At 65.3% G+C, this 115,343-nt stretch carries 104 protein-coding genes, 2 tRNA genes and 4 pseudogenes (1 of these 110 running past the window's edge); 65 read left to right on the top strand and 45 right to left on the bottom strand.

All coding sequences use genetic code 11. The features are described 5' to 3' along the window. The 4 genes from hadA to AU198_RS00515 all read right to left on the bottom strand — a co-directional run. Positions 1-438, bottom strand: partial view of a (3R)-hydroxyacyl-ACP dehydratase subunit HadA gene (gene hadA, locus AU198_RS00530; protein ID WP_064345530.1) — the 5' portion only. It extends 39 nt beyond the left edge of the window; the window shows 438 of its 477 coding nt (coding positions 1-438); its start codon is at positions 436-438; the stop codon falls past the left edge of the window. Positions 439-487: 49 nt separating this feature from the next. Beyond that, positions 488-655 (bottom strand): 50S ribosomal protein L33, encoded by a 168-nt coding sequence (gene rpmG / locus AU198_RS00525; RefSeq protein WP_059101288.1) that lies wholly within the window; start codon positions 653-655, stop codon positions 488-490. Positions 656-692: 37 nt separating this feature from the next. Further along, a tRNA-Met gene (locus AU198_RS00520) sits at positions 693-766 on the bottom strand. A gap of 33 nt (positions 767-799) precedes the next feature. Continuing rightward, positions 800-872 (bottom strand) — tRNA-Thr (locus AU198_RS00515). 133 nt (positions 873-1,005) lie between these two features. Here AU198_RS00515 and AU198_RS00510 point away from each other — a divergent pair. The 8 genes from AU198_RS00510 to AU198_RS00475 all read left to right on the top strand — a co-directional run bounded on the left by AU198_RS00510 (position 1,006) and on the right by AU198_RS00475 (position 8,794). Next, positions 1,006-1,866 carry an NYN domain-containing protein gene (locus tag AU198_RS00510; RefSeq protein WP_064345529.1) on the top strand — a complete coding sequence of 287 codons (861 nt, stop codon included), beginning with the start codon at positions 1,006-1,008 and terminating at the stop codon, positions 1,864-1,866. 34 nt (positions 1,867-1,900) lie between these two features. Then, complete coding sequence (locus AU198_RS00505) at positions 1,901-2,614, top strand: MBL fold metallo-hydrolase (RefSeq protein WP_064345528.1); 714 nt, start codon at positions 1,901-1,903, stop codon at positions 2,612-2,614. Between the two features lie 246 nt (positions 2,615-2,860). Next, on the top strand, positions 2,861-3,910 hold the full coding sequence (locus tag AU198_RS00500) for a phospholipase effector Tle1 domain-containing protein (protein ID WP_064345527.1): 1,050 nt from the start codon (positions 2,861-2,863) through the stop codon (positions 3,908-3,910). Between the two features lie 139 nt (positions 3,911-4,049). Further along, the gene (locus tag AU198_RS00495; RefSeq protein ID WP_064345971.1) at positions 4,050-4,868 is read left to right on the top strand and encodes a DUF8453 domain-containing protein; all 819 of its coding nucleotides are present in this window, start codon (positions 4,050-4,052) and stop codon (positions 4,866-4,868) included. A 171-nt stretch (positions 4,869-5,039) separates the two neighbouring features. Continuing rightward, the gene (locus AU198_RS00490; RefSeq protein WP_064345526.1) at positions 5,040-5,741 is read left to right on the top strand and encodes a crotonase/enoyl-CoA hydratase family protein; all 702 of its coding nucleotides are present in this window, start codon (positions 5,040-5,042) and stop codon (positions 5,739-5,741) included. 9 nt (positions 5,742-5,750) lie between these two features. Continuing rightward, positions 5,751-6,359: a TetR/AcrR family transcriptional regulator gene (locus AU198_RS00485; RefSeq protein WP_064345525.1), complete on the top strand. Its 609-nt coding sequence runs from the start codon at positions 5,751-5,753 to the stop codon at positions 6,357-6,359. A 103-nt stretch (positions 6,360-6,462) separates the two neighbouring features. After that, positions 6,463-7,200: a hypothetical protein gene (locus AU198_RS00480; RefSeq protein ID WP_502689247.1), complete on the top strand. Its 738-nt coding sequence runs from the start codon at positions 6,463-6,465 to the stop codon at positions 7,198-7,200. After that, positions 7,172-8,794, top strand: coding sequence for an HD domain-containing phosphohydrolase (locus AU198_RS00475; protein ID WP_082690798.1), 1,623 nt, complete (start codon positions 7,172-7,174; stop codon positions 8,792-8,794). The genes AU198_RS00480 and AU198_RS00475 overlap by 29 nt, the downstream gene beginning before the upstream one ends. Before the next feature lie 5 nt (positions 8,795-8,799). On the opposite strand, the gene AU198_RS00470 is transcribed toward AU198_RS00475, so the two are convergent. After that, positions 8,800-9,933, bottom strand: a complete 1,134-nt coding sequence (locus AU198_RS00470; protein ID WP_064345523.1) for an NAD(P)/FAD-dependent oxidoreductase — start codon at positions 9,931-9,933, stop codon at positions 8,800-8,802. Positions 9,934-9,993: 60 nt separating this feature from the next. Continuing rightward, positions 9,994-10,362, bottom strand: a complete 369-nt coding sequence (locus tag AU198_RS00465) for a VOC family protein (protein WP_064345969.1) — start codon at positions 10,360-10,362, stop codon at positions 9,994-9,996. A 57-nt stretch (positions 10,363-10,419) separates the two neighbouring features. Here AU198_RS00465 and AU198_RS00460 point away from each other — a divergent pair, with 57 nt between their 5' ends. Next, positions 10,420-11,148, top strand: a complete 729-nt coding sequence (locus AU198_RS00460; protein ID WP_064345522.1) for a DUF3060 domain-containing protein — start codon at positions 10,420-10,422, stop codon at positions 11,146-11,148. Here the strand turns inward: AU198_RS00460 and AU198_RS00455 are convergent. Then, a complete protein-coding gene (locus AU198_RS00455; RefSeq protein WP_064345521.1) occupies positions 11,145-12,041 on the bottom strand; it encodes a haloalkane dehalogenase in 897 nt (298 codons plus the stop codon). The genes AU198_RS00460 and AU198_RS00455 overlap by 4 nt on opposite strands. Before the next feature lie 171 nt (positions 12,042-12,212). Between AU198_RS00455 and AU198_RS00450 the strand changes: the two genes are divergently transcribed. Beyond that, positions 12,213-12,452: a hypothetical protein gene (locus AU198_RS00450; RefSeq protein ID WP_064345520.1), complete on the top strand. Its 240-nt coding sequence runs from the start codon at positions 12,213-12,215 to the stop codon at positions 12,450-12,452. A gap of 55 nt (positions 12,453-12,507) precedes the next feature. Here AU198_RS00450 and AU198_RS00445 read toward each other — a convergent pair whose 3' ends face one another. Genes AU198_RS00445 through AU198_RS00435 form a run of 3 tightly spaced genes read right to left on the bottom strand, consistent with a single transcriptional unit; the run spans position 12,508 to position 14,450 of the window. Then, on the bottom strand, positions 12,508-13,356 hold the full coding sequence (locus tag AU198_RS00445; RefSeq protein WP_064345519.1) for a sulfurtransferase: 849 nt from the start codon (positions 13,354-13,356) through the stop codon (positions 12,508-12,510). Between the two features lie 3 nt (positions 13,357-13,359). Then, complete coding sequence (locus AU198_RS00440; RefSeq protein ID WP_064345518.1) at positions 13,360-13,968, bottom strand: HD domain-containing protein; 609 nt, start codon at positions 13,966-13,968, stop codon at positions 13,360-13,362. 14 nt (positions 13,969-13,982) lie between these two features. Beyond that, on the bottom strand, positions 13,983-14,450 hold the full coding sequence (locus AU198_RS00435; RefSeq protein ID WP_064345517.1) for an LppP/LprE family lipoprotein: 468 nt from the start codon (positions 14,448-14,450) through the stop codon (positions 13,983-13,985). A gap of 107 nt (positions 14,451-14,557) precedes the next feature. Here AU198_RS00435 and recC point away from each other — a divergent pair, with 107 nt between their 5' ends. From recC to AU198_RS00395, 8 genes are all read left to right on the top strand, one after another. Further along, on the top strand, positions 14,558-17,800 hold the full coding sequence (gene recC / locus AU198_RS00430) for an exodeoxyribonuclease V subunit gamma (protein WP_064345516.1): 3,243 nt from the start codon (positions 14,558-14,560) through the stop codon (positions 17,798-17,800). Beyond that, positions 17,800-21,087, top strand: a complete 3,288-nt coding sequence (gene recB, locus AU198_RS00425) for an exodeoxyribonuclease V subunit beta (RefSeq protein ID WP_064345515.1) — start codon at positions 17,800-17,802, stop codon at positions 21,085-21,087. Before recC ends, recB begins: the two co-directional genes overlap by 1 nt. A 5-nt stretch (positions 21,088-21,092) precedes the next feature. Next, positions 21,093-22,772: an exodeoxyribonuclease V subunit alpha gene (gene recD / locus AU198_RS00420; protein ID WP_156431458.1), complete on the top strand. Its 1,680-nt coding sequence runs from the start codon at positions 21,093-21,095 to the stop codon at positions 22,770-22,772. A 170-nt stretch (positions 22,773-22,942) separates the two neighbouring features. Then, positions 22,943-24,550 carry an SLC13 family permease gene (locus AU198_RS00415; protein ID WP_064345514.1) on the top strand — a complete coding sequence of 536 codons (1,608 nt, stop codon included), beginning with the start codon at positions 22,943-22,945 and terminating at the stop codon, positions 24,548-24,550. Next, positions 24,547-25,626 (top strand): tartrate dehydrogenase, encoded by a 1,080-nt coding sequence (locus tag AU198_RS00410; protein WP_064345513.1) that lies wholly within the window; start codon positions 24,547-24,549, stop codon positions 25,624-25,626. Before AU198_RS00415 ends, AU198_RS00410 begins: the two co-directional genes overlap by 4 nt. Positions 25,627-25,769: 143 nt before the next feature. Continuing rightward, a complete protein-coding gene (locus AU198_RS00405; protein ID WP_064345512.1) occupies positions 25,770-26,093 on the top strand; it encodes a WXG100 family type VII secretion target in 324 nt (107 codons plus the stop codon). A gap of 297 nt (positions 26,094-26,390) precedes the next feature. Continuing rightward, complete coding sequence (locus AU198_RS00400) at positions 26,391-26,837, top strand: SRPBCC family protein (RefSeq protein ID WP_064345967.1); 447 nt, start codon at positions 26,391-26,393, stop codon at positions 26,835-26,837. Continuing rightward, on the top strand, positions 26,834-28,588 hold the full coding sequence (locus AU198_RS00395) for a sulfatase family protein (protein ID WP_064345511.1): 1,755 nt from the start codon (positions 26,834-26,836) through the stop codon (positions 28,586-28,588). Before AU198_RS00400 ends, AU198_RS00395 begins: the two co-directional genes overlap by 4 nt. A 15-nt stretch (positions 28,589-28,603) precedes the next feature. Here AU198_RS00395 and AU198_RS00390 read toward each other — a convergent pair whose 3' ends face one another. Together AU198_RS00390 and AU198_RS00385 are read right to left on the bottom strand one after the other, a co-directional pair. Then, the gene (locus AU198_RS00390; RefSeq protein ID WP_064345966.1) at positions 28,604-29,731 is read right to left on the bottom strand and encodes a fatty acid desaturase family protein; all 1,128 of its coding nucleotides are present in this window, start codon (positions 29,729-29,731) and stop codon (positions 28,604-28,606) included. A 262-nt stretch (positions 29,732-29,993) separates the two neighbouring features. Next, positions 29,994-30,197 carry a cold-shock protein gene (locus AU198_RS00385; RefSeq protein WP_064345510.1) on the bottom strand — a complete coding sequence of 68 codons (204 nt, stop codon included), beginning with the start codon at positions 30,195-30,197 and terminating at the stop codon, positions 29,994-29,996. Positions 30,198-30,582: 385 nt separating this feature from the next. Between AU198_RS00385 and AU198_RS00380 the strand changes: the two genes are divergently transcribed. Together AU198_RS00380 and AU198_RS00375 are read left to right on the top strand one after the other, a co-directional pair. Continuing rightward, positions 30,583-31,752, top strand: coding sequence for an LLM class flavin-dependent oxidoreductase (locus AU198_RS00380; protein WP_064345509.1), 1,170 nt, complete (start codon positions 30,583-30,585; stop codon positions 31,750-31,752). Next, positions 31,749-32,948: an SfnB family sulfur acquisition oxidoreductase gene (locus tag AU198_RS00375; protein WP_064345508.1), complete on the top strand. Its 1,200-nt coding sequence runs from the start codon at positions 31,749-31,751 to the stop codon at positions 32,946-32,948. The genes AU198_RS00380 and AU198_RS00375 overlap by 4 nt, the downstream gene beginning before the upstream one ends. A 93-nt stretch (positions 32,949-33,041) precedes the next feature. Here AU198_RS00375 and AU198_RS00370 read toward each other — a convergent pair whose 3' ends face one another. Together AU198_RS00370 and AU198_RS00365 are read right to left on the bottom strand one after the other, a co-directional pair. Then, complete coding sequence (locus AU198_RS00370) at positions 33,042-33,461, bottom strand: pyridoxamine 5'-phosphate oxidase family protein (RefSeq protein WP_197415979.1); 420 nt, start codon at positions 33,459-33,461, stop codon at positions 33,042-33,044. Positions 33,462-33,531: 70 nt separating this feature from the next. Then, on the bottom strand, positions 33,532-33,954 hold the full coding sequence (locus AU198_RS00365; protein ID WP_064345507.1) for a nitroreductase family deazaflavin-dependent oxidoreductase: 423 nt from the start codon (positions 33,952-33,954) through the stop codon (positions 33,532-33,534). A 67-nt stretch (positions 33,955-34,021) separates the two neighbouring features. Here AU198_RS00365 and AU198_RS00360 point away from each other — a divergent pair, with 67 nt between their 5' ends. The 3 genes from AU198_RS00360 (at position 34,022) to AU198_RS00350 (ending at position 36,843) form a co-directional block, all read left to right on the top strand. After that, a complete protein-coding gene (locus AU198_RS00360; protein WP_064345506.1) occupies positions 34,022-34,888 on the top strand; it encodes a formylglycine-generating enzyme family protein in 867 nt (288 codons plus the stop codon). 39 nt (positions 34,889-34,927) lie between these two features. Then, positions 34,928-35,290: a hypothetical protein gene (locus AU198_RS00355; RefSeq protein ID WP_156431433.1), complete on the top strand. Its 363-nt coding sequence runs from the start codon at positions 34,928-34,930 to the stop codon at positions 35,288-35,290. 188 nt (positions 35,291-35,478) lie between these two features. Beyond that, on the top strand, positions 35,479-36,843 hold the full coding sequence (locus AU198_RS00350; RefSeq protein WP_064345504.1) for a flavin monoamine oxidase family protein: 1,365 nt from the start codon (positions 35,479-35,481) through the stop codon (positions 36,841-36,843). Here AU198_RS00350 and AU198_RS00345 read toward each other — a convergent pair. Both AU198_RS00345 and AU198_RS26035 read right to left on the bottom strand, forming a co-directional pair. Next, positions 36,833-37,831 (bottom strand): ERCC4 domain-containing protein, encoded by a 999-nt coding sequence (locus tag AU198_RS00345; protein ID WP_064345503.1) that lies wholly within the window; start codon positions 37,829-37,831, stop codon positions 36,833-36,835. The two genes, AU198_RS00350 and AU198_RS00345, sit on opposite strands and share 11 nt — an antisense overlap. Positions 37,832-37,893: 62 nt before the next feature. Further along, positions 37,894-37,974: pseudogene (locus AU198_RS26035) on the bottom strand (type II toxin-antitoxin system ribonuclease VapC29); the annotation flags it as partial. 16 nt (positions 37,975-37,990) lie between these two features. Between AU198_RS26035 and AU198_RS00340 the strand changes: the two are divergent. Next, positions 37,991-40,327: an AAA family ATPase gene (locus AU198_RS00340; protein ID WP_082690797.1), complete on the top strand. Its 2,337-nt coding sequence runs from the start codon at positions 37,991-37,993 to the stop codon at positions 40,325-40,327. Between the two features lie 7 nt (positions 40,328-40,334). Here AU198_RS00340 and AU198_RS00335 read toward each other — a convergent pair whose 3' ends face one another. Both AU198_RS00335 and AU198_RS00330 read right to left on the bottom strand, forming a co-directional pair. Next, complete coding sequence (locus AU198_RS00335) at positions 40,335-40,709, bottom strand: type II toxin-antitoxin system death-on-curing family toxin (protein ID WP_064345502.1); 375 nt, start codon at positions 40,707-40,709, stop codon at positions 40,335-40,337. Then, on the bottom strand, positions 40,706-40,912 hold the full coding sequence (locus AU198_RS00330; RefSeq protein ID WP_064345963.1) for a hypothetical protein: 207 nt from the start codon (positions 40,910-40,912) through the stop codon (positions 40,706-40,708). Before AU198_RS00330 ends, AU198_RS00335 begins: the two co-directional genes overlap by 4 nt. 144 nt (positions 40,913-41,056) lie before the next feature. Here AU198_RS00330 and AU198_RS00325 point away from each other — a divergent pair, with 144 nt between their 5' ends. Further along, on the top strand, positions 41,057-42,019 hold the full coding sequence (locus tag AU198_RS00325) for a DUF2293 domain-containing protein (RefSeq protein ID WP_353612077.1): 963 nt from the start codon (positions 41,057-41,059) through the stop codon (positions 42,017-42,019). Here AU198_RS00325 and AU198_RS26775 read toward each other — a convergent pair whose 3' ends face one another. Genes AU198_RS26775 through AU198_RS00305 form a run of 5 tightly spaced genes read right to left on the bottom strand, consistent with a single transcriptional unit; the run spans position 42,020 to position 46,356 of the window. Further along, positions 42,020-42,145, bottom strand: coding sequence for a hypothetical protein (locus tag AU198_RS26775; RefSeq protein ID WP_286141418.1), 126 nt, complete (start codon positions 42,143-42,145; stop codon positions 42,020-42,022). 24 nt (positions 42,146-42,169) lie between these two features. Further along, entirely contained in the window at positions 42,170-42,502 is a 333-nt protein-coding gene (locus tag AU198_RS00320; RefSeq protein ID WP_064345501.1) for a hypothetical protein, read from the bottom strand. After that, a complete protein-coding gene (locus AU198_RS00315) occupies positions 42,495-43,310 on the bottom strand; it encodes an SPFH domain-containing protein (protein WP_231744548.1) in 816 nt (271 codons plus the stop codon). The genes AU198_RS00320 and AU198_RS00315 overlap by 8 nt, the downstream gene beginning before the upstream one ends. An 11-nt stretch (positions 43,311-43,321) precedes the next feature. Continuing rightward, the gene (locus AU198_RS00310) at positions 43,322-43,966 is read right to left on the bottom strand and encodes a hypothetical protein (RefSeq protein WP_064345499.1); all 645 of its coding nucleotides are present in this window, start codon (positions 43,964-43,966) and stop codon (positions 43,322-43,324) included. Beyond that, the gene (locus tag AU198_RS00305; protein WP_231744527.1) at positions 43,963-46,356 is read right to left on the bottom strand and encodes a nitric-oxide reductase large subunit; all 2,394 of its coding nucleotides are present in this window, start codon (positions 46,354-46,356) and stop codon (positions 43,963-43,965) included. The genes AU198_RS00310 and AU198_RS00305 overlap by 4 nt, the downstream gene beginning before the upstream one ends. A gap of 170 nt (positions 46,357-46,526) precedes the next feature. On the opposite strand from AU198_RS00305, the gene AU198_RS00300 reads away from it, so the two are divergent. Further along, positions 46,527-47,543: a TIGR03617 family F420-dependent LLM class oxidoreductase gene (locus AU198_RS00300; protein WP_064345497.1), complete on the top strand. Its 1,017-nt coding sequence runs from the start codon at positions 46,527-46,529 to the stop codon at positions 47,541-47,543. Positions 47,544-47,575: 32 nt separating this feature from the next. Here AU198_RS00300 and AU198_RS00295 read toward each other — a convergent pair whose 3' ends face one another. After that, positions 47,576-48,451 carry a hypothetical protein gene (locus AU198_RS00295; protein WP_064345496.1) on the bottom strand — a complete coding sequence of 292 codons (876 nt, stop codon included), beginning with the start codon at positions 48,449-48,451 and terminating at the stop codon, positions 47,576-47,578. A 63-nt stretch (positions 48,452-48,514) separates the two neighbouring features. After that, the gene (locus AU198_RS00290; RefSeq protein ID WP_064345495.1) at positions 48,515-48,868 is read right to left on the bottom strand and encodes a hypothetical protein; all 354 of its coding nucleotides are present in this window, start codon (positions 48,866-48,868) and stop codon (positions 48,515-48,517) included. 106 nt (positions 48,869-48,974) lie between these two features. Here AU198_RS00290 and AU198_RS00285 point away from each other — a divergent pair, with 106 nt between their 5' ends. From AU198_RS00285 to AU198_RS26965, 3 genes are read left to right on the top strand one after another with little or no spacing between them, the layout of a single operon-like run. Beyond that, a complete protein-coding gene (locus AU198_RS00285; protein WP_064345494.1) occupies positions 48,975-49,289 on the top strand; it encodes a type VII secretion target in 315 nt (104 codons plus the stop codon). A gap of 9 nt (positions 49,290-49,298) precedes the next feature. Then, positions 49,299-50,972, top strand: a complete 1,674-nt coding sequence (locus AU198_RS00280) for a TNT domain-containing protein (protein ID WP_064345493.1) — start codon at positions 49,299-49,301, stop codon at positions 50,970-50,972. After that, positions 50,972-51,457 carry an Imm61 family immunity protein gene (locus AU198_RS26965; RefSeq protein ID WP_064345492.1) on the top strand — a complete coding sequence of 162 codons (486 nt, stop codon included), beginning with the start codon at positions 50,972-50,974 and terminating at the stop codon, positions 51,455-51,457. Before AU198_RS00280 ends, AU198_RS26965 begins: the two co-directional genes overlap by 1 nt. A gap of 155 nt (positions 51,458-51,612) precedes the next feature. On the opposite strand, the gene AU198_RS00270 is transcribed toward AU198_RS26965, so the two are convergent. Further along, positions 51,613-52,266, bottom strand: a complete 654-nt coding sequence (locus AU198_RS00270) for an NUDIX hydrolase (protein WP_064345491.1) — start codon at positions 52,264-52,266, stop codon at positions 51,613-51,615. 70 nt (positions 52,267-52,336) lie between these two features. On the opposite strand from AU198_RS00270, the gene AU198_RS00265 reads away from it, so the two are divergent. Both AU198_RS00265 and AU198_RS00260 read left to right on the top strand, forming a co-directional pair. Beyond that, on the top strand, positions 52,337-53,797 hold the full coding sequence (locus tag AU198_RS00265) for an ADP-ribosylglycohydrolase family protein (protein WP_064345490.1): 1,461 nt from the start codon (positions 52,337-52,339) through the stop codon (positions 53,795-53,797). A 127-nt stretch (positions 53,798-53,924) separates the two neighbouring features. Then, on the top strand, positions 53,925-54,254 hold the full coding sequence (locus AU198_RS00260; protein ID WP_064345962.1) for a hypothetical protein: 330 nt from the start codon (positions 53,925-53,927) through the stop codon (positions 54,252-54,254). Positions 54,255-54,342: 88 nt separating this feature from the next. Here the strand turns inward: AU198_RS00260 and AU198_RS00255 are convergent, their stop codons facing one another. Beyond that, positions 54,343-56,010: an NERD domain-containing protein gene (locus AU198_RS00255; protein ID WP_064345489.1), complete on the bottom strand. Its 1,668-nt coding sequence runs from the start codon at positions 56,008-56,010 to the stop codon at positions 54,343-54,345. Positions 56,011-56,180: 170 nt separating this feature from the next. On the opposite strand from AU198_RS00255, the gene AU198_RS00250 reads away from it, so the two are divergent. Then, complete coding sequence (locus tag AU198_RS00250; protein ID WP_064345488.1) at positions 56,181-56,522, top strand: DUF732 domain-containing protein; 342 nt, start codon at positions 56,181-56,183, stop codon at positions 56,520-56,522. Positions 56,523-56,560: 38 nt separating this feature from the next. After that, complete coding sequence (locus tag AU198_RS00245; protein ID WP_064345487.1) at positions 56,561-57,526, top strand: hypothetical protein; 966 nt, start codon at positions 56,561-56,563, stop codon at positions 57,524-57,526. Here AU198_RS00245 and AU198_RS00240 read toward each other — a convergent pair. Further along, entirely contained in the window at positions 57,523-59,250 is a 1,728-nt protein-coding gene (locus AU198_RS00240; RefSeq protein ID WP_064345486.1) for a DUF4407 domain-containing protein, read from the bottom strand. The genes AU198_RS00245 and AU198_RS00240 overlap by 4 nt on opposite strands. A gap of 212 nt (positions 59,251-59,462) precedes the next feature. Between AU198_RS00240 and AU198_RS00235 the strand changes: the two genes are divergently transcribed. The 3 genes from AU198_RS00235 (at position 59,463) to AU198_RS00225 (ending at position 62,854) form a co-directional block, all read left to right on the top strand. Then, a complete protein-coding gene (locus AU198_RS00235) occupies positions 59,463-60,755 on the top strand; it encodes an alpha/beta hydrolase (RefSeq protein ID WP_064345485.1) in 1,293 nt (430 codons plus the stop codon). Positions 60,756-60,835: 80 nt separating this feature from the next. Then, on the top strand, positions 60,836-61,147 hold the full coding sequence (locus AU198_RS00230) for a hypothetical protein (protein WP_064345961.1): 312 nt from the start codon (positions 60,836-60,838) through the stop codon (positions 61,145-61,147). A gap of 87 nt (positions 61,148-61,234) precedes the next feature. Next, positions 61,235-62,854: a peptide chain release factor 3 gene (locus AU198_RS00225; RefSeq protein WP_064345484.1), complete on the top strand. Its 1,620-nt coding sequence runs from the start codon at positions 61,235-61,237 to the stop codon at positions 62,852-62,854. 24 nt (positions 62,855-62,878) lie between these two features. Here AU198_RS00225 and AU198_RS00220 read toward each other — a convergent pair whose 3' ends face one another. Continuing rightward, the gene (locus AU198_RS00220; RefSeq protein WP_064345960.1) at positions 62,879-63,577 is read right to left on the bottom strand and encodes a mycothiol-dependent nitroreductase Rv2466c family protein; all 699 of its coding nucleotides are present in this window, start codon (positions 63,575-63,577) and stop codon (positions 62,879-62,881) included. 121 nt (positions 63,578-63,698) lie between these two features. Beyond that, positions 63,699-64,244 (bottom strand): TetR/AcrR family transcriptional regulator, encoded by a 546-nt coding sequence (locus AU198_RS00215; protein ID WP_064345483.1) that lies wholly within the window; start codon positions 64,242-64,244, stop codon positions 63,699-63,701. A gap of 105 nt (positions 64,245-64,349) precedes the next feature. Between AU198_RS00215 and AU198_RS00210 the strand changes: the two genes are divergently transcribed. The 5 genes from AU198_RS00210 (at position 64,350) to AU198_RS00190 (ending at position 70,014) form a co-directional block, all read left to right on the top strand. Then, positions 64,350-64,730, top strand: a complete 381-nt coding sequence (locus tag AU198_RS00210; RefSeq protein ID WP_064345482.1) for a hypothetical protein — start codon at positions 64,350-64,352, stop codon at positions 64,728-64,730. Positions 64,731-64,908: 178 nt separating this feature from the next. After that, complete coding sequence (locus tag AU198_RS00205) at positions 64,909-65,193, top strand: type VII secretion target (RefSeq protein ID WP_064345481.1); 285 nt, start codon at positions 64,909-64,911, stop codon at positions 65,191-65,193. 4 nt (positions 65,194-65,197) lie between these two features. Further along, the gene (locus AU198_RS00200; RefSeq protein WP_064345480.1) at positions 65,198-66,568 is read left to right on the top strand and encodes a hypothetical protein; all 1,371 of its coding nucleotides are present in this window, start codon (positions 65,198-65,200) and stop codon (positions 66,566-66,568) included. Further along, the gene (locus tag AU198_RS00195; protein ID WP_064345479.1) at positions 66,556-67,338 is read left to right on the top strand and encodes a hypothetical protein; all 783 of its coding nucleotides are present in this window, start codon (positions 66,556-66,558) and stop codon (positions 67,336-67,338) included. Before AU198_RS00200 ends, AU198_RS00195 begins: the two co-directional genes overlap by 13 nt. 156 nt (positions 67,339-67,494) lie before the next feature. Continuing rightward, positions 67,495-70,014: an SEC-C metal-binding domain-containing protein gene (locus AU198_RS00190; protein ID WP_082690828.1), complete on the top strand. Its 2,520-nt coding sequence runs from the start codon at positions 67,495-67,497 to the stop codon at positions 70,012-70,014. 214 nt (positions 70,015-70,228) lie between these two features. On the opposite strand, the gene AU198_RS00185 is transcribed toward AU198_RS00190, so the two are convergent. The 4 genes from AU198_RS00185 to AU198_RS00170 form a co-directional block, all read right to left on the bottom strand. After that, positions 70,229-70,639 (bottom strand): type II toxin-antitoxin system VapC family toxin, encoded by a 411-nt coding sequence (locus AU198_RS00185; protein ID WP_156431431.1) that lies wholly within the window; start codon positions 70,637-70,639, stop codon positions 70,229-70,231. Then, positions 70,636-70,893, bottom strand: a complete 258-nt coding sequence (locus tag AU198_RS00180) for a type II toxin-antitoxin system Phd/YefM family antitoxin (RefSeq protein WP_064345478.1) — start codon at positions 70,891-70,893, stop codon at positions 70,636-70,638. Before AU198_RS00180 ends, AU198_RS00185 begins: the two co-directional genes overlap by 4 nt. A gap of 72 nt (positions 70,894-70,965) precedes the next feature. Further along, positions 70,966-71,691 (bottom strand): hypothetical protein, encoded by a 726-nt coding sequence (locus AU198_RS00175; RefSeq protein ID WP_156431430.1) that lies wholly within the window; start codon positions 71,689-71,691, stop codon positions 70,966-70,968. A gap of 227 nt (positions 71,692-71,918) precedes the next feature. Next, a complete protein-coding gene (locus AU198_RS00170; protein ID WP_064345957.1) occupies positions 71,919-73,070 on the bottom strand; it encodes a serine hydrolase domain-containing protein in 1,152 nt (383 codons plus the stop codon). Between the two features lie 646 nt (positions 73,071-73,716). On the opposite strand from AU198_RS00170, the gene AU198_RS00160 reads away from it, so the two are divergent. The 8 genes from AU198_RS00160 (at position 73,717) to AU198_RS00135 (ending at position 83,252) form a co-directional block, all read left to right on the top strand. Continuing rightward, entirely contained in the window at positions 73,717-76,374 is a 2,658-nt protein-coding gene (locus AU198_RS00160) for a Z1 domain-containing protein (RefSeq protein WP_064345475.1), read from the top strand. Then, on the top strand, positions 76,371-76,748 hold the full coding sequence (locus tag AU198_RS26025) for a hypothetical protein (RefSeq protein WP_156431429.1): 378 nt from the start codon (positions 76,371-76,373) through the stop codon (positions 76,746-76,748). The genes AU198_RS00160 and AU198_RS26025 overlap by 4 nt, the downstream gene beginning before the upstream one ends. Then, positions 76,712-77,365: a PD-(D/E)XK motif protein gene (locus AU198_RS00155; RefSeq protein WP_064345474.1), complete on the top strand. Its 654-nt coding sequence runs from the start codon at positions 76,712-76,714 to the stop codon at positions 77,363-77,365. The genes AU198_RS26025 and AU198_RS00155 overlap by 37 nt, the downstream gene beginning before the upstream one ends. 59 nt (positions 77,366-77,424) lie before the next feature. Then, positions 77,425-79,344 carry a hypothetical protein gene (locus tag AU198_RS26020; protein ID WP_156431428.1) on the top strand — a complete coding sequence of 640 codons (1,920 nt, stop codon included), beginning with the start codon at positions 77,425-77,427 and terminating at the stop codon, positions 79,342-79,344. Further along, positions 79,341-80,234, top strand: a complete 894-nt coding sequence (locus AU198_RS26515; protein ID WP_231744526.1) for a hypothetical protein — start codon at positions 79,341-79,343, stop codon at positions 80,232-80,234. The genes AU198_RS26020 and AU198_RS26515 overlap by 4 nt, the downstream gene beginning before the upstream one ends. Beyond that, positions 80,234-81,343, top strand: coding sequence for a DUF6339 family protein (locus AU198_RS00140; protein ID WP_064345471.1), 1,110 nt, complete (start codon positions 80,234-80,236; stop codon positions 81,341-81,343). The genes AU198_RS26515 and AU198_RS00140 overlap by 1 nt, the downstream gene beginning before the upstream one ends. A 121-nt stretch (positions 81,344-81,464) precedes the next feature. Continuing rightward, positions 81,465-81,941, top strand: a complete 477-nt coding sequence (locus AU198_RS25620; protein ID WP_286141417.1) for a very short patch repair endonuclease — start codon at positions 81,465-81,467, stop codon at positions 81,939-81,941. A 72-nt stretch (positions 81,942-82,013) separates the two neighbouring features. Further along, positions 82,014-83,252, top strand: a complete 1,239-nt coding sequence (locus AU198_RS00135; protein ID WP_231744524.1) for an ATP-binding protein — start codon at positions 82,014-82,016, stop codon at positions 83,250-83,252. A gap of 12 nt (positions 83,253-83,264) precedes the next feature. Here AU198_RS00135 and AU198_RS00130 read toward each other — a convergent pair whose 3' ends face one another. Further along, positions 83,265-85,253: a DNA (cytosine-5-)-methyltransferase gene (locus AU198_RS00130; RefSeq protein WP_064345469.1), complete on the bottom strand. Its 1,989-nt coding sequence runs from the start codon at positions 85,251-85,253 to the stop codon at positions 83,265-83,267. A gap of 463 nt (positions 85,254-85,716) precedes the next feature. Here AU198_RS00130 and AU198_RS26855 point away from each other — a divergent pair. Next, a pseudogene (locus AU198_RS26855) lies at positions 85,717-86,018 on the top strand (hypothetical protein); the annotation flags it as partial. Between the two features lie 218 nt (positions 86,019-86,236). Here the strand turns inward: AU198_RS26855 and AU198_RS00125 are convergent. Further along, positions 86,237-87,115 (bottom strand): hypothetical protein, encoded by an 879-nt coding sequence (locus AU198_RS00125; protein WP_156431427.1) that lies wholly within the window; start codon positions 87,113-87,115, stop codon positions 86,237-86,239. A 171-nt stretch (positions 87,116-87,286) separates the two neighbouring features. Between AU198_RS00125 and AU198_RS00120 the strand changes: the two genes are divergently transcribed. Beyond that, positions 87,287-88,243 (top strand): serine hydrolase, encoded by a 957-nt coding sequence (locus tag AU198_RS00120; RefSeq protein ID WP_231744523.1) that lies wholly within the window; start codon positions 87,287-87,289, stop codon positions 88,241-88,243. 442 nt (positions 88,244-88,685) lie between these two features. Here AU198_RS00120 and istB read toward each other — a convergent pair. The 3 genes and pseudogenes from istB to AU198_RS00100 form a co-directional block, all read right to left on the bottom strand. Next, positions 88,686-89,465: pseudogene (gene istB, locus AU198_RS00115) on the bottom strand (IS21-like element helper ATPase IstB); the annotation flags it as partial. After that, positions 89,465-90,707, bottom strand: a pseudogene (istA, locus tag AU198_RS00110) (IS21 family transposase). The pseudogenes istA and istB, both read right to left, overlap by 1 nt. Positions 90,708-90,810: 103 nt before the next feature. Beyond that, positions 90,811-92,922 (bottom strand): hypothetical protein, encoded by a 2,112-nt coding sequence (locus tag AU198_RS00100; RefSeq protein ID WP_156431426.1) that lies wholly within the window; start codon positions 92,920-92,922, stop codon positions 90,811-90,813. Between the two features lie 631 nt (positions 92,923-93,553). Here AU198_RS00100 and AU198_RS25615 point away from each other — a divergent pair. After that, positions 93,554-96,322: a TIR domain-containing protein gene (locus AU198_RS25615; protein ID WP_197415978.1), complete on the top strand. Its 2,769-nt coding sequence runs from the start codon at positions 93,554-93,556 to the stop codon at positions 96,320-96,322. A 144-nt stretch (positions 96,323-96,466) separates the two neighbouring features. On the opposite strand, the gene AU198_RS00095 is transcribed toward AU198_RS25615, so the two are convergent. Together AU198_RS00095 and AU198_RS00085 are read right to left on the bottom strand one after the other, a co-directional pair. After that, the gene (locus AU198_RS00095) at positions 96,467-97,726 is read right to left on the bottom strand and encodes a macro domain-containing protein (protein ID WP_231744547.1); all 1,260 of its coding nucleotides are present in this window, start codon (positions 97,724-97,726) and stop codon (positions 96,467-96,469) included. 1,137 nt (positions 97,727-98,863) lie between these two features. Further along, positions 98,864-99,460, bottom strand: coding sequence for a TetR/AcrR family transcriptional regulator (locus AU198_RS00085; protein WP_064345462.1), 597 nt, complete (start codon positions 99,458-99,460; stop codon positions 98,864-98,866). Between the two features lie 73 nt (positions 99,461-99,533). Here AU198_RS00085 and AU198_RS00080 point away from each other — a divergent pair, with 73 nt between their 5' ends. Then, positions 99,534-101,096, top strand: a complete 1,563-nt coding sequence (locus tag AU198_RS00080) for a phytoene desaturase family protein (protein WP_064345461.1) — start codon at positions 99,534-99,536, stop codon at positions 101,094-101,096. A 122-nt stretch (positions 101,097-101,218) separates the two neighbouring features. Continuing rightward, positions 101,219-101,809 (top strand): DUF7255 family protein, encoded by a 591-nt coding sequence (locus AU198_RS00075; RefSeq protein ID WP_502689256.1) that lies wholly within the window; start codon positions 101,219-101,221, stop codon positions 101,807-101,809. Positions 101,810-101,876: 67 nt separating this feature from the next. Here AU198_RS00075 and AU198_RS00070 read toward each other — a convergent pair whose 3' ends face one another. After that, positions 101,877-102,431, bottom strand: coding sequence for a class I SAM-dependent methyltransferase (locus tag AU198_RS00070; RefSeq protein WP_064345459.1), 555 nt, complete (start codon positions 102,429-102,431; stop codon positions 101,877-101,879). A 266-nt stretch (positions 102,432-102,697) separates the two neighbouring features. Beyond that, a complete protein-coding gene (locus tag AU198_RS26360) occupies positions 102,698-103,099 on the bottom strand; it encodes a VldE C-terminal domain-containing protein (RefSeq protein ID WP_353612072.1) in 402 nt (133 codons plus the stop codon). Between the two features lie 509 nt (positions 103,100-103,608). Here AU198_RS26360 and AU198_RS00060 point away from each other — a divergent pair. From AU198_RS00060 to AU198_RS00045, 4 genes are all read left to right on the top strand, one after another. Further along, positions 103,609-104,070 carry a DUF3592 domain-containing protein gene (locus AU198_RS00060; RefSeq protein WP_064345458.1) on the top strand — a complete coding sequence of 154 codons (462 nt, stop codon included), beginning with the start codon at positions 103,609-103,611 and terminating at the stop codon, positions 104,068-104,070. 1 nt (position 104,071) lies between these two features. Continuing rightward, positions 104,072-104,773: a peptidoglycan recognition protein family protein gene (locus AU198_RS00055; RefSeq protein ID WP_197415977.1), complete on the top strand. Its 702-nt coding sequence runs from the start codon at positions 104,072-104,074 to the stop codon at positions 104,771-104,773. Between the two features lie 483 nt (positions 104,774-105,256). Beyond that, positions 105,257-105,520 carry a hypothetical protein gene (locus AU198_RS26355; RefSeq protein ID WP_197415976.1) on the top strand — a complete coding sequence of 88 codons (264 nt, stop codon included), beginning with the start codon at positions 105,257-105,259 and terminating at the stop codon, positions 105,518-105,520. After that, entirely contained in the window at positions 105,456-106,556 is a 1,101-nt protein-coding gene (locus tag AU198_RS00045; protein WP_064345456.1) for a hypothetical protein, read from the top strand. Before AU198_RS26355 ends, AU198_RS00045 begins: the two co-directional genes overlap by 65 nt. A gap of 10 nt (positions 106,557-106,566) precedes the next feature. Here AU198_RS00045 and AU198_RS26510 read toward each other — a convergent pair whose 3' ends face one another. Then, a complete protein-coding gene (locus AU198_RS26510; protein ID WP_231744521.1) occupies positions 106,567-106,905 on the bottom strand; it encodes an adenylate/guanylate cyclase domain-containing protein in 339 nt (112 codons plus the stop codon). Continuing rightward, on the bottom strand, positions 106,902-107,903 hold the full coding sequence (locus AU198_RS00040; RefSeq protein ID WP_231744520.1) for an alpha/beta fold hydrolase: 1,002 nt from the start codon (positions 107,901-107,903) through the stop codon (positions 106,902-106,904). Before AU198_RS00040 ends, AU198_RS26510 begins: the two co-directional genes overlap by 4 nt. Before the next feature lie 176 nt (positions 107,904-108,079). On the opposite strand from AU198_RS00040, the gene AU198_RS00035 reads away from it, so the two are divergent. The 7 genes from AU198_RS00035 to AU198_RS00005 all read left to right on the top strand — a co-directional run. After that, complete coding sequence (locus AU198_RS00035; protein WP_082690793.1) at positions 108,080-110,353, top strand: MMPL family transporter; 2,274 nt, start codon at positions 108,080-108,082, stop codon at positions 110,351-110,353. A gap of 5 nt (positions 110,354-110,358) precedes the next feature. Next, positions 110,359-111,420 carry a type III polyketide synthase gene (locus AU198_RS00030; protein ID WP_064345953.1) on the top strand — a complete coding sequence of 354 codons (1,062 nt, stop codon included), beginning with the start codon at positions 110,359-110,361 and terminating at the stop codon, positions 111,418-111,420. Between the two features lie 2 nt (positions 111,421-111,422). Then, positions 111,423-111,926, top strand: coding sequence for an isoprenylcysteine carboxyl methyltransferase family protein (locus tag AU198_RS00025; protein WP_064345454.1), 504 nt, complete (start codon positions 111,423-111,425; stop codon positions 111,924-111,926). Next, positions 111,923-112,939 carry an NAD(P)/FAD-dependent oxidoreductase gene (locus AU198_RS00020; protein ID WP_064345453.1) on the top strand — a complete coding sequence of 339 codons (1,017 nt, stop codon included), beginning with the start codon at positions 111,923-111,925 and terminating at the stop codon, positions 112,937-112,939. The genes AU198_RS00025 and AU198_RS00020 overlap by 4 nt, the downstream gene beginning before the upstream one ends. A 177-nt stretch (positions 112,940-113,116) precedes the next feature. Next, a complete protein-coding gene (locus AU198_RS00015) occupies positions 113,117-114,055 on the top strand; it encodes a metal-dependent hydrolase (RefSeq protein ID WP_064345452.1) in 939 nt (312 codons plus the stop codon). Beyond that, a complete protein-coding gene (locus AU198_RS00010) occupies positions 114,052-114,240 on the top strand; it encodes a ferredoxin (RefSeq protein WP_064345451.1) in 189 nt (62 codons plus the stop codon). The genes AU198_RS00015 and AU198_RS00010 overlap by 4 nt, the downstream gene beginning before the upstream one ends. 2 nt (positions 114,241-114,242) lie before the next feature. Further along, on the top strand, positions 114,243-115,343 hold a 1,101-nt coding region (locus AU198_RS00005; RefSeq protein ID WP_064345450.1), incomplete at its 3' end, for an NAD(P)/FAD-dependent oxidoreductase.

Below are 115,343 nucleotides of genomic sequence, written 5' to 3'. Positions count from 1 at the left end.
CGTCCGACCCGCCAGGGTCGTGAACGTCTCCTGCACCACGTCACCGGCTTGGTTGGTGACGATGTTCTTCAACACGACGATGTCGGTGCCGTGCGCCTGCCGCACGGCGTCCACCTGCACCTCGCAGTAAAGCTTGTCACCCGCGAAGATCGGCTTGTGGTACTTGACGACCTGGTCGACCTGCACGATCTTGGCGTCTTTGATCCCGACGCCTGCGTGCTCGAAAAACGATACCTGCGCCATGTACCCGAGGACGCTCATGAACGTCAGCGGTGCGGGCAGCGCCTTGTGGCCGAGTCCGGTCGCGACGTCCTCATCGAAGAACACGGGATGGTCGTTCTTCACCGCGACCGCGTACTCGCGAACCTTCTCGCGGCCGACGACGTAGTGGTCGGGGTACCGGTATTGCATCCCGACGATCCGCTCGGACAACGACACAGTTGGTGACCTACCTAGCACCCGGGCGACGCCTGCGGGCCGACTCGTCTCAGCGCGATTCCTTATGCGGCTGATGCTTGCCGCAGTTCGGGCAGAACTTCTTGATCTCGAGCCGGTCCGGGTCGTTGCGGCGGTTCTTCTTGGTGATGTAGTTGCGGTGCTTGCACACCTCGCAAGCCAAAGTGATCTTCGGCCGTACGTCGGTACTGGAGGCCACGTTCTTCGTCCTTCGTTTACGCGTTCGATGTTGCCTGTAGCGGTGGGGGGGCTCGATCCCCCGACCTCACGATTATGAGTCGTGCGCTCTAACCAGCTGAGCTACACCGCCCCGGGATCCGGGCGGAGGTCCGCCCGCTCACCGAGCCCCCTAACGGAATCGAACCGTTGACCTTTTCCTTACCATGGAAACGCTCTGCCGACTGAGCTAAGGGGGCCTGCCTGCTTCGGGGTTCGCGCACCGCGGCGCGAGCCTTAAAGAGGGTACAGTCTCGCCGATTGCCGCGCCAAACCGCTGATCACCGCAACCGTTACTGTTCGACTCTAGTCGCCGAATGATAGGACAGAACAGTGACCGAACCCGGCGCAACCCGTGTGGCGGTGTACCTCGACTTCGACAACATTGTGATCTCTCGGTATGACCAGATCCACGGGCGCAACTCGTTCCAGCGCGACAAGGCCGCGGGTTTTCACAAGAACCCGGGCCGGCTGACGCAAGCGACCGTGGACGTCGGCGCGATCATCGACTACGCGTCGTCGTTCGGCACGCTGGTACTGACCAAGGCGTACGCCGACTGGTCGACCGACGTCAACGCCGACTACCGCGATCAGCTCGTCGGACGCGCGGTCGACCTGGTCCAGCTGTTCCCGGCCGCCGCATACAGCAAGAACGGGGCCGACATCCGACTCGCGGTCGACACCGTCGAGGACATGTTCCGGCTGCCCGACCTGACCCACGTCGTCATCGTCGCCGGCGACTCCGACTACATCCCGCTCGCACAGCGGTGCAAACGCCTCGGGCGCTATGTCGTCGGCATCGGCATCACCGGATCGATCAGCCGCTCGCTCACCGCCGCCTGCGACGAATACGTCTCCTACGACGCGCTGCCCGGCGTTCCGGCGGTGAAGTCGGAAGCGCCGAAGCGGCGCCGCACCAAGGCCGACGCCGAACAGGAACCGGAACAGCCCGACCCGCAGGCCGCCGCGACCGCGCTGTTGGAACGGGCGCTGCGCATCGCGCACGGCAAGGACGACTCCGACTGGCTGCACAACTCGGCGGTCAAAGCTCAGATGCGGCGCATGGACCCGTCGTTCTCGGAGAAGTCCCTCGGGTTCAAGTCGTTCAGCGACTTCTTGCGCTCGCACACCGACCTGGTCGAACTCGACGAGAGCAGCACCATCCGCATGGTGCGGCTGCGCGGCCAGGACTGAGCCCCCACATTCGGACCCAGATACGCTGACGGTCATGGCTTCGGATCGGCTCTACTTCCGCCAGTTGTTGTCCGGTCGCGACTTCGCGGCCGGCGACATGATCGCCCAGCAGATGCGCAACTTCGCCTACCTGATCGGCGACCGCGAGACCGGCGACACGGTGATCGTCGACCCCGCCTACGCCGCAGGCGATCTCGTCGACACGCTGGAGGCCGACGGCATGCGGCTGTCCGGGGTGCTGGTCACCCACCACCACCCCGACCATGTCGGCGGCTCGATGATGGGGTTCGAACTCAAGGGGCTTGCCCAACTGCTCGAGCGCACGAGCGTGCCCGTGCACGTCAATGCGCTTGAGGCGGACTGGGTTTCGAAGGTCACCGGCATCGCGCGCAGCGAGCTCACCGAGCACCGGCACGGTGACGTCGTCAAGGTCGGCGACCTCGACATCGAACTGCTGCATACGCCCGGCCACACCCCCGGCAGCCAGTGCTTCCTGCTCGACGGGCGGCTCGTCGCCGGCGACACCCTCTTTCTGGAGGGCTGCGGGCGCACCGACTTCCCCGGCGGCAACGTCGACGACATGTTCCGCAGCCTGCAGGCGCTGGCCAAGCTCTCCGGTGACCCGACGGTGTTTCCCGGCCATTGGTACTCGGCCGAGCCCAGCGCCTCCCTGTCGGAGGTGCGCCAGACCAACTACGTCTACCGAGCGAGCAACCTCGATCAGTGGCGCATGTTGATGGGCGGCTGACCTTCGCCGAACCACGCTCCAACGACAATCGCGAACTGCTCACCGGCTACCTCGCCGCCCGTGGTGCCCGTCGGGCGCGCCACCGTCGGGCAACTGCGGCATATTCTTTGCCGATGATTTGGCTTCTGACTTTTTCGCAGGTGTCTACGGCATCACCGGTCAAATCACACGAATTTCTGGACACGAAAGTGCCACGGGGGCAAACTTGTAGACCCTAGCGTCAAATAATCGGGCCGGGGGGCCACCATGAAGAAGCTAGTGCTGTGCTTCGACCGGACTCGTGGCTATCCCGAACCCCAGACGACGACAAATGCGCATCGACTCTTTCGTCTTCTCGACGACGTCCCCGAGCAGCTCACCTGGTATCACCCGGGAGCCACGGCGAGCCTCGGCAGGACGCTGCGGCCCTTCAGGACCGCCGCAGACGATGCTCGCGGTGCCATCGCCGAGGCTTATCGGTTCCTGGTCGACAGCTGGGAACCCGGTGACCCGATTTATCTGTTCGGCGTCGGTCGCGGCGGTTACTGCGCTCAGACCCTGACCCGGTTGCTGTCCACCGTCGGCGTGCTGCCGGAGCTGACGGATTTCGTGCTCGGCGCGTACGCCCTGCCGCGGACCGGCCGCGACCAACAAGACTGGACGCGCGTCACGCAGATCGCCGCTCGACTGGAGCAGCAGCGCGAATTCCCGGTCCCTGTGCGATTTTTGGGCATCTGGGATGCGGTGAGCATCCCGGGCTTGACGCGCCGAACGATGCCGGCGCCGATGCCCAACGTCGAATCCGGCAGACACGCGGTCGCGATCGACGGTCGCCCCGGCGAACGGTTGACGACTTCGGCGTCGGAGCACATCGAGGAAATCTGGTTCCGCGGCGCCCACTGCGACGTCGCCGGAGGGCCGGGGGCGTGCATCCCGTTGGCCGTGATCAGCTTCGACTGGATGCTCGACGGCGCGCTGAGCGCCGGGCTGTCGATTTCCGACGAGCACATGGACACGCTGCCCACACCCGGTCAGTACGACGCGCTCGCCGAAACCGCCCACACCATCTCGCTGCGCAGGCTCCCCGAAAATGCTGCCGTCCACTCCAGTGTCGAGTTGTACCTGCGCGAGCATCCGCAGTATTGGAAGCGTCTACCGAGCCGCGTGACATGGTCGGACCTCGACTGGGCGGCGCGCGGTGAGCGATTGATCCACCCGAGGACGGCCGATCGAGCGATGGCCGACATGGGGCTCGCCGCGTCGTTCGGCGAGCTGATCAGCAATACCGCGGAGTTGAGCCCGGCAACCCGGTCGTGACGAATTGCGCCGGTCCAGATCGTCGGTGACGGGCCTTCCAATCGACGCGCACGCCAAATAGCAAAGGGTGTCAGATCCGCGGCTGCGTGATATACAGCCGTGCGTGGATGCGGATGGGGTTCTGGGCCTCTCGGCCGGCATGTGGACGGCGCTGGCCGCCTGGCTCGCCGTCGTGGTGGGGATCGCCGCCCTGGTTTACGCCTGGCGGCAGTACCAGCGGGCGCGGCGGCAGAGCGAAGAGCTGATGCAGCCCAACGTGGCGATGTTCATGGAGCCGGCGGCCAACGACTGGCACCTGATCGAGCTCGTGGTCAAGAACTTCGGCCGGACGCCGGCCTACAACATTCGATTCGACTTCGCGCATCCGCCGACGGTGGCCAAGTACGAGAACGTCTACGACGACCGCTATGTCGACATCGCACCGCTGAACCTGCCCGCCGAAATCCCGTATCTGGCTCCCGGACAGGAATGGCGCATCGTCTGGGATTCGGCATTGGACCGTCGCGAGCTCGGCGAGGCCATCGCATCCCGGTTCGACGGCGCGGTCACCTATTACGACCGGCAGGGGTACGCCAAGAAGAAGGGCTCACGCCACCGGTACCGCTCGACGGCGGTGCTGGACTGGTCGACGCTGCATCCGGTCGAGCGGCTAGAGCTGTTGACCACGCACGACCTTGCCCGTCAGGAGAAGCAGAAGCTGGAGCTGCTGCGTCATCTGTTGACCTACTACCACTACGCGGCCAACGAGAGCCGCGAAGACGTCCTGCGCCAGGAGATCAATAGGGTGCGGTCCTCGGTCGACGAGATCCGCGAGCGGTATCGCACGGAAACCCAAGGGTCGCAGCGGAAACCACGCAGCGGAGCGATTCCGGGTCGGCCGATCGACATCGACGCCGAGTTCGAGGAAGCGCACACCCAGATCCTCAAGACCAACACGGCGCGGCACCGTATCGCGTGAGCCCGGGCGGGTGCGATGGAGCCCGGCAACCCCTCGCTACCGGGCTTCTCGAACGGTACGAGGGCCGCGGTCGGGCGTCGCGCGTAGCCGACTACCCCAAAAACCCTTGGCATTCGTATCGACGTTTCGTAACATCGGTACGATTAACCTTCCGCGTTCGAAGGAGAAGCGATGAGCAGCCCCGTTGGCTATGAACACAACGAATCGGTCGCCACGATCACGCTCGACGACGGCAAGGTCAATGTCCTCGGACCGGCCATGCAGACCGCGATCAACGAGGCGCTCGACCGCGCCGAGGAGGATGGCGCCAAGGCGGTCGTGCTTGCGGGAAACGGACGCGTCTTCAGCGGCGGTTTCGACCTGACGGTGTTTCAGTCCGGCGACGCGCAGGGCGCGCTGGGGATGCTCGCGGGCGGGTTCGAGCTGGCGGTGCGGTGCCTGACCTTCCCGGTGCCGGTCGTCATGGCCGCGACGGGTCCGGCCATCGCGATGGGATCGTTTCTGCTGCTGTCCGGCGACCACCGGGTCGGCCAGCCGAAGACCCGCTGCCAGGCGATCGAGGTGGCGATCGGCATGACAATCCCGGTCGCCGCACTGGAGATCATGCGGTTCCGGCTGACCCCGGCGGTCTACCAGCGGGGCGCGGCGCTGGCGTCGACGTTCGCTGGCGACGAAGCCGTCTACGGCGGGTGGCTCGACGAAATCGTCGAGGCCGATCGCGTGTTGGCGCGTGCGCAGGAGGTGGCCGCGGAACTGGCGAACACCGTGCACACCAGCGCGCACGTCGCGACCAAGATGAAGGCCCGCGAGTCGGCGCTACAAGCCATTAGGGCCGGAATCGACGGGCTGGCAACCGAATTCAGTCTCGGCTAGGCCGGCACGGTGCCGAGGGCGAAGCAGCGCACGCCCGAGCTGAAGGACCACCTGCTCGAGGTGGCGATCGCGGCGCTGTCCGAGGAAGGGATCTCGGGGTTCACCACGCGCCGTGTCGCCGAGCGAGCGGGCACGTCGGTGCCTGCGGTGTACGAGCTGTTCTCCGACAAGGCGGGACTGCTACGGGCGATGGTCTTCGAGGGCTTCCGGCTGCTGGGCGCCGAACTGGAGACCGTTTCGCTTACCGAGGATCCACTCGCCGATCTCGAACGGCTGGTTCCGGTCTTCCGGTCGTTCTGCCGGTCGTATCCCCGGCTTGCCCAGCTGATGTTCGCGCGGCCGTTCGCCGAGTTGGAGCCCGGGCCCGACGAAGAGGCCGCCGGCGCCTCGGTGCGCGCAGCGTTCACTGGCCGGATCCAGCGTTGCGTCGACGCGGGACTGCTGACCGGTGACGTCGCCGACATCGCTCACGTGCTGCTGGCGCTCGCCCAGGGGCTGGCGGTCCAGGAACTCGGGCGGTGGCTGGGGTCGTCCGCACCGTCGATCGAACAGCGGTGGCGCCTGGGCGTGCGCTCCCTACTGAGAGGCCTGCGCCCCACCCTCCCAGGCGATTTGTGAGTGATCCCGTTCGTTCACCGATCGAAATCACTCACAAATCGCGACACAGTTTGGGGTGTTTGCCCCATGTGGGCGGTCGGCCCGCTACCCCACGATGACGACCATGACCAAGACACCTCAGGCCTTCGCGGCCGCCACCAAGACCATGCCCCTGCCCGACGGAGACGAGGAGCGTGTCGTCGGCTTCGGCGTCATGGGACTGCCCTTCGCCAACGGCCACTACCTCGCCTACCGCGACTTCCCCGAGACGTCGTTCTCCCCCTCCTACAAGTCGGTGTGGCACCGCACGCCGGACGGGCTGTGGACGTTCTACGCCACCACGCCGGGCCCGCAGAGCTGCTCGCGGTACTTCAGCTCGGCGACACCGGTCGACCCGGTTGTCTGCGCCATCGACGCCGACTGGCTCACGCCATGGTCACTGTCCATTTCCATTGCTGCAGTGCTGGATTGGCGCGTCGACATCGCAACAACCCCAGCCACCCGTCTGATGAGCGCCGTCGGATCACGCATACCCGCCGCCGCGGCACGCAACCGCCGAACGCTGATGGCGATGAGCCGCATCGTCGGACCGGTGCTGGGCATCGGCAAGGTTCGGCTGACCGGCAACCTGCCCAACGGTCAGGAATTCCGCATCGCACCCCGGCGGGTGTGGGCGGTCACCGACTCGTCGGCCGTCGTGCAGGGGGTCGACCTCGGTCCCGTCGGTCCGCATCCGGTACAAGGCAACCTGGCCGACTTCCAGCTCCCGCAGCGCGGTATCTGCGTCGTCGCCCAGGGGCGGTTCGAGGTGTTCGACGTGGCCCGTCACCGCGATGCGGACCGTCTTGACCTATCGCACTGATCCGGCGGCGCAGACGGTGCAGAATCGGGCTGTGACCGGCGCTCGCACCCCGTCGCAGGAACTTCCGACCCGGGCGGAAGTTCTCGCGGCGCTGTCGGTCGCGGTCGACCTCGGACTGGGGCAGCCCGCCGAGCACATGTTGCGATCCGCGCTGATCGCGATACGGCTGGCTGACCGGCTGAACTTGACTGCGCAGCAGCGCGATTGCATCTATTACACGACGCTGATCATGTGGATCGGCTGTCACGCCGATTCACATGAGTACGCCCGGTGGTTCGGCGACGACATCGCGGTACGACGAAGCTCGTACCTCGTCGACTGGTCCGGCCTGCCGTATCAACGCTTCCTGCTGACCAACGTCGGCCGCGGTGAGTCGCTGCTGACCCGGTTGAGGACGGTGGCGACGCTGTATGCCAATGCGCGCGGCCACATCTCGCAGCTCATCCACTCGCATTGCACGTCGGCGGGCCTGCTGGCCGAGCGTATCGGGCTGGACACCGACGTGCAGCGTGCGCTGCGGTACACCTTCGAACGCTACGACGGCGGCGGGCTGCCGACCGGCGCGTCCGGCGACGGGATACCGGTCGAGATGCGGGTGGCTCAGGTCGCCGACATGGTCGAGGTGCACCAGCGCGAATACGGCGTCGACGGTGCTCTCGCGATGGCCCGCAGCAGGCGCGGTGGCCAGTTCGACCCCGCGGTCGTCGACGCGTTTGTCGCCGATCCGGTCGACGTGCTGTCGGTCCCGTCGACCGGAGACGTGTGGGCGACGGCACTGCGGCACGCGCCGGACCGCGGGACGCGCCTCGACTCCGGCTCGCTCGACACGTTACTGATGGCCCTCGGCGAATTCGTCGACCTCAAATGCCCGTTCACACTGGGGCATTCACGCTCGGTGGCCGATCTCGCCGCATCCGCAGCCCAAACGCTCGGCCTTGACGACGAAGCGGTCGCGACGACACGGCGCGCCGGGTATGTGCACGATCTCGGCCGCATCGGCGTATCGAATCAGGTCTGGTCGAAACCCACGGCTCTGACCATGGCGGAATTCGAGCGCATGAGGCTGCACCCATACCTCACCGAGCGGATCCTCTCGCAGGTACCGGCCCTCAGAGGCATTGCGTCGGTGGCGGCCAACCACCACGAATGTCTCGACGGCTCAGGGTATCCGCGGGGGCTGGCCGCGCGACAGCTGACGATGCCTGATCGGCTGCTGGCGTGCGCGGTCAGCTATCAGAGTGCGCTGGAACCGCGGCCGTACCGCGAGGCTCTCGGACCCGCGGGAGCGGCGAGGCGCCTGCGGCAACGGGTGTCGGAGGGGCAATTGGACTCGGCGGCCGCCGATGCGGTCCTGCACGCGTCTGGGCATGCGTCGGGTAGGCGTCAAGCGGGGCCGGACGGCCTCACGGTCCGAGAGGTCGAGGTGCTGCGACTGGTCGCACAGGGCGCGAGCAACAAGGACATCGCCGCCAAACTGGTGCTCAGCGAAAAGACGGTGCGCAACCACGTCGAGCACGTGTACGCCAAGATCGGGGTATCCAACCGGATCGGGGCGAGCATGTACGCACTCGAGCACGGGCTCGCGTCGGGCTGACCGGGTCAGCGCGCGCCGAGCAGCTCGCCGGCGCGGCGCTGGTCGTCGTCGGCGTCGAGGGTCAGCACACCGACGACGTCGCCACCCGCCTCATACCAGACCGTGAACCCGGTGTGGTGGTCGACGAATCGGGCCTGCTCGAAGTCGACACCCCAACCGCGGTACTTGAGCACGGAACTGCCGATGGTGCAAGAGAACCCGGGCACGGTGTCCCAAGCCGCGGGGAAACCGGCCGCGGTCAGGCCGGCGACGTGGCCCTGATGCGCGGCGTCGCGCCAGTGTTCGGCCGGGATGGGCCTGCCGGCGGTGACGTTGTGCGCCAGCGCCACATCGCCCGCGGCATACACGTTGCGCGCCGAGGTGTGCATGTGCGAGTCGACGACGATGCGCCCGTCGCGGGTCTGCAGTCCGGCGGCTTTAGCGAGGCGGATGTCGGGGCGCACACCCGTCGCACACACGACGAGGTCGGCGTCGACGGCCTCACCGCTGTCGAGCACCACGCGGGTGTCCTCGACCGCGGCGACGGTCGTCTCACCGGCGAACCGGACGCCGTTGTCCGACAGCAGTTTCGCGACGCGTTCACCGGCCTCGATTCCGAACCGGCGCTGCAACGGGACGTGTTCGGCGGCGACGACCATCGTCGCGACCCCGCGCTCGGCCAGACACGATGCGGCCTCGCACCCGATCAGGCCGCCGCCGATGACCACGGCGCAGTCGGAGTAACGGGCGGCCATCTTGAGCGCCACCGCGTCGGCGAACGACCGCAGCGTCAACGCCGACTCGATCCCGGGAATGGGCGGTCGCACCGCCACGGAGCCGGAGGCGATGACGAGATGCCAGTAGGGATAGCGCTGACCACCCGCCGTCACGACCTGCTGGCGGTTCACGTCGATGCGCTCGACCCTGATGCCGCGGACGAGGTCGACGGCGTTGCGTTCGAACCAGTGCTCACTGTGCAGGGCGAGCTTGGTGTCGCGGCCGCACAGGAAATCCTTGCTCAGCGGTGGTTTCGCATACGGCAGCGCCGGGTCGGTGGTCAGGATGCGCACGGGGATGTCGGGGTGCTTGCTGCGGAACGTCTCCGCGGCGCTCACCCCGGCAGGACCGCTGCCCACGGCGATGAACCCTGGTGCCACCACGGGTTGGGAGTACCAACTTCGGCGTCGCGATAACCGTGCGTCAGCAAATCGACTTCGCCGTTAGTCGGCGATGCCCCAGACCAGGCAGAAGGTGTGCCCCGCCGGGTCGCGGAACACCCGGAACTTCGAGTCCTCCTCGGCGTCGGACACTCGGGTGGCACCGAGGTCGAGGACCTCGTGTTCGGCGGTATCGGGGTCATCCACCCGGATGTCGAGGTGGAACTGCTGCGAACCGCGCGGATCCGGAAAGCGCGGCGGCTCATGTTCCGGCGAGAACTGAAACGCCAGCCGTCGGCCCTGCGGATCGGTGAGCACCACCCAGGTGTCGTCCTGCTTCTCGATCTGTCCGCCGAGGACGCCCGCGTAGAAGGTGGCCAGCCCCACTGGGTCCCGGCAGTCGACGACGGTCGATCGCAACGTGCCAATCATGATCGTCGGGTTGCCGGTATTCAGGCGGTGCAAACGACGGTGTGGCACCATCTGCGCATGAAACCCGAGGACGACCCGGAAGCGCGCATCCGGCAGCTGGAGCAACCGCTGGCCGACTACGGCGCCGTCGAATTGGGCACGTCGCAGCCGCCCGGCAACGACTACCAGACATCGGCCCTGCCCCCGCCGGTCTACGGTCCCCCGCACCAGCCGCCCTACCCCGCTCAGTCGCCCTACAGCGCGCCGCCATTCGGAGTCTCCTTTCCGCCGGGGCCGACGAAGAGCGGCGCGCCGTTCGGGTTGATCTTCGGTCTGATCGGGGTCGTCGTGGTGGTCATCGTCGCGGGCATCGGCGCGCTCGTGTGGACGCTGTCGTCGGCGACGGAGGAGAGCGCGGGCCGCCCGGGGATCTCGATAGCGACCGGGGACGACCCCCGCGGCGGCAGCGTGACGATCGGGCCGTCGCGCGGGGCGCCGACGCAGCTTCCGGGTGACGGGCCGCCGAAGGTAGCCGTCGCGCCCGCCGGCGGGCACTACAGCGTGTCCGGGGTCGACGAGAACGAGACGATCGAGTGCAACGGCAGCAACATCTCCGTCAGCGGGGTCGACAACACCGTGACGCTGCTCGGTCACTGCCTGAGCGTGACGGTTTCGGGCGTCGAAAATCAGGTCACCATCGACAGCGTCGACCAGATCGGCGCATCCGGCTTCGACAACCAGGTGGTCTATCACTCCGGTGATCCCGAGGTGAACGCCACCTCGAGAAATACCGTCAGCCGAGGTTAGTTGCGCCACTGCAGGATTCGCTCGGCCAACTCGGGGCCGCAGTCCTCCTGCACGAAGTGGCTGCCGTTGATGCGGGCATGGGGTTGACCGGCTGCACCGGGAATGTGTTCGATCAACGGGCGATCGGCACGGCCGAGGATCGGGTCCTTGGCGCCGAAGACGCACAAGAACGGTTTCTCCCAGCGGCCCAACGCTTCCCACGCCGCGCGGTTGGCCGGTAACGCCGGGTCGTCCGGCTCTGTCGGCACCAGCGCGGGGAACGCCCGGGCACCGGCCTGAAATCGCTTGGCGGGGAACGGCGCGTCGTATCCGGCCCGGATGCGCGCGGGCACGTCGGTGACCGTGCCGAATGCGACGATGCGTCCGGCAGGCAGCACTGGCGAATGACGCGCGAACGCCCGCCAAACTCTGAACGGTAGGTTGGCGGAGGTTTGTCCTGCCGGCAGGAAGCCGTTGGCCACGACGATGCGCGCAATGCGCTCGTCCTGCTCGGCGGCGATGCGCAGTCCGATCAGCGAACCCCAGTCCTGGACGAAGATCGTGGTGTCGCGCAGGTCGAGCGCCGAGAACCACGACGTCACCCATTCGACGTGACGCAGATACGTGTAATCCTCGATGCGACTGGGCTTGTCGGAGCGCCCGAAGCCGATCAGGTCGGGTGCCAGCACCCGGCAGCCGCCGGCGGCCAGCGGGGGAATCATGGTGCGGTACAAGTAACTCCACGTCGGTTCGCCGTGCAGCAGGACGACGGGTGGACCGTCGCGTGGGCCTTCGTCGACGTAGTGCATGCGCAGCGGCTCAGTGTCGGACGCGGTGACGTCGACGTAGCGCGGCGCGAAGGGATAGCCCGCGAGGTTATCGAAGCGGTCGTCGGGCGTGCGCAGAACGTCCATGGATGCTCCTATCCGCCTCCTGCAGCTTACGACCTGTCCCCCGATCGGTGGACACATGATTCGTCCGGTTCACCCGCCGGTCGGTCGACATACATCGGTTCCGCGGTGCTGCACTGTTGAGTCATAGCCGGAACACCGGCGCAGAACCGGACTCGACGAGGAGATTCCGACATGAACGACACCACCCGCCGCATCGCCCAGTTTTTCGCCCTGCCGATCGTCGCAGCCGGAATCCTGGCCGGGGCCCTCGGCTTCGCCGGCGCCGCCAACGCCGGGACCTACTCCCAGAACCCCGCGCCGCGACCGAGCATCGTCGCGACGCCGACCGTTACCGCGCACCCGGCTCCCGGCGTCCCCCACACTCACGGCATTCCCCATCTGCAGCAGGTCCAGCCCGGCTACCATCCCTGACTCCACAGCCAGTCATCACAGAGGCCCTCCAGTGCCCATCCCTGGCGGGCCTCTGTCATGGCCGGGAGCCGCGAGCCACGGGGCGCGACGGGTCCGAACTCCATTGCGACCACGAGCCGGGAAACAGGGCGGCATCCACTCCCGCCGCGGCGAGGCCCGCGATCGTCACCGCCGCGGTCACGCCCGACCCGCAGTAGACCGCCACCTCGCCGTCGCCCACCTCCCCGAACGCCCGGGCCAATTCGTTCTCGGGCAGCAGTGTTCCATCGACGGTCAGCAGGCGGGTGCTCGGCACGTTGAGCGCACCGGGAATGTGGCCGGCGACCGGATCGACCGGTTCGACGTCGCCGCGGAACCGTTCGGGCGCCCGCGCGTCGAGTATCGACCGACCCGGTTCCAATAGTGCGTCGGCGGTGACGGTCCGACGTGCCCCGGCATACAGATCGTCGTGGGCGACGCTCACATCCCCGGGTGCGGGTTCGACGACGCCGGATTCCAGCTGACCGCCGGCCGCCGTCCACGCCGCGAGGCCGCCGTCGAGGATGCGGACGTCGTCGATACCTGCCGCGGTCAACAGCCACCAGGCGCGTGCGGACCCGGCGCGGTTCCAATCGTCGTAGACGACGACCGGCACCCCGGCCCGCACGCCCCACCGGCGGGTGGCGGCTTCGAGCGCGGATCCGGTCGGCAACGGGTGCCGCCCGCGGCCTTCGACGGTGTGATCGCTCAGCTCGTCCTCGAGCGACACGTACACCGCCCCGGGCAGGTGTCCTTGTTCGTAGGCGGCTCGGCCATCGGGCTTCCCGAGCTGCCACCGCACGTCGAGCAGCGTCAGCGGTTCACCCGCGTCCAGTCGCCGCGCCACCTCCGCGGCCGAGATCCACACCGTGTCGCGTGCGCTCATACCTCAGACGGTAGCGGCGACCGGCGGGCCGATCTCCTCGGCCAACGTCTCGACGACGCGGGAGAGTTCGTCGACCAGCCAGCTGTCGCTGCGACGCCGGTACACCTCGAGCAGCGAGCGGTAGTACCACAGATGCTCGTGCGGGTCATCGGTGTTGAAGCGCTGCCACACCTTCGGGCCGAAGCGGCGCAGGTCGCGCAGGATCGCCCTGGCGTTGTCCAGCTTGTCGGCCGTCGACACGCGAATTGTGCTGTCGGAGGCGGTGTTCAGGTGCTCGATGTACGCCTGCTTGCGCTCACGCCACGGCGGTTTCGGCGTCAGGACCGTGTCGCTGCACTCCTCGACGATGGCGGCGACCTCGGGCCCGAAACGCTCCTCGATCTGTGTGAGCGTCACGTCTCCGCCCTGATCCTCGGCGGCGTCGTGCAGCAGCGCGGCGATCGCTTCGGTTTCGGTGCCGTCGGCTTCGATCACCAGGCCCGCGACCGACAGCAGGTGTCCGACGTAGGGCACCTGGCTGGCCTTGCGGGTCTGGGTGCGGTGCAGTTCGGCGGCGAATCCCAGCGCCTCTTGGAATTTCGGGCCGAGGCGCGGTGACGTCGTCTCGCTCACTTCGCGCTCCTTCCTCAGGCCGTCGGTGGCGGCGGATCGAGCATCACGGCGCGGTCACCGTTCCAGCGGTACCGCGCGCTGTGGATGGCCGCGGGCTCGCAGGCGTTGCACTCACCCGGCACCCTGTAATTGAGCACGACCATGTCGTCACTGCTGGCCGCGCTGTCCAGTGAGGTGAAGCCGTACGCCTTGGAGGTGCCCGTTCCCAGATACTCGCCGCGATGGAACAGCAGCGCCTGCACGGGCGAGCTTCCGGTGCCGCCCTCGGTGGTCACCAGGATGGTCGACAGTTCGGCACACGGGTCGTAGTTGCTGTCGACGGGTGTGCTGTCCCACTTGGCGCCGGTGAGCGGCTCGAACGGCAGCTGCGCGAACGCCAGGCGCAGCGCGCCGGCCTGGTCCGGACCGCACGATGGCTGGGCGTTGGCGACCGGCATCGCGACCAACAGGATACAGGCGGCCATGGTCATCATCGCGGCCATCGAACGAATCATCGAAATGTTGGCTTCCCTGGCTTCCTCGCTTGCAAACGTCCACCGCCACCGTAAACCCCGCGCCGCGTCGGACCGACCTCCTATCGTTGGATGCGATGGCGCTTCACATCCATCGGGCAGAACGCACCGATCTTCTCGCCGACGGGCTCGGGGCCCTGCTTTCCGACCCCCTACCTGACCCGTTCGCCGAGGAACTGGTCATCGTCCCGGCCAAGGGTGTCGAGCGCTGGTTGAGCCAGCGGCTGAGTCACGCGCTCGGGCGTGGCGCGCGCGCCGACGGTGTCTGCGCCGGCATCGCGTTTCGCAATCCCCGCTCGTTGATCGCCGAGCTGACCGACACCGAGCGGGACGACCCGTGGTCGCCCGACGCGATGGTGTGGCCGCTGATGGAGGTCATCGACGCCGCCTGCGCCGAGGACTGGTGCACGCCGCTGGCCACTCACCTCGGTCACTTCGAAACCGGTGAGGAGAGGGAACTACGGCAGGGCCGGCGCTACGCCGTCGCCCGCAGGCTGGCCGGGCTGTTCGCCTCCTACGCCCGCCAACGCCCGCACCTGCTGGTCGACTGGGAGAACGGCGCCGACGGCGACATTCCGACCGATCTCGCCTGGCAGCCGCCGCTGTGGCGCGCTCTCATCGAGCGCATCGGCACCGATACGCCGCACATTCGCCACGCCAAAACCGTTGTGCGGCTGCGAGAATCAGCGACCGAACTGCCCGAGCGGCTGTCGCTGTTCGGGCACACCCGCCTGCCCAGCACCGAGATCGAATTGCTCGACGCGCTGTCGACCCACCACGAGCTGCACCTGTGGCTGCCGCATCCCAGCGACGATCTCTGGCAGCAACTCAAAGGAACGCACGGGCAGATCCCCCGTCGCGAAGACACCAGCCACCGCCGAGTCGGCCATCCCCTGCTCGCCACCCTCGGCCGCGATCTTCGCGAACTGCAGCGCGCGTTGCCCGACGATGCGCACACCGACGAATATCTCGGCGGCCGCGAGCACTCGGACACACTTCTCGGGTGGCTGCAGTCCGACATCGCCGGCAACACGATCCGGCGAGAAGGCCGCGTGCACTCGGCCACCGACCGTTCGGTGCAGGTGCACAGCTGCCACGGGCCGGCCCGCCAGATCGATGTGCTGCGCGAAGTGCTGCTCGGACTGCTCGCCGACGACCACACACTCGAACCCCGCGACATCCTCGTCATGTGCCCGGACATCGAAACCTACGCGCCGCTGATCGTGGCCGGATTCGGACTCGGCGACGTGATCAAGGGGGTGCATCCCGCACACCAGCTCCGCGTCCGGCTCGCCGACCGGTCCCTCGTCCAGACCAATCCGTTGCTCGGGGTCGCCTCCCAACTGCTGGCGTTGGCTGGCGGGCGGGCCACCTCGAGTGAGGTGCTCAACCTCGCGCAGGCCGCCCCCGTGCGGGCGCGCTTCGGCTTCACCGACGACAACCTCGAGGACATCACCCGCTGGGTGCGACAGGCCAACATCCGCTGGGGCTTCGACACCGAGCACCGCAAACCGTACGGCGTCGACTTCGTCCAGAACACATGGCGTTTCGGCATCGACCGGGTGCTAGCCGGGGTGGCCATGTCCGACGACTCCCACGCCTGGCTCGACGCCACGCTCCCGCTGGATGACGTGAGCAGCAACCGGGTCGACCTGGCCGGCCGGCTCGCCGAGTACATCGACCGCCTGCGATGCGCCGTTCAATCCCTCACCGGCACAAAGCCGCTCGCGGACTGGCTACAGGCATTGACCGACAGCATCTGCTTGTTGACCCGGGTGAATGACGACGATGCCTGGCAGACAGCGCAACTCGAGCGCGAGTTCGCCGATGTGCTCGCCACCGCGGGCGCTCGGGCCCACACGATGATGCGGCTGAGCGATATCCGCGCGCTGCTCGGCCGCCACCTCGCGGGCAGGCCGACCCGCGCCAATTTCCGCACCGGCACCCTGACGGTGTGCACAATGGTGCCGATGCGGTCGGTGCCCCACCGGGTCGTGTGCCTGGTCGGGCTCGACGACGGAGTGTTCCCCCGGCTGGGTGTGGTCGACGGCGACGACGCGCTCGGCCGCGAGCCGATGACAGGGGAACGCGACATCCGTTCCGAGGACCGGCAATTGCTGCTCGACGCCATCGGTGCGGCCGCCGAGACATTGGTGATCACCTACACCGGCGCCAACGAGTACTCCGGTCAGGAACGCCCGCCCGCCGTTCCGCTCGCCGAACTGCTCGACACGCTCGACCGCACCACCGGACACCCGGTCCGCGACAGGATCGTGGTGCGACATCCACTGCAGCCGTTCGACACCCGCAACGTCATTCCGGGCGAGCTGATACCGGATGTGCCGTTCACGTTCGACTCCACGGTCAAACGCGCGGCACTGACCCGCGCGGCCGAACGCGCGCAACGGCCAGGATTCGTTTCGGGACCCCTGCCCGCACCCGCGGCCGACGACATCGTGCTGGCCGACCTGGTCGCGTTCTTCCGCGATCCCGTGAAGGGGTTCTTCCGCGCGCTGGACTACACGTTGCCGTGGGAGGTCGACGGGGTCGAGGACGCGATGCCCGTCGACATCGATGCACTCGAGGAGTGGACGGTCGGCGATCGCGTGCTGCGAGACATGTTGAGCGGCATGGATCCCGACCAGGCCCGCCAAGCCGAGTGGCGCCGCGGCACGCTACCTCCCGGCCATCTCGGATGGCGTCGCGCGAACGAAATCTGTAACCAGGCCTCGCTCATCTCCGACGCCGCACGGCCGTACCGGGGTGCCGATCCGTCCGCGGTCGACATCGACGTCGAGATCGGCGGGGGCCGCCGCGTCATTGGTACTGTGACACCCGACTACGGCGAGCGGCTGGTCTCGGTCACGTACTCCAAGCTCGACGGCCGGCACCTGCTGCAACCCTGGATCCTGTTGCTGGCGTTGCTGGCTCACGAACCCCGACGCGAGTGGAAGGCGATCAGCATCGGGCGGGCCCGCCGCGGCACCAATCCGCGAGTCGAATTCATCGGGCGACCCCCTGAGTCGGCGCGGGAGTTGCTGGCCGACCTGGTGGCGATGTACGACGAGGGTCGCCGCGAACCGCTACCGCTGCCGGTCAAGACGTCCTACGCGTGGGCCGAAGCCGTGCACGGCCACGGGGACCCCGAGCAGCGGGCCGGCTACAAGTGGCGGTCCGGCAACTATCCCGGCGAAGAGGAGGAGCCCGCATATCAACTGGCGTTCGGCAAGCCGACCTGGTTGCAGCACCTCGTCGAACGCGGTCTCGACACGTACTCCGGTCGGTTGTGGCTGCCGATGCTGCGGGCGCTGGAGACGTGATGGAACCCTTCGATCTCCTCGGTGATCTGCCCGCCGAACGCTCGACCACCCTGCTGGAAGCCAGCGCAGGCACCGGTAAGACGTTCGCGTTGGCCGGGCTGGTCACGCGCTATCTCGCCGAGGGTGTCGCGACGCTCGACCAGATGCTGTTGATCACCTTCAGCCGAGCGGCCAGCCAGGAACTCCGCGACCGGGTGAGGCGCCAGATCGCGGACGGCGTACAGGCTTTCGCCGATCCGGCGAGCGTCGACGCCAACGAGATCATCGAGTACCTGCTCGACGGGAGCCCAGACCAACTGGCCGAACGCGAGACCCATCTGCGCGACGCGCTGGCCGCGTTCGACGCCGCGACGATCGCCACCACACACCAGTTCTGTCAGCTGGTGCTCAAATCGCTGGGCGTGGCGGGTGACAGCGACTCCGGAGTAACGCTGGTCGAGAGCCTCGAGGAGCTGGTCACCGAGATCGTCGACGACCTGTACCTGCATCACTTCGGCCGCGAGCGCGACAATCCGCTGCTGACCTATCGCGATGCGCTGCGGCTGGCCAAGGAGGTCGTCGAGCACCCCGCGACCGAACTGCGGCCCGAGAACCCAGAACCGGACTCGCGCGCCGAGGTCTGCGTCCGCTTCGCCACAAACGTTCTCGCTGAGCTGGAGGTTCGCAAGCGCCGCAAGGGAATCCTCGGTTACGACGACCTGCTCAGCCGGCTGGCCGATGCGCTGGAGGCCGACGGCTCGGCCGCGCAGCTGCGCATGCACCAGCGCTGGCCGATCGTGATGGTCGACGAGTTCCAGGACACCGACCCCGTGCAGTGGCGGGTGATCGACCGCGCGTTCACCAACCGGTCGACGCTGATCCTGATCGGCGACCCCAAGCAGGCGATCTACGCCTTCCGTGGCGGCGACATCGTCACTTACCTGAGCGCGGCCTCGAAGGCCGACATCCAGAAAACGTTGGCCATCAACTGGCGCAGCGACGAGGCGCTGGTGACCCGATTGCAGGCGGTGCTGCGCGGCGCACAACTGGGCCACGAGAAGATCGTCGTGCACGACGTCGCCGCCAAGCACACAGGTTCGCGGCTGGCCGGCGCACCGTGCGACGAGCCGTTCCGGCTGCGAGTCGTGTGTCGGAACACGTTGGGCCGCAGCGGAACCAGCGTCCTGCCGATCGATCAGCTCCGCGCCCACATCCCCAAGGACCTGGCGGCCGACATCGGTGCGCTGATCGACGCGGGTGCGACGTTCGACGGTCGCCCTCTCGACGCCGGCGACATCGCGGTCATCGTGGAGAACCACCGCGATGCCCGGGTCTGCTACCGCGCCCTGTGCGACGCCGGCATCCCCGCGGTGTACACCGGCGACTCCGACATCTTCGCGTCCGACGCCGCCGAGGACTGGTTGGCATTGCTCGAGGCGTTCGACCAGCCGCACCGGCCCGGCGTCGTGCGCGCGGCGGCCGCGACCATGTTCTTCGGGGAGACCGCCGAGTCGCTCGTCGCGGGCGGTGACCAGCTGACCGACCGCATCGCGGAGACGTTGCGGGAGTGGGCCGGTCACGCCCGCGAGCGCGGGGTTGCGGCGATCTTCGAGGCCGCGCAACTCGCCGGCATGGGCGACCGGGTGCTGTCGTGGCGCAACGGTGAGCGCCAGATGACCGACCTGGCCCACATGACCCAACTGCTGCAGGAGGCCGCCCACCGCGAGCACTTCACGCTGCCTGCGCTGCGGGACTGGTTGCGGGCCCAGCGCGACGAGCGGAGCGGCGCCGCGGAGCGGTTCCGTCGCCTCGACAACGACGCCGCGGCCGTTCAGGTGATGACGGTGTTCGTCGCCAAAGGCCTGCAGTTCCCGGTGGTCTACCTGCCGTTCGCGTTCAACCGTCACGTGTTCGAACCCGACCTGGTGCTCTACCACGAAGGCGATACGCGGTGCCTGCACATTGGCGGCAACGACAGCCCCGACTTTCACGCGGTGTCGAAGGTGGGCCGGGAGGAGGACGCCAGCGACGACAGCCGGCTGATGTACGTCGCGATGACGCGGGCGCAGTCGCAGCTGGTCGCCTGGTGGGCGCCCTCCCGCGACGAGCCGAACGGCGGACTGTCACGGCTGCTGCGCGGCCGGCGCCCCGGCGAATCAATGGTCCCCGATGTCGTTGTCCCCGGCAAGGTTTCCGACGACGACGCGCTGGCGCGCCTCAAAGAGTGGGAGGCCGTCGGTGGTCCGGTGATCGAGGAGTCGGTGCCGCGTCCGAGGCTGGTACGTGCGGAGCCGCCAACCCCCGTCGAGGTGGAGGCCCGACACTTCCACCGCCCCATCGACACGGCGTGGCGCCGGACGTCCTATAGCGGGTTGATCCGCGCGGTCGAGGCGACGCCGGTCAGCAGTGAACCCGAAGTCGTCGAGCTCGACGACGAGGTCGCCGAGATCCCGTTGACGGCCGAGGCGGTCGGTGCCGACGTGCCCTCACCGATGGCCGAGCTGCCGACCGGTGCGAAGTTCGGCTCGCTGGTGCATGCGGTGCTCGAAACCGCGGATCCGTTGGCCGCCGACCTCGCCGCGGAACTTCAGGCTCGGGTCCGTGAGCACTCCGCGTGGTGGCCGGTCGACGTCGACGCCGGTGAGCTGGCGGCGGCGATGGTGCCGATGCACGACACACCGCTCGGACCGCTGGCCGAAGGCGCGACGCTTCGGCAGATCGGATTGGGCGACCGGATGCGGGAGATGGACTTCGAATTCCCGTTGGCCGGTGGCGATCTGCGCGCCACCGCGCCCGACATCCGGCTCGCCCACGTCGGTGAACTACTGCGCGCGCACCTGCCGGCCGACGATCCGCTGGCGTCGTACGCGGAGCGGCTGACCGGGGCGGCCCTGGGACCGCAGCCGCTCAAGGGTTACCTGTCGGGTTCGGTGGACGCGGTGCTGCGTATCGGCGGCCGCTACCTCGTCGTCGACTACAAGACGAATTGGCTCGGCGACCCCAATCGCCCCCTCACCGCGGCGGATTACTCCCGGCCGCGGCTGGCCGAGGCGATGCTGCACTCCGACTATCCGCTGCAGGCGCTGCTGTACAGCGTTGTGCTGCACCGGTTCTTACGGTGGCGGCTGGCCGGTTACACGCCCGAGGAACGTCTCGGCGGCGTGCTGTATCTGTTCCTGCGCGGGATGTGCGGGCCGGACACGCCGACCCAAGACGGCCATCCCGCCGGCGTGTTCAGCTGGCAACCGTCGGCGGCGTTGATCACCGCGCTGTCGGATCTGCTCGACGCGGGCAGGGCCGCAGCGTGACCGGCGTGGAGTGGCGGCGGGCGATCAGCGCCACGGGACTGCTGCGCACCTTCACCGACGCGGAAGTTCTCGAAGCATCGGATGTACATGTGGCACAACGGCTCTGCGATCTCGTCCAGGCGCCCGACGAGCGGGTCTCGCTCGCGATCGCTCTCGTGGTGCGCGCCCTGCGCAACGGGTCAGTATGCCTGAACCTGCGGACCGTCGAACAGCAGGTCGGCCTCGACGGGCTGCCGTGGCCCGCCGTCGACGATTGGTTCGGCGCCATCGCCGCGCATCCGCTGACCGGGCGACCACCGGCGCTGCACGTCGACGGTGATCTGCTGTACCTCGACCGGTACTGGCTCGAAGAGCAACAGGTGCGCGACGACATCCTGTCGATGACCGCCGCCAGGCCGGCCCAGCCGTTGCCGGACCTGGACAGGCTCTTCCCGCCGGGCTTCGAGGAGCAGCGTGCCGCCGCGGAACTGGCGCTGTCGCAGGGTCTGACGGTGCTCACCGGAGGGCCGGGAACGGGGAAGACGACAACGGTGGCGCGCCTGCTCGCGCTCCTCACGAGCGGGACGCGGTTGAGGATCGCGTTGGCGGCGCCGACGGGGAAGGCGGCGGCGCGGCTGCAGGAGGCCGTGCAACTGGAGGTGGACAAACTCGACGCGGCCCACCGCGATGCGCTGTCGGGACTGCACGCCACGACGTTGCACCGCCTGCTCGGTAGCCGCCCGGACACGTCGGCGCGGTTCCGGCACCACCGGGCGAACCGCTTGCCGCACGACGTGATCGTCGTCGACGAGACGTCGATGGTGTCGCTGACGATGATGGCGCGACTGCTGGAGGCGGTGCGGCCGGAGGCCCGGCTCATCCTGGTCGGCGACCCGGACCAGTTGGCGTCGGTCGAGGCGGGCGCGGTCCTCGCCGACCTGGTCGACGGTCTCGGCGCGGACCGCATCGCGGAGTTGAAGACGTCGCACCGGTTCGGCGAGTCGATCGGGCGGCTGGCCGGCGCCATTCGCGCCGGTGACGAGGACACCGTCATCGACGTGTTGCGTTCCGACGGAGAGCACATCGAATGGGTGGACACCGAGGAGCCGTCCGAGCATCTTCGTAAAGTGCTGGTGCCAAACGCCATTGCGTTGCGAACGGCGGCGGTTCTCGGTGACGCCGATGCGGCGCTGGGCATCTTGGCCGACCATCGGTTGCTGTGCGCGCATCGCCGCGGCCCGTTCGGGGTGCGGTACTGGAACCACCAGGTGGAGCGGTGGCTGTCGGAGTTGACCGGCGAGCCGATCTGGTCGACGTGGTACGCGGGGCGGCCGGTGTTGGTGACCGCGAACGACTACGGGCTCAACCTCTACAACGGCGACACGGGTGTCACGGTGCTGCGCGACGGGGTGCTCCGCACGGTCGTCGCGGGCACGAAGCAACTGGAGTTCGCGACCAGCCGGCTCGCCGAGGTCGACACGATGCACGCGATGACGATTCACAAATCCCAGGGCAGCCAGGCCGACGAGGTGACGGTGCTGCTGCCGCCGGAGGATTCCCGGCTGCTGTCCCGCGAGTTGTTCTACACCGCGGTCACCAGAGCCAAGAAGAAGATCCGGGTCGTCGGCCCGCAGGCCTCGGTGCGGGCCGCCGTACAGCGCCGGGCCGTGCGCGCATCGGGCCTGGCGCGCCGCCTCCGCAACTGACGCCCCTTTCCCTCCGGCGCGAACGTGGGTTACCCGCACGCTTTCCGCGCCGAATATGTGCGGGTAATCCACGTTCGGCGAGGGGTCTGATGTTTAGCGTCACCGGAGTACAGGGCACTCCTTCCCGGCGATTGTGGCGTTGACACACCACCGGGTGGACGGAGCCGGCAATGAGCAGCACGGAAAACCAGGTCACACCGACCGACGTCGACAAGGCACTGCTCGGCAGCGCGACTTACCGAAGCCTGGGCGAACAGAAGCTCTCGCCGCGAGAGGAACGGTTCGAGAAAGGCCGCCGCACGGCCGGCCTGTTCCTCGCACCGCTGCTGACCGTCGTCTTCCTCGTCCTGCCGCTCGACATCCCGCGCGAACAACAGGTGCTCGGCGCGGTCCTGCTCGGCGTGATCGCGCTGTGGATCACCGAGGCGGTGCCGATCCCGATCGGCGGCCTGCTCGGCGTCGCGGTCGCGGTGTTCCTCGGAGTCGCACCGGTCGACGATGTGCTCGGCCCATTCGGATCCTCGACCATCTTCACGTTCATCGGAGCGTTCATCCTGGCCCAGGCGATGCTCAAACACGGTGTGGCGCGGCGCTTCGCGTTCCGCATCCTGGCGCTGCCGCGGGCCGGCCGTTCGACCACCGGCGTCATCATCGCGTTCGGCGCCATCACCTGCCTGCTGTCGGCGTTCGTCTCGAACACCGCGACGGTGGCGATGTTGCTGCCGACCGCGATCGGCATCCTGTCGGTCATCGCCAAACTGCTGCAGCAGCGCGGCGACGTCGAACCCGACTTCGACCCACAACGGTTGCGGGTGGGTGCGGCCCTCATGCTGATGCTCGCCTACGGCGCCAGTGTCGGTGGCCTGCTCACCCCCGTCGGCAGCCCGCCGAACCTGATCGGGCGCGGGCTGATCGAAGAGGCCACCGAAGAGCGAATCAGCTTCGGGCAGTGGATGGCGATGGCCATCCCCATCTGCTTCGTGATGTTCCTGTTGCTGGCGCTTATCCTGCTGCGGCTCAACAAACCCGAGATCAAACGCATCGACGGCGTGGCCGAATACGTTGCCAGCGAGCGCGAGAAGCTCGGCTCGCTGTCGCGGGCGGAGAAGAACACGCTGATCGCATTCGGCATCACGGTGACGCTGTGGATCCTGCCCGGTGTGGTCGCGCTGATCACCGGAACCGAGTCCACCACCTACGAGTTTGTCAGCGACCGCCTCGACGAGGGCGTCGTCGCGGTGTTCGGCGCATCGCTGCTGTTCCTGCTGCCCACCGACTGGCAGAGCAGGGAATTCACTCTGCGCTGGAAGGATGCAGCCGAAATCGACTGGGGCACAATCATCTTGTTCGGTACCGGCATCATCTTCGGCTCACTGATCTCCTCGACCGGACTGGCCGAGACCATCGGCACCTCCGTCAACGACGCGCTCGGCCTGACGAGCACCATCGCAATCACCGTCTTCGCGGTCATCCTGGCGATCATCGTCTCCGAAACCACCAGCAATACCGCATCTGCCGCGGTGGTGGTGCCGATCGTGATACCGGTGGCGGTGGCCGCGGGCGTCAACCCCTTCGTGCCCGCGCTGGCGGCGACGTTCGCGGCGTCGTTCGGTTTCATGCTGCCGGTGTCCACACCGCAGAACGCCATCGTCTACGGCTCGGGTGTCGTCCCGATCACGAAGATGATCCGCTCCGGAGTCGCGTTCGACATCGCGGGCGCTATCCTGATCATCATTTTGCTACCGCTGATGATCAGCCTCTTGGGATTGGGTACATGACCGAGTCTGATGCTCTTCGCGCAAGCGGCTCATCGTCCATCGCCGTCATTCCCGGTGACGGGATCGGCACCGAGGTGATCGCATCGGCGCGCGCGGTGCTCGACGCGGTCGCGAAGAAGCACGCAATCGCGTTGTCCTACACCGAATTCGATTGGTCGTGTCAACGCTACGCGGACGAGGGCGCGATGATGCCCGTCGACGGGATCGAAACCCTCAGGGAGTTCGATGCCATCCTCCTCGGTGCGGTCGGCTGGCCCGGTGTCCCCGACCACGTCTCGTTGTGGGGGCTGCTCATCCCGATCCGTCGCGCGTTCCGCCAGTACGTGAACATGCGACCGATCCGGGTGTTCGACGGTGTCGAAAGCCCGCTGCGGACGGCGCACGACGTCGACTTCGTTGTGGTGCGCGAGAATGTCGAAGGCGAGTACAGCGAGATCGGCGGACGGCTCAACAGGGGCTTTCCCGACGAAATGGCCGTCCAGGAGTCGGTTTTCACGCGAAACGGTGTCGGCCGCATCGCGGACTCCGCGTTCGAGCTCGCCCGCACCCGTCGCCGTTACGTGACGTCGGCGACCAAGTCCAACGGCATCGTGCACACGTTGCCGTTCTGGGACGAGGTGGTCGCCGAGCGGGCCTCGCACTACCCGGACGTGCGGCTCGACAGCGAGCACATCGACGCGCTGGCCGCCAAGTTCGTGCTGCAGCCGCAGCGATTCGACGTCGTCGTCGGCTCAAACCTGTTCGGCGACATCCTCAGCGACCTCGCGGCAGCGGTGGCGGGCTCGATCGGAATAGCCCCGTCGGCCAACCTCGACCCCACCAAGCAGTACCCGTCGATGTTCGAACCCGTACACGGTTCGGCCCCCGACATCGCCGGACAGGGCATCGCCAACCCGATCGGCGCGGTGTGGTCGGCGGCGCTGATGCTCGAGCACCTCGGACACGCGGCGGCCGCCGACGAGGTGATGGCCGCCGTCGAGTCGACGCTGGCCGCACCGGAGACCCGTACCGGGGACCTGGGCGGGCGAGCGTCGACCGCGGAAGTCACCGACGCGCTCGTCGCACGGCTGAAGTAACCGGCCCAGCAAACTTCAAATATCACCGGTACACCGCTGGGCGCCCCCCAAAATTCGTGCACCAGGGGGTGTCCGGGCGATGGTAATCTTGCCCAGCAAACATCCGTGTCCGGTGGACTTTCGGCGAACGTTTGGGAAGGCGAATGAGCGACAATCTGCGGGTAGACCCGCTGGAGGTCCGGATGGCCGCCGACCACGTCAACGCTGCCGCCGACAGCCTGCGGTCCGCACACGGCACCGCGCACGAGCGAATGGGCGCCGCCCAGCCCGGCTGGATCGGCTCGAGCGCCTCGGGGCTCTCAGCAACCACCGCGAAGTGGGAAGAGGAGTCCGCCGCCCATTACACCGCACTTCTCGAGTACGCCGAGCATCTGCGCTCGGCAGCGGCGAAGTATGTTCGCACCGACGACACTGCCGCTACCGAAATCGACTCTGCGGGATTGCGTTTGGGCACCATGGGGCTTTGACCCGTGGGGATGACGTTGGCCGACGTTGCGCGTTGGGAACCCGAGCAGACTCGACGAGGTGTCCAAGGCCCGCAGCGCACCGGTCCCGCACCAGCGGGGAGACGGCCGAGGGGTTGCGCAATCTCTCGGTGTTCGAAACGTGGAAAGGCCGGTCCCCGCCGCGCATGACCCTCCGCCGCCGCCGAGAGTACGGTTGTTGCACTGAAATCCGTGACTTACGTGCAACAACCGTACTTTCGGCACACCACCAACCAAGGTTCGCCTGACGGCATCGTCAGTTTCACGTACGGTGGGACCGTGGCCGAATTCGACCGCAGCCGCGTCGTCGCGGCGAGCCCGACGCAGATCTGGGATGTACTCGCCGATTTCGGCGCCATCGCGACATGGCTCGACGTCGACCACTCCTGCATCCTGACGCGGGGGCCCGACGGCGGCTTGGTCGGAACCGCGCGGCGCGTGCAGATCGGGCGCAACACCCTGGTCGAAACCGTCACAGAATGCGATCCGCAGTACGTCCTGGCCTACGAGATCGAGGGCCTGCCCAAATTCTTGGGCACGGTCAGCAACCGCTGGAAGCTCGAACCGACCAGCGGTGGCGAGACCGTCGTGACGATCACCAGCACCGTGCGCAAGGGCCGCGGCAGAACGCAGCAACTCGTCGAACGGTTGGCCACCCGGGCGCTGGCCCGCGGATCCGACACCATGCTCGCCGCGCTGGCGAAGCGATTGGAGAACACCACATGACAGATCGGCCCGACATCATCATCGTGATGACCGACGAGGAGCGCGCCGTGCCGCCCTACGAGGCGCCGAGCGTCCTGGCTTGGCGCCGCGACACGCTCGCCGGCCGCGCCTGGTTCGACCAGCACGGCGTGAGCTTTCAACGGCACTACACGGGGTCGCTTGCCTGCGTGCCCAGCCGCCCGACGATCTTCACCGGCCAGTACCCCGACCTGCACGGCGTCACCCAGACCGACGGCATCGGCAAGGTCTATGACGACTCCCGGATGCGCTGGCTGCGCCCGAACGAGGTGCCGACGCTGGGCAACTGGTTCCGCGCGGCCGGCTACGACACGCACTACGACGGCAAGTGGCACATCTCGCACGCCGACCTGACCGACCCCGCCACGGGTGAGCCGCTGGCCACCAACGACGCCGACGGCGTCGTCGACCCGAGGGCGGTGCAGCGCTACCTCGACGCCGATCCGCTTGAGCCGTACGGGTTTTCGGGCTGGGTCGGCCCGGAGCCGCACGGCGCCCCTTTGGCCAACGCGGGAATCCGGCGCGATCCGCTGATCGCCGACCGCGTGGTGGCGTGGCTCAGAGACCGCTACGACCGGCGTCGTGCCGGAGACGTCGACGCGATGCGGCCGTTCCTACTGGTGGCCAGCTTCGTCAACCCGCACGACATCGTGCTGTTCCCGGCGTGGCAGCGGCGCAGCCCGGTGCGCCCGTCGCCGCTGGATCCGCCGCCGGTTCCGCCTGCGCCGACGGCCGACGAGGATTTGTCGACCAAGCCCGCCGCACAGATCGCCTACCGGGAGGCCTACTACTCCGGCTATGGACCGGCGCCGGCCATCGACCGCACCTACACCCGCCAGGCTCAGCGATACCGGGACTTGTACTACCGGCTGCACGCCGAGGTCGACGCCCCGATCGATCGTGTGCGACGCGCGGTCACCGAGGACGGCTCGCAGAACGCGGTGCTGGTCCGCACCTCGGACCACGGCGATCTGCTCGGCGCCCACGGCGGCCTGCACCAGAAGTGGTTCAACCTCTACGACGAGGCGACGCGGGTGCCGTTCGTGGTGGCGCGAATCGGTGAGCAGGCGACGCAACCGCGGACGGTGACGGCGCCGACGTCGCATGTGGACATCGTCCCGACGTTGTTGGGCGCCGCCGGTGTCGACGTCGAGGCGGCGGCGGCACAACTGGCCGAGACCTTCTCCGAGGTGCACGACCTGCCCGGCCGCGATCTGATGCCGGTGGTCGACGGCGGCCCGGCAGACGAATCGCGAGCGGTGTACCTGATGACCCGCGACAACGTGCTCGAGGGCGACACCGGCGCGTCAGGCATGGCCCGCAAACTGAAGATGTCGACGAAACCCCCTGCGCCCCTGCGGATCAGGGTGCCCGCGCACGTCGCGTCGAACTTCGAGGGGCTAGTCTTGCACGTCGACCAGGCCGGCGGTCAGGGGCATCTGTGGAAGCTGGTGCGGACATTCGACGATCCGGCGACGTGGACGGAGCCGGGGGTGCGTCACCTCGCGGCCAACGGTCTCGGCGGCGAGGCGTACCGGACGTCCCCGCTCGACGACCAGTGGGAGCTGTACGACCTGACCGACGACCCGGCCGAGGCCCGTAACCGGTGGGCGGATCCGGATCTGCACGATCTGCGTCAGCACCTGCGCATGCAGCTCAAGCAGGCCCGCGCGGAGTCCGTACCCGAGCGCAACCACCCGTGGCCGTACTCGCCGCGCCGCTCCCGAAAGTAAATCCGCGTTCGACCGTCAGGCGAACTTGCGCTCCGACGCCGTCTCGGGGGCGTCGTCGCTGGTGGCCGTCAGGAACTCGTCCGGCAGCGCCAGCTTGTGGATCGTTCGAAGTGTCAGAAGGTATTGGTGCACAAGCGATCCGGATGTGTAGGGCAGGTCGTACTTCTCACACACCGCGCGGACCCGCACGGAGACCTCCGCCAGCCGATTGCTCGGCAGATCGGGAAACAGATGGTGCTCGATCTGGTAACACAGGTTGCCGCTCGAGAACGCCAGCAGCGGGCCCGCCTTGAAGTTCGCGGCGCCGAGCATCTGGCGCAGATACCAGTCCGCGCGACTTTCCTCCGCGATGGCGTCGGCGGTGAACTTCTCGGCTCCGTCGGGGAAATGTCCGCAGAAGATCACCACATACGTCCACAGGTTCCGCACCAGGTTGGCCACCGCGTTCGCGGCCAGCGCGCCACGCCAACGCCGTCCGCTCAGCGCCGGGAACAGCACGTAGTCTTTGACGCCCTGGCGGGCGATCTTGCGGAGCAGCTTCTTTCTCTCGCGGGTCACCCGCGCGGCGTCCCCCGCAGCGCGGTCGCGTTCGGAATGAACGCCGTGCAGCGCGATACCCCACTCGAAGATGGCCGCCAACAACAGGTTTCGTAAAGGCTGCAGCAGATGGACCGGTTGCCAAGGCTCATCGCGGGTGATCCGCATGATGCCGAAGCCGAGGTCGTCATCCACACCCACCACGTTGCTGAACATGTGGTGGCGGTAGTTGTGCGAGTACCTCCATTGCGCCGAGACGGCGACCATGTCCCATTCCCATGTGGTGGAATGGATTTCAGGATCGTTCATCCAGTCCCACTGGCCGTGGCTGACGTTGTGGCCGATCTCCATGTTCTCGACGCACTTGGCGAACGCCAACGCGGCCGTCCCGACCCACCAGGTGGTACGGGACCGACTGGTGCCTATGACCACTCGGGCGAAAACCTCGAGCGCCCGCTGGAACTTGATGGTCCGGCGGATATAGGCCGCGTCGCGTTCCCCGAGCGACTCTTCGACGTCGCTGCGAATGGCGTCCAACTCGGCACCGAGGGCTTCGATGTCCGCCTCGGTCAAATGGGTGTACGCACCGACGTCGGTGATTGCCAAGAGGTGTCCTGGTCGTTCGGGTGGTCGGACGGGCTCGTACATGAACCCGGCGTGATTGCGGACCACCGGCCGAAATCGACGGAGACGACGCAGTGCGTCGGCGTGCCGCCAGTCTAGAGAACTCGCCGCGGGGTGTCGACGCCGCTGGTCAGCGGTTCAACCGATCGACACCAATGGTCGTGACCTCGGGCCTGATTTCCTTCCCCCGTAAACGAAGAGTGGGCCGGTGGGAATTCCCACCAGCCCACAGTCGTCGTGCAAGCTAGACGGCGGTCACGCCGATTGCCTGAGGTCCTTTGGCGCCCTGTTCGACCTCGAACTGAACGCGTTGGTTCTCCTCCAACGACCGGTATCCATTTCCCTGGATCTCCGAGAAATGAACGAAAACGTCCTTCTCGCCGCTGTCGGGAGCGATGAAGCCGAAGCCCTTATCGCCGTTGAACCACTTCACAGTTCCCTGTGCCATACTTTTCAACTTCTCTCATTCTGAACGGATGTAGGAAAACATCCGCGTCGAGGCTATCACGCCGCAGGTCATCGAAATCTCCGCAAGCCTGCCCCCTGTTGCGCGAGCGCGCTCCCCCCTTTTGGCGAGCGTCCGTGTTTGCGCGCGACACGCCACATAATTTCGTCCTTCTGCGGACGCTCGCCGCGCGCGAGCGTGCGCAGAAGGCGGTTCTGATCGCGCTGAACCTAACCGATGACGTCTCCGTCGCGCGTAGGCAGCATTTCGGGGTGACTTGTGTGATCCACTTCAACATCCGTTGTCGACCATCATCGACCGTTCGTCCACCCACCCGTCGTCCTCGGCATTGGTGGCGTCCCGGCCGGCTGGTTGAGGAGTCATCCTCGTGACAATCCAATTGCACTGGTTCCTGCCCACGTACGGCGACAGCCGGCTGATCGTCGGTGGTGGCCACGGCATGCCAGCCGGAGCCGCCCACGGCGATCGCGACGCGTCGATCGACTACCTGGGCTCGATCGTGCGGGCCGCCGAGTCGTTCGGTTTCACCGGCGCACTCATCCCGACGGGCGCGTGGTGCGAGGACGCGTTCATCACCGCGTCGCTGCTTGCCCGCGAGACGACGTCGCTGGCGTTCCTCGTCGCGTTCCGGCCCGGGCTGGTCAGCCCGACGTTGTCGGCGCAGATGGCCGCGACGTTCGCTCGGCATGCACCCGGCCGCATCCTGCTCAACGTGGTGGTCGGCGGTGAGGCGCACGAACAGCGTTCGTTCGGCGACTATCTCGACAAGGACGGCCGCTACCAGCGCTGCGACGAGTTCCTCGAAGTGGTCCGCCGTCTGTGGGCCGGCGAGACCGTCTCACTGCAGGGCGAGCACATCCGTGTCGAGGAGGCGGCGCTGCCGACACTGCCGAATCCCGTGCCGCCGTTGTACTTCGGCGGGAGCTCGGCGGCCGCGGGGCCGGTCGCGGCGCGGCACGCCGACGTGTATCTGACGTGGGGCGAACCGCCGTCGGCGGTGCGCGAGAAAATCTCCTGGATCCGCGGGCTGGCCGCCAAGGAGGACCGGGAGGTGCGGTTCGGTATCCGGTTGCACACGATTTCGCGGGACAGCTCCGACGAGGCGTGGGCGCAGGCCGACCGGCTGGTCGCGGCGCTCGACGAGGAGACGGTGCGCAACGCGCAGAAAGGGTTGCACCGCAGCGATTCCGAGGGGCAGAAGCGGATGCTGGCCCTGCACGAGGAGCACCGGCGCAACGGCAGTTGGAGCGACGCGCGCTCGCTGGAGATCGCGCCTAACCTGTGGGCGGGCGTCGGCCTGGTTCGCGGCGGCGCGGGCACCGCGCTGGTCGGCAGCCACGTCGACGTCGCCGACCGCATCGCCGAATACGCCGACATCGGCATCGACGAGTTCATCTTCTCGGGCTACCCGCATCTGGAGGAGTTGTACTGGTTCGGTGAGGGTGTGGTGCCGATCCTGCGTGAGCGCGGGCTGTACAAAGGCACGGCGACGACGGCCGCGCCGGCGTCGATCCCGTTCGTGAGCGGTTCGCGATGACCCCGATCGCGTCGCCGGACGAAGCGCTCGAGGTCGCGGCGAAACTGGCCGCCGAATTCGACGCCCAGGCCTCCGCGCGCGACGCCGACCGGCGGTTGCCACACGATCAGGTGCAGGCGCTCAAGGAGTCCGGGCTGCTGGCGTTGACGGTGCCGACCGACTACGGCGGCATCGCGGCGCCCGCGACGGTGCTGGCCGAGGTGTTTCGCCGGATCGCCCACGCCGACCCCTCGCTGGCCCAGATTCCCCACTCGCACTTCGTGTTTCTCGAGGCGCTGCGGTTACAGGGCAGCTATACGCAGAAGTCGTACTTCTACGACCGGGTGCGCAACGGGGCCCTGCTGGCAAATGCGCAGTCCGAGCGCGGCCCGCACACCGTCGACGTCGACACGACCACGCTGGTGCGCCAGCCATCGGGCGACTATGTGTTGTCGGGGCGCAAGTTCTACTCAACGGGCGCTCTGTTCGCCGACTGGGTGCTGGTGCGGGCGTCGCTGGCCGACGGTTCTGAGGTGCCGACCGCGCAGACGCCGAAGGCAGTGGCGTTCGTCGCGCGCGACGCCGAGGGGTTGTCGGTGGTCGACGACTGGGACGGCATGGGGCAACGCACGACGGCGTCGGGCACGGTGACGCTCGACCACGTCGCGGTGCCCGTCGAACACGTGGTGCCGTTCTCGCCGATCTTCAGCGGACCGTCCGTATACGGTGCGCGAGCACAGTTGCTGCACAGCGCGATCGACGTCGGCATCGCGACCGGGGCACTCGCGGCCGGTGTGCGCCAGGCCGAACGGGCGCGGCCGCATTTCGAGGCCGGCGTGGCCGCCGCGGTGGACGACCCGACGCTGATCACGGTCGCGGGAGAGCTGGCCGTCACGGTGCGCGGCGCGCACGCGCTCCTGGTCGAGGCGGCGCGGGCGGTCGACCACGCCGAGGCCCATCTGTCCGACGAGACGGCGGTCGAGGCGTCGATCGCCGTCGCGGCGGCGAAGGTGGCCGCGGTGCGGGCATCGCTGGACGCGTCGAACGTGCTGTTCGAATTGGGCGGAACCAGAAGCGCTTCGGCGTCGGGCAACCTGTCGCGGTTCTGGCGCGACGCTCGCACCCACACGCTGCACGACCCGACGCGGTGGAAGATCCAACACATCGGCCGCTACACCCTGTCGGGCAAGCCCCCGCCGCGCCACGGTCAGATCTAATTCTGCCGCGAGCGACCGTGTTTGCGCCCGACACGCCGCGCATAGCCGGCATTTCGGGGACGCTCGCGGGCCACGACGGTGCGCAAGAAGCGGTTACTCCGTCGAGTAGTCGAAGCTCAGCCAGCGCTGCGGACGCATCCGGATGATCACCGACGTCGGCGTCAGGTTCTGATCGGTGAACGCGTTGCCTTCCTCTTCGCCCAGATAGCGAATGGCGATCTCCCGCACGATCGCATCCTCAGCCGGTCCGATACCGGTCACCTCGCCCTCCGCCGTGACGTATCGATACGGCGGCGCCTCGTCCTGCGCGGTGATCGAAAACCGGCCGGCCTCTTTGATGAGCCGGTGCTTGAGGGACTCTGACTCTGTCCACAGGAGTACCTCGCCGCCCGGCGTGTAGCCGTACCAGATCGGCACGCTCAACGGCGCCCGGTCGGGGCGCTCAACGGCGATGACGCCCACGTGGACGTCGGACAGGAACTTTTCGCGCTCACCAGTCGTCATCTTGGCCATGTCTGGCCCAACCGCTGCGACGCCGAGCACATTCCCCGCCGCTGAAGCGGGCCTACCGCATTCGCGGCGGCTAGATGAGCTCGAACACCGGGATGACGCGGTCGGTGCGCTGCTGGTACCCGCCGAAACCGGGCGCGCGCTCGACGACGATGCGGTAGATGCGGTTGCGTTCGTCGCGCGGAAGCTCGCGGGCGGTCACCTGCCGGGGCGGATCGGCGCCGATCTCCACCGAGGCGGTCGGGTTGGCGCGCAGGTTGAACACCCACCCCGGGCTCGCCGGGCGGCCCGCGGAAGAGCCGACGACGTAGATGCGGTCGTCGATGTCGAAGTACGCGACAGGGTTGACACGCTGCTGCCCGCTCTTGGCGCCGGTCGAGGTGAGCAGCAGCAGCGGAAATCCCTCGAACTGGCCGCCGACCTTGCCGCCGTTGCGGCGGAACTCCTCGATGTTGCGCTCGTTGAAGTCGCGCTCGGCGGCCTTGTCATCGGTCATCGGTTCATCGTGGCACTTGCGGTGGCCTTCCGGTCGCGAGATCGACCGCAGCGCTTAGCCTGAAGTGATGCTGACCGAACTGATCGAGTTGCCCGCGGGCACCTTCCGGATGGGATCAGAAGACTTCTATCCGGAGGAGGCGCCCGTCCACGAGGTGACGGTCGAATCGTTCTCGATCGAACGCCACCCGGTCACCAACGCGCAGTTCGCCGAGTTCGTCGCCGACACCGGTTACGTCACTCTCGCCGAGCAGGAACTCGATCCGGCCGCCTACCCGGGGGCCTCGCCCGAGGACCTGGTTCCCGGCGCGCTCGTGTTCCGGCCGACCCCCGGCCCGGTCAACCTGCGGGACTGGCGGCAGTGGTGGACCTGGGTGCCCGGTTCCAGCTGGCGCCACCCGTTCGGGCCCGAATCGTCGATCGACGACCGCCCCGACCACCCCGTGGTGCAGGTCGCGTATCCGGACGCGGCGGCCTACGCGGCGTGGGCGGGGCGCCGACTGCCCACCGAAGCGGAGTGGGAGTACGCCGCGCGGGCCGGATCCCAAGCCCGCTACGCCTGGGGCGACGACGTGCAGCCCGACGGACGCCTGATGGCCAACACCTGGCAGGGCCGCTTCCCCTACCGCAACGACGGCGCGCTCGGCTGGGTCGGCACCTCGCCGGTGGGCACGTTCCCGCCCAACGCATTCGATGTCGTCGACATGATCGGGAACGTCTGGGAATGGACGACGACGACGTACTCGCCGCGCCACAGCCCCCAGAAGTCAGGCTGCTGTGCGCCGCCAACCGGTGACCCGTCTAAATTCCAAACGCTCAAGGGTGGCTCACACCTGTGCGCCCCCGAGTACTGCCATCGCTACCGCCCGGCCGCGCGGTCGTCCCAGTCGCAGGACAGCGCCACCACGCACATCGGGTTCCGCTGCATCGCCTGACAGGTCGACCTGTCGTACCCCGCACATACAGTGCCAGCCATGACTACTACGGTCGCCGTCGCTTTGGCCCGTCCACGCGGATCCGCTATCCGCTACTCGGCCTGCTCGGGCAAACAACGCTGGACCGGAAGCGTGCGGGCGGATTCGGTCGAGACGGCGATCCTCGACGTCGTGCGACGCGTCCGCGAGGAGTCCGAGACTGAACCGCTGCGGTTCCTGGTACAGGCACCGCCGCGAAGCGTGTTGTGGGCGCTGCGCGACGAGATTGCCCTGTTGATACCCGGTGCGCACCTCGACCGTCCGCGCTTCACCGACGAACAGTTGGTGCGCGCGGCGTATGAAGGACTGCGCGTCGTACCGTTGACAACGGCAGCAGGATCCGCTGAGCGACAACAATTTTGACGCGTAGGGCGCCAAACCGCACATCGGCGCCCCGCTGCCCACCCTCACGAAAACCTTCCCGACGCAACGGTTTATTGACAGAAGCGGCAATCAGGCGTTGAGTCTAGGTGCCTTCGCACCCGTATGAGGGCGCGCCGAGGCTTGCACCCGGCCGCCCGGCCCCGCGCAAATCGACCGAAGGGGCTGTCATGGCAGACGTGGATTATTGCGTCGTGGGTGCCGGGTTCGCCGGACTGACCGCGGCGCTGCGCTTGAAGCAAGCGGGTCATTCGTTGGCGCTGCTCGAAGCCCGCGACCGTGTCGGTGGTCGCACCTTCACGGAGGTACGCGACGACGGGGCGTGGATCGACCGCGGCGGCGCGTGGATCGGTCCGGGGCAGGACGCGATCTACGCGCTCATGAAGGAATTCGGGGTGCCGAGCTACAAGCAGTACACCGACGGCGACGCGATGATGTTCGTCGACGGCAAGAAGTACCGGTACACCGGAACCATTCCGCTGTCGATGAGTCCGTGGGCGGTCGCCAACATCGGCACGGTCTTTCTCGAGCTCACTCAGATGTGCAAAACCATTCCGGTGGAGGCGCCGTGGACCGCACGCAAGGCGCAGAAGTGGGACCAGACCAGCTGGGCGGCGTGGCTGGACAGGAATACGCTGTCCAAACCCGCCCGCGAATTACTGGAAAGCGCTGTTGCGGGGCTGTATACGTCTGCGGCATCGGAGATCTCATTGTTGTTCGTGTTGTACCAGATGGCCTCGGCCGGCGGACCGAGCTTCGTGTTGGGCGTCAAGGACGCGGCCGAGGACGCGCGTCCGGTCGGCGGCATGGGCGCCATCCATCGTGCGGTCGCGGCAGAACTCGGTGACGTCATCCACCTGTCGCAGCCGGTGCGCAGCATCGAGCAGAATGCCGACGGGGTGGTCGTGCGCTCCGAGGACATGGTGGTCAACGCGCGACGGGCCATCGTCGCGGTGCCGATCTCGATAGCCAGCCAGATCTCCTATGAGCCAATGCTTCCCGTCGACCGGTCGTTCCTGCACCAACGCATGCCCAGCGGTGCGGTCTACAAGATCGCGCTGGTGTTCGACGAGCCGTTCTGGCGGGCCGACGGCCTTTCGGGGCAGTCGTTCGGGCCCGGATCGCCGGCGAGCCTGACGATCGACTCGTGCACCGACACCGGCACTCCCGGGATGCTCACGGTGATCACTGAGGGGCCCGAAGCGCGCCGGTTGACCAACCTCGGCGAGGACGAGCGCAGAAGCGCGGTGCTGGGCGCTGTCGCGGAACGTCTTGGTGACAAAGCACTTTCACCGGTAGACTATGTCGAACAGAACTGGACCATCGAGCGGTACTCCGGCGGAGGGATGATCGCGCACGCCCCGCCGGGGGTGCTCACTGAGTTCGGACCCGCGCTGCGCGAGCCGTGCGGACGGATCCACTGGGCCGGCACCGAGACCTCAGCGGTGATGTACGGGTTCATCGACGGGGCCGTGCGTTCCGGCGAGCGCGCCGCGGCCGAGGTCATGGCCCGCGAAGCGATGGCTATGGCTTGACCGAGGGGTCGTGCGCATCGCGCCACGCCTGCCAGATTTCGGGGCGCAGCCGACCGCGGTCGGGTACCGGCAGGCCTGCGTCGCGCGCCCACGCGCGGACTTCGGCGGTGCTCGGTTCGGACTCCGCACCCGCCGGCCCAGGTATTGGATTGTCGATTCGCTCCCCCGAGATGCGTTGTTGCGCAGCTTCTTCAGTGAGTGCCCAAGTGTGCGCGGCAGCGAGGAAGCGGTAAGTCCATTCCTCGGCGAGCTGGCGAGTCTCGCAGAACACGACCGGCACACTGGGCCACCGAATCTGCAGCTCGGCGAGGGCGTCGGCGACCACGGCGGGGCGGACGAAGTTGTGCCGGAACAGTTGCGAGTAGCGGTCTTCGACCACGACCGCTGCGCGCGGGAGTGCCGAGAGATGGGCGACCTGAAAGCGAAGCTTGCCGCTGGTCAGACCGGACACGAGATCGGGTAGTGATTTGCGTTCCACGCTGGCCACCAGCGATCCGTCCACGGTGATCCCGTAGTCACCGCATGGCAGTGCCCGCTTCACGATGCTGACCTGTTGCGAGCTGAAGGTGTAGGCGTACCGCTCATGCGCATCCACCAGCACCTGCAACTCTTCGATGCCTTGAGCGCGCGCGGTCGGCGTTCGCACGTTGGGGCGCGCTTGTTTACGGGTGCGCGGCGACTGCCAGAACACCATCTCGCGGCCCCGGGCAGTGGTGAACACGATCTGGGAGCGGTTCTCGCGCCCCCGCTGCAGAATGACATCGATGGCCGCGCCCCGGCGCTGACACGACTGCAACGGAAGCCGTTCGATGACCTCGGCGTCGGCGGGCCAATCGTCAAGACTCATCGGGTGGCAGTACAGCGCTTTGACCCGCGGCCACGTGCCCGAGGTCCGAAACACCAGATCCCCGCCCGGTTGTGGAAGTCGCAACAGATACCGCAGCCGGGAGTCGGGCTGCGGGTTCGCCGCGATCAGCAATTCCGCCACGCCCTCCAGTGTGCCGCGTGCGGGCGGGAGTCGGCAGAACCGACGCCCATCCGCCGCGTAGATCAGGCGATGAGGACTGCCACGTCGCTGTGCAGATGCGCCAGGCCAGAGTCGAGCGTCGCCAACTGCGCGCTGAAGCCACGAGGTACTGTCCGACCCGTGAGCGGGGATCTGATCCTCACCGACGAGTTCCGGGAGGCCTTGGCGCTCCTGGCCGGCGGCAAGCATCTGTTTCTCACGGGCAAGGCGGGCACCGGCAAGTCGACGCTGATCCGTCGCTTCATGGCGGAGACGGACCGCAACGTCGTGGTGGTCGCGCCGACGGGGATCGCGGCGCTCAACGTCGACGGCTACACCATCCACCGGCTGTTCGGCTTCCGTGCGACGACGACGCTGGGCGACGTCACCGGCGGTCAGTACCGGCCGGGCCGTTTCGCCAGGACGCTGGCGTCGCTGCAGACATTGATCATCGACGAGGCGTCCATGGTCCGCGCCGATGTCTTCGACATGGTCGCCACGGCGCTGGAGCGCCACGGACCGGAGCCGGGCGTGCCGTTCGGCGGCGTGCAGATCGTGCTCGTCGGCGACCTCTACCAGCTTCCGCCGGTGGTCGGCGACGGCGAAGAGGCCTACTTCTCGACGGTCCACGAGACGCCCTACTTCTTCTCCGCCCGCAATTTCGCCCGCGAGGACTTCCCCACCATTTCGTTGACGACGGTCTTCCGCCAGCTCGGCGACGACCGGATGACCGCGATTCTCAACGAGATTCGCGAAGGCGTCCTGCTCGGCCACGCCGAGGAGCAGCTCAACGCCCGCGCCGACAAGGACTTCATCCCGCCCGACGGCGAGTTCTGGCTGACGCTCGCGCCGACCAATCGGCTCGTGACCGCACGCAACCGCCAGCATCTCGAGCGGCTCGACGGCGACGAGATGATGCACCGCGCCCGCGAGTCCGGCGACCTGTCGCTGTTCGACAAACCTATCGAGGACGAACTGCGCTTCAAGGTCGGCGCGCAGGTGATGATGCTCAACAACGACCAGGGCGACCGGTGGGTCAACGGCTCGATCGGGCGAGTCGTCGGCGTCGGCTACGACCGCTACGGCGTCGTCGTCGAGGTCGAGTTCGCCAACGGATCATGCGCGGAGGTCACGCCGTTCACGTGGGAGGCGACGCGCCCGGTGGTCGACGGCGGCACGCTGCGTCGTGAGGTGATCGGCACGTTCACGCAGCTGCCTTTCAAGCTGGCGTGGGCGATCACGATCCACAAGAGCCAGGGGCAGACGCTGGAGCGGGTCGTCGTCGATCTCACCGGCGGCATGTTCTCCACGGGTCAGCTGTACGTGGCGTTGAGCCGGTGCACTTCGCTGGCGGGGCTGGTGCTGAAACGTCCTGTGCTGCCGAAGGATTTGAAGACTGACCGGCGCATCGCCCGCTTCCTGCGCAGCTCGATCGGCGGTGCCGCGGCGCGCAAGTACTGCGCGATCGGCATGCTCACCGTCGGCGACGAAGGACGGATGTCGCGGCCGCGGCCGGTGGAGCTGGCGGTGGCCTTCGACGACGGTACCGCCGTCTCCACGCTGGTCAACCCCCAGCGTGATCTGGCCGATGCGCGAAACGCTTACGGCATCAGCGTGTCCGACGTGCTGCTGGCGCCGACGCTGCGCGAAGCCTGGGCGGTGATCGCCCCGATGCTGGCCGGCTGCACGCCCGTCGCGCCGGGAGTGGACGAGACGCTCGGACTGATCGACTTCGAGCTCAAACGCCTCGGCCACGTCACGCCGATGCCGCTGGGCGTCGAACTGCGCGGAGCGCGCGTGACAGGGCGGACGGCGTTGGAACGTGCGCGGTCGGCGCTGGGGGCGTTGGCTGCCGCGGACGTCGAGGAGGGTTCGTCGCCGTTCGAGGAACCCGAACCGGCGGAGTCGGTTTCGGGCCTACTGGTCAGCCGCGACCCGGACGTGCCGACGCCGACGGCCGAGCATCTACCCGGGTTGTCGGCGCTGTTGAGGATCAGCCGCGACGTGGGCGCGGTGCTGTTGGGCGCATCGGTGCACCGGGACCTCGACTCGTCGTGGGATGCGGCGGCGCGGTCGACGGTCGCGGATCAGTTGCGTGCGGCGGCCTCCCGGACGTTGCTGCCCGACGACGTGGTGGCGCGCCTGCACGCGGTGTCGGAGCTGCTGGGCGTCGACGTGGTCGGCGACGCGGAGTTGGTCGCCCGCCACGACATCGGCGAAGCACTGGCGCCCGGCGCGCGGATCTGTTTCACGGGAACGGCTTTGGACCCGAACGGCCACGTGGTGGAACGCGACGAGATCGAGCGGATGGCTGCGAAGGCAGGCCTGAAACCGGTGCGGTCGGTGACCAAGACGCGGTGCGAGGTGCTGGTGACGGCCGAGGCGGGCACGCAGTCGGGTAAGGCGCGCAAGGCGCAGGAGTACGGCAAGCCGGTGTTCACCGCCGAGGAGTTCTTCGCGTGGCTGGCCGATCGCTAACCGGGTTTCAGGCGCACCATGTCCTCAACGGTGTCGCGATCTCGGGTACGTCGTCGATCGCACCCGAAGCGATAGCGATCATGAAGTCGAAACGAGCGTCCTCGCCTGCCATCACCCACTCACCGTTGAGGCCGAGAAACACCTGACAAGCCGTCCACGCCAGCCGCTTGTTGCCGTCGACGAGTGCATGATTGCGGCAGAGGGAATGCAGCACGGCAGCCGCCTTGGTGTGGATGTCGGGATAGGCGTCGGCCCCGGCGACGGTGGTCCTGGGCCGCGCCACCGCCGCTTCCAGCAAGCCGTAGTCCCTGACTACCACCTCACTGGAGATCGCCCGCGCCGCGATCAGCAACAAGTCATCGAGGTCCAGGTAGACGGTCATGTGTCTGCGAGTCGCCGCAGCACACCTTGTTCACGTTCGACTACCTTGTCTAACACTGTCTTTACGTCGTTTTGATGCGCGCGGCGCTCGATATACTCGTCGATGGCTGACAGCGCCACCGCTTGCATGGAACGCCCCTCGGCCTCGGCCTGTCGGCGAAGCGCTTCCGCCTGCTTCTCGCTGGTCCGCAATGTCATGCCCATGCGCGTGACGATACCACTTTGATACCACGCGTCCCGTTCGGCGATGTCACCCACGAGAAGTAACGTCGGCTCATGGCGAACGTGAAGACGCGCGTCGCCCGCGCGGCAGATGCGGTGCTGGCCGAATGAGGAGCGGTCCGAACCATCGACGTTCTCGTGGAACTGGGCTGGCTTGCGCAACCGAACGTCGAGCGGTGGGAGCGGGGCCGAGTTCCGCGGCTGGAGATGTGCGTACAGGTCGGCGGGGACAAGGTCGTGGAAGCCGCGGAGGCATTGCGGCGCTGGGCCGAAGAGCGCGGGCTCGAACAGCGTGAGGCCACCTATGGCGATCTGGTCTTTACCGCCGAAGGCGACCCCGACGTCGAACAGGCCTACCGCACGTATTGGGCGACGGCGGGCCACGTCGAGCCGGTGCGCGGACAACCGCGTCCCCGCGACATCGTCGTGATCTCGCCGCACAACCCCTGGGACTGTTCGTCGTGCGGCGACGCTCATGACCCCGGCGATCTGCTGGTCCAGGGCACGGCCGGCACCCTGTGCCTCGACTGCGCCGACCTCGGCCATCTCGAATTCCTGCCGTCCGGTGACGCCGCGCTCACCCGTCGCGCCAAGAAGGCCAGCCGGTTGTCCGCGGTCGTGGTGCGCTGGGCCAGGCGACGTCATCGCTACGAACGACAAGGCGTCCTGGTGGAGTCGGCAGCCATCGAACAGGCCGCGCGAGAATGCCTGTCGGACGCGGACTTACGGGCAAGGCGCCGCGATCGCGACAGGATTCGTCGCGCCGATGAAGACGTGCGCTTCCAGGGCGAGTTCGCCGCCGCGATCCGTGAGCAGTTCCCCGGGTGTCCCCCGGACCGTGCGGAGGCGATCGCGATGCACACCGCGGCCCGCGGCAGCGGCAGGGTGGGCCGCAGCGCTGCGGCACGGAGTTTGGAACCCGAAGCGGTCCGACTTGCCGTCGCCGCGTCGATCCGCCACATCGACACCGAATACGACGACCTGCTGATGTCGGGTGTCGACCGCGATGCCGCCAGGGCGCGGGTGTACGACCGCGTCGAGGATGTCCTCACCGCCTGGCGCGAGGGCGTCACGCTGCTCGACACCTGACTACCGCCGTTCGCCGCGGCGGGCGAGCAGCTCCCGCAGCGTCGGCAAAACGCGGTGATCCTTCGGCCGGTTGGCGGCCTGCTTCGAACGGATCACGTCGGCGAGCGATGCGATTTCGACTGTCACACCGTAGATTTCGGTCGAGATCTGTTATATACCCTCGGTCTCCTGGAGCGCGTCCTGCCGGTGAAAGTGCCGCCACAACCGCGCGCCACCCGAGAGCGCCACGAGCACCCCGACGCCGCCGATCACGATGCCGGCGAACAGCGACAGGAACATCGGATCGACGGAGTCGCCGGTGGTTCCGGCTCCGAAGATGCCGCCGACCAGAAACCCGAACAGCGGCGCCAGCACGGCGACCGCCGTTCCCAGCAGTGCCCGCCACAGCCCGGGTGGCGTCGGCTCGAGCACGACGGGACGGCCGTCGTCCAAGGCGTCGTCCGTCTCGCCGACCGTCGCGGGGTCAGGTGTGGTGTTACTCATCGGATTTCACCCTCCTGATGTGGGGAACCGCCTCACTGGGGCCGCCGGCGTCGACGGCCTTGTCCGACCGTGAAGCTTCGAGGAACGGGCGCACGATGTCCATGGGGATCGGGAAGACGACGGTGGAGTTCTGGTCGGCGCCGAGTTCGAGCAGCGTCTGCAGATATCTCAGTTGCAGCGACGCCGGGCTCTCGCTGAGCGTGATCGCCGCATCGCGCAGTTCCGTCGACGCCTGCAGTTCGCCGCGCGCGCTGATCACCTTGGCGCGCCGTTCCCGTTCGGCCTCGGCCTCGCGGGCCATCGCGCGCTGCATCATCTCGGGGATCTCGACGTCCTTGATCTCGACGACCTCGACGACGATCCCCCATGGTTCGGTCTGTTTGGCGATCGACGCCGCGAGGTCCTCGTTGAGATCGGCGCGGTGCGCGAGCAGCGTGTCGAGGTCGGCGCGGCCCACGACCGAACGCAGCGTGGTTTGCGCGATCTGCGACGTCGCGATCGCGAAGTTCTCCACGGCCATCACCGATTTCATGGGATCGGTCACCCGGAACAACACCACGGCATTGACGCGCGCGGTGACGTTGTCGCGGGTGATGACCTCCTGCGGCGGGATCGTCAGCGTCACCGTTCGCAGGTCGACGCGCACGAGCTTGTCGACGCCCGGAAGCACGACGACGATGCCCGGCCCCAGGGGTCCGCGCAGCCGGCCGAGACGAAACGCCACACCACGCTCGTACTCCTTGACCACGCGTATCGATGCGACCGCCGCCGCCAGCAGCACGATCGCGAAGAACACCACAACCACCATCCAGGGGTCCATCAGAGCACCTCCCGCGGCTCATTCCGCCGGTCGGACGCATACGAACTACGACGCCGGATCTCCGCTTCGGCCAGCCGCTTTCGTTCCTCGAGGTTCTCGTCGAGCGACTGGAACACCACCCCGTCAGGAACGGCCGGGGTGCGTCGCAGGTGCGACCACAGCGGCAGACTCATCACACCGACCACGACCGCGGAGCCCAACAGCAGCAGCGCCTCCGGTGCGGTGTCGGCAGCCAGGGCCGTCGCCAACGGCAGGATCACCGCGATGGCGCTGACGGCGCAGGCGATTCCGCGGTGGAAGCGCGCGGCCTCCGACGCCGGCCAACTGTCGATCGCGCGGCTCACCTCGCGACCGTCGTGCGACGAGGTACAGGTGTGCTTGACCGGGCAGGCGTTGCAGATCGACGGGGTCCCCCGGTAACGCATGACCCGGTTGTCGGGGTCAAAGGACGTGGGCCACAACCACTGGTCCTCCGGACACTGCCAGGCATCGTGGTCTTCGTGGTAGACGAACGCGCCCGTGCGGTGCCCCTCGACCTTGGCCGCGGCACGGCGGGCGAACGTGTCGATGCCGTAAGCGATGGCGACGAGAACGACCGCGTAGCCGATCGTCAGCCACGCGGCGATCCCGATGCCGGCGATCACGGGCCCTCACCGCTTTCGTCGGGCGTCACCCGTCGGTCCGAGGCATAGCGGCTGCGTCCCGGTACCGCCATACCGGTGCGGTCCTCCTCGGCGTGGGCGTGTTCCTCGACGAACAACGTCTCGGCGGGCAGCGTGTGCGTGGTCGCCTTGATGCCGTAACGCACACCGAGCCAAGCGATCCAGAGGAACGGCAGGACACCACCGAGGATGAACAAGAAGTCACCGGGCATGCGCAGCCACTCGAGCACGACGTTGCCCGACTGGGTGATGTAGTTCAACGTGCGGGCCTCGTAGTAGCCGTCGTTGACCGAGTGCCACAGCTGCAGCACACCGAGCGGCAGCAGCGTGGCGAACACCATCCACGCCAACCCGATGTTGAGCGACCAGAACGACAGCTTCGCCAGCTTCTCCGGCCAGCGTTGCGGCGGGATGATGTAGCGCAGCGCGAACAGCGCCAACCCGACGGCGAGCATGCCGTAGACGCCCATCATCGCGCCGTGCGCGTGGTTGGCTGTGAGCGCGGTGCCGATCTGGTAGTACGACACGATCGGCAGGTTGATCAGGAAGCCGAAGATGCCTGCGCCCACGAAGTTCCAGAAGCCGACGGCGACCAGGAACATCACCGCCCACCGGTGCGGGAACGGCGCGCTGCTGCGCGACTGCTGCCGCGAACCCAGCTGCAGGAATGTCCACGCCTCGACGGTCAGGAACGTCAGCGGGATGACCTCCAGCGCGGAGAAGAACGCGCCAAGGGCCATGTGCTCCACCGGGGTTCCCGAGAAGTACAGGTGGTGCATCGTGCCGATCACGCCGCCCATCGAGTACAGGATGACGTCGAGGAAGATCAGCTGGATCGCGATCTTGCGTCGCACTACGCCCAGCATCACGAAGATGTAGGCGACCATGACCGTGGTGAACAGCTCGAGGAAGTCCTCGACCCACAGGTGCACCACCCAGAACCGCCAGAATTCGGCGACGGTCAGATGAGTTTCGGTGCCGGCGAGCATGCCGACGGCGTAGAACGCCGGGATTGCCAGCCCGGCGTAGAAGAACAGCCACGGCATGTTCAGCTTGCTCTCGGTCTTCAGCCGCGAGCGGATCGCGCGGAAGATGATCGCCATCCACAGGAACAGCCCGATCACGAGCAGCGCCTGCCAGAAGCGCGGCAGGTCAAGGTATTCCCACTGCTGGTCGAAGAAGATCGAGCCCTTGGCCCAGTCGACACCGAAGGTGCTCAGCGCGGTGCCCACCAGTGTGCCGGCGACGACGACGAACAACGCGCCCAGCAGCCCGTAGGTCAGCCAGGACTGGCGGCGGGGTTCGCGGCCGGAGATGATCGGTGCCAGGAAGATTCCCGCGGCGAGGAAGGACGCCGCTGTCCACAGCAACGACAGCTGGACGTGCCAGGTCCGCGCCAGGTTGAACGGCAGAATCTGGGCCAGGTCCAGACCGAAGAAGTTGCTCAGCTCGGCGCGGTAGTGCTCGATCGCGCCGCCCAGTATCGCCTGGCCGAGGAAGAGCACCGCGACGACGAGGAAGAACCACGCGGTCGCCTTCTGCGACGGGGTGATCGCGACCTCACCGGGTTGGCGGAACCTCAGGGACGGGGTTTCGGTTGCGTGCCAACCGATCTTGCGGCTCCACCGGCCGTAGAGGGCGAACAGCGCGCCGAGCCCGGCGAGCAGCGCGATGAGCGACATCGCCGACCAGACCAGGATGTCGGCCGTGGGCGTGTTGTTGACGCGGTGTTCGGGCGGCCAGTTGTTGGTGTAGGAGTAGGAGTGGCCGTCACGCTGGGCGGCACTGGCCCAGGCGGTCCAGCTGAAAAATGCTGTCAGCTCCTTGATTTCCTGCGGGTCGGTGATGACCTGCGGGATGAGGCCGTACTCGGTGGAGTCGGTGCCGAAGAAGTCGGCGTAGTACTCGCGGATCTTCTCGAATGCGCTCACCTGCTCGGCGGTGAACTGCAGCGTTCCGGTGGCCTCGTCGTAGCGGTTGGTCCGCATCATCTCGACGACGGCGGCGGTCGGATCCTGCACTCCGGCGTCGCGCAGCTCCTGGCCGACGTGGTCGGCCGACAAGCGAAGGTATTCGGCGGTGTAGTCGGGTCCGAGGTAGCCGCCGTGGCCCATCACCGACCCGTACTGCTGCAACCCGCGGCGCAGGAAGATCTGCTGTCCGGCGGTGATGTCCTGCTCGGTGTAGAGCGTTTGGCCGTCGGGTCCGACGACGCGCTGTGGCTGCGGCATCGAGTCGGAGTAGGTGCGGGCGGCCAGCATACCCATGATCAGGAAGCCGAACACCATGACCAGGGCGACGCCCTGGACCCAGCCTTTGGAGATGGCGAGTTCCGCCTTGCTCGGCGCGGGCTCCAAGAACTGGTTTGTCACGGCTATCCCTTCCGACGGCATCGGATGCACGATCGCAGCGTGTAGCCAAAGTAACGAAAGCATCGCGAAAGTGGTGGAGGTTCCCAGAGTTCGCGTCGGCCTTGGCGGTTGTTAAGCAAAGGCTAGCCAAAGTTGGCGTGGCAGACGGGTGGTCGGGCTAGGGTGCGACTGTGCACGTCGACGCGATGACAACCCCGCAACCGCTTCAGGACATCGGCGAGCTGGCCCGACGGACGCAGACGGCCGGGTTCTCCGGATTGCTGTTCACCGAGACGGGCCGCACGCCGTACATGAATGCGGCGGTGGCGGCGCAGGCCGCGCCGGGGTTGGAGCTGTCGACGGGCGTCGCGGTGGCGTTTCCGCGCAGCCCGTTCGTTTCGGCGGCGACGGCGTGGGAGTTGCAGGAGGCAACCGGCGGTCGTTTTCGCCTGGGGTTGGGTACGCAGGTCCGCACGCACGTGGTGCGGCGCTACGGAATGGAGTTCGAGCGTCCGGGTCCACGGCTGCGTGACTACGTGCTGGCGGTGAAGGCGTGCTTCCATGCGTTCCGGACGGGCAAGCTCGAGCATCGCGGTGACTTCTACAGCTTGGACTTCATCACGCCGCAGTGGAGCGCGGGACCGATAGACGCGCCGGATCCCAAAGTGGATGTCGCGGCGGTGAACCCGTGGATGCTGCGGATGGCCGGCGAGGTCGCCGACGGAATCCACGTGCATCCGCTGGGCGAGCCGGGCTACATCGGCCGGCATGTGCTGCCGAATCTGGCGCAGGGCGCCGCGAAGTCGGGGCGCTCGGTCGATGACATCGCGGTGATCGTGCCGGTGATGACGATCGTCGGCGACACCGACGCGGAACGCGATCGTGAGCGGGAGCTGGTGCGCACGAGCATGAGCTTCTACGGCAGCACACCGAACTACGCCTTCATCTGGGACGAGGCCGGGTTCGAGGGCACGACGGCGCGGATCCGCGAGAAGCAGAAGGCCGGCGACTACCAGGGCATGGCGGCTTGTATCACCGACGAGCACATCGCGACGTTCGCCACGGAGTCGACGTGGGACGGTCTGGCGGACGCGTTGATCTCACGGTACGGCGGGGTGGCATCACGCGTGGTGCTCTACAACGCGCTGGCCGATCCGGCACGGTTCGAGCGTTACGGCGAGGTGGCGCAGAGCATTCGGGCGCGATGACTGAGGCGGCCAGCGGACTCGCCTTGACCGGGTCACCATTGGCTGCCACATACGGTGCAGGTCCAGTTGTCGTTACGACGGACGCAGCCGCGGTAGTCGTCCCACGGCGGGAAGTCCAGATGAAAGACCTCTCCGAACTGTGCGCTCTGCGTGCGTTGGGCGCCGCAATAGGGACACCGCGGATGCTGGGAGAACAGGTAGTCGATCAAGCTTGTGAAGCCGCCGTCGCGCATGGCGGCGTCGCAGCGGAGACACAGCACACCGGGCCAATCGGCGGGAAGTTCTGGCAGCCAACACTTGTCGGGTATCGGCCCATAGAAGTAGCTGGGCACGTTGGTGGCCTCCATGATCACCGGCTGGGGTTGCGGCCGCTCGGGAAAGTCGACCGTGCGGATGCGGAAGGCGTCGCGGGCTTGCTCGCCGAGTAGGTCGAGGACGGCTCCGCATCCGGTGCACAGGCCGCGGGAGTGAAGAAGGGTGGCGGCCGCGGCCATCGTCGAATGGCCGAACCGCGTCGAACGCTTGCCGTCGGCGTCGCAGTCGGTCAGCGCGAGAAGCATGCGAGTGGCCGCGTCGCCGCGAAGCTGCCACACCTTGCGGGGGTCGTCGTCGCCGGCGAGCCTGACCAGCCGCGCCAGGGTGCCGAGGTCCACCAGGCCGGGGCTGGGCAGGCCCCAGGTGATCTCGGCGCGGTCGAAGCGCCCGTCGGGACCGATGCGGCCGAGTCGCGTCATGACCGACGGCGGATCGGTGTTCAAAACGATGGCCACCGGGTCGCCGATGTGGGCTTCGCCGAAGCCGTAGCGCCACGGCCGGTACGACGAGCGATCCTCCAGAAGAGTGATCACCGCGTCCTTCCAGTCGGCTCCCTCGACGATGTGAAGACGTTCGATTGCAGTTTGCGTCACTGCACCATTATTCCAGGTGCATACGACAATTCACTGATTCATGCGTTTGCTGAGCGGGGTAGGTCACCAGAGGACGGCGATGGCTGCGGCGGCGAACGACAGGACGCCGATCGCCCAGAACATCAGGCGCGGTATCGGGTTGCCGGTGCGCTTCTGGCGAGCGCTGCCCATGCCCAGGAAGCCGCCGAGGATCACGAGGATGACCAGTTTGATCCCGATCTTCGGGTAGTTGAGTTCGATGCCGGCGGGCCACGGCGCGGCGAGAGCGAGGCCGGTGAGCAGCGAGAGCAACAGGCCGTAGTCCATGGCGCGGGGGGTGCGGAAGCGTCGGGCCAGGGCCTCGGCGGCCCAGCCGCCGAACGTGATCGCGAAGCCGACGATGTGCAGCAGTACAACTACGTTGCGTAGTAGTTCCATGGGGTGAGTTTAACGCTTCGCCCGGAGGTTTCCGGGGACGAAATTGCTGCGTTGGCGGCCCGTCGGGCGGTGTTAGTGTGCGGCTGATGCTGGAAAAGGGGGCGTGATGTCTGACTCGAACGAGCCGCTGAAGGTCGATCCGACCGAGCTGCGCATGGCCGCAGACCGGCTCGACGGCCAGGCCAGCGGGTTTCGGTCAGCGCACCAGGCGGCGCATTCACATGCGGGTAACACCGCTCTCGGATCGGGGTCGGCAGCCGCCGCGTTGCCGAAGATGCTGGCGGCGTGGGAGGCCGACGGCGCACGGTTCGCCGGTGATTTCGTCAGACACGCGCAGGGACACCGCGAGGCGGCAGACAGTTACGTGCGCACCGATGTTGGCGGCGCCGAGGCGGTAGAGGACGCCGGCTCTGCGATGTGAGGTGCGGGAATGGCGCTGAGCCTTGGTGAGCTCAAACAGTGGCCTCCCGAGATCGCCGATCTCGCCCAGGCAGCACGCGAGGCCGCGGACAATCACACCGGCTCGGCTGAGTTCTATCGTTCGCTGATCACGGTATCGACCTGGGAAGGCCAGGGCGCGGAGGCCGCGAAGTCGGCGATGACGGCCACGGCGGCAGACCACGAAGCGGTGGCCGACAATCTCGGCGCGGCGGCTCAAAGGATGGAGAACGTTCACCGCGACGCGGAGGCCCTCGCCGAAACCATCAAGGGCATCCTCGACGATGCCGCCGCCCAACCGGCAGTGGGCATCGATGAGTCCACCAATCAGGTGATCCCGCCCGATACCAGCCACATGACAGACGAGTACGCCGCCCAGGTGGCGGCCAAGGTCACCGACCTCAGGGAGCGCATCGCGGATGCGCTCGCGGACGGTGAGCGCATCGACACCGAGTTGGCGGGTGCGATCACCGCGGCGAGCGGTGAACGGGTGGTGAAGACGGCGGGGTCGCTGGAGGACATGCTGCTGCCTGCAACTGGCGGGCGGCGTGACGAACCGAAGCCGGACGAGCAGTCGTCGACACCGAAGAATCTCGATGAAGCATTGAATCGGATCGCCGAACCCGGCCAACCAGCGCAGCCGGTGCGGTTGGACCCGGCGAAGGTAGAGCAGTTCAAGAGCCTTGCGCGCGAGACGCTGTTGCGCAGCGGAGTTCCGCCCGAGCAGATCGAACAGCGGCTCGACGCGATGGTCGCCGCAGCGCACAAACCGCTTGCCCCAGTCAAGACGCCCGAACGCGATGCAATGCCGAAACCCGGCTTCGAGGACGGCTTCGCCGACGGCTGGTTCGGCACCGAAGAGAGCATCAAGAACCTCATCGGAGCGAACGGGTTGGAGGACTTGAAAGAGTCGTGGACGGACTTGGCCAAGGGCACCTGGGAACGGGTGACGAACCCGATCGACTCGATGAAAGAGGACATCGAGCACCTGACGAACTACCCCGGGCATTACTTGGGTGAGGTAGCCGGCAGTACGGCCCTGACCGCGCCGAGCGCGATGTTCGGTGGCGAAGCAGCTCTCGCGGCACGTGCCATACCCGACGATGTCATCGACATGCCAAGTCACACAGGCACAGTCGAGCACTCGACTCCGCTTGGCCCCGCGACGAGCGACCACCCGGGAACCCTGTCGCCGGATATTCCCGCGGCTAGACCACTACCGCCAGACTCTCCGCTGTTCGACGGCTATGAGCCGATACCCCCGGGGCCGCAATTCACCAACGCGGACGGCAGCCTCATATATCCCGATGAGGATCTAGAAAGCAAGCCTTACGCAGTCCCGGGCACGGTGATCCCGGAGGCACAGCTCCCGGCAGGCACCGAGCTCGGGCGCTTCGGTTCCCCGTTCGGCGCTTACCTGGCCCCAGAAGGAACGCCTTTCGCCGAACTATCGCTGCCTATGGAGAGCGCCGCGAAGCCGTACTACCGTTACGTCGTCGACGACCCCACCGCGCTTCCGCCTGGCTGGAGCATCGAACAATCACAGGTGGCACCATGGTTTCACCAACCGGGCGGGGGTACGCAGTTTCGGATCATCGCTCCGCCAGGTGAGCGAGCCACGACACAAGGCTTGGTTGATTCTGGGTTTCTCAAGGAGATTGGATAATGCAGCCAGACTTTTCGAGGCTAGCTACGAGCTGGGATGAGTGGGCTAACCGAGCGCAATTGACTCATGTCGGCGCTTCCGACAGTCGTGACGACGGTGACATGGCCTTCACCTCCGACGACGCGTCCTTCTATCTGAGACTCGAGGATGGCTGGTGGGTGCTTGACGAAGTCGATGACCGCGGGAAACGGTACCCGGGTACAGCCAGGTTCTCCACGTTCGAATTAGTCGAGCGCTATTTGATATGGACGTGGGCGTCGGTAGCCCGCTCCCTGTTGGGCGCGGAACAGCTTGGCCGACAACTTCACTCACTCGGAGTAAAAGCAGGCGTCGAAGTACTCCCAACGGACCGCGAGTACGTAATGGAACTGCGTCTGCGTGACGGAGTCGCAATCCTGCCAGCCTCGAAGGTTCCAGTGTTCAGCCACGTACTGGATATGCCTCTCCATGAACTGGATCAGATGATTCGGCAAGGCATCGGATAGCGACCCGCATTGTCGAATTTGATCCGCGCAACGGTGAATCGCCGATCGAAGTGTTACGCGACTCGTCCGAGCGTGGCTGTCGACCCGGCGACGGGAGGCGATTCGGAACCGGGGATTGACGCGGACTGTCCTAACACGGTTAACCGCGTCCGCGATCAACTGCGACGACGGAATAATTCCGCGGGCCGGCCCCGGCCGCTGGTACTGCTCAGGCCTGTGGCAATGAGGTGCGGCTCCATCGCACGCCGGAAGGTGTCGCGCTGCAGCGACTGTCCGGCGATCGCTTCGTGGACCATGCGCAACTCCCGCAGGGTGAAGGTCTCACCGAGAAGGCGATCTGGATCCGGCTTGTCTAGGTAGTGCTTTCGGACGTCCTCGACTGCCAACTTGATGATGTCGGCGTGGTCGTATGGCAGCCGTCCGGGTGCGTCGATTGGGACGAGCCTCGTCTTCTCCGAGAATCGATCAGCCAGTTGGTCCAGACGCACCACTTGCACGTGGGCAACCGACATCACCCACCCGCGATCGTCGCGCGTCGGGTCGTCGAAGACGCGAAGTTGACGTGGATGCAACCCACGCACGTTGGCTTTCATCCGCAGCGAGCGGTCAACGGCCTGCGCGAGTGTTTCGCGCTCATGGACGAACGTGCCAGGGAGCGACCAGCCCGTTCCCTTCGGACGGCGGACCTCGAGCACGACCAGTCCCGCGTGCGGATCGAGCGTGAGTAACGCCGTGTCGACGGCGACCGAGGGTCGCGGGTAGTCGGTCAGCTTCCGCCCGCTGGTGTCTCGGTACGCCTTCTCACTCATGTCGGAGCCTCAGCGTACAGTGTTTGACATTTAGCGCATAATTGCGCAAACTATACCTGGAGGGGGCCAAATGACTGCATACAATGACCGCGTTGAAGGTGTACTGCTGGGCACTGCCGCGGGGGATGCGCTGGGTGCGCCATATGAGTTCCAACCGCCACGCGCACCAGAACTCGACGTGGCGATGGTCGGCGGCGGACCGTGGCAGCGCGGCGAATGGACTGATGACACCGCGATGGCGGTTGCGATCGCCAAGGTAGCGGCTACTGGTGCAGATCTGCGAGATACCGCATCGCAAGATGCGATCGTGAGTCGATGGCTCGAATGGTCGCGCACAGCCAAAGATGTTGGCAATCAGACGGGTTCCGTCCTGCGCTCGGCGTCTCGTGATAGCCGCATCACCGCGGCAGACGCGCGGCGCGCATCCGAGGCCCTTCACCGCCAGACCGGCCGCACGGCGGGAAACGGCTCCCTGATGCGCACGGCTCCCATCGCGCTCGCTTACCTCGACGACGAGGACGCGATGGTCGAGGCGGCGCGCGCGATCAGCGAGCTGACCCACCACGACGAGGACGCCCGTGAGGCCTGCGTGTTGTGGTGCTGTGCCATACGGCACGCGGTGCTCACCGGCGAGCTCGATGCGCGTGTCGGATTACGTCACATCGCCGGCGAGCGTCGCGACCTCTGGGCCACCCGCCTGGACGCCGCCGAGTCCGCAGCACCCGCGTCCTTTCCCAACAACGGCTGGGTGGTCACAGCGATGCAGGCGGCGTGGTCGGCGATTGCGACGACCCCCGTGCCGAAGGACGACCCGGAGGCGGGCATCTTCCGCGCAGACCATCTTCGGCTGGCATTGGACGCCGCGGTGCGCGCGGGATACGACACCGACACGGTGGCGGCCATCGCGGGCGGTCTGCTCGGTGCGGCGTATGGGGCTTCGGCGATTCCGAGTGCATGGCGGCGGGTGCTGCACGGGTGGCCTGGCATGGGCGCGCATGACCTGGTCGCGCTGGCGTCGGCCATCGAACGTGGTGGTGAACCAGACCCTTTCGATTACGCGTACTCCGATTCGTCGATCAGTACCTGCGCACGTCACCCCTATGACGAGGGCGTCTTGCTCGGCGGGATCGGCGTCCTGAGGAAACTTCCTACGGAAGTCGACGCCGTGTTCTCGTTGTGTCGATTGGCCGACGATGATGTGCGCCACGACCTCCCGCACATCGAGGTACGGCTGATCGACCGCACGAGCCATGACGAAAACCCGCACCTGGACTTCGTTTTGACGGACACGGTGCGATTGCTCGAGGAACTACGGAGTGAGGGACACACAGTGCTGGTGCACTGCGTGGCCGCGTACAGCCGCACGCCGACCATCGGCGCCTTGTACGGGGCGCGGCTGAAGGGCGTCGGAGTCGAAGAAGCACTGCGAGATGTCGTCGCGGTGTTGCCAGGTGCATATCCGAACCCGGCGTTTCGCGGGGCGTTGCGACGTCTTGGACCGATGACAGATGGTCGAAAGGTGGCCTCGTGAGCAGACATGGATACCTCCGACGGCACGGCGACCTCGCTTTGGTGGGAACCGGCGACCCGAACTGTTTCTACGGCGTCGTCTTTCACTCGCCGTTTGGCGTGTACAGCAAGGAGGTACGGTGAGACTGTTGAAGAAGACGAACCAGAAGCAGCCCGATACAGCTGCGACCGCCGAGGGCAAGGTCTTCTACTCCACTCCGTTCGGTAACACCAACGACGGCGAGCAGAGGCTGTTCTTACTGGAGCGCGAGGGTGTCCGGTACATGCCGGTCTTCCGCAGCGTGGATTCGATGAAAGAGTTCTACGGTCGGATGAACCGCGCCGCATACATGATCCTCGAGGGCGACGTACAGACCGTGATGGACACCAATCACTCGATCGAGCCCATGAAGGACGTCGGTGTTGTGATCGAACCATTGACTGCCAGTCCAGTGATTCTCACGCCTAGAAGCGATTAGCATCACGGCGACTACTTTCCGCCGCGCTCATGTCATGAGTCGCCGGTGGTCGACTTCAACCTCGCGTCCATGACCGAGCCGACGGGGCCTATTGGGATCTCGCCTCTTCGATGTTCAGCCGACGCGCCAAATCCGGGCCACCCACCTCGCGGATGAACTCGGGATCGCCGCACACCACGAGTCGGTCGCGGGCCCGAGACAATCCGACGTAAAGCCGTTCGCGCGAGCGCTCGAACTGGCCCGAATCGTTGACCACCAAGACGACCGCGCGCCGCTCGAGACCTTTGAAGCCGAGCACATGACCGTAGAACACTTGGTCGTTGTCCCAGAAGCTGTCCCAGTACGCCTTGTGGCCGGCCTTCTGACGCTCCGCCTGCTCGGGATGCCGGCTGCCCGTCGTCAGTAGCGCGAGATCCTCAGGCCGCCAACCCTCTTCGAGGAGTGCCTCGATCTGATCGTCACCGACGTCGAGTGCATCCTCACGGCTGCAGGCAACGAACTCGACCGCGGGCCCCTCCCCGCCGAGGAACCGCATCGGGTGATCGACGAGCGGTTGGAACGCGTTCGCGATCTGGCGGGTGTTGCGCAGATTGTGGTCCAGAATCAGCGGCACCAACGGCACCGGCGGGGATCCGTAGCGATTGAAGACGCGCTGCCCCTCATCGGTGAACACGTACAGGCCGCCCTCATCCGGATCCTTCAGTGCGATCAGCAGCGGCTCCCACCAGGAGTCGGCGAAGTCCTGCGCCTCATCGACGACGATGGAATCGAAGCGATGCCCGGTGTCCAATTGCGTTGCCAGCTCCGCCATTTGCTCCGGCAGATCGTGCTCCCAGAACTTGACCGTCTCCTCAGTACGCAGCGACTCGTCGGGCCCCTCCGGTGCGCCCCACTGCACGCCGAGGGCATGGAATTCGCCGACGTAGCCGGGTTGTTGGCGCCGCGGCCAGGTAGCGGTGATGCGCTCGAGGTACGACGCGAGGCCATGGGAGTAGCAGACCAGGGCGACACGTTGACCCCGCTGCGCCAGTCGGCGAGCCTGCTCCATCGCGAGGAACGTCTTGCCGCTGCCCGCACCGCCGCGGACCTCGATGCGGTTGAGCAAGCGGGTGGCGTCAAGGATGACGGCCTGATGCTCGGTGAGCGCGTCGGCCGCATCCTCGTTGTCCAGTGCCCGAGCGACGACGTCGCGTTGCGGCAGTCCCCGCCCACTCAGCGCGGTGATGATCTGGTCGATGCCGTCCCGGTTGAGCAGCGGACGGTTGAGTTCCTGGCTGACGAGGATGTGGCGCAGTTTGCCGTCGATGTCCTTGAGATCGTTGCGGTCGATGACCTTCCAGCGGGGGCAGTCCGACAAGGCGAAGTCAGCGGGCAGTTCGGTGTTCGGCAACACGACGACGTGGTCCCAGCGTAGACGGCCCTGCGTCCAGCGGGGGTCCTTCTCGATGTAGTCGCGCAGGGCGTAGCAGGCCTCGCGGGCCTGGCGGACGGGTTCGATGGTGCACTCGCGCCCGCCGCGCTTCTGACGCCAGTTCGCGCCGTCGTGCCAGACCTCGCCGCCCTTGACCTCCAGGCACGCAATGCCCGCGCCTTCGATGGCGACGACGAAGTCGACCTCGTGATCCTTGAGATGGTCGGTGACGCGCTGGCCGGCGATGACGAGGTCGTTGGGCTGGAGTTGCTCGACGAGAGCCTGGTAGACGCGTCGCTCGGCGCGGTTGGCCAGCCGCGGTGTGTCGGTGGGGGTGATCGTCATCGGCCCCTCCGTGCCGTGCGTCGATGCCACCACCGCATGTCGAACCCCTCCCCCATGAGCTTGGTCTCGATGTTAGCCACGGGGTCCGTCACTCCGGGTGAGGCCGGTGCCGCGGATTTGTCGGTGGTCCGGTTTACCGTCTTCCTCAAGCGCTAAATCAAGGGGGGATCATGCGCGGACGTGGGGTAATCGCGGGTGCGCTCGCGGTCTGCGGATTGGTGCTGTCGTCGACTCCGGCGCACGCCGATCAGTACGACTTCATCGCGCAGCTCGACAACATGGGCGTCTACTACAGCTCGATGGTCGACATGATCGAGATCGGCAAGGAGCTCTGTCACGAGCTTCGCTTCGGGGTGCCACCGCCGGCGGTGCTGGGCAAGCTGCAACGAACGGGGTTCGCGCCGGCGGAGTCGGCGATCGTGCTGCTGTCGGCAGTCAACACGATGTGCCTGGACGCCAAGCCGGCGGTCGTCGAATGGGCACGCGGGATCGGCTACACGCAGCCGCTGTAGGTGCTCGAGATGTTCGCCAAGGTGTACGGGCGGTCGTGATGGCAAGCCGCGGTGCGGATTCCGGTGGAGTGGCCGGTGTCTTCGGCCTGCTGCTCCTGATCTGGGTGGTCGTCACCTACTACTGGATCATCATCGGGGTCGGCGTCGCCATCGGGTTGTTCTTCGCGATCCGGGCGCTTGTCCGTCGCGAGCAGGAGCGTCGGCTGGCGGCCGCCCGCGAGGCCGAAATCCTGGCTCACCGTGCCGACCGTCAGCATCGTTGGGCGCGTCGCGGCGACGCCAGGGGGATCTACGGCGTCGAGGGCGCGAAGTTAATGGGCTCGCTCTCGCCACAGCCCTCAGTACCGTCGGCCGATGCGCCCGACGAGAACCATGACTTCGCCGAGATCGTCCATACCTCAGCCGAACTCGACAGGCTGTTGGCTGAGAAGCGGACGGAGTGGCGGTGGGCGGCGTTCGTGTCCGTTCTCGTCCAACGTCTCGCGGATGTGCGGCCGCGGCTACGCGATCTCGACCTGGGCTACACAACGGCGCGGGGTCCCTACGCACGCAACGGCCCGCAGGTGGCTGCTTTCGTCGAAGACTGCCTTGACGACCTCTACGAACTCGCCCATCAGGTCGAATCGTTCATCCGCGCACCGGCGCTCATGGACGTGTTCGGTGATAACGAGAGCACCGCCGACGCCGAGGGCATCGTGCACGCGGCCAACCGGCTGATGGACTCTTACGAGCGGTTCCTCGAGCTGGCCGAGCGGTGCCGTGATGTCCGCGTGCCCTCGGCGTACACCGGACTGCTCGCCGACTGCAAGCTGCTGATGGATGTTCCGCTCGACGGCTTCCACGCGTTCATCGACGAACTCGTCGAGCTGGTCGAGGAGATGCCCACGGTAGCGCGTTACGCGCCAGGCGATGTCGATTACGGCACGGTCGTGCTAGAGGTTGTCGTCGATGATGACCTCATCGACCGAATCGACAGACAGGTGCGCGCCGCCGCCAAGGATTAAGCGCCGGGAGGCAGTTCCCGGGGGCCGCTGCGTGCGTTCAGTTCACAAGGGCCGCCCCCGGTGAGTTCGGCGCGGTGGTCGCCTTTCGCCACTGCCGGCGACGAGTGCTCCGCACCGCCGCCAAGCCGGCCGTAGCCCTGTCGGTCAACGTCCCCCCATACCGTCGAGGTCGTCCGTGCGCGAGCCGTCGCATCAGAACCGCGTTCTCGCGCAACGTCTTCGCCCTCTTCGAGGTGAGTGGTCACCTTTCGGGTGCGCTTGAGCGAGAAGTGGATCTCTTCGGTTTCCTCGAGGACCTGCCGTGCGCTCCGCAGCGGTTTGGTGGTGGTGTCGATCGCGTTGACGATGATCGGCGGCACCAGCGGGCGAATCCAGCGCGCGGCGGCACGCGTGACATCCGGGATGCCCGGGATCAGCGGACGTCCGGCCTCCTTGGCGGGCTCCACCGCGCGGTCTTCCTCGACGGGTGCGGGCAGGTTCTCTGGCTCCTCCACTTCCGGTACCCCTGCAATCAAGCTCGCCGCTTCGGCCTCCGCAGCAATCGGCAAGTACACGTCTTCGGTTTCGGAAATGCGTTCCGCACGTGCAGGAATCGCGGTGTCGACCGCTTCCATCACTCGGCGGCGCTGCTGCTCGCGATCGATCTCCAGTTGCGCCTCGACAGCCATGCGGGCGCTCGCGAGCTGCTGCTCAGCCCACATCGTGTCGATGGCCGCACGCACCTCGGCCCGCTTCACCGCGACCGCCGTGTCGGCGTCCAGCTCGGCGCGGTCCCGCGCGACGTCGGCGGCGATCCCGCGATCCTGCGACGTCTCACCGCGCCACCGCCGAAGAATCAGCGGCAGGAGGCTCAGCAGGACGAAGAAGCCGTCGACAAGAATCCGCAACACCAGCGCCCCCGGGTTCGCCAGCGTGTGGTCATTCATCGCGACCCACCGTGCGCCGAGTCCCCGATCCGCATCGGCCGTCGCGGCCTGCCGGGCTTGCGCCAGCGTCTGCTCGGCGTCGGCGACCTGGGCATCGAGCGCGGGCGCACGAAGATCGCGCTCGGCCAGCGCGGCGTCGAGGCTCTCCTGGGCGTCGGCGAGGAAGTCGTTCGCCGTCCGGTTCTCGGGTCCGGCGCCGGGCACGCCGGTGATGACGGTCTGCGGGCACTCGGGTCGGGGATTGAACTCGCAGCGCGCCACCACCAGCGCGTCCTGCCGGCGCTGCACGGCCCGCTCGACAGCGGCGTCGAGCTCGCCGCGCGCGGCCCGGCTGCGGTCCACGTCGGCCGCGGCCTTCGCGACGGCCGGGCTGGAGTCGGCCGTGCGCGCCGCCCGCTCGTCGAGAAGACGATCGACCGATCCGGAGAACACGACGACGGCGGCAAGCTCACCGACCACAAGCCCGACCACGACCGCGACCGCGGTGCGTCCCGCGACGCCAGACCCACGTACGGCCCCCGCGGCGATCGCGCGGCTCAAAGCACCGATCAACACCCCGAACACCGACGTCACCGCAATGACGGTCGCCAACGACCAGGATGTCGACTCGGCCAGGGCAGAGGCGGCCACAAGCCACGCCAGCAGCGCCGTGACCAGCACCACCACACCGGCGCTGACCAGGGTGGACCGCTCGTGGCGGGCAGCCACGTCGCGCGGCTCGCCGCCAGAGAGCCAGATGAGGCCTGACGCGATCGGCGAGGCGGCAGTGCCGACCTCAGAACTCCTGTGGACGCCCATTAAAACTCCAAACGTGCAGGTCAAGGCATGAAAGAGTGCTACCGACGGCCCTGTCGGTGTAGTGCCAGGCGGAACCCCCCGCGGATCGCACCATCACGCCATGCGAATGCCGCCGATTCTCCCACAGCGGGGTGTCGGCCGTTCTTCGCGGACGTCGGGTTGCGCACGTATGGCCGTGTCACCGCACCGGCGCCGGCTCGTATGGTGACCGCATGAAGAAGGCGCGAATCGGCCGCATCGCCCAGCAGGTCGCGGCAATAGTTGTCACGGCAGTCACCGCGGCCTCGACGCTCAACGGCTACCGACCGCTGGTGCGTAAGGGCTACCCGTCGATCTTCTCGTTCGGGTTCGGTTTGGTGGTGAGCGAGTTCCCACTGCAGACGCTGGTGAGCCAGATCGGCGGTCTGGCGTTGACCACTCGGCGCCTGAGCCGTCCGGTGCGCGTGGTCGCGTGGGTGGTGGCCGCCATCTCGGCGATCGGGCTGCTGAACTTCAACCGCGCGGGCCACAAAGCGGCTGCCCCGCTGACTGAGGCGCTGGACCGCGGCCTGGGCGCCGATCGCCGCACCGACTCGTCGGGCCTGTGGCGCCAGCCGGCCGGCGGCGGTACCGCCAAGACGCCGGGCGCGCTGCGGATGATGCGCATCTACCGCGACTACGCCCACGACGGCGACATCAGCTACGGCGAATACAGCCGGGCGAACCAGCTCGACATCTGGCGTCGTCCCGACCTCGACCGAAACGGCAAGGCACCGGTCCTGTTCCAGATCCCTGGCGGCGCCTGGGTGACGGGAAACAAACGCGGACAGGCACATCCCTTGATGAGTCATCTCGCCGAGCTCGGCTGGATCTGCGTGGCGATCAATTACCGCCACAGCCCACGCAACACGTGGCCCGACCACATCGTCGACGTCAAACGCGCGCTGGCGTGGGTCAAGACGCACATCGCCGAGTACGGCGGTGACCCGGACTTCATCGCGATCACCGGCGGCTCGGCCGGCGGGCATCTGTCGTCGCTGGCGGCGCTGACGCCCAACGACCCGCGGTATCAGCCGGGCTTCGAAGACGTCGACACCCGGGTGCAGGCCGCGGTGCCGTTCTACGGCGTCTACGACTTCACCCGCTTCGAGGACGCGATGCATCCGTCGATGCCCGAACTGCTCGAGCAGATGGTCATCAAGCAACCGCAGAAGTCGGCCTTCGAGACCTACTTCGAGGCGTCACCGGTGAACCACATCACCGCCGACGCGCCGCCGTTCTTCGTCTTGCACGGGACCAACGACTCGCTGGTTCCCGTCGAGCAGGCGCGCGCGTTCGTCACCAAGCTGCGGGACGTCAGCGCCCAGCCGGTCGCATACGCCGAATTGCCCTTTGCACAGCACGCTTTCGACATGTTCGGTTCGGCACGCGCCGCCCACGCGGCCGTCGCTGTCGAGCACTTCTTAGCCGATATCTACGCGAACCGGCAGCAGGCGACGCAATCGAAAAACCTCCGCTCGTCGTGAGGGGCCGCCGCTATTGCCGTGACGAAACGGCCACGATTTTATGTGTCAAACAGGGCTGGGCCGGCGGTAGGCTCTCGAGCGTGGAGCCTGACAATCTTGAAGCCCGCGTGTCAGCGCTGGAAACCCAGGTGCGTGGGCTTGCGCAGCGGGTACAGGCGAGTGAGCAGGACGCCGCAGCGGCCCGTGTCCTCGCCGGCGCGGCCGACCGCGACGTCACCGAATTCCACACAGAGCTTCGCGACTTTCGTCGGGCCACTGTCTCCGGCTTCAACGCCTTGCGCGATGACATGACTGATTTGCGCAGCGAAATGCGCGGAAAACTCGAGGTAGCGGCCGCAGGCCAACAGCACATCGTTGACCTCTTGGAAAGGCTCATCGGCGATCAGGGCTGACGCTCGGCGAGCCGGCCAAACACGCCGTCTGCCATGCAACGTCCGATTACTGGTTTGCGCCACGGAGCCAATACCATGGCTACCGCTATGACCGACACTGCTCTGACGGCTGCGCCGAGCGCCGACGCCGCGCCACCTGGCCGTATCTCCGCTGAGGCCGGCCGCCGCAGGACGTTCGCCGTCATCAGCCACCCCGACGCCGGCAAATCGACGTTGACCGAGGCTCTGGCTCTGCACGCGCGGGCGATCACCGAGGCCGGCGCGGTGCACGGCAAAGCGGGTCGGCGCGCAACGGTGTCGGACTGGATGGAGATGGAGAAGGCCAGGGGCATCTCGATCACCTCGACGGCATTGCAGTTCCCGTACCGCGACTGCGTCATCAACCTGCTCGACACCCCCGGCCACGCCGATTTCTCGGAAGACACCTACCGGGTGCTGACGGCCGTCGACTCGGCGGTGATGCTCATCGACGCGGCCAAAGGTCTTGAGCCCCAGACCTTGAAGCTGTTTCAGGTGTGTAAGCACCGTGGGATTCCGATCATCACAGTGATCAACAAGTGGGACCGTCCCGGGCATCACGCCCTGGAATTGATGGGCGAGATCCAGGAGCGAATCGGGTTGCGCCCCACGCCTTTGACGTGGCCGGTCGGCATCGCCGGCGACTTCAAGGGTGTGCTCGACCGGCGGAGCGGCAACTTCATCCGGTTCACCCGCACCGCGGGCGGTGCCACCGCGGCCCCCGAGGAGCACATCGCGGCAGCCGATGCCCACGCTGCTGCCGGCGACGACTGGGACACCGCCGTCGAGGAGAGTGAACTGCTGTCCGCCGACGGCGCCGATTACGACCGCGAGCAGTTCCTCAGCGACGAGGCCTCACCGGTGCTGTTCACGTCGGCGGCGTTGAACTTCGGCGTGAACCAGCTTCTCGACGTGCTGGTCGGACTCGCGCCGGCGCCCAGCGGAGCCGTCGACGTCGAGGGAGCGCGTCGCCCGGTCGAATCACCGTTCAGCGCTTTCGTTTTCAAGGTGCAAGCGGGCATGGATTCGGCACACCGCGACCGCATCGCGTACGCGCGGGTGGTGTCGGGCACCTTCGAGCGTGGAGATGTCCTGACTCATGCGGCGACGGGCAAGCCGTTCGTGACGAAGTATGCGCAGTCGGTGTTCGGCCAGCAGCGCGCCACACTGGACACGGCGTGGCCGGGTGATGTGATCGGGCTCGCCAACGCCGCCGCGCTGCGCCCGGGTGACACGCTGTATCGCGATGTGGCCGTTCAATATCCGCCGATCCCGAGCTTCTCCCCCGAGCATTTCGCCGTTGCGCGCGGCACGGATCCGAGTAAGCACAAGCAGTTTCGTCGCGGGATCGAGCAGCTCGAGCAGGAAGGCGTCGTGCAGGTGCTGCGCTCAGACCGGCGCGGCGATCAGGCACCGGTGCTGGCCGCGGTCGGACCGATGCAGTTCGAGGTTGCCGTGCACCGGATGGCGACCGAGTTCAGCACCCCGATTGCGCTGGAGTCGTTGCCGTATCAAGTGGCGCGGGTCGTCGACCCCGCCGACGCCGAGTTCATGGACAAGCAGGTGTCGGCCGAAGTGCTCACCCGCAGCGACGGCGTCATGCTCGTGCTGTTCTCGACGCCGTGGCGGCTCGACGGCTTCCAGCGCGACAACCCCGACATCAAGCTGGGGTCGTTGGTGGCGGCGTAGACCTCGCAGTCCTCGGGCGCCGTATCAACCCGGCGGATCGAACGAGACGACCTTGCCCCGGTTGATCGACACCCAGTCCCTGGCCTCCAGATACGGACGGAAGGTCTCGGTGATGGCCTGCTGGTCGGCGGGCGTCTTGGGCCGCTGCAGCTCGTAGAGGTGCGGGAACTCGGTCCACGCGACGACGGCGTCCCACAGCCGTAGCGCCGCCTCCCCTGCCGGCGGGTCGATGAGCACCGGCCCGAACAGGCACTGCCCGTCGGGAAAGAACAGCGTCGGCACGCCGTAGCCGCCGGCGTCGACGACGCGCTGGTGGTCGGCCATCACCTCGTCGTTGGTGGTCGGGTCGGCGATGGCCTGGTCGACGAGCCCGGGATCGAAGCCGAGTTCCTCCAAAAGTGCTCGGGCGACAGCTTTTTCGTGTGGCTTGTGCCCTTCGACGTGCAGCGATCGTGCCGCGCGTTCGTACCATGCGTCGAGGTCGGCCATCGACTGCCGGCGCAACAGCGCGCCGATGCGCATCATCGACCAGCCGTACGACCACTCCCGCTCCCACGGGTGCTTCTTGCCCTCTTGGCGGTTGATCTCCTCGAGGCTGAAGAAGCGCCAGTTCACCTCCAGGCGGCTGTGCTCGCGCACCTTGCGGATCCACCGCGATGTCTGATACGCGAACGGGCACATGACGTCGAAGTGAAAATCAACGGCGACAGGACGATTAGTCACATCTGAACCTCGGATCTGCGCGGCCACTGGTCGTCATCCTGCCAGTTGGACATGCCGGAGTCGACGGTCGTACCGTCCCGCGTCAGGCGGGCGGCAGCGTGCGTCGTGAGTAACGGTGGCTTCAGGCCCGCAACGTCGGCCAGAGGAGGTCGAACAGTCGCTCCTCCCAGCCGTTCGCAATGCGGCCCGTGCGAGCGCGCTCGGCGATGACAGCGCCGACCACGGCGTCGATGAGGGTGGCGCCGTCAAGGTCGGCGCGAAACGATCCGTCGGCCTTGGCCGCGTCGATCACCGATGCCAGCTCGGCCCGCTCCTTGGCCAGGATGCGCCGGAAGAGCTTGGTGAAGTCGGGGTCGTCGTCGGTGAGCATGGCAGCGAGACCGCCGAAGCCGATGCCGACCTCGATGGCCTTGACCGCCTCTGCGATGAGCCAGCGGAACCGATCCGGTGCCGCGGTTGATGCGGCGAGGGGTTCAGGAGAGGTCACCCGCGTCAGCGCGGCGGCAAGCATGTCGCGGCGGTCGCGATGTCGCCGGTAGATGGTGGTCTTGGCGATGCCGGAGCGCGCCGCCACCGCCTCGACGGTCACGGAGCTGGGCCCTTTGGTGCGCAGGAGCGCCAGGGTGGCCTCGGTAATACCGTCGTCGACGTCGCGTCGCTGTGCCATCGCACCTCCTCTGGCCGGGAATATCTCCGGCTGGAAAAACGCTACACTAAACGTAGCGCTACGATATGCGTAGCGTTTCGCTGAAGCTTACGAGAGGTGATATCGATGTTGAGGGCGCTAGGACGGATTCCGCCGACTGCGGTTGGTTATGTGTGCCTGCTGCTGAGTTTCGCGGCGCTCGGGACCTTCGTTTACGCGCTGGCCGCTCAAAGTGCGGTGGCGGGAATCATCGGGGCCGGCATGGTCGTGTTGATGGTGATGGCAGTGGCGGGCTTCCGCGTTGGTGCCCGCAAGCGCGCAGAGTCCAACGACAGCGGTATCGAGATCCCCAGCGAGAACATCTGGGCGCGACCGCTGCGCCGCGAGCAGATCGACCACTATCTGTCGACGTACCGAGGTGCGCGGGATAACCACGAACAGTTGTTGGATGCCGCCACGTCCATGCCCGCCGAGTCGACGAGGGAGCTGGAACGGCAAGCCGCCTGACGCTTGACACGCTGCGCCCGGGTGACACGCTGATCGCGATGCACCCGGGCAGTTCTCTAGATACCGAGCCTCGGTGCGAGACCTCCGGGGCGGTCCCAGAAGCGAAATTGGTGCGTCCCGGTGCGCCGGGGGCGTGTTAAGAATCTAGAACACCATCATTTCGAGGCGGGGTATGTCTGTGCTGGTCGATCCGGAGGTCCTGCGGGCCTTCGCCGCGCACGTCGATGTCATCACCGGTCGCATCACCGGTGCCGCGGTGGGCCCCACGACCACTGCGGCGGCCGACGGGTTGCCCGGGTCGACAACGCAGTGGGCGGCCCGTTCGGTCGGTGAGCATTTCACCGAGGTGGCCGAGAACCTGGCGCAGGATGTAGCTCGGATGGGCAAGGCCGTGCGCGGTGCCGGGGACACTTTCGAGGTGACGGACGAAGCCTTGGCCGGCGAATTCGACGGGCTGTTCTGATCCGATGCTGCCCTCTCGCCCGACTCTCCAGAGTTGGAATCCAGAGTCGTTGGCGACGTCGGCCGCGGCGATTGCCACGGCGGCGCAGACAGTCGTCGATGGCGTGTCGGGCATCGATGACGCATGCACGCGGATGCCGGAAACGCGGGCGTGGTCAGGCGTGTCGCACGCCGCGGCGAGCGCAATGTTCGGTCGGGCGAAGCGCCAAGCGTCGACGTTCTCGGATTACGCCAAGGCGGTCTCGGCGGCATTGAGTAGTGGTGCCGAGTCGATCGGGAGTGCGCGTAAAGCGTTGTTGGCCAAGGCCGACGAGCTCGACGCGGGTCCGTTGAGCGTCAGTGACCAATGGGTCGTGCTCGTCGACCCGGTCTACATGTCCGAGGAGGACATGGCCAAGCTGCAGGCGTTGGCTCTGCAGGAGCAGGCCACCGTCAACGCGATGCTGATCGCTGTCGGTGACGCCGACGACGCGACAGCGAACGCGGTGACGGCCGCAGGTAGCCAGTTCGGGTTCGTTGAGGCGGGACTGCCTGCCGATCTGGGCGGCATCCTGCTACCCACGGCGCAGCGACCACCCGATGAGGTGGCCGATCCCCGAACACCCTTCGGCGCGGTGGCGCAGGAAGCGATTCGTTCCGCCGATCAGCAGCAGAATGTGCGGGAAGTCGTCGAGTCCACCAACGCGTACGGCGAGGAGGTGACGACGGTGATCAAACAGGACGACAGCAAGGCCGTCACCACCCGCATGGATCCGTTCGAGTGGCCCAGCAAGCAGAACTTCTACGAGCTCGAGGAGTTCGACAAGAACGGTGACTTTGTAGCGCGTACCAGTTCGTGGCATGACCTGTCCAACGATTGTGACTACACGTCAATCACTTTCGCCGATGGCTCGAACTGGACGATGTCGATGGACCCCACCGGCCACCGACAGGCCGGCTTCACTACCTCAGACGGTCGACACAGTGCGGTGCCCGTCGAGCTGATCGACAACATATCGACGGGTACCACAGCTGCGACGTCGGGATTGGAGAAGCACATCGCCCGTGGCGGATCCTTGCCGATGGTCACCGCGGAAACGGCCGAAAATATCGGAAAGACAATGAAGTTCGGCGGACCGGCAGTGACAGTCGCGACAACGGTCTTTGACATGGTGATGGCCGAGTCGGACAAAGATCGGTGCATTGCACTGGTGGCCGGGGTGGCCGGTAGTGGTGGAGGCTGGGGCCTCGCTGAGTTCGGTGCGGCAGCTGGCGCAGCGACTGGTCCCCTGGCGGTAGGAGCCGTGCCGCTTCTTACCATTATCGGGGCCGTCGCCGGAACTGTAGGCGGCGTGGAAATGGGTAAGTTCATTGGTGAGGTCGTGTGTCCGTACTGAATCTTCCCGAACCCGCGAACTGGGCCAAGGTCAACCGACGCCTGTATTGGCTAGTCATCGGCGTATCGGCGGGCCTGCTCTACTTTGTCGTTCGCGGTATCTTGGCCGGCCTCCGAGGCAACTACCTGACGACCGTACTACTGATCGGCTTCGTCACGTTTCCAGTGTTGATGATGGCGGGCCTACTGCTGGCCGCCACAGGCAGGACGCAGACCCGAACATCCAACGATCCAACGGGATTCACCGTCTGGCCGGACAAGCGGGTGGGCGTGCTGTACGTCGTGGGGCTGATTGTCATGGCCCCATCGGGTGCCCTTCTGGCGCTCTATCTGCCGCGAGGAGCAATCGACATTCCGATGTCCCGTGGGTTGCAGATCTTCTCACCACCGCTCTTTGCCCTAACAGCTTTGTTCTCCGTCATCGCTCTCGTCGCGTGGGTGCGGCGTGGCGGCATCGGCTACCTCAAGTTCACCCCGGCGATGGTCGAGATCGCCGACGTTCTGAAGACGAGAGTTTTGGAGTGGGACGACGTTGTCGATGTCAAGGACCACTCAGACACCAAGGACGGAAGGAAGGCCGGTAGGGCGGTGGTGCTGTGCTTGCGCGACGGCACCGAGGAAGTCATAGGCGGACTGAACTTGTACGTGCCGACTGGAGTGCCGCTCTACTGGATGGTGCGCCACTACTGGAAACATCCCGAGGATCGGATGGAGTTGGTGGGTCACCGTGCGGCCGAGCGGTTTCGTGAGGGGCGATTCGCGCTCGATTAACGACCGAAGCGCTCGGCGGCGACAGGGGCACGGTGCGCCGTTAGCCCTTCATCGCATTCGTTTTATGGCCCAGGCCGGTAGGGACCCCGCGCACCGCCCGTCTCTGAGGACGTGACAGCTTCCCGGCCTGCCCCAGCCCGGCATAGGGTGGTCGCCGTGGCAGACACGCTCGACCCGATGCAAATCGTGGTCCGGATCCTGACCGAGAACGGCCCGCTCGGCAAGGACGTCATCGTGGCGCGCCTGAAAGACAGCGGTGTGGCTGACGCTGAGGACGCCGTCGGTGGGCTGCTCGACGAAATGGCGAGCCCAGTAAGGCAATTGATCGACGAGCGCTGGATGTGGCTGCCAGCGGTGGTGGATGCACGGATGTTCACGCACCGTGTAGACGCCGACGAGCTGGCCCATGACTTCCTCCGGGTGTACCCGGACCTGGACCCCATTACCGATCTTTGCGAGTACGCGGAATTTCAGCGGTTCGCTGACGGCACAGCGGCGCACGTGGCGATGCCCGACTACGACGATGATCTGCTCGAGGAGCGGCGCATTCCGCTGGACGTAATCGACGAGCCCGGAGTGCTGCTGCTCGCGCCGGGCACGCTGGGAAGGCTGGGCATGCGCGAGGGCGAGCTGGTCGGGTTGCGACTGGAGTCGCAGGGGCTGGTGGTCGAGCGCATCGCCGCGACCGCGCAGGCGTCGACTGTCGGTGCGCGGCTCAAGGCGATCGTCGACGACACCGAAGAGCCCGTGTCCCTCCAAGACGCGGTGTGGACGGAGTGCGTCGAAGATCCGAGCGCATTCGCCAAGCCGCTACCGCCGCTGGGTGAAATCATCGAGGACAGCGGCCTCATCCACCAGGCCGGATTGCTGGCACCGGCCGAATTCGATTTCGATGCTTGGCGTTTCGAGCTGAACTGCAAGATGCTCGCCCGAGAGCATGACCTCGATCAGGACGACGCCGTCGCCCTCTACACGCTGATCAGAATCTTCGACCGGATGTCGATGGCGCTGGAGTCAGGCGAGGAATCCGTTCCTGAGTCGCTCTTCGCGCTGACGGCCAAGGTCGGGGGTGTCCTTGCCGATCCGCAGTTGGCAGCAGTTTTCACGGACAGAACGCTCCGCGCAGGGCGCCGCGGTGCGGCCACGTTGAGTCTGTTCGCCGAGACGCTGGAGCCGAAGGTGCCTCGCGCCGCACGCGTCGCCTACCGGTGGCTGCGGGCCCTGGCCCTGGAGCAGCTCGGCGAAGTCGAGGCTGCCGAAAGCGAACTTCTGGCCGCCGAATCGATGGATCCCGACTGGCCGATGACGTTGTTGGAACTGGCGCGTTTCGCGTCCGATCGCGGCGACGCCGAACGCGGATTGTCGTTACTTGACCGTGCCGGTATCCCGCCCGATTACCACTTGGTCCAGTTACTGGAGCAGCACCGGGCCGAGGCGCGCGCTGACATCGGCCGAAACGAGCCGTGCTGGTGCGGTTCTGGGCGCAAGTACAAGAAATGTCACCTCGGCCGCGAGGCGCTGCCGCTGCAGGACCGTGTCCGCTGGTTATTCGCGAAGGCCGCCCAGCACGTGTCGATGACCGACTGGGAGGAAGTGCTTTTCGAGGTCGCCCTCGAACGCAGCCAATACTTCGAAGGTGATTCGCGCGAGGCCTTGGACGCGGCGATATCCGACTTGCTGGTAATGGACGCGGTGTTGTTCGAGGGCGGGGCGTTGGCCGACTTCCTCGAGGTGCGTGGATTCTTGCTGCCCGAGGACGAGCGACTGCTCGCCGAGCAGTGGCTGCTGTCGGACCGATCGGTCTTCGACGTCGAGCAGGTCCGCCCGGGCCGGGGTCTCACTGTGCGCGACGTGCGCACCGGCGACACCTACGACGTTCGTGAGCGCCAGGCCAGCCGCGGCCTGAAGCCCGGACAGCTGATCTGCGCGCGGGTGATTCCCGCCGGGGACACCATGCAGTTCTCCGGATCGGTCGAACCCGTCGCACTGCACGAGAGAGATGCGTTGATCGAGCTACTCGACAACGAGCCGGACCCGGCCACGTTGGTGGAACAGTTGAGCCGCCGGTTCGCGCCGCCGAGGCTGACCAACACCGAAGGCGAACCGACCGTCCTCTGCGAGGCGACGGTGCGAGTCGGACCGGGGATCGAGGCAGCGCTCGACGAGAATTACGACCGACCGGATGAGTCGCCGCTGTGGTTAGAACACGTTGTGACCCATGGCATGCGGCGGGTACGGGCCACGCTTGAGCTCGACGGCGACGCGTTGCGGGTCAGAACCAACAGCGAGCAGCGGATGGACCGAGTGCTGGCTGCTCTGGCGGCTCTTGACCCGGAAGTGGAGGTGCTCGACGACGCCCGCGTCTCCGTGCCCACCGTCCGCGAGGCCACCGCACTTGCCGAGCGGATGCCGCAGACCGGCGAGGGCACGCTGGACGCGGCCGATCCGGAGGTGGGCGAGGCGCTCACCGAGTTCATCCGGGAGTACGAGACCAAGTGGCTCGACGAGCCGATCCCCGCTCTGGACGGTTACACGCCTCGACAGGCCGCCGATGATCCGACGCGACGAGACGACTTGATCAGGTTGCTCGGTACCCTCCCCGCCGGCGAAGCCGCGCGCGGGGGCATGGACAGTGACCGGTTACGGGCCGCGCTCGGGCTGATCCATCCGGGCTGACGTCTCCTGCTCCGGAGGCCGCGCTGACCTAATCCGCGGCCGCGATAACTACCGCGGGTGAGATGGTTGCGAGATGGTGCGGTATCACTTGCGGCTCCCCTACCGCGACGAACTCATCAATGGGCCGGCCCCTTAAGCGTCTCAACGTCAGCCGCCTCAGCGGCGCGCCTCGCAGTGCGGGCCGACCAGCTCGGGCCGTCACCCAGAGTCGTTGTCAGACATGGACTATCGTCAGACCCGCAATACCCTCTAGGACATCGAAGTCCTCGTCTTGCGTGACTACCGGCAGCTGCCTGGCGGCCGCGATTGCAGCGATCCATAGGTCATTGATCCGGACCCGTCGGCCCGCCTCGGCCACGTGGACGCGTAGCAGCGCCCAAAGTCGAGCCGCCTCTTCGTCGACCGGAAACGCGGTCATATCTGCGACCGCATCCAACGTGCGAAGGCGACGCGCCCGGATCTCCGAGGTCCGCGCCGCGAGGACACCTGCATTCAGTTCGGCGAGAGTCACCACCGTCGTGGCCAGCTGCTCCGGAATCAGTGACGTCTCCAGTTGCCGCCCGTTCTCGTCGGCGATGAAGACCGAGGTGTCGAGGATGCCGGCCACGGGCCGATCGGTCGTCACAACTCGTCGAGGTCGTCGGTGGTTTCACCGGCGAGCATCGCGAGGTCATCACGCAAGCCGGGGTCCGCCTGGCTGGTTTGGAGCCGCTTGACCAATTCTGCCTTCGAGACCCACCGCCGACGTTTCGGCTCGACCGCGGCGATCACCGCGACGGCTCGTCCATTCACCGTGATCGTCACCTCTTCGCCTGCTTGAACGCGACGAAGCACGCCGGCCGTGTCGTTTCGCAGTTCGCGGGAGGCCACCGTGGACATGCTACGAGCGTAGCACTTATGTAGCACATAGATGGCCGACCGAGTAAGACGCCGATAGGTACTCCACGGTGGTCATGCGGTCGCTTCCCAGCCGTAACGGCTGTCGAGCAACGCCGTCACGCTTCTTGACTGCCAAGCGCGCCCGTCAGGAGCGCGTTGACCCGACGAATTCAGCACCCGCGCGGCCGCTGCGCGAGTCACTCCGCACCCCTCTACCAGCCAACACACATAGCCGAGGAGAGCCTGGCGGCGCTCGGGCCATGGCAACCCGGCCTGGGGAAGTGTTGGTGGCCAATCATTTTCGTGCGGGCCCACTGGCATGGCAGTCGCAGCCTGCGCGACGACCCTCTCGAGGCTGTCCACCCCTGCCGCGGCCAGCGCCGCCCGATCGAGAGCATCGACGGCCTGCACCTCGCACCGCAACGCGTGGTCGATTTCGTTTATGCCACCCGCGTCTGGGACGGGCCAGAAATCGTGGCCCACCAGCAGGTCGAGTCCGTGCCGTTGCAGCACTAGGCTCAACCGACGGTAATGCTGCTCGCGTCCGAGGTCCGCCAGCGGATCAGGCATCCATATCGGCAGCCGGGTCGCGATCGCCCGGGCTACCGCTGCGACGACGGCTTCGACCTCGGTCAAGTGGTCGTGCGAGGCGGGCGCGCCTGAGGCGAAAGCAAACATCGCCGCGATCGTGGCTGAGCCCGGCTCGGCGCGGGCCGTCAATTGTTCACAGCGGCGGACGGTTTCGTCGTCGCCGAGCACGATGACCGGTGGTGCGGTCGCGTTGTTGGGTCGAATCAAGGCCAGCTCCCCTCGGCAGGCGAGACACCGGGCCGGGCTGAGGCGGGGCGTCTTCGAAGTTGATTCGACGGTATCGGGACCTGCCGACAATTCCGTGCGCCCGCGACGAAGTTGCGAAGTCCCGCCCCGAGGAATGGGAAGACGCCGCGGGAAAGATATGAGAACACGCGCGTCGCCGACACCCGCCTGTACAACGCCTGCGAGTGCGGGACAGGTCTATGACGGCGTCAGGACACCGCCGCACCGAGCTCCGCGTAGACGGCGGCTTCGAACTTGAGGATGGTCTCGACCATCTTGGCGTCGAAGAACGGCAGCAACTGCGTGGCGATGACGGCGCCGATCCCCGCCTTGCGGTCGATCCAGAAGAAGCTGTTGAACAGTCCTGACCAGTCGGCCGAGCCCGCGCTGCGCATCCCGGGTAGATCCGTCAGGTAAAGGTGAAAGCCGAGGCCCCATCCCTGCGGCACGTCGAGCAGCTCGACCGGGTTGGCCAGCTCGGGGACGGTCGGTTCCATCTTCTTCGGTAGTGGTGCGCCGTCGAGATGGTCGCGCAGGGCGAGTTCCACGGTCTCCTGTTTGAGGATGCGCGTTCCGTCGAGTTCGCCGCCGTTGAGCCAGGCGCGTACGAATCGTCCGTAGTCGGCGATCGTGCCGTAGGAGCCGTGGCCGGCGGCGTCCCACTCGGGGTTGGCGGGCAGGTCGAGGTCGGTCGGTACGAGGCTGCCGTCCGGCGCCCGAAAGCGGATGGGCAGCAAGCGAGCACGCTGCTCGTCGCTCGGGGCGAATGTCGAGTCGGTCATCCCGAGTGGTTCGTAGACGTGCTCGGCGAGGTAGTCGGCGAGCGTCTGTCCGCTCACGGCCTCGACGACCACGCCGAGCCAGTCGGTGCTGACGCCGTACTCCCAGACCGTGCCGGGATCATTGACCAGCGGCGCGTGGATGCCCTGCTTGAGTCCGTCGAGCGGAGTGGGAAAGCCTCGCTCGGTGCAGAAGGTGAAGAGCTTCTGGTTCATGAAGTGGTAGCCGCAGCCGGCCGTGTGGTTCATCACCTGGCGGACGGTCGCCTGCGCCTTGGGTGCACGCAGGACCGGCTCGCCGCCCTCGAAGCCATCGAGCACTTGGAGGTCACCGAATTCCGGCACGATCGAGGCGACGGGCGCGTCGAGGTCGATGCGTCCCTGTTCGACGAGCTGCAGCGCGGCGGTCGTGGCGACGGCCTTGGTCATGGATGCGTTGCGGAACATGCTGTCGCCCTTGGCATCACCGGCCACGCCTTCGTAGAGGACGCCGTCGCGGCCGACCACGGTGGCGGCGACCCCGTGGAGTGAGCCGTCGGCCGTCACCCCGTTCACTAGGTCATCGATTCGCTCGAACCCCATCTGAAGCTCCTTCATGTAGGACTCGATTCGCTCGCATTGTTGCGAGATCAGCACGGCGTGACTGCGCTCTGTCGACTTAGTCAAACATGCGGCGGGCGTCCTTGATCACAGATCCCGGCAGCGAGCACCATCCGTCTCTACCTGACTGAGCAAGCCGCTTATCACCAAGCAAACTGACATTGAGGGAACGCGACGTACAGGCACGGACACGGCTCGTTTACCCGAGTTTGCCACGCACGCTCTCGAGCACCGTTAACATCGAGCAAACAACTCCCACATCTATGGAAAGTGCTGCATAGGGACCGATGGCGCTGATCACTAGCTTCCGTTACAGGAACGACCGGATGGTTCATTTCAGGACGCGGGTGGAGTGCGGTTGGACGTACGACCGATCCAACGATCAGACGAGAATCCTCCAGCTGGAAACGTATGCATCCGACGGCACAACCAGCCAAGTCATCCAGCTGGATATGGAGCGCGCGAAAGATCTCCTCACAATCATCAAAGAGGTCTTTCCTGCTCTCGATTGAATTGTTAATCGCGTTGCGAGTCGGACCATGCGATGACCTGCGGACATACAGGCGAACCTCAGCCCGCTTCGAGAGCGGTTGTCCTTCCGCGCAGCTGACTATAGGAGTGCGATCTTGTGACCGACCTTGACCAGCTGACGGCCGAAGACCCAGTAGTACGCCAGCTCGCCCGGATCATGCGAGACGGACAACCATCAACGCTGGATGAAGCAGTCACCGAACTCTCTCAGCTCGTAGATCCCGCAAGAGTTCAGGTGGCAGCCGGTAGGATCCGCGAGTTAAACGAGCAGATACAACAAGCTCAGACGCCAACAAGCGTCGTAGCCGGCAACATCGAGTCGTGGTACCCGGGTCCACGGGAAGAGGACCGAAACTGGTCCGCGCTGGTGGAAATTCTCCGCAGTGAGGGGTGGAGCGACGATATGATCCATGATCTCAACCAGTCCTCTACGAAGGTTGTAGCAAACCTTCCCAATCCTGCGGGTGAGGGTGAGTACCAGTGCCGGGGGTTGGTCCTCGGCTACGTTCAGAGCGGCAAGACGACGAACTTCACTGCGGTCATCGCGAAAGCCGCGGATGCTGGTTACAGGATGTTCATCGTGCTCTCGGGTATTCACGACGCGCTTCGCCAGCAGACCCAGGACCGCCTGAACGAACAACTTTGGGAGCCCCTGCCAGAAAAGTGGCACCGACTGACCAACGAACAAGACTTCCGGCCGACCGACAACGTCGATGCCCTGCTGTCGACGCGTGATCAACGCGTCTTGGCCGTCGTAAAAAAGAATGGACCACGCCTTCGAGCTCTGAAGAATTGGCTTTTCGCTGCAAGATCGGAGGTGCTCGCAGGATGCCCCGTCCTGATAATCGATGACGAGGCAGATCAGGCCACCGTCAATACTGCGAAGGCGGATCGTCAGCCGACGCGCATCAACGGCCTAATTCGCGCGATCGTGAACGGTGTGCCGAAATCGGCCTACGTCGGATACACCGCAACTCCATTTGCCAATGTGTTAATTGATCCGAAGGAGTATGCCGATCTATATCCACGGGACTTCATCGTCGACCTTCCGCGGCCAACGGTTTACATAGGACCAGAGGCTATCTTCGGGAGGGAGCCTCTAAACTTCGACGACACCGATGTCGGCGACGACGGCCACAATTTCGTGCGATCGGTACCTGACGATGAGATCGACGACCTCCGGCCGAAAGGCGCTGCCAAACGCCACCTCTTCGAGCCCCAGATCACGGAGAGCTTGAACTCAGCCCTCAGGTACTTTCTGATGAGCACCGCCGCTAGGCGTATACGCCGCAAGGGTAACCTACACGCAACTGCCCTCGTGCATTCCTCACAGCATATCGATGTACACGAACGCACTGCCGAACAGATTAAGGCTCACCTTAAGTCGTTATCGACACGACTAGCGCGTCACGACTCAGAACTATTGGCCACTTTGGAGGAACAGTGGCTGGACGAGTGTGCACAAGTCCGCGCGGATGCATTCGGGGTTGAGCCCGTCGAGTGGATCGATATTCGAGACGAGTTACCAGCTGTCGCCGAAGCCACAGAAGTCATCACCGATAACTCCCGCAGTCTCGAACGTTTGAACTTCGACGACGCGAATCCACGAATCATCGTGGCTGTCGGGGGCAACACACTTTCCCGTGGATTGACCCTCGAAGGATTGGCCGTTTCCTTCTTCGTTAGAACCGCATCCGCCTATGACACATTGCTGCAGATGGGTAGATGGTTTGGCTACCGAAACGGCTACGCAGACTTGACTCGCATATGGATGACCGACGAGATGCGCGAGTGGTTCCACCATCTCGCGACCGTGGAGCAGGAGATCAGATACGACATTGAGCGCCTCGAAGTCGAACACCTGACGCCGGAGCAGTTTGGGGTCCGGATCCGTACGCATCCCAAACTGGCGATTACAGCCGCGGCAAAAATGCAGCACGCGCAACGAGCCCAAGTTTCGTACGCCGGCCGGCGACTACAAACCATCTTGTTCAATCATAAAGACAAGGAATGGCTTTCGAGCAATATAGACGCCGCGCGGGCGCTCCTGCGATCAGTCGACGGAGCCGAGCGTCATGCCAAAGGTGGATTATCCATTATCCGTGGCGTCGACAGCCAGCACATCATCAGCTTCTTATCGGCGTACAACTTCCACGAAAACAGCCGGGATCTTGATGGTGAGCTCATCAGCAGGTACATACTCAGCCGCCGAGACGAGGGCGAGTTGCTGAAGTTCAACATCGCTGTAATGGGACGCAGTAGCGAGTCGGACTACCTCGGTGAGTTAGATCTTGGGCTGTCCGCCAAGGTCGGCTGCATCAATCGTGCCCGACTTGACGTGGTAGGCGGGCAGACGTACGCAGACATCAAGGCACTCATGAGCCGAAATGATCGAGTTATCGATCTTGAATTGCCCGAAGGTGAGTTGACGGAGAAGACGTCTAATGCCCGCTTAGTGCAGTTGCGCAACGCCCCCGGTGGACCGACCGGCGGCTATGGTGACGGCTCCGGACTTCTGCTGCTGTACCCCGTTTCGAAAGACAGCAAGCCAGTCCGAGGATCAGCTAGCACGCGCGCCGCGTTGGGCGCCGTTGAGCATGCACTCGGCGTCGGAATAGTCTTTCCGGAAAGCGGTTCATCAAGAGCAGATGTGGAATATGTAACCGCAGACGTTGCTGCGATGTCCGGGGTCGAGGTTGAAGCTCCGGACGAGAACGACGTTCCGGAAGAGCCCGAGATCCGGGAGGCCGAGTGATCGACGATGTCAGGCTCGCGTTCACAGCGCTTCGTTCCCAAAAGCGTCCGTCAGGAACAGATTTGTCTGTATTGCAAATCCCCTCGGCCGAGGGGGTATTCGTCGGGCTCGATGAGCAATCACGTCAGCATGTGCTCTTAGCGCGAAAAAACGACACGGTACCGACAACCGACATCGCTACTCTTGCGGTATCACCGCGAGAGCTGCTCATCAATGGCGTTCATAGAGACTTGATCGATGTTGTCTGCCTCTTACCCTCGCTTGCCGAAGTGTTCGACTACTTCATCGTCGGGGTCATTGAAAAATTCGAACGCGACGGCGGGGCCCCCGCCATGCGGTGGATGCGGTACTGCTGGAGTGGCGGCAGTTCTTGACTGCATCGCCGAGACTTCCGAGCCACGAGAAGATAGCAACGCTTATTGGTGAGTTGCTTGTGCTAATGGATGCGATCGATGCCGGCGGCGCAACGGCACTTAATTCGTGGGTAGGACCTTTCGGCGCTCGGCACGACTTCAGGCACGGCCCAACCGCCATGGAGGTCAAGACGACCAAAACTCATACCAGCTACCGGATCACCGTTCACGGTGAGGACCAGCTCCTGCCGCCGGATGGCGGACGCCTACTTCTGCATATCGTGCGACTCGAACGTGTCCCAGGTAGTGGACATTCGGTCGCGTCATTGGTGAATCACATACTCGGTAAGGGTGTTTCAGCGGATAAGCTATTCAAGGCTCTCGCTGACTCCAAGTTCCTCGCCGCCGATCTGGCGTCCACTGCGGAGGCCACCTATGAAGTTCGCGAGCGAGTCACATTGCCGGTTGACGATCGTATGCCGCGCATCATTCCCAAGTCATTCGTTGGAGGCAGGCGGCCGACTGGAGTTCTTGACCTGAGTTACGTCGTCGACCTGGAGAACCTGCTCGACCGCGCTCTAACAGCGGCGGAATACAGCGAGCTTCTTCAAGCGATGGGATCTGGTCCAACGGAATGATTCGATTAGAACGATATTCCGAACCGTACAACGCGACGGGTGGATTGGCTGCAGTTGGAGTGCTCAACCAACTGGGTCGGCCCGACACAGAACCGTTGGAAGTTCTAGTCCGAGAAGCAATCCAGAACTGCTGGGATGCAAAGCGGCCCGATGTCAATGGGATTCGGATTGAGGTCGGACGTCGAGTTCTCGATCCGACGCAGATCAGCACGTTGCGCGAACGAATCCTGGTTGACCCGCCGCTGGGCCTTCGCCTCGGCGAGCAGCTCGTAGACGGCATGCAAACTTTGTACATTGCCGACTTCGGAACCCATGGCCTCGGAGGACCCACCCGGGCAGACGGTCACGGGGAACCGCGCGACTTCGTCGATTTTCTCCGAAACATCGGACAACCACCTGATAAGGAGTTCGGTGGAGGCTCATTCGGGTATGGAAAAGCCGCGTTCTACATAGCTAGCCGGGCACAGACCATCATCGTTGACACCCTCTGCGACACGGGACACGGTGAGCTTGAACGACGCCTACTCGCGTGTGGTCTCGGGGATACCTTCGAGATCGAAGGTCGCCCGTACACTGGGCGTCACTGGTGGGGACGAATCAGCCAAGGTGTTCCCGAGCCGCTTCTCGGCGAGGATGCGGCACAGATCGCTCGCGAACTCGGACTTCCCGACCGGGAAGACTCCGAATCGATGGGAACCACCGTCGTTGTCGTCGCACCAGCCGTCACTGTGCAGAGTTCGGACGGGATCGACGCCACCATGGACTTCATCGCAGAAGCGTTGGCGTGGAATTTCTGGCCTCGCATGATCGATACGCCCGGGGGCGCTCGACGCTCGATGGAATTCGCAGTCGTCGATAACGACGCATCTGTTCGTATTCCGAATCCACGGCACCACCCGCGACTGCGGGGGTTCGTCGAAGCAATGGACGTAATGCGTCGCGAACCTGGCGATGAGGACGAACTGGTAATCGACAAACCTATCAAGGCACTTCGGCCCGCAAAGACGCTCGGACGGTTGACTATACAAAAGGGTCCGATAGCACCGGTCGATTTGCCGGATCGTCCAGTTCCTCAAGGCGCTCGGATGACTGCGGTATCCGTGCATCACATCGCACTGATGCGAACGCCCGAGCTCGTGGTCCGTTACATGCCGGGTGCAACGCCCGTGATCGGGAAAATCGGTTACTCAGGTGTATTCAAATGCGCACTTGATGTTGACGAGATGTTCAAAGCTGCTGAGCCGCCAACACATGACGATTGGATCTACCGGTTCGTCCACGACCCCCGTTGGCGATCATTCGTCAAGATTGCACTCGAACGGGTGCAGACGCACTGCCGGAGTGCCGCTGGATACGACACCTCGCTCAAGAGTGTCCACGAAGCCGACGGTATTCCACTCGGCGAATTCGCCGACGCATTGGCCGCACTCATGCCCGGTCACGAAGGACCTGGTGCACGACGCCCTGCTGCCGGGAAGAAGACCCAAGCCAAGCGCAGGCGGCGCCGCGCGCCAGGAAGCCGCGATATCGACAGAGCTGCCGAGGAAACGTGGGTTGACGGTGAAAGGCGTTCAGACACACCAAATCATCCGGGAGACGAACGTTCCGGCGCAAGCGCGGAAACTATGTCACGCTCCCTACGGCCCCCTCAGACGCGATCCGGAGGCGACCCATCGCCGACAATCGCTCCAGATGGCGTACCAGTCGTCAGGTATCCCTTTGAATTACGGACGCGGGGCAACCGGGTTCGGTTGTCCGCAACAGTCGAAATCCTTACAAATGACGGCGGCCAAGTCGAATCCGAAGCGCCCGCAGGGTACGTCGCGCCAAGTGTTCGGGCTTGGATCAATCCGGCAGGCGAACGCTATTCAGTTGCGGAGATCAGCACGGGCCCAGACGGAGTGGATGGTCTCTGGACAGTCGAGGTTGAACTTCGCGAGGAAATGATGCAATTAGATATTAGCGCGGAGAGCGCATGAGGACCCCCGCGGCCGCGCCCTATCTACTTCCGCCAGAAACGGCGATGGCCGGCCTCCCTTGGTGCACCGCCGACGGCTCCGAGGTGGTCGACCGACTCGATCATTGGGATCCGTTCACCGATCTCGAACTGATACGGACGGTCGAGGTCGACCTAGATATGGTTCGCGAATCTTGTCTATTGGGGAGAGAGGCGTCATTCGCTATAACCGCAACGTGGAGCTGCACCACGACGCGATTGGGCGGAAGTGGTCGCGTCGTCGAACTCGGCGCGGAGGAAGGGGCGATCCGAACAACCCTCGAACTCGCCATTCCCGGAGCCATGGCGGGTGGCCGACTTAACCTTGCAACCCGGCTTGTCCTCCGACATCGTGGCGACGGTTCCTCACCAATCTCGCCACGCCGACCGGGAACAATACTCTGGGTCGAGACATCGCAGGTCGCTCTGGAGGGCGGCGCGTCGCGCTTCCCGATTACCGCTGTCGACTTTTCACAGACTCCTCACTTCCCAGACAATGCGGCATGGGCGCTCGACTGGAACCCAGACGACCTCGAAGCCCCAGTACTTGGTGGCTTACGGTTGATCGTCAATTCACACCATGACGTGCTTCCGAATCTCCTCCGCTCGGGCAGTTCTGACTTGCGGACCCATGTCGTGCGCTCGTTCGTAATGTTCGACGTGGCGCGATCGCTGATATTGGGAGGGCTCGGAAACGACCGCTTTGTCGAGAATCCAGACGCCTTCGAAGAGGATTCCGTGGGCCGTCTGTTGTCTGACCTGATTGCGACCTGCTGGCCAGGCGTTCCAGTGTCGACGCTGCGGTCGCGAAGCGTTGACGAATCTCCACGCTTCAATGCCGAGTTACAGGCGCGTTTTGGAGTGATCGGTTAATGCTCGTTCTACCCCGCCTCGCGCGTGAGCCTGCATTGCAGCTGCTTGCAACTCTCCCGCTCTCGGGCCTGAAGCAACTCGCTGCGGCGATGCCCGACACAGGTCAGACGGTGACATATACACCTGTTGGAGGAACACGAATCTCGGATGGCGAATTGTCCACCCTGCGGGATGAACTCGTCACCTTGGCCCGTGAACACGGCATGCCGTACCCGATCCAGAATCCATCGGAGTTCGAAGGTCGCGCCGCGCGCCTACTCCGTCAGCGCCTGGACATTAGCCCCAACGAGGCCTCGCACGAAGAGGTATGGACTTACCTCACCTGCTGCTGGCTACTCGATGTCGCAGTATGGCGGTTCGGGTCACAAGCTGATCCCCGGCGATTCATCGGCAACATAAACCGCAACACATTTCGGCGCTTGTGGTGGCGCGCAGAAGTCCTAGGGCCGGATATCGACCTAACGCAACTCGGCGAAGACGAATTGGTCAACATCATGGAGCGCCCGACAATCGCGGCAGACCTGCGCCTTGCCCGAGGTGTGGCCAGGGAGTTTCTTTCACGTGTAGACCGCGGTGCCGCGGAATCTCGCATGCAGCTCATGCGAGACGCGATGAAAAGGCTTCTGCGGCTGACTCCGGTGGTGTCCTTCGCTGCACTTGACGACAACGAACTGGAATCAGCAATCGAGGAAATCTTCAACGCAGCTGCAGTCGGCATCACAGACCAACCTGCGGGTACCGCCGGACGCCACCGTGCGTTGGAGGAAACGCCGCAATCGTCGCCGCGGCGGCTCATGCAGCCCAGCGCCGGCGTTCTTCGGATCCCGCGATTGATGATTTACGACGTCGCTTTTCCGCCGAGGCCCGCAGCCGATGCAGCGCATGACCAAGACTTCGACGGCGCCGTTTCGAAGGCTCTTCAGATTGCCCGAACCACTGGCCGCGTCACAAACACGAACCTACGCGAGATGGCTGCCATAACGTCGGGGGAGGCACGTGAGGTGCTTCAGGCATTGGTTCGTGACGGAGCACTCGCCCGGCGCGGCGTCCGCCGAGGGACCTATTACGTGCTGGCCGAAGCGGCAGCTGATGAAAGCACACGATCTTGACGCCCACGCGGCGGCCTTCCGGCATTAAGAACGCGATGCCGGAACTGCCGCTGAAGGTAGGCGGTGTTAACAGCGTCCGAGCGGCCGGCGCGTGTCAGTGGGTTGCTGAAAGATTACGGTCATGACCCCCGCCGCGCATCGCTCAACTGGCCGGCGCAGCCCCGCACCACTCAATGAGGTGGTCCGCAAGCAGATGAGTGCGATGCCCACTCAAGGAACTGGCACCGAAATTGCACTCAGGCGCGCGCTGCATCGACTTGGCCTAAGATTCCGCGTCCAAGACCGAACTCTGCCAGGCAGGCCGGACGTCGTGTTGACGCGCGCACGAATCGCGATATTCGTCGATGGGTGCTTCTGGCACAAGTGCCCCTCCCACGGCACCGAACCCAAGAACAACGGTGAATGGTGGCTCGCGAAGTTAAACGAGAATGTCGCTCGTGACCGCAGAAACGACAGCAAACTTAGAGATCTGGGATGGCTTCCTGTGCACGTCTGGGAGCATGACGACCCCGCGGAGTCTGCCGAGTCGATAAAGAGGCTCTGGCGGGATAGAACCAATCCTCCGGCGAGGCTCCAGCCATCCACGCGGCCCAGGTGAGATGGTGTTCGAGACGAAAGAGAGAATGTAGTGGCACGACGCACATCCTGCGTAACGCCCTCGGCAGCGCGCTTGACGGACTCGCTCCGCGATATCGGTTACGACTTCAGCTCAGCCATCGCGGACCTAGTCGATAACAGCATTACGGCCGGAGCGACACAGGTGGACGTCCTCATCGAGTTCGACGGGGAAGACTCCCGCGTGTTCATTGCCGACAACGGACAGGGAATGACTACGAACGGCCTTACTGAGGCCATGCGATTCGGGAGCCGACGCAGTTACGGCCGAGGTGATTTAGGAAGGTACGGCCTCGGCCTGAAGACAGCTTCTCTGTCACAGGGCCGAGCGTTCACAGTTGTTACCCGACGAGCGACCGGCAGACAAGTCATACAAACTCGTCAGCTCGATCTGGATCTGGTCGCTGAGTTTGACGACTGGCTCATCATCGATCCGGAGCGCACGTCAACCATTCAAAGGGCACGGAATCTCCTCCAGGACGGCCAAGGTACCGTCGTGATTTGGGAGAAGCTTGACCGAGTCGTGCCTGCCAAAAACTCAATGGGCGGCTGGGCGCGACGCCGGTTCGAGACCCTGGCAGAGAAGACCACCGAACACCTCGCAATGGTCTTTCACCGGTTTCTCGCAGGCGAAGCCGACACCGAGACAGTGGCAATCACTGTCAACGGGTCCAAAGTACTTCCTTGGGACCCCTTCGCTCGCAACGAAAAAGCCACTGTTGAGCTTTCGGAAGAAGTCTTCGAGATACAGCACGGCGATGTGACAGGGCTAGTCAGACTCCGTCGATTTGTGCTGCCTGGCCGTGACCAGTTCAGTTCCCACACCGCGTTCGAGCGCCTTTCAGGTCCGCTGAAGTGGAACCGGCAACAAGGCCTGTACACATACAGGGCGCACCGACTTATTCAGTGGGGTGGATGGGCTGGGGTTCGTGGCATAGATGAGCACACCAAGCTCGCCCGGGCGAGCGTCGATTTCGATACCGATCTGGATGCCGCGTTCAACATAAACGTCGCAAAAATGCGTGTGGCGTTGCCGGCGCAGTTGCGCCAGATGATCGAGCGCCCAATAAACGAGATGTGCGCAACTGCTGATGAGCGGTACCGGAAGTCTTCTAGCAACAAGCCTTCTGAGGAAGGCCGCAAAAGCGGTGGGGATAACCTCACGGCCGGCGCCGAGGCCGGGCTGGCGCTTAAAGCAGCAGCGATTCAAGCGGACGAATATGCAGCCTTCAAGAAGATCGCCAAAGTGCTGCGCAAAGACGACCCCAACATAGCGGCAGCACTTGGAATTTAGGCGCGACGTCGGCTAGTGCGAGACAGGTTCAACGACTCCATCACGCGCGCAGTACTTAGCGATCGGACACTGCCCGCAAAGCGGAAGTTCCGGCCGGCAGATGCTATTCGCGAGCTCAATTAAGCCAAGATGCGCTTCCCGCGACTTTGGGCCGAACCCAATCATGCGGGCAACTGCGAGACGGCCGTCGGTCATCTTGTTCTTGCGGTCAACCGTGTTGGCTTGAAAGCGCCTCGCGACACGCAGAATGCCCTTTGTAACCAGAACGGGCTCGCCCGACATCATGTCTTCTTCAGCTGGGGGGGTCGCGTCTACTTCTACAGCGAGCTCAACCAAGTCGGCGATGGCATCGGTCAATCCGGTGGCCTTCTTGATCTCTTCAGCTGAGCCGTTGAGGGCCGACGAGTCGAAGTTCAATCGCTCGGCGATGGCCATAATTTTCTCCGCACGCGCGCGACGACCAACGCCGCTGGCTAGGTCGATGAGTTGTTCAATGAACTCGGGATTCGCCTTCGGGTTCAAGGCCTCCGGGTCCATGCATTTCGTCTCAAGGAAGCGCCACATCGACTTCGATACAGATGGCGACGCTCTATCCAGTAGCAATTCAGCAACGACCAATTGCCAACGTGTCTTCGCGCGGAGCCACGGCATCGACAAACACGATGACCGTCGAACCATCCACTGGGACAGTACCTTCGCGGTCTCACGCGTACTTGTGGTTGCGGGTTCGTCGGTGTCGAGCGAAGCAAGCACAGCCCGGCCAAGGACCAATCCCAACTGGGGTGGAACTGCGTTCCCTATCTGCCGGAACGCAGCCGAAGGTGGACCGTCGAAACGGAAGTCGTCAGGGAATGTTTGTAGACGTGCCGCCTCGCGCACCGTGAGTGTCCTGCTCTGGCGCGGATGAATATACCAATAGCCATCTTTCGCGATATGGGCAGTGATGGTCCGCGACAAGTCATTCTCGTTCAGTCGGTTGTACTTATCGTCGAAGATATCACCGCGATAGCGCTGATGCTCTTGGTCCAAGTCGGTGTACTTGGTGGCGTGGGTCATCCGCTCGAATGCTTGCCGATCGTCTTCCCTGACTGGACGAGTGATATGGTCATAGACCTTTCCGGCATCGGAAATGCCTATCTTTGCACGCATTTCGCGTTGGTATTCGGTGATGGGCCCGGAGTAGTCGGCCCAGCCATGTTCTCCGCCTTCGGGCCTCCAGCCCCCCTCCACTTCGGGGAGATCTCCAATTGCGTTCCAGACGGTCACCTTTCGCGCCGACTCCTTCGGCCATGTGAACTTGACGTTGTCCCGCAGCGCTACAAGTACCAGGCGCTGACGAAATTGCGGCACGCCGTATCGCCAAGTGTCGACGACGCGTTCTTCGACGCTGTACCCGATCTGTTCGAGCGCTTCGACCACGCTGCGTAGGATGAACATCTCGCGATCCAGCGCCATATCGGGAACGTTCTCCATTACGACAGCCCTCGGGTGCACGTTCTGCACTATCTCGAGAAACGAACGCCACAGGTCGCGGCGCTCATCGCGCGGTTCGCGAAGCCCCGTTTCGACTCTGTGTCGGATCATCGAACGGCCGGCGCGAGAAAACGGCTGGCAGGGCGGGCCGCCGGCGATTAGCTCGACACCTGCTTGAGTGCATAGTTCGGACACCCGGGCGATGGCCCCTGGATCGGAGAGATCCCAATCAACCGACATACCGCCGAAGTGATGGGCGTGGGTACGGATCGCGAAGGGCTCGTGATCAGCACCGAGCACGACCCGAAAGCCAGCCTTCTCCAAGCCCAAGCTCAATCCACCGGCTCCGCTGAAGAAGTCGGCGGCGAGCCGCGCACCAGAGGACTTCAGCCGAGCCGCGTACCTGAGGAACACCTCTGGGTCGTCGGTGTGTTCCCGGTGGGGCGAAAGATTGACGAACGGACCTCGCACGAGCTTGACGCCGTAGCTTTGAGCTTTTCGCAACTCTGCTGACGCGGCCTTTGACATAGGACAACGATATCGGCGGCGTGAGACATTACAGGAAGACGCGCGGGTCATGTTTGGCTCTGCTGCGTTGACAAGGGCTCGGGGCCCGTCAGACGGTCGATGCGTTAGACGTTAGGACTGCGGCCCCAACTCCTGCTTGATTTCGGGGTCCCGCGACCGCCAACAGGATGACCGACTGCCTAAGCCACAGCCGGTCTCGAGCGGCCTGAACCGCGTAGCATGCAATCAACAGTGGTGGTCAAATCTATACATCGCCGCGATTGCCAGCGATCGGCCATGACCCGCCCAGTCGGACTTCACATCTGGTCTGTGGTCGAACGTCGAATGACAGCCTCGGAATGTGTCTTGAATACGATCTTATTTACTCACTGTTCGCCGCCTCCGAATGGGGCTCGACGCAACACGATCCGCGTTGCCGATACTAGGCAGATTGGCGATTTATCTGCCAAAACCTTCTCGGCTTGACAGATGTCCGGTTTTCCCGCAGTTGAAGCTCGACGAGGCGTTCAGTAGTCGGATCCGCACTTCGCGCAGCAGACGCTGTCGTCGTTCCGCAAGTTCGGCTTCCAGCTGGTGGTGTGGCGACGGTGCAGAACGGGACAGTGATCCAGCCTTCCATCGACAGTGTGGTGATGGTCTCTAAAACCGGGCGACGGCCCGCTACGCCCACTCAGTCACGACCGTTGCCACTCGGACGATCGCGAAGTTCACATCGCTCAGCGGGCCATGCGCCAGACGGCGGCCAAGGAGCCTGTCGGCGTGTAGTGCTCAGACACCTTTGGGTAGTCCCCTGCTATGACACAACGCAGCATGGCTGATGATTCTTCGGAGCAAGTGCCGGGCCAACAGACCGGAGAGAGCTCCGTCGCTGGCTCGAGGGACCGTGAGAACGAGGAGGGCCAGCGAACCGAGCAAGAAGGCCTTGGAAGGGACGCTTCAGCCAGCTGATCGCCCGGCCTTCTACCCAGTCACCGCGAGCGCCCTTAATACAGATAGACCACTGCGTTGTCACCACCGGTGCACGTGATGACGTTTCGTCCGGTGCACGTCATCTCGTAGGTCCGGCCGGTAACGGGGCTGTACGGGTAGATGACCACCGTGCCGCCGCCTCCTTCCGACAAATAGGCATTCCGTACGGCTTGGGCGAACGCGCACGACGTCCTCGAACTGCCCACCGCAACCCCCGGACTGCACTGAGTGGAATATTCCGGCACGGTGTCGGGGCGGTCGGCTGGCACTGGTCCCCTCGGAGCGGGAGCAGGAGCAGGAGCAGGCGCCGCCGCGGGCGGCGGCGGAGGTGGAGGCGCCGGTGGCGCGGAGCTGTCGTCTGACGACGAGTCGCCGAGACTGACCTCGACGCGACCGCGGGCTTCTTCCTCCGTATAGCTCATCTCGCCGCGATGAGAGACCTGGACCTTATAGAACTTCGCGCCGGACGGAACATTCTCGACGTCGAAGGGGAACACACACAATTTGTTCTCACCGAAACTGCTCCCAAGAGTGCCTTTAGCCAGCAGAGTGCCCGATTCATCGCTCACCGTTACCGCAGTGCCGGGCCCGATATCGTTGTAACCGCCCTTGCCAGCGCATTCGAAATCGTCCGGCAGTCCCGCCGTGGTAATGCTGTCGGTGCGGAGAGACAGCGTCCCGCTGAGTGTGAACGGTTGCTCCTCGTCATTGCTCGTCAGAGCCGAGACGCCGAGGTAGATACCCACGCCAACCGCGACCAACAGCAGCGCCGCAAGGAAGCCGCCTGCTGCGTTGAACGGGAACCGTTTCACGTCAGCCGACGTCTTATCGTTGTGGTCAGGCGGATACGGGTGAACGGGCCCATCCCACTCATCGCCTGGTTGGTCCGTCACCGGGCCCCCTTGCTTCATCATTGGCTTCTACCGCCCTACTCATCCAGGACGAGCGGGACGTCTCAGGCGAGTATCACGTCGACTGGAGAGCGCTGTCAGCAAAATTGATGTGACAGGGTTCATTCCCCGTCTACGGTTGAAGCAGCTATTTAGACATGGAGGCCCGAAGTAGTGCGCATCTATGACCGCGAGACTGCTCGGTCACACGGACAGAAATCGTGGTTGCGCTATGCCGGCTTCCTTCTGGCGCTGCTGGTGGTGGCGGCCGTCGCAACGGCATTGGCCCTGGTTTCGAACGACACAACGACCACAGCTAAGCCCGCCCCTCAAACTCTCGTTCCCGAGGCCGAGATTGTTCCCGCACCAGCGTCCGCCACTGTCTTTCCAGCCGACGTCTCACCTCAACCGCTCGCGCCCGCCCCTGACGACCTCGCTGCCTCCTTCGCTCAGCTACAGCAGACCACCGATGCGCAGATCGGCGTGGCGATCGCGCCGCTCGGCACCGAATCCGAGTTACAGTCCTACGGCGACTGGACAGTGGGGCCGGCCTGGTCGACGATCAAAGTGCCGCTGGCGATCGCAGCATTGCGCCAGTCGCCGTCGTTGATCGATTCTGCCGCCGCCGCGATCACTCGCTCTGACAACGCCGCAGCCGACGCGCTGTGGCAGAGCCTCGGCGATCCCGACACAGCAGCGGCAAGCGTCGAAGCCGTTCTGCGCGAGGTCGGTGATCCGACGACCGTCGAGTCTCGCAAAGTGAGGCCTGAGTTCTCCGCGTTCGGGCAAACCGAGTGGTCCCTCACGAACCAAGCCCGTTTCCTGGCGGCAACAACGTGCGCGCCACAGAACGGTGCCATCTTGGATCTGATGACCCAAGTCGCGGCTGATCAACGATGGGGGCTGGGTTCGAATCCCGGCGCATCCATCAAAGGAGGCTGGGGACCGGACAGTACTGGGCACTACATGGTGCGCCAGATCGGCGTTCTCGACACCCCGACAGGTCGTGCTGCAGTCGCCATTGCGGCAACGCCGAATTCTGGCTCATTCGACGACGGAGTGAGCGCCATTAATACTGTCGCGGACTGGCTCAGGGGTGCGGGTCCGAGCCTGCCCTCGGGTTCTTGTTAACTGCATGCCACGGAACGTTTCGTTCGCCGCAACGCCGCTGCGAGCGGATAGCGTCTGAGACCGCGGACCAGCGGAGGTAGACCTGACTCTCTTGCGGGTTACGCGTCGCCATTTTGTAGCAACGTGGACGTGGTCGTGATGGTCGGCGGTGCCTTCGCCGCGGTCCGACACCGTTCTCTTCGAGCCGTTGGGTCCTATAGATGGTCTGCCTGCCAGTATCCTGAAGCCCGTTCTCGTGCAAGAAATCCGTGCCGGCGCGCGTCGTCGACGCCAACGTCGGGCAATAGCGCCCCAACGATTACCCGTTCAAATCCCTGCAACGAGTACGACACGACGGTCGCGGTTCTGGGGCCGACGATAAAACATTGTCACAACCTGCTGTCGAACCCGGTCGTAGCACACCGAGCTGTCGACGGCAGGTGAAAATTGACCCCCTGGCGGCAGGGGTGCGGCCGAGGTCGCGGTCTTTGAGTCGGTAGCTGTCTCCTTTCAGGGTGATGACTTCGGCGTGGTGCACGAATCGGTCGATCATTGCGGCGGCTACGACGTCGTCGCCGAACACTTCGCCCCAGCGACCGAAGGCTTTGTTGGATGTCACGATCAGGCTGGCCCGTTCGTAGCGAGCGGAGACCAGCTGGAAGAACAGGTTGGCGGCTTCGGGTTCAAACGGGATGTAGCCGACTTCATCGATGACGAGCAACGGGTAGCGTCCCAGGCGGGTCAGTTCGGTCTGGATGCGGCCGGCGTGATGTGCCTCGGCGAGGCGGGCGACCCATTCGGCGGCGGTGGCGAACAGGACGCGGTGGCCGGCCTGGCAGGCCCGTATCGCTAACCCGATCGCGAGGTGGGTCTTGCCGGTGCCGGGCGGGCCGAGGAACACGACGTTGTCGCGGGCGGTGACGAAGTCCAGCGTCCCGAGGTGGGCGATGGTGTCACGTTTGAGTCCGCGGGCATGGTCGAAGTCGAACTCCTCCAATGACTTTCGTGCCGGGAACCGGGCCGCCCGGATACGTCCCTCGCCGCCGTGGGACTCGCGGGCGGAGACTTCGCGTTGCAGGCAGGCGGCCAGGTATTCCTCGTGGGTCCAGTTCTCCGCCCGGGCCCGTTCGGCCAACCGAACAATGGAGTCGCGCAGGGTGGGTGCTTTCAGCGCACGGGTCAGATACGCCAACTCAGCGGTCATATCCCGGCCAGTGGTGGCCGTGGTTTTGGTGGTGGCCATCAAGCGGCCCCGCCGTCGAGATCGACCCCAAACGCGGTGTCATAAGAAGACAGGTCTCGCACCGGCACCTCAGAGGCGAGCGGTGGTGGTGGGATCTGGATGCGTCGGTGCCGCAACACTTTCGCCGCCTGCACATGGACCGGGTCAGACAGGGTCTGGTGGGCGGCCCAGATGCGGTCATGTTCGGCGACGGTCTGTCCGTCGCAGAACGCCTGCACCCGATTCAAATCCGCCCGGACCAGTACCCGGCGCCCCACTACGCTCGGGTGCACCGAGTAGTCGTTGCCGTCCAGGCGGATGTAGTGATCCCGGGGCAGTCGCAGCGCCGAACACCATCCGACGGCCGGCGCCACCGGCGGCAGCGCGAGCATCGCGGCCCGGCCCGCGTCGATCCGCTGGGCCGGAGCGCAGCCCAGGGCGCGGCGGGTGCGGGTGTTGGCCACGGCCAGCCAGTCGGTCAACTGGGTGTTGAATTCCGCCGGCGAGGCGAACGTGCGGCCGGGCAGGAAGGAGCGCTCCAGATAGTCATGGGAGCGTTCGATGAGCCCCTTGGCTTCGGGGTCTGCGGGCCGGCACACGATCACCTTGGTGGCCAGCACCCCGCGAAACGCCTGGCATTCCTTGGTCAGTTCGACCCGCCCGCCCCGCCAGCGCCCGATCGCCCCTTCGCCGTCCCAGACCAGGGCTCGCGGCACCGCACCCAACCGACCGATGAGCTCCCACCAGCCGGCGAACAGATCCTCGGCACGGCGACTGGGGAGCAGCATCGCCAACAGCCAACGGGAGTAGGCGCTGATCATCGTGAGCACCGGCAGCCGAGTCGCAGTGCGGGTTTGGCCGAACCCGACTGGGATCTCCACGTCGGGAAACCACAGATCGCACTGGGCGATCTCCCCGGCCACATACGCCGTGCACGACGCCGGATCCGGTGGCAGATACACCGGCCGCAACTCGGCCACCCGCGACGACAGCACCCGAATGGAACGCTGCCAGCCGATCCGCTCGGCGATCACCGTGGCCGGCATCCTCGGATAGATCTGCAGCAATTCCCGGATCCGCGGTTCAAACCTCGTCGACGATCGAACCCCGCGGCGGTCGTTCGTACTTCGGCGGCCCATCGTCAGCCAGCGCCGACTTCACCGTGTTCTTCGAGATGTTCAACGTCCGAGCGATCACCTTGATCGGCAAGCCCTCGGCCCGGCGCAAACGACGGATCTCAGCCCAATCTTCCACAGACAACATTCCCTTCTGGTCCTCCTGGCTCGACTAGAGCCAGGCCACCGGACCAGGGGGTCAGTTTTCAGTTGCCCCGCCGGGGTCAGAATTCACGTGCCGCTGACACTGTCTAGTCCATCATGGCGCTACACGGTAGAGCTTCGTACCGCTCCAAGAACGAGACGGGTCCTTCGTATCGACTCTGGAACTTCGCTGCTGCCACCGGCCACTGCTCGCCGGCGTCTCCTTGAACGATCCAATCACCCTCCTTCGCAGGTACCGGCCCCTCGAGCGTGTCTATGGTTTCGCCCTTTCGCGCTGGTCGCGCCAACACGATCCCCGTCGCCTCCCAATGGTCCTTTCGTCGGCGCCGGTAAGAAGACCGGAATACATCATTCCGAACAGACCAAACTTCGTCGGCTGCATCACGGACTTCCCAGTCACCCATTCCGGCGTTCATCGCGTCGCCGGTTGATGCCTGCCATGACCACGGCCTCCAGCGGCGTCTGGCAGTGACTACGCCAGTTCGCCGGTAGGGACGCCAGAGGGGCTCGGAGCGATACCCTAATTCACGCAGGTGGATTAGCGTCATGGCTAGGCTGCGCAAGGAGGCGTCGAGCAGCTTCGGATCCGCCTGAGTCGCGGCCCAGTTGGCTACAAGCTTTTCGTGAGTTTTTCGCTCGTAGTCCCGGTTAGGCCCGTATTTCCAGCCCGCATCGACGTAGTGACGTCGCCAGCTCTCCCACTCGCCGCGGGCCATTGCGTAGGAAGCGTCATCGTCGAAACCCAGCAAGCGAAGCTGTTTTATCGGCGGGTTGTCACGCAGCATGGTAGGTGACAGGTGGTCTGGCAGTGAGTTCCAGGTGTTCCACGTGTGGCCCGCCAGTTGTTCCACCATCCAAAGGGCATTGCGGATCTGTCGCCTGTTCGATTCTCGATAGAAATCGCTGAGCGCATTCCAAGACACCGTCGCGGGGGTGTCGCGCTGCGTCGATGCAGCGTATCGTTCGTGAATCAGCCTCGCGGCGCGCTCCCAGTTATCCTGCGCCTGACCCGAAGGAAGGTCGATTCCCAATCGATAACTGCGAAGTTGACCCACTATCGGCGTTGCCTCTGCGGCGACGCTTGCCTTCGAATCCCAAACATAGATGAGAAGATTCGGGAAACGAGCGGCCAAGCGCGTACCGATCGTTGGGTCCATAACCGAGTCGACAAAAACCACCGCATCTGTGTTTTCGACGTCACAGACGAGACTGGTGAGCACGGCGTACGACGGCGATTCCTCTACGATTTCGATCGGCAACTGAACATTTCCGAATTGCCTACGGGATTCGTGGAACTCGTGGTCGCGCTTGAATTCGTCGGCATCCTCAGTAACCAATTTGAGAATTGGCAGAGCCGGGTCAGCCTCTGCTGCGTAGAAATCTCGTTCTAGTTGGCGACGCGCCATATCCGCACAGATAGCCACGGTGAGTTGCGAACTTCCGCAGACCAACACCCTGCGGATAGATTTGACTTCAACGATGTGATCGAGCAGTCGGCGTGCCGTCACCTCGTAGATTCCCACCGCGTCAGCGGCCCATCGGGTATCGGACCCGCCGAACTGCTCTGCCCTCCAGGCTTTCGCAAGCCAGGGGTCATCGATTCTGACGATAAGCGGTGTGCGTCGCTTGTGGCCGGCCTCTGCCATCCTCTGGTTGATCACTCGTAATCTGCTCAAATTCAACGAGGGGTCCGAAGCCAGCAGATACAGCCGATCAAGGTGCCTCCAGAGTCGCTGCATACCAACAGTTTCAGGCCGGTTAAAGTCCGCGCGGAGAATGCGGGCGCCCAAGGTGCGGCACTCCTGCATGGCTCGGCTGTCAGGAGTGGTCGTCAGCAGAACCAACGCGGCACTTCGGTGAATGGACCGCGCGATGGCGTTCACCATCGATTGGGCTTCGTCGTCCACGTCGACCACCGCAGTGACTGATCGAGCAAAGCCAGCACGAAATCGATCGGCGTGCTGACGAAAAACAGAGGCGGTGACGCCTACGATGCTGACCGCGAATGCCGCCAAGATCACCAATCGCGCGACGTCCAACGCTGCCGGTGGATCGATCGGGCAGACACCTTCGCGGAGCGACTTTTCGTCTAAGCCGCCTTTGATTAGGGACACGGTCCATTGGAGGGCGGTGAAAAAGGTCGGATTCGCTGGACCACTGCAGTACCAATACGAGGCGAGTCCCAGGACGAACCCCATCGCGAAAAGTCCAACAACAATTGCGACGGGGACCGTGGCCGAAGTCCGATTCTGTCGCAATTGGTAGGTGACGATGCAAAGGGCTAAAACGACGGCGACTGCGATCGTGATCGTTCGCCATTCTGCGGGCTTACCGAACCACCCGAAGGGCTCGGGTGGGCGGGATTCGGGACGAAAAGCGAGAACCACTAGGTAGCTAACAATCGCTAGAGATAGCGCGGCCAAGACTGCTTGCATAGTTCGCGCAGCACGCATCCGATTCCCCTCTGCAGCGGTGCACACCGATGATCCCATCGATAACACATAGATCAAGGCAGGATCCAGGATGGAGCTCGTTTGAAGCTGGTGATGAAGGTTCCGCGCTTGGCCCAGTTCACCTGTCCTTGGCTGCTTGCTACCGAAATTCGGTCCACCGTAATTCGTCTCTGGTACTTGATCGGTACCCGCCCCCGAGAGCCCGATTGACGCCGCTCGCCTCATCGATGAGTGAGTTCCGCTAACCGATCGTCCTCCCGCGGAACGTAGTTCGTCGACTCCACCTCGAGCCGTCGCCTGGGGTGCAACAATCTGGCGATTAAGTCCGGATGTTCGGAGGAACGGCTTCCCGCGAATGGCAAGAGATTTTTCGAAGATGACGCTCACGGAAGGTGCCGCGGTTCCTGAAGTCGAGGCTTCGACGTATGACGCCTTTCTCTCATACGACCACGACGACCGGCAAGTGGCCGCGGCCATTCAAAAGGGTTTACACAAGATCGGACGTCGTACTGGTCAAATACGGGCATTGAGGGTATTCAGAGACGACACGAATCTCGAGGCCAGTCCCAATCTGTGGGGAAGAATCGCGGCAGCATTGGATCACGCTCGGTTCTTGGTAGTCGTGCTTTCGCCTAACGCAGCCAGCTCTATCTGGGTTAACCGCGAAATCACTCACTGGCTTACAAATCGCAGCGGCGACCAGATGCTATTGGTGCTCGCTCGCGGTCGGGTTCGCTGGGACAACGAAAACCGCTGTTTCAGCCGGGACCAGTCCGATGCAGCTCCACCCGTTTTAACCACCCGCGGGGCTTTCCCATCGGAACCGGTGTATGTCGACGTCACATCCGACGCACCTTGGGACCTTCATTCGCCGACGTTCCGCGACAAAGTCACTTCGCTCGCGGCCCCCATCCATGGCAAAGCCAAGGATGCGCTGAGTGGCGACGACCTCCGCGAACAGCGCCGATATCTGCGTTTGCGCGCCGCTGCGATCGCTTCGCTCGCCATTCTGGCCGTTGGCGCGTGCGTGGCGGCACTGCTCGCCTTCGGGCAAAGTCGAGAAGCCACTCGACAGCGAGATCTCGCAATCGCTCAACGCTTGAGTATTGAAGCGCGCTCCACGCTGGCCGGTCTCACTCCCGGTGGAGATGCCAAAGCCTTTCAATTGTTGCTTGCAGCGCACTCATTGTCGCCAGCGCTTGATGAGGGGCCGCTACTTTCTGCACTGGCGCAACGTTCTAACACTTTGAAGACCGTCGATGCAGGAGCGGATGTTTATGCCGTCGCTTCTAGCATTGAGGGAACTCGGCTTGCCACCGGTACCCAAGACCGCCTCGTGAGATTGTGGGATGCAAACACCGGGCAACTCGTGGGCGAGCCCCTTCGCGGCCACACAGGTGTTGTTACTGGTCTGGCCTTCAGCCCCGACGGGCGACGTCTCGCAAGCTCGAGCACAGACGGGGTTAGACTGTGGAACGCACAAGATGGCCAGCCAGTCGGAAAACTCATAACCGGTCACGTTGGTGCGGTATGGCGCGTCGTCTTTAGCCCTGATGGGTCCCGGCTCGCTACCGCGGGTTACGATCACACAGTACGAGTGTGGGACGCAAACACCGGGGGTCCCCTCCTGGAACCACTCAGAGGCCACAGCGACGTTGTGCTTGGCATTGCGTTCAGCGCCGACGGAAGCCGGCTAGTCAGCGGCAGCGTCGACAGTACCTTACAAATTTGGGATTCTAAGTCCGGTCAACCCATTGGTGAACCCTTTGTAGGACACGAGAAACAAGTTTGGTCAGTGGATTTCAGCCCCGACGGTCGGCAAATCGCATCCGCCAGCGACGACTCGACCGTACGGTTGTGGGACGTTGAGTTACACAGAGAACTCTGGGTTGCGAGGGGGCACAAGGACGTAGTCTGGGACGTCGCCTTCAGTCCGGACGGTTCTAACGTGGCATCGGTTAGTGCTGACAAGACCGCACGAATATGGGACGCAAAAACCGGCCTCGCATTGGGACCGCCATGGTCAGGTCATTGGGCCGGTATTAAAGCCGTAGCATACAGCTCAGATGGCACACGCCTGGTCTCCGCCGGTTTAGATGGCACGTTCCGCGTCTGGAATGCGAGATGGCCTCTGACTGACAATTCCTACACCGTGACGAGCGTTGCCGTCAGCCCCGACGGACGACAGCTGGCGAGCGCCAGTGGAGACAAGACAGTGCGGGTCTGGAACATCGACACTGGAGAGCGGATCGGACCGCCGTTGAGCGGACACACTGATGTTGTCACAAGTGTGGCGTTCAGCCCTGACGGGAAGCGCCTGCTAAGCGGCAGCTTAGACGGAACTCTTCGGATATGGGATTCGAAGACGGGAGCGTCTCTCGGCGCCCCCCTGACAGGGCACAACGACGCTGTTACTAGCGTCGCGTTTAGCCCCGACGGTCGCCACATGGTCAGTGGGAGTTATGACGGGACTGTGAAGCTATGGAGCCCGCGATCCGGCCGTCTACTCCGTGAGATACGCCCTGGCGGAGGTGCTCCGACAAATTGGGTCATGGATGTCGCATTCAGTCCGGATGGTCGTCGCGTAGCAGTCGCCAATGCGACTTGGACCGTGGAACTGCTTGACCCGGACACAGGTGAATCCCTCGAAGGACTAATGGAGGGTCACACCGCAAGGGTGCATACCGTCGCCTTCAGTCCGGATGGTCTTCGCCTGGCCAGCGGCGGCCAAGATCAGACGATTCGGTTATGGGATGTTGGGACCGGCGCGGCAATAGGCCCTCCAATGAACGAGCACACTGGTCCAATAGCTAGCGTTATGTTCAACCCTGACGGCACGAAACTCGCCAGCGCCAGCTTGGACCACACTGTCCGACTATGGGATGTGCCGTCCGGCAGACCAATCGCGGATCCATTTGTCGGGCATGACGCTGAAGTGTCGAGTGTGGTGTTCAGCCTTGATGGCGAACGCCTCATCAGCGGCAGCCGCGACGGTACCCTTCGATTATGGCCCACCACCGCCAATGCAGGGATGATGTGCGAAAAGCTCGCTGCCAACATGAGCGAAAGCCAATGGCGCGACTGGGTGTCGCCGGATGTCCCCTATGTGAAATTGTGCCCGCATCTCCCCGTCCCGACAAATTGAAGGGAACGGTAACAGTCGGTGAAACGCTGGACACACTTGACGCTCGTGAGCACGTCCGTATCTGCGAACTGTCGACAAGAGTGATGCTGATAGGAAACGCGAACACCGAGCGCGGTGGCGCAATACACGGCAGCACTGTCTGCGTCAGCTTCTTGGCCGTCTCCGGATCGTCTCTATGGTGCGACGTATCCCGCGGATCACGTCGACGTACGCATCATGCTCGTTCCCCCACAAGTCGATCGGCCGACCATCGCTAGGTAGATGCTGCAACTTGGCGAATCGATAGTCCGCGAGATCGTAACTGCGAGCGAGGACAGGGATCACCGTCGCTTCTGATGTCCTCGCTCGCTCGAATGCCCGCGTCATCTCCACTCCGCGGATGTAATCGGAACTCATGGAGTACGCGCTGACAAGAAAAATGAACAATTCGGCCGAGTTGATCGCCTCGTTGATTTCGCTATCCCAGTCGCTTCCGGGTCCGATTTCTCGGTCAGTCCAAGTGTGTATCAACCCCTGCTGTTCGAGGCTTGACAAGTGAAGCGTCAGCTGCTCACGAAACGGTGCATCTTCGCGGGCATACGAGATAAAGACGCCGACCGGCCGATCGCGCGAAGATCTATCCTGATACGCAGCATCCAACCGGGCCGTCTGATTCTGTATCAGTCGCTCACTGAGACGCTCCGCCGTCGCGACATCGTCAGCTGACTTCAGCATGACGATCTGCTGCTCTAACACCTGTCGTTCCTGCTCGAGCTGAAGCAGTCTAGACGCTGCCTCCGTCGTAGGTGGTCGTGATGCGGCTTGGCCAGCTCCATGCCTCGACTCATGCCGCGCGATTCTCGGCTTGAGCCGCGCGAATTCTTCGAAGAAGGCAACGTAGCTTCGCGAGTCGATGTTGGCGTCCGCATGAAAGCAGAACGAAACGGAATACGCACGGTCTGACGTAGATAGACGTTCGCACACAACGTCCGCCATCGCCGCTGCCGATCCCTCCATCGATATCCCGGCGACACCGGTTCCTAGGGCAGGAAATGAGATGGAAACTAAGTCGAGGACTTCCATCAGATCCATGCAACGCTGCGTCGCACGCTTGACGAATTCCTCGGGACTCTCCGCGGAGATAGCTTCAGGGCCAATTGTGACTACGTGAAAGATATACCTCGCATCGAGCGCGCCCGCGCTGGTGACAACAACATCGCCCAGCTTGCGAGGAACGCTTTTCATGGCGTCGAGCACCATCGCGCTGCCCGCGGCGCGAGCGATTGCCTTCGACACACCACCGCCCATACTGAGCATGAAGTCGTCCGAACTGACGAGGACTTCTGCATTTGAGTCGAGTATGTTGGCGAACTTCAGCGTCAAAGACGACAGCCCGAAGGAATATGTGCGCTCATTGAACATCATGTCGCTCACTCCCCTACCGTTACCGCTCCCCCTGATTGCATCGCATGCATGCTGTCACAATGGTGAGGCCCTCCGCCCTAGACGCGTACAAGTTGAACCGAAGCGGCGGCGAATTTTTCGCCGAGAATCAGCTGCATACGCGTTCCTGATACAGAGGTAGGTAATCGTCTCCGAGACCCGCACAGCGTCTCGACAGGTCGGGTGTTCAACCGCTGTCATCGCTACCCGGCGCCCCAAGAGCTGGTTGCCGCCCAGGTAGTGTTCAATCATCCGATCGGCGGGCAATTCATTGACATCGCTGCAGCAGCTTCGAAAGGACCGCCCTGTCGCCTGCCAGCGTTATGCGACCACTGGTTTGCCATGAGAAGGGACCAGTTCGTCGTCCGTCGCAGGCCGTGTTGAAGGTGACGTCCCGCGCCCTGAGCGCGTGGCGCCGCACCGCGTCGCCATCCTGGATTTGGAACCAACCGGACTCAACCGCGCTCAGGATTTCATCACCGAGATCGCCCTGAGCCGACTGGACGGCAGTCCCATCCTGGACCTCACCGTCCAGTTGCCCGATGGAGTCATACGACCCACTCCAGCCAGCAACGACCCGGTCCCGCTCGAGGTAGCCCTCCGCTCGCTGACGACGCATCTAGCGGATATTGATCCTCTTGTCGGTCACATTTGCTCCGCTTCGACCTGCCTTTCCTGGATCAGGCCGCTAAGTCCGATGCGGATATTGCAGCCAAGTTTATTGCAGTGCATGCAATGACGGCATTGTGGCGTGCGACTGCTGCGCAGCGCTGATCTATGCGAGATCCGTCCGGAACCGTCCGCGGGTACGTATCTATGTCACGCGTGTGCGTCGATGCGGACATCCACTCTTCAAGAGGCGCGCGACTAGGCGTTTGCTGCTAACACGGGGCATGCTCATCGGCACCGAACCGTGCACACCGTTGTCGTTGAACGGTCGAAGTCCCGATGGGAGCTGCATATCGCCGGGGGAACACGCGGTCGCGAACCCTCAGTTGTGCGGTACCCAGGTTTGAAATTGGCTGAACGCGGCCCGTAGGTACGCAGATGCACAGCGGCGGTATCCGAAAGTGGCGACCATGGACACGACTACGCCTCGGTGACCTTCCAGCCGTCGGGTTACTGCAATGGCGCCAGCCCAGATCGCACCAACCCCACGCTGTCAGAGACGGTCTGCCCGAGTTCCCCAGCGCATCCACCCCGCCCCCAGTTCTCCACGGCCACAACAAGTGCCGCCGCCAGCACGGCCCCCGCCACCTCGGCTTTCAACTCGATTCCCGCCACGCCGGCATATCGCGTCCGCACGAAGTCGGTGATCACCGCCGCGAACGACGCTTGCACCACCCGCAGGTGACCGGCCGCCCGCTCACCGATCAGGCTCGCTCGCAGCAGCGCCGCCTGGCGCACCACCTCCAGATCGTGCGGGAAGCTTCCGACACTCGCCATCACCGCATCGAACAGCGATTCCGACGCCGGCCGCCGCGCCAGCGCCTCGGCCAGCCACTCCAGGTGCGTCTCGTAGTCCGCGAACAGCACCGCTTCCTTCGTCGGGAAGTGCCGGAAGAACGTCCGCTCGGTGACGCCGGCCTCCTCGGCCAGCTGCGAAACGGTCACGTTCGCGAACCCGTCCTTCGCGAACCGCGCCAACGCCACCCGCCGCAGCGCCTCTTTGGTCGCCTGACTGCGCTGCTGATGCAGGTTGACCGGTGCTGCCATAGTGCGCCGATCGTATCCCACAAATTTGTCAGTACCGCCACAATCATGTCAGTGCTGACATAACCTGCCCCGCATGAGCGACTTCGACGCGATCGTCGTCGGCGCCGGCCACAACGGGCTGACCGCCGCCGCCATCCTCCAACGCGCCGGCCTGCGCACCCTGTGCCTCGAGGCCAACACTTACGCCGGCGGCATGGCCGCCACCGTCGAACTCATCGAAGGCTTCCGCTACGAGATCGCCGGGTCCGTCCAGTTCCCCACCCCGAGCGAGATCACCAAGGACCTCGGCCTTGACACCCTGCCCACCGTCGACTCCGACGTCATGTCGGTCAACATCGGTGAGGCCGGCGAAGAAGCCATGGTCTTCTACCGCGACCCCATGCAACTGATGACCCACCTCGCCGACAAGCACGGCACCGACGCCGTCACCGGCATGGCCGAACTCATCGCCTGGAGCCAAGGCCCCGCCCGAGCACTCGGCCGCTTCGACGTCCGCAAACCACCCAAAACCATCGACGAGATGTACGCCTGCGCCACAAACGAATCCGAGCGACGTGCCGTCCACGAAACACTGTTCGGCTCCGCAATGGACGTCATCGACCGCTACCTGCCCGACCGCAAGCGCCACGCCGTCATGCGCGGCATGCTCGCCTTCCTCGCCATCAACTCCACCTACCGCGGGCCCTACACCCCCGGCAGCGCGACCTGCCTGGCCTTCGCCCTCGCCGTCCCCGACGAGAGCACCGCAATGATGACCAAACTCGAAGGCGGCATCGGCGCCCTCACCGAGCACCTGCGCGAGATGTTCGAAAGCCGCGGCGGTGAGATCCGCTACCGCACTAAGGTCGAGCAGATCCTCGTCGACAACGGCAAGGTCACCGGTGTCCGCTGCAAGAACGCCGGCACCATCACCGCACCCATCGTCGTGTCCAACCTCTCCCCCGACACCACCCTCACCGAACTCGTTGAGCCCGAGCACCTCTCACCGCAGCTGCTCGAACGACTCCAGGACCGCGACCACCGCGCGTCCTTCGTCCAGATGCACTTTGCCCTCGACGGCCTCCCCGAATTCGCCCCGCCGTACGACCTGCTCAACGAGCCCGGCATGCAGCCGTCCGTCGGCATCTTCGGCTCACCCGAGGAACAACAACGCCAATGGGAAAACGCCTGCCGTGGCATCGTTCCCGACAACCCGTCGCTGGGCGTCCAGATCCCGTCCGTGCACGACCCGAACATGGCCCCACCCGGCAAGCACGCCGCCAGCGCCTACGCCTACGCGTTTCCGGTCGAGACGCCCCGCGACCAGCACGGGCACTTGAAGAACGAGATGGCTCAGCGCGTCATCGACAAGATCACCCGCTACGCGCCGAACTTCAAAGACATCCAAATCCGGCACATCACCTTCACGCCGTACCACATGAACACCATGTTCGGCGCTCCCGCCGGCGACTTCTGCCACGGCCTGCTGCACCCCGACCTCATGGGCCCGAACCGGCCCGGCCCGAAGGGTTTCCGCGATCTACCGATCGGCATCGACGGGCTATACCTCGGCGGCGCCGGCTGTCACGGGGGCCCCGGTATCACCTTCATCCCCGGATATAACGCCGCCTACCAAGTGCTCGACGACCTCAGCTGAAACCTCGCCTCAACCTTCCGAGCGGTCAAACAGCGCGTAGGCGCGGAGAGTAAACCCGCCGAGATGCCACACTGATCCCCGTGGTCCGCACAGGCGCTCGAGCACAGGCTCTGCAAAATCTCATGGCCCGTGCCGGATTCACTGTGGCCACTAGTGCTCCACCTGCTCCTCGGCTCGATGCCCTCGGCTCACAAGCTCGTGAGCGGGTCGCCGGGTTGTTTGAGTCGCTCGGCGGACAGACACCGATGCCGCGATTGCGACCCGGGGCGTGGGACCTGGTGTTCTCGGGCGGGCTGGTGATCGAACTCGACGAGGAGCTGCACTTCAACCGCTACCGGGCTCAAACGCTCCATCGGCGGTGGGCGACGGCCCTTCCATGGCGCGACACGTATCTCGGCCTGTGCAGCGACTTCGAGACGCAATGCCTCGCCGCAGGGAAGTGGGGTAAGCGGTGGACGACTCCGTCCTGCGAGGCGATGTTCGGGCCGCCGAGTCCACCCGGTGTTCTGGACGGGCTTGGCTCACCTCGATGGAAGCAACGCGCGCTCTACGATGCGGTCAAAGACATTGCGGCGCTACAGGCGCAGACTCCCCGGCTCTGCCGGCTCTCGATCTGGGACCGGGTCGGCGAGACGACGATCGGCGACGCACTCGCTGCAGGCGCCATCGACCTTCGCCACTTCGCCGACTTCGTCGCACAGCGGACGATCTAACCGCGCCTCACCCACCGCCGCGATGCGCGGCTTACTCCGCGTCAGACAGACCGGACGAACGGTACCGCTATCGTGCCGGTTTCCTTGCCAGCAGCCACGCTTCGCCGTCGCCTTCGCCCGCGGCGATGACCTCGAGCTGAGCGAACGCCGCAGTCAACTCGCCCGGCTGCACCCGGAAGCGCCCGGCCCCAGCGCCGACCACGCTCAGCGCTGAGATCGCCAGCAGCCCAGCGGGTGCCAATCGATCGACGATGCACCGATCGAGCCGAGAATCACGGAAGCGGTGACACATGACGACGTCGATAGCCGGGCCCGCCGGTAGGCCGTCATCGAGATCGACCACATCGAACTGACACCGCTCCTCCACGCCGGCCTGCGCCGCGAGCTCCCGTGCCTGATCGATGGCTGTCGCCGAGATGTCGAGACCCAGGACATCGAGCCCGCGGCGGGCAAGCCACACGCCGGCGACCCCCTGACCGCATGCCAGATCCAGTGCCCGACCCCGAGTGGGGAACTCGGCCTCGAAGGGAGCGAACACCGCAGGAATCTCGGCTGCGGATACACCCGGCGTCGTACGGTTCCGGTATCGCTCTTCCCAGCGGATGCGATCCTGCTTGCTCACGCACTTCAGCGTACGTTCGCGTTCCGCCCATCCACGCCGAGACCCGCAGCTCGCCAATGCGGCCGCCAGACACAACGATGATCTGGTCGCAGAGAGGTTGGGGCGCAACGAGAACGCAACGCGCCCATCTCTGTTCGCGTGAGGCAACAAGGCCGCTCGTCTGACTCCTCCGCGAACGACACCGGTGTCACGAGAGCGCCGATTCGCCAATCAACACGAAAGATGCTGGAGCGTTGGGCAATTGACGACTTCACCCGCGGTGCGAGTCAGCGGAGGTAGACCTGGCCCTCTTGCGGATATCCGCCGCCGGCCGTGGCGATGTGCACATGGTCGTAGTGGTTGGCCGTGTCTGAGCCACGGTCCGACATGACATTCTTCGAGCCGTTGGGGCGGTATATGGTCTGTCGCCAGATGGCGTGCTCGAGGCCGAAGCGTTCCGCGTTCGCCATGACGTAGGCAAGGACCTTATCTCCGAGTTCGATCCCCGCCGCCGAGCGAGCATTCGGGATCATCACGTCGATCGCCAACCCGTGCGGATGCCATTTCAAAGAATCGGAGCGCACGCCGCCGATGGTGAGGATCTCAGGGAACTCCGCACTGACCGCACGCGCCGCCAAAATCGTGTCGACCTGCAGTCCCGTTTCCGGCGCCCTGCCCTGCGGCAACACGGGTGGGACACTCGGGGCGGGCGGTTGTGCGGCCATCAGGTTCACCGCCGGTGGCGGTAATTGTGGCGCCGCGGCGACGTCGCAGCACGCAACCGGGTCACCAACGTGCGGATAACTGTCTGCGCCGACCACAAACAATGTGGCGGCGATAACCACGCCTGCAACGACCGCCAAGCGCGGACGCCGCCGCGCCTTGGTGGATGAGTGTCTTCCCATCGCCGGCGGACGATACCCACCACCCCTATACGCTGACCAATCGCCCACCAGCACTTCAGCAATCGAATCCTCTGTCCCTGCTGTCACTGAAAGCAGATGTCACAGACATCCGGAAGGTACACCCAGTCGACTCAGAGCAAACTCAAGCGACAGTCTGCTCGTGGTCCAGATCATGTACCGCACGACAATGTGACGCAGCCCGATTTGCCGCCCGGACGACATCGAGAACTGCGTTTCGCCGCCGACTCAGCTGAACGACCGCCCGGCACTGATCAGCGCGTTAGGCTCCGGCGGTGGCCAACTACGTCACCGAGATCGGGCTGCTGATCATCGGGATCTTCCTGCTGTTCCGCGGGCTCCCCGGCGTCCTGCAACTGCTCGGCGCCCTCGGCTGGCAGCGCGCCTCCGGGACCATGCTCGGCTCAGGCGTCGCGGGCTACCAGACCCAGGCCGGCGCCGGACGCATGGGCGCCAACGTGCAGCGCTCTGTTGTCGCCTACCAATACCAAGTCAACGGCCAGACCTTCGTCGGGCAGCGCGCCGCGTTCGGCACACCCCTCGGATTCGGCATGGGCCTGGGCGGTATCGCCTCCGCCCAAGCCTCGCGATACGCACCCGGCCAAACCGTCGACGTCTGGGTTGACCCGAAGAACCCGATGAACTCGGTGCTACGCCGAAGCGCCCCTTCATCGTTGGTGATGACGGCGCTCGGCGTCGCCGTGCTAATCGCCGCTGTCATCTCGTTGATGGGCTGACATGCGCGCCGACGACCGCTTCGCACTCAGCCGCCGACGCCTCCTGCAACTGTCCGGCCTGGCAGCCGCCGCCACCGTCGCACCGCCACCCTTCGCAACAGCGGCTCCGTCTACTCCGAACATCTTGTGCCGCAACGCCTGGGGTGCTCAGCCGCCCCACGCCGGCGGCACACCCCACACCCCCGTCCGCATGACGATCCACCACACCGCGGTGGCCCTCGGTGACAACGCCAACGCGCCGGCACGCCTGCGCCAGCATCAGCACTATCACCAGGACACCCAGGGCTGGATCGACATCGCCTATCACCTCAGCGTCGACCGCAACGGCAACATCTACGAACTGCGAAAGCCCGAACTCGTCGGCGACACCGCCACGAACTACGACCCGACCGGTCACTTCCTGGTCGTCTGCGAGGGCGACTTCGACAAGGAGGAGATCACCGAGGAGCAGCTCCACGGCGCTGCGCTCGCCTTCGCCTGGGGAGCACAGCGATTCGACATCCCGACCGACACGCTCGCCGGGCACCGCGACGCCAGCCACGACACCTCGTGTCCAGGTGCGAACCTCTACGCCCACGTCGTCGACGGTGATCTCACGAACCGCGTCGATGCCCTCCTCGCCGCCGGAACGGTCGACCTCCGCACCATCTGCGGGACCGAGGCGTCCAAAGCAGTCGCAGACATCGAGTCCGGCCTCCGCTGACCGCGCGCCGCTGCGCCGCAGCGACTGCAGGCGGCCCCAATCGAGACTCGGGCGCTGCCGCGCACGCCTGAGCTCTACTGATCCAGGTGGTTCGGCCAACTCGGCGTTACGCCTGTGACGCATGAGGTACGACTGTCATCGACTCCCATGTCAGTGACTTCCAACAAACTAATGATAGGGAAATCCCTGATTCCTCGGCCTGGCTATCTCCGTACCGTTTACCTCAGAGGAAGCCGAAACGGGAGTGTTCGTCGAAGTTTCCGCAATCAAGTACAAGTGAACAAACACATGATGCGCGCCTAAGACCGGCGCCACGATTCGCCGCAGCAACGATCAGCGCGACCGTCTCGCCGTGTCGCGCCGAGCACGAGCACGGCCCACATGACGTCGCACCGCTGCGCGAAGGCGCTTCATCCTGGCACCACGTCTCGTCCGAAGCCGACGCATCCACCGCACGAACCCGTACGACCGAGAAATACCGCCATGAAGAAACCGATGGCCGGCCTCACGCTGGCACTGACTCTGAGCTTCGCCGCCACGGTCGGAACCGCCGCACCGGCATCCGTCGACAACGTGGCCTGGAACAACAACGTCACCTACACCGAAGCCCAGGCAGTGCTGATCGCCGCCAACACGCCTCTGCTAGCCGCGCGCCATTCCGACACTCCCAAAGGACGCCACCATGGTCTACCCCAACCCGTACTACGACCATCAGCAGCCGACCGTACCGTGGCCCGATGGCTATGACGATTCAGACCCCAAGCGCGGCAGGCGAAATCCCGTCGTCGCCGCCTCACTGTCCGGAGGCGTCGCGGTCCTCGTGCTGGCGGTCGGCGTGCTGGTCGGTCTTCAGCTCAGCGGAAACGACCCCACCGACACCGACTCGACGGGCGTGTCCCCGACCGTCGTCGCGAGCGCCCCGAACACGCCGGCACCCGCAGTACCGCAAGAACCCGCCGGACCGCGGCCTACCCACGACCCCACGCGTCTGGACCGGTCGACATACGAATCGCTGACTACGCGTGAGTTCGCGCTCATGGCCAAGGATCCCGACGCGTGGGCCGGCCGAAAGATCGTCGTCTACGGGGTGATAACGCAGTTCGACCCCGCGACGGGCGCGACGTCTTTCCGCGCTGACACGGGCCCCGCGCCGTTGACGGATGTCTACGACTATGACCAGAACACCCTCGTCACCGCTCATGACGCGGACATGGTCGCCAATTTCGTCGAGAAGGACAGGGTGACAATGTATGTCGAGGTGCAGGGGTCAATCACCTACGACACTCAGATCGGCGGGTCGACAACCGTGCCGTCACTGATGGCCAACATCATCGAGAGCACCAGCCGTCCCGCCCCACGGCCGGCACCCCCGACGTACCCGGCCTCACAACCCGATGTCGAAACCGCGAGCGGAAACCAACTGCGCGCGATTGCCGCGAGCGATCGCCCGATGGTGCTAGCAACTCTCGCCAATACCTGGGTGCCGCAACTGAGTTCCAAGCGGCTCGCATCATTCGCCGAAGGACGCACGTGGACACACTCGGCGATCCTGGCCGAGCACCAGCGGCTCCGTCAGGCCTACCCCGGTGCTCGGTTGCTGTGGTCAGGAGACTGGTCGACGTTCTCGGAGTCCAACTTCTGGGTGACGATCGCGGGGGCTACGTTCCCGACCGCCGACGGTGCCTTGGCGTGGTGCAGAAGCAACGAGTTCGACCGCGACCACTGCTTCGCGAAGCTGGTCAGCACCACTCGCCCCGTCGAAGGCAGCACGGACTACAACTAACGCACCAACCTCAGGCGTCCCGCACCGCCAACACCGGCCACCGGTCGGGCACGCCCTTGAGTTGGTGGGCGCCCCTGTCGTCGAACACGATCCGCGATCCGAGCACCAACGGAGGGATCGCTCCGGACACCAACACCTCCCCCGGCCCCGCGAGCCCCATGATCCGGGCCGCGATGTGCACCGCGATGCCGTGCACGTCGCCGTCGGCCATCTCGACCTCACCGGTGTGCAGGCCGGCGCGAATCGTCAACCCGAGATCGTCCAGCGCGTCGCGGATCGCGCACGAACAGTGGATCGCCCGGGCCGGGCCGTCGAACGTGGCCAATGCGCCGTCACCGGTGAACTTCACGACCGAGCCTCGCGCACCGGCGACGTGCCGCTCGACGACCCGATCGTGCGCGGCGAGCGCCGTCGACCACGCCTCACACCCAGCCGCGCCGCGCGTTCGGTCGATCCGACGATGTCGGTGAACAACACCGTCGACAGCACGCGGTTGGTCGGCACGGTGCCGCGGCCACCGGTGAGGAACGACTCGATCTCGTCGACAACGATGTCCGCGTCTCCGGCGAACCACACGTGGTCCTCACCGTCGAACTCCACCAACCGGGCATGCGGAATCCGCTCGGCGACGTACTGCGCATGCCCGTCTCGCACGTGCCGGTCGCCGCGGCGGTGCATCACGAGCGTGGGCGCCTGAATGCTGTCCAACACCGGCCGGACATCGGTCCGCACGAACAGATCGAAGATCTCCGCGAAGTACCCCGGCCCACCCGCGAGCCGTTCACCTCGCGCCATCCAGCGACGCTTCGCCGGGTCCAGTTCCCAACTCGGTGTCAGATGGACGGCGTTGCCTCGCCCCACGCTCTCCTCGCACCACCGGACGTAGTCGGTAAGCGTCGGCTCGGGCATCCCGAACGGCTGGTCGGGCGTGCGGGCGTAGTTCGCGAACGGGCTCCACAGCACCAGCGACTTCACACGATGCGGATGGCTCGCCGCGAGCAGCATGACCGGCAACGCCGACTCGGACATCGCAAAGATCGAGACCCGTTCGGCACCAACGGTATCCAGCACAGCCAGCAGGCCGTCGACCCACGACTGCATCGCCGGCCGATCACAGATCGGCACCGCATCCGAGCTGCCGACCCCGAGCAGGTCGGTCAAGATCAGTCGACTGAACGACGACAGCCTGCGGAAGTGACCGGCGACGGTCGGTTCGTCCCACAGCAGATCTATGGGGAACGTGGCCGTGGGAACCCACAGAAGATCCGGCCCGCCGTCACCGACCACCTGATAGGCGAGGTGAACGTCGCGGTCCCGGGCGTAGACGGTTTCCGGGCTGGCCGCCATTGTCCGAGCATGCCACCGTCCAACGGCCGGCGGACTACTTCCCGCCATGGTCACCGACGCCCGGTCCCCCACCGCCGTCACAGGTTTGTCTCCGCCGAGAGGTGAACCTTTAGCCCTACGGCGACGTAAATTGATTGACAGGCTCATTACCGCCCTACGGGGATCGGAGGACCGCCTTGCTGTACCGGATCGCCCGACTGGCCCTTCGGATGCCACGCACCGTCATCGCGGTCGCGGCGCTGATGACGGTCGCGCTGGGCGTTCTCGGCGTCCCGGTCGCCAACAAGCTGTCGCCCAGCGGGTTCCAAGACCCGCACTCCGACTCGTCTCGAGCCACCCAGCTGCTGACCGACAAGTTCCATCAGGGTGACGTGCAGCTCCTCATCACCGTTACTTCACCCGACGGCGTCGACAGCCCGACCGCCAGGGCGGCCGGCGTCGACATCGTCGACAACTTGACACGCTCCCCGCACGTCGCGGATGCCACCTCGCCGTGGACCGTCCCACCCCCGGCCGCCGCCGATCTCATCAGCAAGGACCGCACCTCGGGTCTGATCGTCGCGGGCATCATCGGCGACGAGGCCACCCAACAGCGGCACGCCGAAGAGCTCACGAAGGACCTCGACCGCGACGGCGTCACGGTCCGCGCTGGCGGCGTCGCGATGGTCAACTTGCAGCTCACCGCCCAATCCCAACGCGACCTGGTGACGATGGAATCGCTGGCGATCCCGCTGAGCTTCCTCGTTCTGGTGTGGGTGTTCGGCGGCCTGCTGGCCGCGGCGCTGCCGGTCGCCGTCGGCATCATGGCGATATTCGGCGCGCTCGCCGTCCTGCGCATCATTTCCATGGGCACCGACGTGTCCATCTTCGCGCTCAACCTCACCAGCGCGATGGGCCTCGCCCTGGCGATCGACTACACGCTGCTGATGATCAGCCGCTACCGCGACGAGCTGTCCGAGGGCGCCTCGTTCGACGTCGCGCTCATCCGCATGATGACCACCGCCGGCCGCACCGTCGTGTTCTCCGCGACAACCGTCGCGCTGTCGATGGCCGTTCTCGTGTTGTTCCCCATGCACTTCCTCAAGTCGTTCGCCTACGCCGGTGTGGCCACGGTGGCGTTCTGTGCGGCCGCCGCCCTCGTGGTCACGCCCGCCGCGCTGGTGTTGCTCGGCCCTCGCATCGACGCGCTCGACGTCCGCCGCCTGGCCCGCCGCCTCCTCGGCCGACCGGAGCCCGAGCCGCAACCGGTCGAGCGCCGATTCTGGTACCGGTGCGCCACTTTCGTCATGCGCCGGGCCGTTCCGCTCGGGTTGGCCGGCGTCATATTCCTCATCGTGCTCGGCTTGCCGTTCTTCGGTGTGCGGCCGGGCCTGCCCGACGATCGCGTCCTTCCCAGGAGCGCCTCCGCACACCAGGTCGGCGACCAGTTGCGCGAGGACTTCGCCACCAACACCGACACCGCCGTGACCATCGTGTTGCCCGACGCGGAGGGCATCACCCCCGACGAGTTCAGCGCCTACGCCGCGGCGCTGTCCGAGGTGCTCGACGTCTCGGCCGTGTCCGCGCCCACGGGCACATTCATTGGCGGGCGGCTCGCCGGCCCACCCTCGGCGCCCACCGGCGAGGCCGAAGGCAGCGCCTTCCTGACCGTCGACAGCACCGCCTCGCTGTTCTCCGACGCCTCCGAAACCCAACTCGATCGCCTCGACGCGGTACCGGCGCCCGACGGCCGCGATTCCCTGCTGACCGGCACCGCCGCCTCCAACAGCGACAGCGTCGATGCCATCACCGCCAGGCTGCCGCTTGTCCTGAGCCTCATCGCCGTCATCATGCTGGCGCTGCTCTTCCTGTTGACCGGCAGCGTTGTCGTCCCACTGAAAGCGCTTGTGCTGAACATCCTTTCGCTCACGGCCGCGTTCGGTGCGATGGTGTGGATCTTCCAGGACGGCCACCTCGGCGCGCTCGGCACCACGCCGAGCGGCACGCTGGTGGCCAATGTCCCGGTGCTGCTCTTCTGCATCGCCTTCGGCCTGTCGATGGACTACGAGGTCTTCCTCGTCTCACGGATCCGCGAGTACTGGCTGCGCTCGGGCATGACGCGAGCCGACAATGACGAAAGCGTCGCGCTCGGCATCGCCCACACCGGACGAGTCATCACGGCGGCCGCGCTAATCATGTCGATCTCGTTCGCCGCACTGATCGCCGCCAATGTGTCGGTGCTCAAACTGTTCGGTCTCGGGCTGGCGCTGGCCGTGCTGGTCGACGCAACTCTGGTGCGCATGGTGCTGGTACCCGCCTTAATGCACCTCATGGGCGGATGGAATTGGTGGGCACCCGATCGGCTGGCCGGGCTGCATCGCCGCATGGGCTTCAGCGAAAAACCGGAAGCCCGGCCCGAACCCGCGACGCTGTTGAACCCACAACCCTCCGCATCCGTGCCTAGAGAGTGAGCACCATGAGCGTCATCGCAGGGGTGCACGGCGCGCTGCCCTCGCACCGTTACAGCCAGCAAGAGATCACCGACCGGTTCGTCCAGGTCCCGACCTTCGCCAGTTTCGAAGCCATCGTGCGCGAACTGCATGCGAGCGCCAAGGTCAACAGCCGGCACCTCATCATGCCGATGGACGACTACCTGGCGCTCGGCGATTTCGGCGAAACCAACGACGTGTGGCTCGAACATGCCATGAAACTCGGGTGCGAGGCGCTGTCGGGCGCACTCGACGACGCGGGATTGCAACCCGAAGACGTGGATCTGATCATGACAGCGACGGCAACGGGAGTGGCCGTTCCGTCGCTGGACGCACGCATCGCAGGACTTCTCGGCCTGCGGCCCGACGTGCGGAGGATCCCGATCTTCGGTTTGGGTTGCGTGGCCGGCGCAGCCGGGGTGTCACGCCTGCATGACTACCTGATCGGGCACCCCGACGGTGTCGCCGCGCTGGTGTCGGTCGACCTGGCCTCGCTGATGTTTCCCGCAGCGCCGCCGACCATGCCGACCCTCGTCGGCAGCGCCCTGTTCGCCGACGGCGCGGCCGCGGTCGTCTCTGTGGGTTCGGCTCGGGCGGAAGCGATTGGGGCCCTCGGCCCGGATGTGGTCGCGACACGCAGCCGGCTCTACCCCGACTCGCTGGACACGATGGGCTGGGACGTCCGCGCTGAAGGCTTCCAGCTCGTGCTCTCGGCCGGGCTACCTGACCTGATCGAGCGTTACTTCGCCGACGACGTCACCGGGTTCCTCGCCGACCATGACCTGACCGTCGACGGCATCGGCTCGTGGCTCTCACACCCCGGCGGACCGCGGGTGCTCGAGTCGATGGCGGCCGCGCTGGACCTCGATGACGACGCGCTCGAACTGTCGTGGCGATCGCTCGCCGAGATCGGGAACGTGTCATCGTCGTCAGTTCTGCACATCTTGCGTGATGCGCGCGCCAAGCCGCCGCCCGCCGGCACCCAGGGGCTCATGATGGCGATGGGTCCCGGCTTCTGCGCGGAGCTGTTGCTGTTGCGCTGGCACTGACGATGGTCTGGTACGCGCTGCTGATAGCCGCGGTGGCCACCGAGCGGATCGCCGAACTCGTGGTGTCGCAGCGCAATTTGGCGTGGAGCCGAGAGCACGGCGGCGTCGAGTTCGGCGCCGCTCACTATCCGCTGATGGTGGCCCTGCACACCGGTCTGCTGGTCGGCTGTGTGGTGGAGGCGCCGTTCCGCCCGTTCATCCCCGCATTGGGGTGGCCGATGTTGGCGCTCGTGATCGCCGCCCAGGCGCTGCGATGGTGGTGCATCGCCACGCTCGGCAGGCAGTGGAACACCCGCGTCGTCGTCATCCCCGACGCCGCCAGAGTCACCCGAGGACCGTATCGGGTTGTCGCGCATCCGAATTACGTTGCGGTCGCCATCGAGGGGTTGGCGCTACCGCTGGTGCACACCGCGTGGCTCACTGCGACGGTGTTCACGCTGCTCAACGCGGCGCTCCTGCGGACGCGAATCCGGGTCGAGAACGCGGCGCTGGGCGCCCTTCGATGATCGACCTGCTGGTGGTGGGCGGCGGGCCGGCGGGTCTGGCCACCGCCATCTACGGCGTTCGCGCCGGGCTCGAGGTGGTGCTCGTCGAGCGGCGGGCCCCACCCGTCGACAAGGCGTGCGGTGAGGGGCTGATGCCACATACGTTGGGTCAGCTGCATGGACTCGGTGTCGACCCGGCGGGGCGCGCGTTCACGGGGATCACTTACAGCGACGGACGACACAGTGTCACTGGGCCCTTCCGGAACGGGCCAGGGCGCGGAGTCCGCCGGACGGTGTTGCACGAGGCGCTGTGGGAGGCGGCGTCGAAGGCCGGGGTTCGCGTGGAGAGCGGAGCCGTCGGGATGGTTGAGCAGGATGCGGAATCGGTGCGCGGTAACGGCTTTCGCGCACGTTACCTCGCGGCCGCGGACGGTTTGCACTCTCCGATCCGCACCTCGCTCGGGCTGACCGTACCTGCGTCCGGGCCGCGTCGATGGGGCATCCGTCGGCATTACGCGGTGGCCCCGTGGAGCGACTGTGTCGAGGTGTATTGGTCCGACGACGGCGAGGCCTACGTCACCCCGGTGGCCGACGACTGCGTCGGCGTCGCGATCCTCACCGCGCGAAGAAACGGGTTCGACCACCATCTCGCGTCGTTTTCCGCCCTGCGAGACCGCGTCGCGGAACGCGGTCACGCACCCGAGCTGGCGGCCGGACCGCTGCGACAACAGGTGCGGCGGCGGGTCGCGGGGCGGGTGCTCCTGGTCGGTGACGCTGCCGGCTACGTCGACGCGCTGACCGGCGAAGGGCTGGGCATCGCGTTCGGCGCCGCCGCATTACTGGTGGACTGCATCGCCCACGACCGCCCCGCCGACTACGAGCGGCGGTGGCAACGCATGTCGCGCCGCTACCGGATGCTCACCGCCGGACTGGTGCGTGCCACCGCCTTTCCGTCGGTTCGCTCGCGGTTGGTGCCAGCAGCGGCGTCGGCGCCCAGTGTGTTCACCCGCGCAGTCAACCTGCTCGCAGAATAATCACCAGTCCGCAGCTGATTCACAGCGAACCGCCACCGCTGAGGTGAGTAGGGGGCGGTTCGGCGGGGTACGCGCCCTAACGGACGGTCGCTCACCGCACGTCGCTAGCGGTGTTCGACCGGACCTTCAACGAGGAGGGAACCGGCGGCCCGCCGTCGGTTGTCGGAAGAGGTACCTATGCCCGAAGTCGCGCAGCACCACGACGGATATCCCAAGTACCGCCGAATGGTCCGCTTCGATTGGTCGGAGACGCCGATCCACTGGGTTCCCGGCGACCCGTTCTCCACTCACATGATGAACGTCCTGCATCTGCTTTTGCCCGAGGGTGAACGGCATTTCATCAAGGCCGTCCTCGAGGCGTCGTCTCTGGTCGACGATCCCGAACTCGAGGCCTCGATCAAACCGTTCATCCAACAGGAGTCCTGGCACGCCTGGGCGCACCAGGTCGTGCTGGACCACCTGGCCGAGCAGGGCATCGACACCAAGCCCTACACCGACCGGCTCGGCAAGAGCTTGTCGATGACCTTGGGCGACCCGCCGAAGTTCTTCCCGCCACCGCTTAAACGGTGGTGGCTCTATCGCCGGTTGGCCGACGTCGCGGCGCTGGAACATTTCACCGCCGTGCTAGGACAATGGGTGCTGCAGAACCGCGGGCTGGACTATGCCCGCACCGATCCCGTCATGCTCGACCTGCTCCGGTGGCACGGCGCCGAGGAGGTCGAGCACCGTTCGCTGGTCTTCGACGTGTACCAGCACGTCTGCGGCAACTACTTCATCCGGGCGTTCTCGATGCTGATGACCGCCCCGCTTTTCGTCGGCTGGTGGATCGCCGGGGCGCGCTACCTCATGGCCAACGACCCGACCATCGACCAGAAGTGGCGGTTCCGGGACTGGCTTCGCGCCGCCCGCGAATACAAGCTGCCGGGTCCGTGGAACTTCCTCGTGACGGTGCCGCTGCGATACATGCGGCCCAGCCACCACCCGAGCCATGAGGCCAACACCCAGATGGCCATCGATTACCTGGAGTACTCGCCGGCAGCGCGGGCCGCGCGCGAACGCGCCGGATCCCCGAGCCGACGAAAGGATGCGGCGAAGGAAGGAGTCGGAGCGCGATGAAGGTGATCGTCGATCTGGACACCTGTGACGGCAACGGCGTGTGTATGAGCATCTGCCATGAAGTGTTCGACGTGCGCGAGGACGGTCTGCATGTGCTTCAAGACGCGCCCCGCGAGGAGCTCCGCCAGCAGTTGAAGGGTGCCGAGGTCTCCTGCCCCACCCGGGCGATCCTGGTGAAGGACTGACCATGGCGGCGGGACTGCGAGACGTGGTTGTCGTCGGCGCCGGAGTCGCCGGTGTACGAGCGGCGGAGACGCTGCGGCAGAAGGGCTTTGACGGTGCGCTGACGATCGTCGGCGACGAGCGTCAACCCCCCTACCACCGGCCCCCGCTGTCGAAGAAGCTGTTGTCCGGCGAGATCCATCGGGCCGGAATCGACATGGCGCCGCAATTCGACCTGGACGCGAGAGTGTTCCGGGGCGCATCGGCGGTCGGGCTGGACGACGAGTCGTGCACAGTTCGCGTGCAGGACGAGGGTAAAGAGCTGTCGCTGCGCTACGACGGGCTGGTGATCGCCAGCGGCGCGGTCCCCCGCGAGTGGCCGGGCGGTCCGGTTCCCGACGGCGTGATGATGCTGCGCACGGTCGACGACTGCCTCGCCATCCGGGAACGGCTCGCCTCGCGCCCCCGTGTCGCGGTGGTCGGCGGCGGCTTCATCGGGGTCGAGGTGGCGGCAACCTGCAGGGCGCTCGGGCTGAACGTGACGCTGATTCAACGGAGTTCGAACCCGCTGCTGTCCGCACTCGGCGGAGACCTGGCGCCGCACTGGGCCGAGCTGCACCGGCGCCACGGTGTCGACCTGCGGCTCGGAGTCGGCGTCGAGAAATTCGTGGGCAGGCGCAAGGTGAAGGCCCTTCGGTTGACCGACGGTTCCCGGGTCAAGGCCGACCTCGTCGTGATCGGGCTGGGCGTCACGCCCGCGACCGACTGGCTCGAGGGCTCCGGAGTGCGCATCGACGACGGCGTGCTCTGCGACGCCACCGGCAGAGTCGAGGGAGCCCGCGGCGTCGTGGCGGCCGGTGACGTGGCGCGGTGGTGGCATCCGCGCTACGAACGCCATCTGCGGATCGAGCACTGGGACGTCGCCAACCGCCAGGGCGAGGCGGCGGCGCAGACGCTGTTGGCCGGTCCGCAGGACGCCGAGAGCTATGACGAAATTCCCTACTTCTGGTCTGACCAGTACGACGTGAAACTTCAGATGCTGGGTCTGCCAACCGATCACGATGCGGTCGACATCATCGAGGGCGACCTCGACCAGTGGGAGTTCGTCGCGGCGTACGGGCGCGGC

The sequence above is a fragment of the Mycobacterium sp. GA-1199 genome (genome assembly GCF_001500045.1).
GTDB lineage: Bacteria > Actinomycetota > Actinomycetes > Mycobacteriales > Mycobacteriaceae > Mycobacterium.
This window is presented reverse-complemented; position numbering and strand designations above follow the sequence as displayed.

Excerpts from the sequence above, each read along its gene's own strand:
- AU198_RS00505 (WP_064345528.1), top strand. The coding sequence starts at position 1,901 with ATGGCTTCGGATCGGCTCTACTTCCGCCAGTTGTTGTCCGGTCGCGAC.
- AU198_RS00500 (WP_064345527.1), top strand. The coding sequence starts at position 2,861 with ATGAAGAAGCTAGTGCTGTGCTTCGACCGGACTCGTGGCTATCCCGAA.
- AU198_RS00495 (WP_064345971.1), top strand. The coding sequence starts at position 4,050 with ATGTGGACGGCGCTGGCCGCCTGGCTCGCCGTCGTGGTGGGGATCGCC.
- AU198_RS00490 (WP_064345526.1), top strand. The coding sequence starts at position 5,040 with ATGAGCAGCCCCGTTGGCTATGAACACAACGAATCGGTCGCCACGATC.
- AU198_RS00480 (WP_502689247.1), top strand. The coding sequence starts at position 6,463 with ATGACCAAGACACCTCAGGCCTTCGCGGCCGCCACCAAGACCATGCCC.
- AU198_RS00475 (WP_082690798.1), top strand. The coding sequence starts at position 7,172 with ATGCGGACCGTCTTGACCTATCGCACTGATCCGGCGGCGCAGACGGTG.
- AU198_RS00465 (WP_064345969.1), bottom strand. The coding sequence starts at position 10,362 with ATGATTGGCACGTTGCGATCGACCGTCGTCGACTGCCGGGACCCAGTG.
- AU198_RS00460 (WP_064345522.1), top strand. The coding sequence starts at position 10,420 with ATGAAACCCGAGGACGACCCGGAAGCGCGCATCCGGCAGCTGGAGCAA.
- AU198_RS00455 (WP_064345521.1), bottom strand. The coding sequence starts at position 12,041 with ATGGACGTTCTGCGCACGCCCGACGACCGCTTCGATAACCTCGCGGGC.
- AU198_RS00450 (WP_064345520.1), top strand. The coding sequence starts at position 12,213 with ATGAACGACACCACCCGCCGCATCGCCCAGTTTTTCGCCCTGCCGATC.
- AU198_RS00445 (WP_064345519.1), bottom strand. The coding sequence starts at position 13,356 with ATGAGCGCACGCGACACGGTGTGGATCTCGGCCGCGGAGGTGGCGCGG.
- AU198_RS00435 (WP_064345517.1), bottom strand. The coding sequence starts at position 14,450 with ATGGCCGCGATGATGACCATGGCCGCCTGTATCCTGTTGGTCGCGATG.
- recC (WP_064345516.1), top strand. The coding sequence starts at position 14,558 with ATGGCGCTTCACATCCATCGGGCAGAACGCACCGATCTTCTCGCCGAC.
- recB (WP_064345515.1), top strand. The coding sequence starts at position 17,800 with ATGGAACCCTTCGATCTCCTCGGTGATCTGCCCGCCGAACGCTCGACC.
- AU198_RS00415 (WP_064345514.1), top strand. The coding sequence starts at position 22,943 with ATGAGCAGCACGGAAAACCAGGTCACACCGACCGACGTCGACAAGGCA.
- AU198_RS00410 (WP_064345513.1), top strand. The coding sequence starts at position 24,547 with ATGACCGAGTCTGATGCTCTTCGCGCAAGCGGCTCATCGTCCATCGCC.
- AU198_RS00405 (WP_064345512.1), top strand. The coding sequence starts at position 25,770 with ATGAGCGACAATCTGCGGGTAGACCCGCTGGAGGTCCGGATGGCCGCC.
- AU198_RS00395 (WP_064345511.1), top strand. The coding sequence starts at position 26,834 with ATGACAGATCGGCCCGACATCATCATCGTGATGACCGACGAGGAGCGC.
- AU198_RS00385 (WP_064345510.1), bottom strand. The coding sequence starts at position 30,197 with ATGGCACAGGGAACTGTGAAGTGGTTCAACGGCGATAAGGGCTTCGGC.
- AU198_RS00375 (WP_064345508.1), top strand. The coding sequence starts at position 31,749 with ATGACCCCGATCGCGTCGCCGGACGAAGCGCTCGAGGTCGCGGCGAAA.
- AU198_RS00370 (WP_197415979.1), bottom strand. The coding sequence starts at position 33,461 with ATGGCCAAGATGACGACTGGTGAGCGCGAAAAGTTCCTGTCCGACGTC.
- AU198_RS00365 (WP_064345507.1), bottom strand. The coding sequence starts at position 33,954 with ATGACCGATGACAAGGCCGCCGAGCGCGACTTCAACGAGCGCAACATC.
- AU198_RS00360 (WP_064345506.1), top strand. The coding sequence starts at position 34,022 with ATGCTGACCGAACTGATCGAGTTGCCCGCGGGCACCTTCCGGATGGGA.
- AU198_RS00355 (WP_156431433.1), top strand. The coding sequence starts at position 34,928 with ATGACTACTACGGTCGCCGTCGCTTTGGCCCGTCCACGCGGATCCGCT.
- AU198_RS00350 (WP_064345504.1), top strand. The coding sequence starts at position 35,479 with ATGGCAGACGTGGATTATTGCGTCGTGGGTGCCGGGTTCGCCGGACTG.
- AU198_RS00335 (WP_064345502.1), bottom strand. The coding sequence starts at position 40,709 with ATGACCGTCTACCTGGACCTCGATGACTTGTTGCTGATCGCGGCGCGG.
- AU198_RS00330 (WP_064345963.1), bottom strand. The coding sequence starts at position 40,912 with ATGGGCATGACATTGCGGACCAGCGAGAAGCAGGCGGAAGCGCTTCGC.
- AU198_RS00320 (WP_064345501.1), bottom strand. The coding sequence starts at position 42,502 with ATGAGTAACACCACACCTGACCCCGCGACGGTCGGCGAGACGGACGAC.
- AU198_RS00315 (WP_231744548.1), bottom strand. The coding sequence starts at position 43,310 with ATGGTGGTTGTGGTGTTCTTCGCGATCGTGCTGCTGGCGGCGGCGGTC.
- AU198_RS00290 (WP_064345495.1), bottom strand. The coding sequence starts at position 48,868 with ATGGAACTACTACGCAACGTAGTTGTACTGCTGCACATCGTCGGCTTC.
- AU198_RS00285 (WP_064345494.1), top strand. The coding sequence starts at position 48,975 with ATGTCTGACTCGAACGAGCCGCTGAAGGTCGATCCGACCGAGCTGCGC.
- AU198_RS00280 (WP_064345493.1), top strand. The coding sequence starts at position 49,299 with ATGGCGCTGAGCCTTGGTGAGCTCAAACAGTGGCCTCCCGAGATCGCC.
- AU198_RS26965 (WP_064345492.1), top strand. The coding sequence starts at position 50,972 with ATGCAGCCAGACTTTTCGAGGCTAGCTACGAGCTGGGATGAGTGGGCT.
- AU198_RS00270 (WP_064345491.1), bottom strand. The coding sequence starts at position 52,266 with ATGAGTGAGAAGGCGTACCGAGACACCAGCGGGCGGAAGCTGACCGAC.
- AU198_RS00265 (WP_064345490.1), top strand. The coding sequence starts at position 52,337 with ATGACTGCATACAATGACCGCGTTGAAGGTGTACTGCTGGGCACTGCC.
- AU198_RS00255 (WP_064345489.1), bottom strand. The coding sequence starts at position 56,010 with ATGACGATCACCCCCACCGACACACCGCGGCTGGCCAACCGCGCCGAG.
- AU198_RS00250 (WP_064345488.1), top strand. The coding sequence starts at position 56,181 with ATGCGCGGACGTGGGGTAATCGCGGGTGCGCTCGCGGTCTGCGGATTG.
- AU198_RS00245 (WP_064345487.1), top strand. The coding sequence starts at position 56,561 with ATGGCAAGCCGCGGTGCGGATTCCGGTGGAGTGGCCGGTGTCTTCGGC.
- AU198_RS00240 (WP_064345486.1), bottom strand. The coding sequence starts at position 59,250 with ATGGGCGTCCACAGGAGTTCTGAGGTCGGCACTGCCGCCTCGCCGATC.
- AU198_RS00235 (WP_064345485.1), top strand. The coding sequence starts at position 59,463 with ATGAAGAAGGCGCGAATCGGCCGCATCGCCCAGCAGGTCGCGGCAATA.
- AU198_RS00225 (WP_064345484.1), top strand. The coding sequence starts at position 61,235 with ATGACCGACACTGCTCTGACGGCTGCGCCGAGCGCCGACGCCGCGCCA.
- AU198_RS00215 (WP_064345483.1), bottom strand. The coding sequence starts at position 64,244 with ATGGCACAGCGACGCGACGTCGACGACGGTATTACCGAGGCCACCCTG.
- AU198_RS00210 (WP_064345482.1), top strand. The coding sequence starts at position 64,350 with ATGTTGAGGGCGCTAGGACGGATTCCGCCGACTGCGGTTGGTTATGTG.
- AU198_RS00200 (WP_064345480.1), top strand. The coding sequence starts at position 65,198 with ATGCTGCCCTCTCGCCCGACTCTCCAGAGTTGGAATCCAGAGTCGTTG.
- AU198_RS00180 (WP_064345478.1), bottom strand. The coding sequence starts at position 70,893 with ATGTCCACGGTGGCCTCCCGCGAACTGCGAAACGACACGGCCGGCGTG.
- AU198_RS00170 (WP_064345957.1), bottom strand. The coding sequence starts at position 73,070 with ATGGGGTTCGAGCGAATCGATGACCTAGTGAACGGGGTGACGGCCGAC.
- AU198_RS26515 (WP_231744526.1), top strand. The coding sequence starts at position 79,341 with ATGAGGACCCCCGCGGCCGCGCCCTATCTACTTCCGCCAGAAACGGCG.
- AU198_RS00140 (WP_064345471.1), top strand. The coding sequence starts at position 80,234 with ATGCTCGTTCTACCCCGCCTCGCGCGTGAGCCTGCATTGCAGCTGCTT.
- AU198_RS25620 (WP_286141417.1), top strand. The coding sequence starts at position 81,465 with ATGACCCCCGCCGCGCATCGCTCAACTGGCCGGCGCAGCCCCGCACCA.
- AU198_RS00130 (WP_064345469.1), bottom strand. The coding sequence starts at position 85,253 with ATGTCAAAGGCCGCGTCAGCAGAGTTGCGAAAAGCTCAAAGCTACGGC.
- AU198_RS00100 (WP_156431426.1), bottom strand. The coding sequence starts at position 92,922 with ATGGGGTTCGTCCTGGGACTCGCCTCGTATTGGTACTGCAGTGGTCCA.
- AU198_RS25615 (WP_197415978.1), top strand. The coding sequence starts at position 93,554 with ATGACGCTCACGGAAGGTGCCGCGGTTCCTGAAGTCGAGGCTTCGACG.
- AU198_RS00095 (WP_231744547.1), bottom strand. The coding sequence starts at position 97,726 with ATGATGTTCAATGAGCGCACATATTCCTTCGGGCTGTCGTCTTTGACG.
- AU198_RS00085 (WP_064345462.1), bottom strand. The coding sequence starts at position 99,460 with ATGGCAGCACCGGTCAACCTGCATCAGCAGCGCAGTCAGGCGACCAAA.
- AU198_RS00080 (WP_064345461.1), top strand. The coding sequence starts at position 99,534 with ATGAGCGACTTCGACGCGATCGTCGTCGGCGCCGGCCACAACGGGCTG.
- AU198_RS00075 (WP_502689256.1), top strand. The coding sequence starts at position 101,219 with ATGGCCCGTGCCGGATTCACTGTGGCCACTAGTGCTCCACCTGCTCCT.
- AU198_RS00055 (WP_197415977.1), top strand. The coding sequence starts at position 104,072 with ATGCGCGCCGACGACCGCTTCGCACTCAGCCGCCGACGCCTCCTGCAA.
- AU198_RS26355 (WP_197415976.1), top strand. The coding sequence starts at position 105,257 with ATGAAGAAACCGATGGCCGGCCTCACGCTGGCACTGACTCTGAGCTTC.
- AU198_RS00045 (WP_064345456.1), top strand. The coding sequence starts at position 105,456 with ATGGTCTACCCCAACCCGTACTACGACCATCAGCAGCCGACCGTACCG.
- AU198_RS00040 (WP_231744520.1), bottom strand. The coding sequence starts at position 107,903 with ATGGCGGCCAGCCCGGAAACCGTCTACGCCCGGGACCGCGACGTTCAC.
- AU198_RS00030 (WP_064345953.1), top strand. The coding sequence starts at position 110,359 with ATGAGCGTCATCGCAGGGGTGCACGGCGCGCTGCCCTCGCACCGTTAC.
- AU198_RS00025 (WP_064345454.1), top strand. The coding sequence starts at position 111,423 with ATGGTCTGGTACGCGCTGCTGATAGCCGCGGTGGCCACCGAGCGGATC.
- AU198_RS00020 (WP_064345453.1), top strand. The coding sequence starts at position 111,923 with ATGATCGACCTGCTGGTGGTGGGCGGCGGGCCGGCGGGTCTGGCCACC.
- AU198_RS00015 (WP_064345452.1), top strand. The coding sequence starts at position 113,117 with ATGCCCGAAGTCGCGCAGCACCACGACGGATATCCCAAGTACCGCCGA.
- AU198_RS00010 (WP_064345451.1), top strand. The coding sequence starts at position 114,052 with ATGAAGGTGATCGTCGATCTGGACACCTGTGACGGCAACGGCGTGTGT.